The organism is Erythrobacter sp. WG (genome assembly GCF_026586795.1).
Classification (GTDB): Bacteria; Pseudomonadota; Alphaproteobacteria; order Sphingomonadales; family Sphingomonadaceae; genus Erythrobacter.
Map to the genome: position 1 here is coordinate 1 of NZ_JAPFGY010000003.1, position 109174 is coordinate 109174.

Genomic DNA, 109174 nt, shown 5'->3' on the forward strand with positions numbered 1-109174 from the left:
CCCGGCCGCAGGGCGGCCGGGCGCGCTTCAGCTTCGTGCCCCGGCGGCAGCCGCTTCGCAGGGGGGGCGGGTGCTTGCCGGTCAGCCGCCGCGCGCGCCCACCGCCGAATTGGCGGCCGAAAGCACCGCGCGCACGCTCGCCGTGGCGATGTCCTCGTCGATCCCGCAGCCCCAGACGGTGCGGCCATCGGACGCGCGGCATTCGAGATAGGCGGCCGCACGCGCATCGGTCCCGGCGCCCAGCGCGTGCTCAGTGTAGTCGATGACCTCAAGCTCCACCCCGAAGGCCTCTCGCAGCGTGCCCATCACCGAGGAAATGAGGCCGTTGCCCCGGCCCAAGACCGATTGCTCCGCACCCTCGACCGCGATGGTGCCCGCGAAGATGCGCGTGCCATCGGCGGCGCGGCTTTCCTCGTAGCGGACGAGCTGGAAGTGCTTGGGGTGGATCTTGACGTGATAGGCGCGGCGGAAGGCGTCCCAGATGTCGGCGGCATTGAGCTCGCGGCCCAGTTCGTCCGCCATCGTCTGCACGTGCCGCGAGAAATCGGCCTGCATCCGCTTGGGGAGCTTCAGGCCCTGGTCCTTCTCGAGCACCCAGGCAAAGCCCCCCTTGCCGGACTGCGAGTTGACGCGGATCACCGCCTCGTAGGAGCGCCCGAGATCGGCGGGGTCAACGGGGAGGTAGGGCACGCGCCAGACCGGATCGTTCTGCGTCTCGCGCGCCTCGAAGCCCTTCTTGATCGCGTCCTGGTGGCTGCCGGAAAAGGCGGTGTAGACCAGCTCCCCGCCATAGGGGTGGCGCTGGTGGACCGGGATGGCGTTGCAGTATTCCACGGTCTCGATCACCCGGTCGATGTCCGAGAAATCAAGGCCCGGATCGACTCCTTGCGTGTAGAGGTTCAGGGCCATCGTGACGAGGCAGCAATTGCCGGTGCGCTCGCCGTTCCCGAACAGGCAGCCCTCGACCCGGTCCGCGCCCGCCATCAGCCCCAGCTCTGCCGCCGCGACACCCGTGCCGCGGTCGTTGTGGGTGTGGAGCGAAATGACCGCCTTCTCGCGCCCCGGCAGGTGGCGGCAGAAATACTCGATCTGGTCGGCATAGACATTGGGCGTCGCCGCTTCGACCGTGGCGGGCAGGTTGAGGATGATCGGATGATCCGGCGTGGGCTGGAGCACCTCCATCACTGCCGCGCAGACCTCGATGGAGAAGTCCAGCTCGGCGGTGGAGAAGGTCTCCGGCGAATACTGGAAGTGCCACTCGGTGCCCGGATAGCGCGCCGCCTCGTCGCGCATCACCTTGGCCCCGGCGACGGCGATCGCCTTCACCTCCTCGCGGCTCATGCGGAACACGATGTCGCGCCACGCGGGAGAGACGGCGTTGTAGAGGTGGACGATCGCCGCCCGCGCGCCCTCGAGGCTGGCGAAGGACGTGCGGATCAGGTCCTCGCGGCTTTGGGTCAGCACCTGGACGATCACGTCCTCGGGGATCGCGTCCGATTTCACGAGGCCGGCGATGAAGTCGAACTCGGTCGCCCCGGCGCTGGGAAAGCCGATCTCGATTTCCTTGAGGCCGATCTCGACGAGGAGGTCGAAGAAGCGGCGCTTCTTCACCGCGTCCATCGGATCGATGATCGACTGGTTGCCGTCGCGCAGGTCGGTCGAAAGCCAGCGGGGGGCGCGCTCGATCAGCTTGGAAGGCCACTGGCGGTCGGGCAGGTCAATCCGGCCGAAGGGCCGGTACTTGGCGGAAGGCTCTTTGAGCATGGGCATGGAACAAGGCTCGCGCGGGAAGGATCGGGAAGCTGCGGCGGTTCACCCTTGGGAGCGGTGCCGCGCTGCCTGATGCGCGCGCCGACCTACGCCCAAGGGCGCATAAGTCGAAGCAGCAGCGCAAGTCCGTGTCCCGTCATGCCGGCTGTCATTGCCGATTCTTGCGTGGGGCGCAAGCCGGGAATGGCCCTGATTTCATCCGCAGCGCGCGTCGCGGATGATGTTCTGCGCATCGAGCATGATCGAGAGGCGCGGATTGGTCGGGTCGGGGTTGACGAAGCCGTCCCCGCCGAAGGCGACGAAGCGCAGGTTGTCGGTCCGGCCGAGCGTCTTCGCGATGGCCGCGCGCGTCGCCTGGTCGGCGGGCTTGCCGAGGAAGGGGCCCATCAGCGGTGCGCCACATTTCGCGGCGGCAGGATCGGTGAGGGTGCCGCGCGCGAAGGCGCCGGGCGCGGCGCCGGGCAGGGGCGCTGCCACCTTGGGAGCGACGGTCGCGGCGGCTGTCGGCGCGCCGACACCGGCAGAAGGCGTCGCCTCGCCGCCAGCGCCGATGCGCGCGGCGAAGCTTTCGGCATCATTGCCCGGCTGCGCGGGCTCGCTCCCGCAGGCGGCAAGGGCGACGGGGGCAAGGGCGAGGACGAGCGAGCGGCGGCTTGTGATCATGGTGACGGGTCCAATGAAGAAGATCGGCTCGTCCAAACGCGCCTTCTATTACCGGATCATGACAGCGGCCGGGGGCGCAGGCGGTCGGGTGTGAGTTGGTCAACCCGCGTCACCCCCATCAGCCGCATCCCGCGCTCGATCTCGTCCCTGAGGATGCCGAGCGCGCGCTCGACCCCATCCTGCCCCGCCGCCGCCAAGGCGTAGAGGTAGAGCCGCCCGCCCGAAGCGGCGCTCGCCCCGCTGCACAGGGCCTTCAACACGTGGGTGCCGCGCCGCACCCCGCCGTCGCAGATGATCTCTATCCGCCCGCCGACTGCATCGACGATCTCGGGGAGCTGGTCGAAGGGCGCGCGGGACCCGTCGAGCTGGCGTCCGCCGTGGTTCGATACCATGATGGCGTCCGCTCCGATCTCGACGGCCCGGCGCGCGTCCGCGGCGCTCATCACGCCCTTGAGGACGAAGGTGCCGCCCCAGTCCTGCCGGATGCGGGCGGCGGTGTCCCAGTCCATCGCGGTATCGAGCATGGTGTTGAAGTATTCGGCGATGCTCACCGCCTTGCCGGTTCCCTCGGCCACGTGAGTGTCGAGGTTGGGGAGGCGGAATTTCTCGCGCAGCACGTAGTCGAGCGTCCAGCGCGGCCGCGTCGCATAGCTCCACACGCTCGCGGGGGTGAAGCGCGGCGGAGTGGTGAAGCCCGAGCGCAGGCACCGCTCGCGCTTGCCCGACACGATGGTGTCGACCGTCAGCGCGAGGGCATCGAACCGCGCCGCCTGGCAGCGCTGGATCATGCTGGCGTTGAGCCCCTTGTCCTTGTGGACGTAGAGCTGGAACAGCTTGGGGCCTGTGGTGAGCGCGGCAATCTCCTCGATGCTGCGGGTCGCGAGGCTCGAGATGCCGAACCACAGGCCGAACTTTTCGGCGGCGCGGGCGACAGCGGTCTCGCCTTGCCAGTGGAAGGCGCGCTGGACGGCGGTGGGCGAGAGCATCAGCGGGAGGGCCGAAGGGCGGCCGAGGATCGTGCAGGACGTGTCGATCGTCTCGACCCCCGCGAGGACGTCGGGGACAAGATCGACGCCCGCGAAGGCGGCGGTGTTGCGCGCCTTGGTCAGCTCGTCGTCCGCCGCACCGTCGATGTAGTCGAACACCGGGAAGGGCAGCCGCGCCTTTGCGAGCCTGCGAAAATCATCGATGTTGTGGCAATCGGACAGGCCCATCACGGCGCGCAGTCTTGAAGCAGTCGCTTCGCCAAGTCGACGATTTTTGTGCGCGCCCTGTCACCTCCGCCCGCGGCAATGCGAAAGACAGGCGAGCGGGTGATGCACGATCATCCGCAGGCATCACGCAGTCAAGGATATCCCCGATGAAGCCCATCCGCCTGCTCGTGGCACTCGCTGCCATCGCCGCACCGCTCGCGCTCGCTGTTCCCGCAATGGCCGATGGCGGGATTTATGCCGCCAGCGCCAATGTCGCGGTCGGCGGCTACGACACGGTCAGCTATTTCCGCGGCAAGGGCACCCCGTTGAGGGGCAGCGCGGCGCACAAGGTGATGTGGAAGGGCGCCGAATGGCGCTTTGCCACCGCTCAGAACGCCGCCGCCTTCAAGGCCGACCCGGCCGCCTTCGCCCCGCAATATGGCGGCCACTGCGCCTGGGCGATTGCGCAGGGCTATCTCGCCCCGGGCGACCCGACGGCCTACGACATCGTCGGCGGCAAGCTTTACCTCAACTACGATCAGCCCATCCGCGCCAAGTGGCACAAGAATATTGCCGGCTTCATCGCCAAGGGTGGGCCGAATTGGGCCAGGATCCCGGCCGGCAAGACCTACAGCGGATCGTCCTTCTTCGGGTTCTGATCCGCTGCATGGCGGGCGACTGGCGGGCTTACCCCTTTGCGGCCCGTCAGTCGCCTTGCCCGCCTATTGCTTTTCAAAGGCGACCGAGATGTCGAGCTCGACCTCGTTGCTGACCAGCGGGATGCCGTAGTTCACGCCGAAGTCAGACCGCTTGATTTCGGTTTCCGCCTCGAAGCCGACGGTCTCCTTCTTGTTGAAGGGGTTGACGCCCGCGCCGGTGAATTCGGCCTCGAAGGTGATCGGCTTGGTCACGCCGTTGAGGGTGAGGTTGCCGGTGATGACCGCCTTGGCGGTATCCTTGGGATCGACCTTGACGGCGGTCGACACGAAGCGGGCCGGGGCAGGCGCGGGGCCGAAGAAGTCGGGCTTGCCGCCGTCCTTGCCCGCGCGCAGCAGATGCTCGGTCAGGCCCTTGCTCGCGGTGGTGACGCTTGCGACGGGGATCGTCACGTCCACCTTGGCCGCATTGGGGTTGGCCGGATCGAGCACCAAAGTGCCCGCGACATCGCCGAAGATGCCGTAATAGTCGTTGAAGCCGAAGTGGTTGACCTCGAAGGCGATCAGCGAATGCGCCGGATCGGCGGCATAGGTTCCGGCGGTCACGCGCGCAGGGTCGGCGGCGCCGGGAACCTGAGGTGCGCCTTGCGCGAACAGTGCCGGGGCGGCGGCAATCCCGCCGGTCACGAATGCGAGAGTTGCGGCCGCGGCGGCGGTAAAGGCGATGCGGTTCATCTTGGTTGATCCTCCTGATGTTCAGGCTTCAATCCCCGACGAACCGCACCGGTTCCACGCTTCGGCGCGTCAATTCTTCGCCTTGTCCACCAGCTTGTTCGCCGCGATCCACGGCATCATGGCCCTGAGCTTCTCGCCGGTCTGCTCGATCGGGTGGGCGGCGGCGCGCTTCCTCGCGGCCTTGAGTTCGGGCTGGCCGGCGCGGTTGTCGAGCACGAAGTTCTTCACGAAGCGGCCCGACTGGATGTCGTCGAGCACGCGCTTCATTTCGGCCTTGGTGTCGGCGGTGATGATCCGCGGGCCGGTGGTGATGTCGCCGTATTCGGCGGTGTTGCTGATCGAATAGCGCATATTGGCGATGCCGCCTTCGTAGAGCAGGTCGACGATCAGCTTGGTTTCGTGGAGGCATTCGAAATAGGCCATTTCGGGCGCGTAGCCTGCCTCGACCAGCGTCTCGAACCCGGCCTGGATCAGGTGGGTGATCCCGCCGCACAGCACCGCCTGCTCGCCGAACAGGTCGGTCTCGCACTCCTCGCGGAAGTTGGTCTCGATGATCCCCGAACGCCCGCCGCCGACGGCGGAGGCGTAGGCGAGGGCGACGTCGTGCGCGGAGCCGCTCGCGTCCTGGTGGACGGCGATGAGGCAGGGCACCCCGCCGCCCTTCACGTATTCCGAGCGGACGGTGTGGCCCGGGCCCTTGGGGGCAATCATGATGACATCGATGTCGGCAGGTGGCTCGATCAGGCCGAAGTGGATGTTGAGACCGTGCGCGAAGGCGAGGGCGCTGCCGGGCTTCATGTGGCCCTTGAGATCATTCTCCCAGATCGCGGCCTGGTGCTCGTCGGGCGCGAGGATCATGATGATGTCGGCCCACTGTGCTGCGGCGGTGTTCGAGAGCACCTTGAAGCCCGCGCCTTCCGCCTTCTTCGCGGTGGCCGATCCCTCGCGCAGCGCGATGGCGACTTCGGCGACGCCGCTGTCGCGCAGGTTCTGCGCATGGGCGTGGCCCTGCGATCCGTAGCCGACGATCGCGACCTTCTTGGGCTTGATGAGATCGAGATCGGCGTCGGCGTCGTAGTAAACCTTCATTGTCCGTCCTTGCTCTTGATGTGATCACCTCCCCGGCCTTGCGCCGGGGCCCCGCTGCCTTCCTGCATCGCCGAAGAAAGCGGGGTCCCGGGTCAAGCCCGGGAAGGCGGAGTGATGAAAAGTCTCAGGTCCCTTGCGCCCCGCGCATCATGCCGACCACGCCCGAGCGGCCGACCTCGACCAGCCCGAGATCGCGCATCAGGGCGATGAAGCTCTCGATCTTCTCCGGCGCGCCGGTCAGTTCGAAGACGAAGCTGGTGGTGGTGGTGTCGACCACGTGGGCGCGGAAGATCTCCGCCACCCGCAAGGCCTCGACCCGCTTGTCGCCCGTGCCGGTGACCTTGATCAGCGCGAGCTCGCGCTCGACATGCGGGCCGGCGGTGGTGAGGTCGGTGACCTTGTGCACCGGCACGAGCCGCTCCAGTTGCGCCTCGATCTGGTCGATCACCTGCGGCGGGCCGTTGGTGACGATGGTGATGCGGCTTACCGCGTGGTCCTCGGTGATGTCGGCCACGGTCAGGCTGTCGATGTTGTACCCGCGCGCGGTGAACAGGCCGGTGATCTTGGCGAGGATCCCGGGTTCGTTGTCGACCATGACAGCGAGCACGTGGCGTTCGGAGGCCGCTTCGGTGATCTTCATCCCTGCACACCCATCCCGTTCGCCTCGAGCGCAGTCGAGAGGCCAGTACACGGTGTCTCGACTTCGCTCGACACGAACGGATATTGAACAAGCTCCATCACACCAGCGCCTTGGCTTCGTCGTCCATCGTGCCGTCGACGTGATCGCCGTAGAGCAGCATATCGGTGTGCGCCGCCCCGCTCGGGATCATCGGCAGGCAATTGGCGTCCTGCGCGACGAGGCAATCGACGATCACCGGGCCGTTGTGGTCAAGCATCCGCATGATCCCGTCGTCGAGATCCTTTTCTTCGGTGATGCGGATGCCCTTCCAGCCATAAGCCTCGGCAAGCTTCACGAAATCGGGGAGGCTGTCCGAGTAGGAGTTCGAATAGCGGCTCTCATAGGTCAGTTCCTGCCACTGGCGGACCATGCCCATGTATTCGTTGTTGAGGATGAAGATCTTGACCGGCAGGCGATACTGGCTGGCGGTGCCGAGCTCCTGGATGTTCATCTGGATGCTCGCCTCCCCCGCGATGTCGATCACCAGCGCGTCCGGGTGCCCGAGCTGCGCGCCGATCGCCGCCGGGAGCCCGTAGCCCATCGTGCCGAGGCCGCCGCTGGTCAGCCACTTGTTGGGCGCCTCGAAGCCGAAATACTGCGCCGCCCACATCTGGTGCTGGCCGACCTCGGTGGTGATGATGGGCTCGCGCCCGCGGGTGAGGGCATGGAGACGCTCGACCGCCTTCTGCGGCATGATCATCCCTGGGTGCTTGGCCGAACGATCCGGATAGGCAAGGCATTCGCGCGCCCGCCAACCGGCGATCCGCGCCTTCCATTCGCCGAGGTTGCGCGCCTGCCGGCTGCCCCAGGCCTCGATCAGCTGGCCGAGCACCGTGGCGCAGTCCCCGACGATGCCGAGATCGACCGGGACGACCTTGTTGATCGAGGAGCGGTCGATGTCGATGTGGATCTTCTTCGATCCCGGCGAGAAGGCATCGAGGCGCCCCGTCACCCGGTCATCGAAGCGCGCGCCGATGCAGACCATCACGTCGCACTGGTTCATCGCCATGTTGGCTTCATAGGTGCCGTGCATCCCCAGCATCCCCAGCCAGTCGGGATGGGTCGAGGGGAAGGCGCCGAGGCCCATCAGGGTCGAGGTCACGGGGGCGCTGGTCAGGTCCTGGAACTGCCGCAGCAACCGGCTCGCCTCGGGCCCTGAATTGATGATCCCGCCGCCGGTGTAGAGGATCGGCGCGCGCGCGCCCGCGATCAGCTCCACCGCCTCGACGATCTGCTCGGCCGGGGCGACCGTCTGCGGCGCGTAGCGGTGCGCGCCGGTGCGGACATTGGCGCGGCGCTCGGAGGGGACGGCGATCTGCACGTTCTTGGGAATGTCGATCACCACCGGGCCGGGCCGGCCGGTGGTGGCGATCCTGAAGGCCTCCTTGATCGTCGCGGCGAGATCGGCCGGGTCCTTCACGAGATAATTGTGCTTGGTGCAGTGGCGGGTGATGCCGATCGTGTCGGCTTCCTGAAAGGCATCGGTGCCGATCAGGCTGGTGGGAACCTGACCGGTGATGACGACGAGCGGGATCGAATCCATCCACGCATCGGCAATGCCGGTGATGGCGTTGGTCGCTCCCGGGCCGGAGGTGACGAGCACGACGCCGGGCTTGCCGGTGGCGCGCGCATAGCCTTCCGCCGCATGGGCCGCGCCCGCTTCGTGGCGGACGAGGATGTGGCGGATGCGTTCATCGCCGAACAGCTCGTCATAGATGGGGAGGACCGCGCCGCCGGGATAGCCGAACACGAATTCCACGCCCTGTTCGATCAGGGCATTCACAAGGATCGCCGCCCCGCTCATCGCAGTGGCAGGATCGGGTGCGGAAGGCGCGGGGCTGGCCGGCTTGCCGGTCACGGGGCACTCCATCGACGGGTCGGGCCTTCATCGGCCCTGGTGGATAAACGACCGGCCCGATGCGCCGAGGCGACATCGGACCGTGACCGCGGCGCTAGATGTCATAATCTGACAAGTCAAGCGCTATTCGTGTAACAAAGATGCAAAATACGTATCGATCGCGACAGATTCCTGTTCCCACTTCGGATGGGCCCGCGGCCATTCCGGCGGAGGCTGGCGCCGGAACCAGGTGAACTGGCGCTTGGCATAGTTGCGGGTCGCCTGCTGCCCGGCCGCCAGCATCCGCTCGCCGTCGATCGCACCCGCCAGATAGGCGGCGATCTCGGGCACACCGATCGCGCGCATCACCGGCAGGTCGGGATCGAGCCCGCGCGCAAGCAGCGCCTCGACCTCGGCAATCGCCCCCGCGTCCAGCATCGCCGCGAAGCGTGCATCGCACCGCTCGTAGACCCAGGCGCGCTCGGGCTCGACGATCAGGGGGACGAGGTTGACCATGTCCGCAATCCCCCCCGCCTTGGCGCGCTGCCAGTCGGCCAGCGTCACCCCGGTCGAGCGCTTGACCTCGAGCGCGCGGGCAATCCGCTGGCGGTCGCCGGGGTCGAGCTGCATGGCGCGTTCGGGGTCCTCGATCGCGAGGAGCTTGTAGGCGTCGCCCTCGTCCATCGCTCGCACCGCCGCGCGCACCGCCGGGTCGATGGCCGGGATCGGGGCGATGCCCTCGAGCAGGACCTTGAGATAGAGCCCGGTGCCGCCGACCAGGATGGGCACCGCACCCGCCTCGTGGCAGGCCGCGATCTCGGCCCGCGCCCGTGCGGCCCAGGCGGCGGCCGAGCAGGCTTCCGCCCCGTCCCAGGCGCCGAACAGCCGGTGCTCGATGCCTGCCATCTCCTCCTCGGAAGGCCGCGCCGAAAGAATGGCGAGGTCGGCATAGACCTGCGCCGAATCCGCGTTGATCACCACGCCGCGCCGGCCTGCCGCGCCGAGCCGCTGCGCCAGCGCCACGGCAACCGCGCTCTTGCCGCTCGCGGTCGGCCCTGCAATGAGCGCCAGCGGCTCGGAAGGAGAAGTCGGTATGGTCATGGCGCGGCTGATAGCAGAGACCGGCACAAGTGAAACGCGTCTCGCGCGGATCGCCGAGCGGCTTGCGGGGGAGGGGGGCGAGCTGACCGCCTCGGCCCGCGACGGCGAGATGCTCGAGCTGCGCTGCGCGGGCACCACCGTCACCGCCCTGCTCGATGCGGTCGACGCCGTCTTCGCCCCCGCCGCCGTGCTCGCGAGCGAGACGGAGATCCGCGTGCCGGCCGTGTTCGTCTCCGACATGGATTCGACCATGATCGGGCAGGAATGCATCGACGAGCTTGCCGATTACGCCGGTCTCAAGCCGCAGATCGCCGCAATCACCGAGCGCGCGATGCAGGGCGAGCTCGATTTCGCGAGCGCGCTGCGTGAACGGGTGGGGCTGCTCGAGGGGCTCGACGAGCGCGCGATCGACGCCTGCCTTGCCGAGCGGGTGAGCGCCTCGCCCGGGGCGCGCACCCTTGTCGCGACGCTGGCGGCGCTCGGCACCCGCACCGTGCTGGTGACGGGCGGCTTCCACCACTTCGCCGATCCGGTGGGCGCAATGCTGGGTTTCCACCGCGTCGTGGGCAACCGGCTCGAGGTTGCGGACGGCCGCCTGACAGGCAGACTGGTCGGCGACATCGTCGACAGCGCGGTGAAGGCGGCGGTGCTCGCCGAGGAGGTCGCCGCGGCAGGCGAGGGCGCGCTCAGCCTCGCCACCGGGGACGGCGCCAACGACATTCCGATGATCGCGGCCGCGAGCTACGGCTTTGCCTTCAAGGCCAAGCCGCGCGCGCGGGCGGCCGCGAACGGGCGGGTGGACGATGCCGATCTCACCGCGGTTCTGACATTGCTGGGCATTCCGCGGTTGCAGTGGCGGGATTCGTGACCGACCGGGCTTTTGCGGAACGGGTTGCAACAGAGATACCGAATCGGCTATTAACATTCATGTAAGCAAGCATGGCGTAAGTGCAGGCCAACGCTCAGGAACCCCGACGATGACCCAGACCGCCCGCGACGACTACAGCCGGATATTCGCCTCCGACGGCACGGTGCTGCTGCATCCGGACCGCCCGGTTGCGCGCTACCGCCCGCTGCGCGCGGTGCGCAACTTCCAGAAGCTCATCAAGGACAAGGAAGACACGTCGCTGGTCTTCAAGATCTTCGAATCCCTGCCCTCGAAGGACTTCCTGCCGCGCGTCGAAGAACTGGCGCTGTCCGAGCGCGGCGCGGCGCTGCGGGCGAGCGAGCCCTATCTGCCCGAAATCCTCGACGATCACGAGGCGCTGCGCCGCACGCCCAGGGGATCGCTCGCGCACGCCTATTGCGATTTCATGGAGGCCGAGGGCCTTTCCGCCGCCGGGCTGGTCGCCGAATACGACCGGGTGGGGCGTCCCAGGTATCCCGACCTCGTCGAGTGGTTCATCAACCGCTCGCGCGACACGCACGACCTGTTCCACGTGCTCACCGGCTATGGCCGCGATGCGCTGGGCGAGCAGTGCGTGCTGCTGTTCACCCACGGCCAGGCGCCCAGCCATGGGCACCTGCTGATCGGCTATGCGGGCGCGGCGAACATCGCCAAGACCGTGCGCGGCAGCAAGGCGCCGGTGTTCGGCGCGGTCCGTCAGGCGCACCGCACCGGCAAGGGCGCGCCGTCGCTGATGGCGCAGCCGATCCGCGAACTGCTCGCCCGGCCGCTCGAGGAGGTGCGCCGCGACCTGCGCATCCCCGAACCGACGGTCTATCGCGAGTGCCATCGCATCTGGCGCCGCGAGGGGATCGACCCCTACGACCTCCTCTCCGGCAAGCCGGTCGAGCCGCAACTCCTCGCCGCCTGATCGCGCTACCGGCCGCCGAAGCGACCTGATGCGAGGGGACCAGCCGCTTGTGTCCAGTGCGGGTGTGTCGGAACGGTTCGAAGTGCCAGACCGCGCACGGATGGCGCCCTCATCGGCGGGCATGGACAGCAACTGACACCAATGTTAGTAAGGCTCCCGAAAGTGGCCCGCCCGCGAATCGCAAGAAGGATGTGACGGACATGACGTTGCTCGATCTCCCGCTGGTTGCGCCCGAGCGCCGGGTGTCGGGCTTCCGGCCGCTCAAGGTGCTCCGTCACTTCGGAAAGCTGGTCGAGGACAAGGAGGATACCGAACAGGTCTTCCACATCATCGAGGCGACCAAGGGGCGGCGCAGCCATGCCCAGGCGCACGACTTCATCGCCTCGCCCCAGGGCCAGCGCCTGCTGCGCCAGGGCGCCAGCATCCCCGCCATGCTCGACGATCACGCGCGCTGGGCCGATTGCGGTCCCGAAACGGTCGCGGCGCATTACATCGCCTTCATGAAGCGCGAGGGACTGTCGGCGGCAGGCTTGGTGGCGGAAAGCCACAAGTGGGCCCCGCCCGAAAGCCTGCCCAAGGATCAGACCCAGTGGTATTTCGATCGCCTGCGCGACACGCATGACCTGTTTCACGTGCTCACCGGCTATGGCCGCGACGCGCTGGGCGAGGTGAGCCTGCTGGCCTTCAGTTACGAGCAGAACCACAATCTCGGCATCCTGTTCATCGCCTATGCCGGCGCCCGCCAGATCAGGAAGGTGAGCGGCACCCGGGCGCCGATCTACGCCGCGATCAGCGAGGGCCGGCGGCTCGGCCGGGCGGCGGCCAAGATTGCGCACCAGGACATCGAGGCGCTGATGCGCGAGAATATCGCCGCGGCCCGCGCGCGGCTCGGGATCGGCAGGCCGGAGGTCTATCGCCAGTGCCTTGCGATCCTGCATTCGGAAGGCACCCTGAGCGAGAACATCTCCCTCAGCGGGGCGCAGGCGGCTTAGAGCGAAAATTCCTTCGCTCTAAGCCCGTCTTAGGGCCGCCTTCCCTTTGCACGCGCCATGAAAGTGAAGAAAGGGGCTGCGACAGGCTCGGCCCGGACGCAGGGTGCGCTCAGCCCTCCATCCACTCCTGGAAGAACCGCTGGTGCGCCGCGCGCAGCTCGCCGAGCGCCACGCCCAGCACCGTCTCGCCGCCGACCGTGCCGATCCGCTGGAAGCCGATCTGCGCGGTCTCGTCGTTTCTCGTCCCCTTCGCGAGCGCCGCGTTCAATGCCGCGACGTCGGGGACGGTGACCAGGTAGCGGCCCTGATCCTCGCCGAACCACCACTGGGCGGGGGTGTAGGCGGGATTGCCCGCTTCCACCTCGGCGCCGATGCCGCCGGCCAGCGCCATTTCCGCAAGCGCCACCGCGAGGCCGCCGTCGCTGAGGTCGTGAACCGCGTTGACCAGCCCATCGGCGATCAGTTCATGGATGATCGCGCCCGCGTTCTTTTCGACCGTGAGGTCGGTCGGCGGGGTGCGGCCGCCTTCGATGCCCTTGACCACGCGCAGCCACAGCGACTGGCCGAGGTGCGAGCGGGTGGGATCGGGCCGCGCCCAGAACTCTGGCCCGACGAGGTAGATCGCATCGCCCGCGTTCTTGAAGTGCATGGTCATCATCTTGGCGAGATCGGTGATGATGCCGACCCCGCCGATCGCGGGGGTGGGGAGGATCGCCGAGCCGCCGCCGGTCGCCTTCGATTCGTTGTAGAGGCTGACGTTGCCCGACACGATCGGGAAGTCGAGCGCGCGGCAGGCGTCGCCCATGCCGTCAAGGGCGTGGACGATCTGCGCCATGATCTCGGGGCGCTGGGGGTTGGCGAAGTTGAGGCAGTTGGTCACCGCCAGCGGCCGCGCGCCGACGGCGCACAGGTTGCGATAGGCCTCGGCGATCGCCTGCTTGCCGCCCTCGTAGGGGTCGGCGAAGACGTAGCGCGGGGTGCAGTCGGTGGTGATGGCGAGCGCCTTGCCTGTCCCGTGCACCCGCACCACGCCCGCATCGCCGCCGGTCTGGAGCGTGTCGGCACCGACCTGCGAATCGTATTGCTCGGCGATCCAGCGGCGCGAGGCGAGATCGGGGGAGGCCATCAGCTTGATGAGGTCACCTGCGACATCATCCGTGGCCGGGACTTCGCCCAGCGGCTTCACGCCCGCCCATGCAGCGTATTCCTCCTTGGAGAGGTAGGGCCGGTCATAGAGCGGCGCATCGTCGGCGAGCGGGGCAAGCGGGATGTCGCACACCACCTCGCCGTTGAATTCGAGCACCATGTGGCCGGTATCGGTGACTTCGCCGATCACCGCGAAATCGAGCTCCCACTTGCGGAAGATCGCCTCGGCCATCGCTTCCTTGCCGGGCTTCAGCACCATGAGCATCCGCTCCTGGCTTTCCGAGAGCATCATTTCGTAAGGCGTCATGCCCGTTTCGCGGCAGGGCACCTTGTTCATGTCGAGCCGGATGCCCGCGCCGCCCTTGGACGCCATTTCCACCGAGGAGGAGGTGAGGCCGGCCGCGCCCATATCCTGGATCGCGACGATGGCATCGGTCGCCATCAGCTCGAGACAGGCCTCGATCAGCAACTTCTCGGTAAAGGGGTCGCCGACCTGTACCGTGGGGCGCTTGGCCTCGGCGTCCTCGCCGAAATCGGCGCTCGCCATGGTCGCGCCGTGGATGCCGTCACGCCCGGTCTTGGAGCCGACATAGACGATCGGATTGCCGAGGCCGGTGGCAGCGGAATAGAAGATCTTGTCCTGATCGGCCACGCCCACGGTCATGGCGTTGACGAGGATGTTGCCGTCATAGGCGGGGTGGAAGTTCGTCTCGCCCGCCACCGTGGGCACGCCGACGCAGTTGCCATAACCGCCGATGCCCGCAACCACGCCCTGCACCAGATGCTTCATCTTGGGGTGCTCGGGCCGCCCAAAGCGCAGCGCGTTGGCATTGGCGATGGGCCGCGCGCCCATGGTGAAGACGTCGCGCAGGATGCCGCCGACCCCCGTCGCCGCCCCCTGGTAGGCCTCGATATAGGAGGGGTGGTTGTGGCTCTCCATCTTGAAGATTGCCGCCTGCCCGTCCCCGATATCGATCACGCCCGCGTTCTCGCCCGGGCCGCAGATGACCCAGGGCGCCTCGGTCGGCAGCTTCTTCAGGTGGATGCGCGAGGACTTGTAGCTGCAATGCTCCGACCACATCACCGAGAAGATGCCGAGCTCGACAAGGTTCGGCTCGCGGCCGAGCGCTGCAAGGACGCGCGCGTATTCTTCGGGGCTGAGGCCGTGGCTCTCGACGATCTCGGGGGTGATGGCGCTCATGCGGGTTCTCCTTGCCCAGCGCCCCTAGATCAGCGGGCGCGCGAGGCCAAGCCGCCGCGTTTCCTGAACCAGCGATTCTGCGCAACCCACCCGGCCAGCGCGGTGAGCACGCCGAAGGCGAAGAGCGCCTGAAGGTAGAGGAGCGGTCCCGCCGCTGCGGGTGCCGGGCCGAACCAGCTGATGGCCTGAAACAGCAGCATCGCTCCCGCCAGCCCCGCTGGCGGCCCGAGCGGCCCGCGGGTGCGCCGCATGAAGAAGGCGAAGGCCGTGCCGGTCAGCGCCAGTTCGAGCGGGATCGCGGCCCACGGCCAGTTCCACAGGCCGAGACCGAGCTTGGGCGGGGTGCCGTCCCAGGTGAGATCGGGGACGTGGACCAGCCAGTCGAGGAACCAGTGGGACAGCGCGACGAGCCCGGCCAGCACCCCCAGCCGCACATCGCGCCGCCACAGCGCCACGAGCGCGCAGAAGGTCGCGGCCCAGATCGCCGTGCCGAGAAGCGAGTGGGTGTAGGGCATATGGTAGAGGTCGAAGGGCACCATCACGCTCGCTGCGGGATCGACTCGCATCGCTTCGGCGCCCACCAGGGCAAGGCTGAAGAAGCCCCAGTCCGCCAGTTGCGCCGCGACGAACATGGTCGCGAGCCGCGGACGATCGGGCGTGACCGCGGCGGCCACGAAGGCCGGGGCGAAATGGCCGATGAACATGGTGCCTCCCCCCCGAGCCCCCGCTTCAGGCCGAGGCGGGTGCGAAGCGCAGCACACCCAGCGTCGCGATCGCGCTCGCCGCGCCGGTGACGAAGGCGCCCCACAGGATGTCGAGCACGCTGATATGCGTGGCCCACACCTTCATCACCGCCTGATTGGTGAGGTCGAAGGTCGCATAGCACAGGGCGCCGAGCAGGATCCCGTTAAGCAGCGCCGGCTGCACCGCGCCCGCTTCCAGGCCCGGCCGGATCGCGAACCAGGTGATCCCGGCGATGTAGATGAGGTAGAAGGCGACCGCCGCGCCGCCATTGAAGTTTTCGGCCATGATCTCGCCGATCACCGGCTTGTAGAGATTGACCGAGGCCCAGCGCAGCCACACCATGTCGAGCGCCAGGAAGGACACGGCGGCTATGCCGTAGGCGATGATCCACTTCAACATCGTAAGGCTATCCCTGTGTTCTGCGGCCCGGCGAACGCGGTCAGCCTTGACCGCGCCAGCGCGCCCCGTCAATGCTCGCGGCATGGACGAGGGCACCCCGGATATCACTGCCATGAGCTTCGAGCAGGCGCTCGGCCAGCTCGAGGCGATCGTGCAGCAATTGGAGCGCGGCGACGTGCCGCTCGACCAGTCGATCACGCTTTACGAACGCGGCGAGGCGCTGCGCGCGGCCTGCCAGCAGCGGCTCGATGCGGCGCAGGCGCGGATCGAGCGGATCGTGACGGCTGCCGACGGGCGCGCGACCGGCACGCGCCCGTTCGATGCGGAAGGTTGAGGGACGATGCTGATGGAAACGGGGGTTAGCGTGCTGAGCGAGGCATTGGGGCGCGTGCAATCGGAGATCGACTCCGTGTTCGACGCGCTGTTGCCGGTGCCGGACGACACCTCGGCGCGGCTCGTCGAGGCGATGCGCTATGCCGCAATCGGCGGCGGCAAGCGGGTGCGTCCCTTGCTGGTGTGCAGCACCGCGAGCCTGTTCGGCGTCGCCCGCGATGCGGCGCTGCGCGCGGGCGCGGCGATCGAGGCGATCCACGTCTATTCGCTGATCCACGACGACCTGCCCTGCATGGACAATGACGACCTGCGGCACGGCAAGCCGACCCTGCACAAGGCCTATGACGAGGCGACCGCGGTCCTCGCGGGCGATGCGCTCCACGCGCTCGCCTTCGAGATCCTCGCCGACGATGCGACGAGCGAGGATCCCTTCACGCGCAGCGAGCTGATCCTGACGCTCGGCCAGGCGTCGGGCATGAACGGGATGGCCGGCGGGCAGATGATGGATATGGTCGCCGACGAGGAGGGCGTGGTCTACGATCTCCACGCCGTCACCCGGCTCCAGCAGCTCAAGACCGGCGCGCTGCTCGCCGCCGCGGTCGAGATGGGGGCGATCCTCGGCAAGGTTCCTCCGCAGGGCCGCGCGCATCTCAGGGCCTATGCCCGCGACATCGGGCTCGCCTTCCAGATCGCCGATGACCTGCTCGACGTCGAGGGCGATATCGCAAAGGCTGGGAAGGCGCTGCGCAAGGACAGCGAACAGGGCAAGCAGACCTTCGTCACCCTGCTGGGTGTCGATCGCGCCCGCGAACAGGCCCGCGCGCTGGTCGATCAGGCGGTGCTGCGGCTTGCCTCCTACGGCGCGGAGGCCGACATCCTGCGCGCCCTGGCCCGTTACATCGTCGAGCGCGACCGCTGATCGCGGCGTCGGGGAGGACACACGCCATGACACGCCGCGTCGGGATCTATCCCGGGACCTTCGATCCCATCACCCTCGGCCATGCCGACATCATCCGCCGCGGCTCGCGCCTGGTCGATCACCTCATCATCGGCGTCACCACCAACATCGCCAAGAGCCCGATGTTCACCGACGCCGAGCGCATCGCGATGGTCGAACGCGAGGTGGCGAGCCTATCCCTCAGCAATGTCGAGGTGGTCGGCTTCAACGCGCTGCTCGTCGACTTTGCCGATGCGCAAGGCGCCTCGGTGGTGATCCGCGGCATCCGCGGCGTCACCGATTTCGAGTACGAATACCAGCTCACCGGCATGAACCGGCAATTGAACGATCATGTCGAGACGATCTTCCTGATGGCCGATGTCAGCCTTCAGCCGATCGCCAGCCGGCTCGTGAAGGAGATCGCGCTCTACGGCGGCGACATCCACAGGTTCGTCAGCCCTGCTGTTTGCGCGGATGTGGTCGCCCGCGTGCGCGAGCAGGGGCTGAAGGGCGGCGGCTGAGGCGGGGCCGCCCGCACCGCGTGCCGCCATCATTCATTGCAGTGTCAGCCGGGCGGGTCTAACAGGCCCTCCACCAATCCGGACGGAACCATGACCATACCCAAGTTCGCGACTGCCCTTGCCGCCCTGGCTCTCCTCTCCGCGCCGCACGCGGCCTTCGCGCAGAAGAAGGGCAACGAGCCGCCGCCCGAGGCCTTCGGGGAGAACGCGTCCAAGGAAAAGCAGAAGGAGATGGAGCGGCAGGCGCCTGCGCGCATTTATGCGCCCATCGAATATGATGCGTCCGTCGAGCCCGAGAACGTCTGGGTGCTCGACCTGTCGAACGGCCAGCGGGTCAAGATCCGTCTGATGCCCGACTGGGCGCCCGAGCACGTCAAGCGCGTCAAGGAACTGACCGAAGCGGGCTTCTACAACGGCGTCGTGTTCCACCGCGTGATCGACGGCTTCATGGCGCAGGGCGGCGATCCGACCGGCACCGGGCAGGGCGGCAGCGAGCTTCCCGACCTCAAAGCCGAATTCAACCCCATGCCCCACGTGCGCGGCAGCGTGTCGATGGCCCGCGCCGCCTCGGAAGACAGCGCCAACAGCCAGTTCTTCATCGTCTTCTATCCGCGCTTCAGCCTCGACAAGAAGTACACCAACTTCGGCCGGGTGATCGAGAACATGGAAGCGGTCGACGCCATCCAGCGCGGCGAGCCGCCGCAGCAGCCGACCTACATCCTCCAGGCCTCGCTCGGCAGCGACAACAAGCCGCAGGTAATGCCGGCGCCGGCGAAGGAAGCGCCGATCACCGCCGACGCCTTGAGCGCGCCGATCCCGCCGAGCAAGTAAGCCCCTTCCTTCAGGCGCGATGAACCGTTAGGGGCGCGCGCCATGAAGGTTGACCTGTTCGATTTCGCGCTGCCGCAAGAGCGTATCGCTCTGAGGCCCGTGCGCCCGCGCGATGCGGCGCGGATGCTGGTGGTGCGCGGGCAGGACGCGCCCTTCGAGGACCGCGGTGTGCGCGATCTACCGAGCCTGCTATCGCCCGGCGACGTGCTGGTCTTCAACGACACCCGCGTCATCCCCGCCCAGCTCGAAGGCCGCCGCGCCGACGGGGAAGCGAAGATCGGCGCGACGCTCCACAAGCGCATCGACCTCCGCCGTTGGCAGGCCTTCCTCAGGAACGCCAAGCGCGTGAAGGAGGGCGACCACCTGATCTTCGGCGGCGGCGTCACCGCAATCGCCGAGGCGCGCCACGCCGACGGCTCGCTGACCCTGTTCTTCGAGGGCGGCGAGCCGGTCGAGGTGCTGCTCGACCGCGCCGGGACCATGCCGCTGCCGCCCTATATCGCGTCGAAGCGCGGCGTGGATGCGCAGGATCTAGAGGACTATCAGACGATGTTCGCCCGCGAGGAAGGCGCGGTCGCCGCGCCGACCGCCTCGCTGCACTTCACCCAGCGGCTCGTCGATGCGATCGACGCCGCCGGGATCGGGCGGGCGATGCTGACGCTGCACGTGGGTGCGGGCACCTTCCTCCCGGTGAAGGCCGAGGACACCGACGACCACCAGATGCACGCCGAGTTCGGCCGGATCTCTGCCGAGACCGCCGATCAGCTCAACGCGGTGCGGGAAGCGGGCGGCCGCATCATCGCGGTCGGCACCACCTCGCTGCGCCTGCTCGAGAGCGCGGTGGACGAGAACGGCGTGATCCAGCCCTTCGCGGGCGACACCAGCATCTTCATCACCCCGGGCTACAGGTTGAAGGCGGTCGACGGCCTGATGACCAACTTCCACCTGCCCAAGTCGACGCTGATGATGCTGGTCAGCGCGCTGATGGGGCGCGAGCGGATGATGGCCGCCTATGCCCATGCCATCGACAGCGAATACCGCTTCTATTCCTATGGTGACTCCTCGCTGCTGCTCCCGTAGTCGGTAGCCATGAGCGAACCCATCCTGTCGATCCGCGGGCTGACCAAGACCTACAGGAACGGGCCGCGCGCGCTCGATTCGGTCGATCTCGACGTGCGCGCGGGCGAGATCTTCGCGCTGCTCGGGCCCAATGGGGCGGGCAAGACCACGCTGATCGGCGCGGTGTGCGGGCTGGTGCGGCCGACCGGCGGCACGATCACAGCCTTCGGGCAGGACCTGTCGCGCGACTGGCGCGCAGCGCGCGCGCGCATCGGGCTCGTGCCGCAGGAGCTCGCCACCGACATGTTCGAGACCGTGTGGCACGCGGTCGTCTATTCGCAGGGCCTGTTCGGCAAGCCTTCCGACCCGGCGCGGCTCGAGGAAATCCTGAAAAGCCTATCTCTGTGGGACAAGAAGGACGCCCAGATCCGCGCGCTCAGCGGCGGCATGAAGCGCCGCGTGCTGATCGCCAAGGCGCTCGCGCATGATCCCGAACTGCTGTTCCTCGACGAGCCCACCGCCGGGGTCGACGTCGAACTACGCAAGGGGATGTGGGAACAGATCGCGGCGCTGAAGCAGCGCGGCGTCACCATCATCCTCACCACCCACTACATCGAGGAAGCCGAGGAAATGGCCGACCGTGTCGGCATCATCCGCGGCGGGCGCATCCTGATGGTGGACGAAAAGCGCGCGATGATGGAGCGATTGGGCACCACCGAGGCGGTGATCGACCTCGCTGCGCCGCTGGCGCAGGTGCCGGAGGCGCTTGCCGCATTCCCGGTCGAACTGGCGGACGGCGGCACGCGCCTCGTCTATCGCGGGGGCAACGGGCAGGGCAGGGGCCGTGCCGAGGTCGCCGACCTCGCCCAGGCGCTGACCCGCACCGGGATCGGCTACACCAGCCTCGACATCCACGACAGCTCGCTCGAGGAGATCTTCGTCAGCCTGCTCGGCAAAGAGCAGGAGGCGGCATGATGCACTTCTCCGCGCGCAGCGCCTACGCCATCTACCGCCGCGAGATGGCCCGCGCCTTCCGCACCGCCTTCCAGTCGATCCTCTCGCCGGTGCTCACCACCTCGCTCTACTTCGTGGTGTTCGGATCGGTGATCGGCGCGCGCATGGAGCCGGTGGGCGGCGTGCCCTATGGCGCCTTCATCATCCCCGGCCTCCTGATGCTCACCCTGCTCGGCGAGACCACCAGCAACGCGAGCTTCGGCATCTATATGCCGCGCTTCACCGGCACGATCTACGAACTGCTTTCCGCCCCCGTCGGCGTCGCCGAGACGCTCACCGGCTTTGTCGGGGCGGCGGCAACAAAGGGCCTGATCCTCGCCGCGATCATCCTGACGACGGCGCGGTTCTTCGTCGATTACCAGATCGCCCACCCGCTGCTGGCGGCGGTCTACATCATGCTGGTCGCAGCGAGCTTCGCGCTGTTCGGCTTCATCCTCGGCATCTGGGCGGATTCGTTCGAGAAGCTCGGCATCATCCCGATGCTGATCCTCACTCCGCTGACCTTCCTTGGCGGCACCTTCTACGCGATCCGCGACCTGCCCGCGCCGTGGGACGCCATCGCACTCGCCAATCCCATCGCCTTCCTGGTGAGCGGGCTGCGCTACAGTTTTTACGGGGTCTCGGACGTGCCGATCGCGGTGTCGCTTGGCCTGACCCTTGGGTTCCTGGCGGTCTGCGTGATCATCATTGCGCTGATCTTCCGCACCGGATGGCGGCTGAGGGAGTGATCCAAACCGTCCGACACATGGCGTTCGTCGGACATGAATCACCCCCAATCGGACATGAACGACAAGCGATAGGTTCGTTCATTGCCGGGCAAAGCGGCCCTTCCTAGGTCCGATCCGTCGTCGCACCCCTAGCGACGGATCGAAAAGGACATGAAAAATGAAGAAGATCGTCTTCACCACGCTTGCGGTGGCCGCTGCCGCCGCCCTGCCTGCTGCTGCGCAGGCCCAGTCGACCACCCGCACCGCCGAACCCTATGTCGGCGCGACGATCGGTATCCACGATCTCGGTGTCGGCCTGCCCGATGACGACGGCGGCATCTACGGTGTCGTCGCCGGCGTCGACGTCCCGGTGGGCGAGCGGTTCTTCGTCGGCGCGGAAGGCAACTTCAACCTCGGCGACGGCGCGATCGACCAGGAATACGGCGTCGCGGCCCGCGCGGGCGTGCGCGTCGGCGAGCGTGGCAAGGTCTACGTCCGCGGCGGCTACCAGGAGGTCAAGTTCGACGTCCGCAACCTCATCGGCGTGAACCCGCCGGCGGGCTTCGACCGCACCGATGGTGACTACCTCGTCGGTGCCGGCGTCGAATTCGGCCTCGGGGATGCGCCGGTTCGCTTCCGTGCCGGCGTCGACACGATCGCCTTCGATTCGACCCGTGCCACCGTCGGCGTGCTGTTCGGCTTCTGAGCCGGCCGGCATTCCAACGGCATGATCGAGGCCGGAGCAGCCCCCCGCGCTGCTCCGGCCTTTCCTTTGCCGGGCGTGACATCGCCCGCGCGCGCCGCTAGCGGGCGAGGCGCCATGACCGCACCCCGTTTCCAGTTCACCCTCCACGCGACCGACGGCAAGGCCCGCACCGGCACCATCGCCATGCAGCGCGGGGACATCCGCACGCCCGCCTTCATGCCGGTCGGCACCGCCGCTACGGTCAAAGCGATGAAGCCCGAGGCCGTGCGCGCCACCGGCGCCGATATCATCCTCGGCAACACCTACCACCTGATGCTGCGCCCCGGCGCCGAGCGCGTCGCGCGCCTGGGCGGCCTGCATCGCTTCATGAACTGGCAGCGCCCGATCCTCACCGACAGCGGCGGCTATCAGGTGATGAGCCTGTCCGAGCTCCGGAAGCTGACCGAGCAGGGCGTCGAATTCCGAAGCCACCTCGACGGCTCGAAGCATATGCTCACGCCCGAGCGCAGCATGGAAATCCAGCGCCTGCTCGGCAGCGACATCGTCATGGCCTTCGACGAATGCCCCCGCGCCGACCGCCCGAGGGACGAGATCGCCGCCAGCATGGAACTCTCGATGCGCTGGGCGGCGAGGAGCCGCGCCGGGTTCGACAGCGGCGAGGAACACGCCGGCCGCGCCGCGCTGTTCGGCATCCAGCAGGGCGCGCTTCACGAGGACCTGAGGCAGATCAGCGCCGAGAAGCTCACCGCGATCGGCTTCGATGGCTATGCGGTCGGCGGCCTTGCCGTGGGCGAGGGACAGGAGGCGATGTTCGGGGTGCTCGACTATGCCCCCGCCATGCTCCCCGCCGACCGGCCCCGTTATCTGATGGGGGTCGGCAAGCCCGACGATCTTGTCGGTGCCGTGGAACGCGGCATCGATATGTTCGACTGCGTGCTGCCGACCCGCTCGGGCCGCAACGGGCAGGCGTTCACGTGGAACGGGCCGCTCAATCTCAGGAACGCGCGCCATGCCGAGGACACCGGGCCGCTCGATCCGCGTTGCCAGTGTCCGGTCTGCACCACCTATTCCCGCGCCTATATCCACCATCTCGTCAAGTCGGGCGAGATGCTCGGGGCGATGCTGGTGACCGAGCACAACCTCAGCTTCTATCAGGCCTTGATGGGCGGCATGCGCGATGCCATTGCGGGCGGGCGCTTTGCCGATTTTGCCGCCGCGTTCCGGCGCGATTACCTTGGAAGTTCCGCTTGATGCCCAAAGCCCCCGAAGACTGCGAGACCATGGTCGAGGTGCGCGCCGGCGTCGACGCGCTCGACCGCGAGCTGGTGGCGCTGCTGGCGAAGCGGTTCGGCTATATGCGCGCCGCCGCCCGCATCAAGCCCGCGCGCGATGCTGTGCGCGACGAGGCGCGCAAGGCCAGCGTGATCGCCGCCGCGGTCGCCGAGGCCGAGGCGCACGCGATCCCGGCGGACGTGATCGCCGACATCTGGGAGCGGCTCGTCGAAGGCTCGATCGCCTACGAATTCGGCGAGTGGGACCGGATCAGGGCGTAACCTCCTTGCGCAGGAAGGCGGCGAGGCGCGGCTGTTTCTTGTGCGGCACCTTCTGACGGACCGTCCGCGCGAGCCGCGCCACCCGCGCCTCCCATCTTGCGAGGTTGCGTGGCGGGGTCCTCTCGCCGACCGGGCCAAGCTTCAGCGTGCGCACGGGCGCGAAGCCGCAGAAGCCAAGCACTTGACCCTTCCAGCGCCGCAGCAAGGCGTTACCGTACCAGAGCCACAGGATGAAGGGCGGGGTGTCCATCGTCGCAATCAGGTCGGCCGAGCGGCCTTCCATCAGCCTGTCCCACCACGGATCGTCCTTGTGATAGGCGAAAGCGAAGCCGGGCAGGAACAGCCGATCGATCAACCCCTTCAGCGGCGCCGGTTCGGCTCCCCGCCACATCGGGAAGGCGACCGCGAGGTGATCGCAGGCGTCGAGCCTCTCGGCAAGGCGGTGGAGATCGGGCTCCCATTCGGTGCGCTGGCGATAGCCGTGCGCGAGCACGGGCGTGAAGGCGAGGTCGCGCACCGCAACCCGGGTGACCTCGGCGGAAGCGGGCAGGGCGGCGGCGTAGGTGTCGAGAAGGTGGGTGGTCAGGCGGCCAGCGTCCGGATGGCCATCGATCAGCAGCACCTTCATCCCTGCACCTCCTTGTCAGGCCGGGAGATTTGCAAACCGCCGCGCAAAAGAAAAGGGCGGCCCCAAAAGGCCGCCCTCTTGCTTCGCATATTGCCGGAAGGCCGGATCAGCGCGAGTAGAACTCGACCACCAGGTTCGGTTCCATCGTGACGGGGTAGGGCACCTCGTCGAGCTTCGGCACGCGGGTGAAGGTGATCTTGTCGTTGCCGTCGGGCTGGACGTAATCGGGAATGTCACGCTCGGCGAGGCTCTGCGCCTCGATCACCAGCGCCATTTCCTTGGCCTTGGCACCCAGGCTGACGACGTCGCCCACGTTCACGCGGCGCGAGGCGATGTTGCACTTCTGGCCGTTGACGTAGATGTGGCCGTGGCTGACGATCTGGCGCGCGGCGAAGATCGTCGGGGCGAACTTGGCGCGGTAGACCACCATGTCGAGACGCTGCTCGAGCAGGCCGATCAGGTTCTGGCTGGTGTCGCCCTTCATGCGCGAGGCTTCGAGGTAGCTGCGCTTGAACTGCTTTTCGGTGACGTCGCCGTAGTAGCCCTTGAGCTTCTGCTTGGCGCGCAGCTGCAGGCCATAGTCGCTCATCTTGCCCTTGCGGCGCTGGCCGTGCTGGCCGGGACCGTAGGAGCGCTTGTTCACCGGGGAATTCGGGCGGCCCCAGATGTTCTCGCCCATGCGGCGGTCAAGCTTGTGCTTGGCGCTCTTGCGCTTCGACATAAGTCGTTTCCTTCAAATTTGCTGGGCCGCCCACTGCGGGAGGCCTTGAACCCGGCACCGCACCATCCAGCGATTGCCGGATGCGGCCACTGCTTCACCGGGGTGCAGGGCCAATTGCGAAGGCGCGCGCATAGCAGGAACGCCGGTGAGGTCAAGCGTCAAGCCGCTTGCGGCAGGCTCAGTTGCGCGGATCGTCCCGGTCGCGTTCGAGATAGCTCAGAACCCCGCGCAGGGTGCGCACCTCGAGATGGTTCCAGCCCGGCTTGGTCAGCAGACCGCGCAGCGTGCGGCGGGTTGCTTCCGCACGCGTGGCGGGACGGAAATAGCCGCGCGGGGTCAGCAGTTTCTCGAAGTGCGCGATCATCGCCTCGAGCTCTTCCTGCGGGGCAGGGGGAAGGGTGTCCTCGAGCGTCGGCTGCACCAGCACCTCGCCCGCGTCGGCGATCTCGCGCCCGATTCGCGACCATTCATAGGCGACGAGGATCACCGCCTGCGCAAGGTTCAGCGAGCCGAATTCGGGGTTGATCGGGATTGTGAGGATATTGCGCGCGAGCGCCACGTCCTCGGTCTCCAGCCCCGAGCGCTCCGGCCCGAAGATGATCGCGTGGCGCCCGGCGAGGGTATGGACCTGCCGCCCCGCCTCGTCGGCGCCGATCACCGGCTTGGTGACGCCGCGCTTTCTCACCGTGGTGGCATGGACGTGCGCACAGTCGGCGACGGCTTCGGCGGTGGTAGCGTAAATCTTCGCCTGTTCGAGCACGATGTCCGCCCCCGCCGCCGCAGGCCCCGCCGAGGGATTGGGCCACCCGTCGCGGGGGGCGACGAGACGCATCTCGGTGAGCCCGAAGTTGAGCATCGCGCGCGCCGCCTTGCCGATGTTCTCGCCCAATTGCGGGCGCACGAGGACGATCACCGGCTTGTTGAGGTCGGCCATTATGTCCTCAATCCTTGGCGGCTTGCTGCACGGTGTGGGCAAATTCCTCGAAGTCGCGCGCCTCGGAAAAATCGCGGTACACGGATGCGAAGCGGATATAGGCGACCGAGTCGATCTGCCGCAGCCCCTCCATCACCAGCTCCCCGATTCTGGCGGAAGGGACCTCGGCCTCGCCCGAGGTTTCGACCTGGCGCTGGATACCGCTGATGAGCTGGTCCAGGCGCTCCTGATCGATCCCGCGCTTCCTCGAGGCGAGGGCGATCGACTGTTCGAGCTTGGCGCGCTCGAACGGCTCCCGGCGTTCACCGGATTTGACCACCACGACCTCGCGCAGCTGCACCCGCTCGAAGGTGGTGAAGCGCGCCCCGCAGGACGAGCACTGGCGACGCCGCCGGATCGAGGCATTGTCCTCGGTCGGGCGGCTGTCCTTTACCTGAGTATCGTCATGGGCGCAGAAGGGGCAGCGCATTCAGAAGCTTACTTCTTGATCCTCGTGTAGAGCATATAGCCCGCGCCCGCCAGCAGGCCGAGCGGCCACGAGACCACCGGGAGCACGGCCCCGGCCAGCGCGCCCACCGCGGCGCCGGTCAGCACCGGCTTGGTCGAGGGGTGGTTCATTCCCTCCTTCGCCATCCCGGAAACTTCGGCCTTCACATCTTCCACCCAGTCCTGGGTGCCGTTGGGTTCGTTCATGGCAGGGGTCCTCACATACCGGGGTAGACGGGGAAATCGGCGCACAGCGCACCGACCCGCTGGCGCACCGACTCCTCGATCTGCGCATCGCCCTCGGGTCCGTTCTTGGCAAGGCCTTCAACCACTTCGGCGATGAGCTTGCCGACGGTCCTGAACTCCTCGGGCCCGAAGCCGCGGGTGGTGCCGGCGGGCGTGCCCAAGCGGATGCCGCTGGTCACGAAGGGCGAGCGGGTGTCGTAGGGGATGCCGTTCTTGTTGCAGGTGAGGAAGGCGCGGTCGAGGCCCTTCTCCGCGTCCTTGCCGGTGACGTTCTTGGCCGTCAGGTCGACCAGCATCGAGTGATTGTCCGTGCCGCCCGAGACGATCCTCAGGCCGTTCTCCTCAAGGCTGGCGGCGAGCGCACGGGCATTTTCGACGATGCGGTGGGCATAGGTCTTGAATTCGGGCCGCAGCGCCTCGCGGAAGGCGACCGCCTTGGCCGCAACGATATGCATCAGCGGACCGCCCTGAAGGCCGGGGAAGACCGCCATGTTGAGGGGCTTGGTGAACTTGTCGTCGTTCCACAGGATGATGCCCGAGCGTGGCCCGCGCAGGCTCTTGTGGGTGGTCGAGGTGACGATGTCGCAATGCGGGAAGGGCGAGGGATGCGCTCCCCCTGCGACGAGGCCGGAGATGTGGCTCATGTCGCATAGCAGCACCGCGCCCACCTCGTCGGCGATCGCGCGGAAGGCCGGGAAGTCCCAGGTCCGCGAATAGGCGGTGCCGCCGCAGATGATGATCTTGGGCTTGTGCTCCCGGGCCTTGCTGGCGACCTCCTCCATGTCGATGGTCTCGGTCTCGCGGGTGACGCCGTAGGAGACGACGTTGAACCACTTGCCGCTCATGTTCACCGGCGAGCCGTGGGTGAGATGTCCGCCCGAATTGAGGTCGAGCCCCATGAAGGTGTCGCCCGGATTGAGCAGCGCGAGGAACACCGCCTGGTTCATCTGCGAGCCCGAGTTGGGCTGGACGTTGGCGAAATTGCAGCCGAACAGCTCCTTGGCGCGCTCGATCGCCAGCGTCTCGACCACGTCGGCATAGTCGCAGCCGCCGTAGTAGCGCTTGCCCGGATAGCCTTCGGCATACTTGTTGGTGAAGACGCTGCCCGCCGCCTCGAGCACCGCGCGCGAAGCGATGTTCTCGCTCGCGATCAGCTCGATCTTGTCGCGCTGCCGGGCGAGTTCCTTGCCGATGGCCGCCGCGATCTCGGGATCGGCAGCCGCAAGGTCGTCATGCCAGAACCGGTCGAGGGAATTGTCGGCACGGGCGGCGAAATCGAGGGGGGCTGTGCTCATTGATGGGTCTCGATGTGATCGGGAAGGAAGGGCGGCTTGCCAAGCTTGCCGACCCGGCGCTGGTGGCGCCCGGACGGATCGCCGGCATCGGCGAATTCTGTGTCGAGAAAGGTGGCAACGCAGGATTTCGCCATTTCGATCCCTACGAGACGCGCGCCCAATGCGATGCAATTGGCATCGTTGTGCTCGCGAGCGAGGGCGGCGGACAGCGGCTCGGAGACGAGCGCGCAGCGCACATCGGGATGGCGGTTGACGCTGATCGAAATGCCGATCCCCGATCCGCACAGGGCGATGCCGTATTCGGCCGTCCCTTCGGCGATGATCTCGGCGAGGCGGTAGCCGTAATCGGGGTAATCGACGCTCTGCCCCGGCTCGGGGCCGAGGTCGGCGACCTCGTGACCCTCCTCGATGAGCCACTCGGCAAGGTCCGCCTTGAGCTCCACGGCGGCATGGTCTGAGGCGATGGCGATGCGCATGGGGCTGCCATAGTCGCTGGCGGGAGAATTCTCCACCCCGCCCGCAGCCTTTTTTGGGCGAGGGGCTTAACCACTTCGGGACGGCGCGCGTGCTATGGCGGCGGCATGGATGCCCCTGCGCCCCGGATGAGCGCCGAGCGATGGCTCGCCCGCGTCTTCGCGGACGATCGCCCGCGCCATGTCGGCACGGGCTGGCTGAGCGGGGTGCTGGGGATCGCCCTCGCGCTGCTGGCGCTGATGGCGGTGTTGTGCCTGCATTTCCCGCAGTACCTCACCTTGCCCGAGCTGCGCGCGCGCTATCCGCTGGGTCTGGTGCGGCTTGCGATCGACCTCGCCCTGCTCGCGGCGATGGCGCTGGCAGGACTGTCGATGCTGCTGCGGCGCAGGAAGGCGCTCGGGCTTGCGGGCCTTGCGCTGGCGGGCGCGGCGCTGGCGCTCGGCGCGGGCGGGGTGGATATCCCGCGTGGGGAAGCGAGCACCATCTACCTCGGGCTCGACTGGTTCGTGCTCGGGACACTGACGACCGCGGCCGTGTTCGTGCCGCTCGAACGCGCCTTTGCGCAGCGCAAGGGGCAGGGCACGTTCCGCAGGGGCTGGCTGACCGACACGCAATATTTCTTCGCCAGCCACGCGCTGGCGCAGGTGATGAGCGTCGCGGTGCTCGCCCCGGCGGTGATGCTCGGCGAGGCGCTGGCGGTGCCCGCCTTGCAGGGCGCGGTGCAGAGCCTGCCTTGGCTCGTGCAGTTCGCCCTCGCGGTGCTGGTCGCGGACCTCGCGCAATACGGCGTCCACCGCGCCTTCCACCGCGTGCCAGTGCTGTGGCGCTTCCACAAGGTGCACCACTCGGTGGAAACGATGGACTGGATCGCGGGATCGCGCCTGCACCTTGTCGATGTGATCGTCACGCGCGGGCTGGTGCTGCTGGCGCTGCTGGTGGCGGGCTTCGAACAAAGCGCGGTCTACGCCTATCTCGCGCTCGTCAGCTTTCACGCCGTCTTCATCCACGCGAACTTCGCGCCGCGTGCGGCCTGGCCGGAGAGGTGGATCGCCATGCCCCGCTTCCACCACTGGCACCACGCCATCGAAGCCGAAGCGCGGGACGTCAACTTCGCCGTGCACCTGCCGATGATCGACCGCTGGTTCGGCACGCATCATATGCCGGAAAGCCGCTGGCCCGCCGGCTACGGCATCGCCGGCGAGCGCGCGCCCGAGGGCTGGGCGGCGCAGCTGGTGTGGCCTTTCAGGCGGCGCTGACCTGGTTTAGGGGCGGCCCGGCGGCGCGCGCCTAGAGTGGCGGCACCTTTCCAGCCCAAAGGAGAACCCGCCATGCCAGCCAAGTCGAAAGCCCAGCAGAAGGCCGCCGGAGCCGCTCTCTCCGCCAAGCGCGGCGAGACGCCGAAGAAGGACCTGAAAGGCGCCTCGAAGAGCATGGAGAAATCGATGAGCGAGGAGGAGCTGGAGGAGCTCGCCGCCACCAAGCGTGAGGGCCTTCCGGAGAAAAAGGACTGATCCGCCCAGAGCCTCGGTCGACGCCCAGCCCGGCATGGTTCGGACAGTCGGAAGCCGAGTTCATCAACGGGCAAGGCGACCATGATTGCAGGCATCAGCGGCAGCGGGCCGAATGTTCGCGCGGCAGTCGCCCACTGCGGGGCGATCAGGACCCGGACTTCTGCAATCGTTCGAGCACCTGCGGGTTGGCGATCAGGTAATCCTCGACCTGCTGGCGCAAACGGGCGCTCGCCGCCTGCTGGATCGGCGCCAGATCGGCAAACATCGCCTGATTTGCCGCCGCGACGACCGGGTCGCTCTGGAACTTCTGCAGGCTGATGAAGTAGCGCTGCCCGCTGGGCGTGCGTGCGAAGGCGCTGATATCACGCAGTTCCTCAAGCGTGAATTCGCGGGTGTAGGCAACCGCGGTTGCCTCGAAGATCCGGGGCATGTGCTTGGCGAACAGCGGCCGGAAGTTGGTCGGCAGGTCTGCCAAATAGGCGTCCACAATCGCCTTGATCCCGGGCTCCTCGAAGAGCTGGCCGGTCATCACGCCAGCGGCTGCCTGGCTTGCCACCGCGCCCGCAAGATCGAGAAGGATTTGCTCTCGCTTGTCGGGCGGGAACATCGCATCGATGATGATGCTGGCCTCGGCCAGTTCGTCGGCGGGCGGGACATAGGATTCAGCCCGCCCAAGCGCCGCCGCCGGCACAGCCGACAGGAGCGCCGCGGCAAAGGCGGTGGCGGCACGGGCGACGTTCGGCACGCCTGTCACTGATCGAGGAACGAGCGCATCTTGCGGCTGCGGCTCGGGTGCTTGAGCTTCCTGAGCGCCTTCGCTTCGATCTGCCGGATACGTTCGCGGGTCACCGAGAACTGCTGGCCGACTTCTTCGAGCGTGTGATCGGTGTTCATCCCGATGCCGAAGCGCATCCGCAGCACGCGCTCCTCGCGCGGGGTGAGCGACGCCAGCACGCGGGTGACGGTTTCCTTGAGGTTCGCCTGGATCGCGGCATCCACGGGGATGATCGCGTTCTTGTCCTCGATGAAATCGCCGAGGTGGCTGTCTTCCTCGTCCCCGATGGGGGTTTCGAGGGAGATCGGCTCCTTGGCGATCTTCATCACCTTGCGCACCTTCTCCAGGGGCATGGAGAGGCGGGCGGCCATTTCCTCAGGGGTCGGCTCGCGGCCTTCCTCGTGGAGGAACTGGCGGCTCGTGCGCACCAGCTTGTTGATCGTCTCGATCATGTGCACCGGAATGCGGATGGTGCGCGCCTGATCGGCAATGCTGCGGGTGATCGCCTGCCGGATCCACCACGTCGCGTAGGTGCTGAACTTGTAGCCGCGGCGGTATTCGAACTTATCGACCGCCTTCATCAACCCGATATTGCCTTCCTGAATAAGATCAAGGAATTGTAGGCCGCGGTTGGTGTATTTCTTGGCGATGCTGATGACCAGGCGCAGGTTCGCCTCGACCATCTCCTTCTTGGCGATGCGCGCCTCGCGCTCGCCCTTCTGGACCATGTTGACGATGCGCCGGAACTCGGCGAGGCTCATGCCGGTCTGCGCGGCGATGTCGGCGATTTCGCTGCGGATGCGCTCGATCGCGTCTTCCTCGCGCTCGAGGAAGGCGGCCCACTTCTTGTCCTTGGCCGCGCGCTCGCGAATCCAGGCATCGTCCATCTCGTTGCCCATGTAGGCATTGAGGAAGTCGACGCGCTTGACCTTGTGACGCTCGGCCAGACGCAGCATCTGCCCGCCCAGCGTGGTCAGCCGGCGGTTGAAGGCATAGAGGTTGTCGACTAGGAATTCGATCTTGGTTGCGTGGAACTGCACGCTTTCGACCTCGGCGGTGAGATCCTCGCGCAGCTGCTCGTACTTGGCTTCCTTGGCCGCCGGGAAGGCATTGCCCGCCGCGAGCGTGTCGACGCGCTCGGCCTGAAGCTTTTCAAAGGCGTTGAACAGCGTGGTGATGCGCGCGAAGCGTTCCAGCGCCTCGGGCTTCAGGGCGGCTTCCATCTGGGCGAGGGAGAGGGTGTTGTCTTCCTCCTCTTCCTCCTCGCGCTTGGGGCGGCCCTCGCCGTCCTCGTCCTCGTCGGCATCCGCCTCCGGCTCGTCCTCGACCTCGTCGTCCTCGCGGATCGTCGGGCCGGCGGTGGCTTCGGAGATCTCGTCGTCGTCGTCATCCTCGGCGCCCTCGGCCATCTTCTCGGCCGGCGGCTCCTTGGAGAGCATCGCGTCGAGATCGAGAATCTCGCGCAGCTGCATATCGCCGTTGTTGAGGGCTTCCGACCACTGGATGATCGCGTGGAAGGTGATCGGGCTTTCACAAAGCCCCATGATCATCATGTCGCGGCCCGCTTCAATGCGTTTGGCGATGGCGATCTCGCCCTCGCGGCTGAGGAGCTCGACCGCGCCCATCTCGCGCAGATACATCCGCACCGGATCGTCGGTGCGCTCGCCCGTGGCGAGCTTCTTGTTGGCGGCGCGGGCATCCTTGGGGGCCTTGCGGTCGCCATCGTCATCATCGTCGTCGTCATCGGCGACGACATCCTCGGTCTCGCCGTCCTCGCGATCCTCGGCTTCGGCCTCGGCGTCCTCGTCGGTCTCGACGATCTGCACGCCCATTTCGGAAAGCGCGGTCTGGATGTCCTCGATCTGGTCGGGGCTCATCTCGCCCGAGGGCAGCGCCTCGTTCAGCTCGTCATAGGTGACATAGCCGCGCTTCTTCGCCTTGCTGATCAGCTTCTTGATCGAAGCCTCGTTGAGATCGATCAGCGGGGCATCTTCTTTTTCGGCCATAAATGCGTTTCAATCCGTCGTCAGGGGTCGCCCGCCGCTTGCGCACTGCCCGCGGGTCACCCGTTAATCCCATGTCCGCCGCGTCAGGCGGTATCCTTCGTCCCGGCGACGGGTGCCGCCTTGCGGCGCCCGAAGGCCTTCAACCGTTCCTCGACTGCCATGAGCTGCGTGCGCAGGCGGGTCTGCTCGGCAAACGATCCTTCCGGATCGCTGTCGAAACGGGCGATCGTGGCCGCAAGCGCAGCCTCAAGCGCCGGCCTTTCGACCAGCAGCGACACAGCTTCGGCCAGCTCCTCGCACGCAGCGTCGGGATCGGTGCCTTCATCGAGAAAGGCGTAGCGGGTATCTGCCGACGGGACGGGTTGGCCTTGCGTGGCTGTGCATATGGCGGTTGCGTCGCGCGAATCAAGCGTTTCCGCAAGTTCGAAGAGGGATTCGATGAAGGGGGCGGCGCCGCGATCATGCCGGGCGAGGGCGGAGAGCGCCTCGGCATGGCGCGCGATCTGCCCCGGATAGCGTGCAAGCCCCCCCAGCACCGCCGCGAGCAGCCCCTGTCGCTGCGCCCCTGCCATGATCGCCGCAAGCCGCCCGCGCGCCTCGTCCGAGAGGCCGGGCGGGGGCATCGCGGCGCCCTTCCACGGCCCGCGCCGCGCGGGGGCGGACGGACGGGGCGGACGGGGCGGGTAGGCGAAGGCCGAGAAGCGGTCCGAAAGCTCGCGGCGGTAGAGGCTCTTCACTTCGGGATCGGCGATGGTCTCGACATGGGCCATGAGCCGCGCCTTCAGCCCGGCCTTGGCCTCGGGGGTGGCGAGCGGCTGCGCGTCGCGCTCGAACTCCCACAGCGCGTCGATGAGGCTGGCGGGCCGGGCGAGGAGGTCCTCCATCGCCCTGGCCCCTTGCGCCTTGACGAGGTCGTCGGGATCGAGCCCCGCCGGCAGCCGCACGATGGCGAGCGATCGCATCGGGCCAAGCAGCGGCAGGGCGCGGGTGATGGCCCGCATCGCCGCGCGCTGGCCCGCCGCATCGCCGTCGAAGCACAAGACCGGCACCTCGACCATGCGCCACAGCATCTCGAGCTGCATTTCGGTCAGCGCCGTCCCCAAGGGCGCGACCACGTCGGCGATCCCCGCGTTGGCGAGCGCGATCACGTCCATGTAGCCCTCGACCACCACCACCCGCCCCGACTGGCGCGCGGCGGGCGCGGCGCGGTGGAGATTGTAGAGGGTGCGCCCCTTGTCGAAGAGCTCGGTGTCGGGGGAGTTGAGGTATTTCGCCACCCCGTCGCGTTGCCCGAGGATCCGCCCCCCGAAGGCGATCACCCGCCCGCGCTGGTCCTGGATCGGGAGCATGACACGCCCCCGGAAGCGGTCGTAGCGCTCGCCAGCCTCGTTGCTCGCGCGCATCCCGGCGCCCTCGAGCATATCCTCGCCGAAAGCGGGCAGGGCGCGGGGGAGCGCCTGCCGGTCATCGGGCGCCCAGCCGAAGCCGAATTCGCGCATCACCTGCGGGGAAAACCCGCGCCGCTGGAGATAGTCCCGCGCCGCCGCGCCGGAAGGCCCGGCGAGGCTCTCGACGTAGAACTTCTGCGCCGCCTCGGTCACGTCGATCAGGCTGGCGCGGGCCTCGGCCTTCTTCGCCTGCACCGGATCGGGGGCGGGGACCTCCATCCCGGCGATGCCCGCCAGCTCCTTGATGGCGTCCATGAAGGCGAGGCCCTGGTTGTCGACCATCCAGCTGATCGCATCGCCATGCGCCCCGCAGCCGAAGCAGTGGTAGAACTGCTTGCTGTCGTTGACGTAGAAGCTCGGCGTCTTCTCGTCGTGGAACGGACAACACCCCTTCCACTCGCGCCCCGCCCGGGTGAGCTTGACCGACCGCTGGACAAGCGAGGACAACGTGATCCGCGCACGCAGCTCGTCCTTCCATTGCGGGGTGATGGCCATGGGGTCCTACTGCGCCCCATCCCCGTTCGTGTCGAGCGCAGTCGAGACACCTATCGGTGGAGTGCCTGTGGATCGTTCCGAAGGCGGCTTGGCGAAGTGCGAAAGCGCCTGCCAGTCGGACCGCGCGAGAGCCTCCTTCTTGGCGCGCGACCATTTCTTCACGCGCAGCTCCGCATCGAGAGCTTCGTATCGCGTCGGGAAATCTTCCGCCCACAGCAGCGTTACAGGACGGCGCTTCGACGTGAAATCGCAGTGACCATCGTGCTGATGTTCGGCAACCCGGCGATCGAGATCATCGGTATGCCCGGTGTAATATTTGCCGTCGGAACAGCGCAATATGTAGCACCAGAAGGCCATCCCTGCCTCATACCCGTTCGCCTCGAGCGAAGTCGAGAGGCCATCGCAACTGTGTCTCGACTACGCTCGACACGAACGGAGGTTTGATGAGATCCGTTCGCCTCGAGCGAAGTCGAGAGGCTGCCTCGCACAGGTGTCTCGACTTCGCTCGACACGACCGGAAGGGGTGGAACTACGAAAGCGCCGCCTTCACCAGCCCGCTCGCGAGCTTCCCGTCGATCACCGCGCCGTGCCGCGCTTTCAGCTCGGCCATGACGGTGCCCATGTCCTTCATGCTCGATGCACCCGTCTCCGCCTTGATAGCCTCGATCGCCGCGCGGGTGGCGGCCTCGTCCATCATCTGCGGCAGAAATTCCTCGATCACCGCGAGCTCCGCGCGCTCGACCGCCGCAAGCTCCGCGCGGCCGCCATTGTCGTACATCTCGATCGATTCGCGGCGCTGCTTGGCCATCTTCTGGAGCACGCTCACCACCAGCTCGTCGTCGGGCGTGGGCTTCGACGCGGTGCGCTCCTCGATGTCGCGGTCCTTGATCTTGGCGGCGATCTGGCGGAGCGCGGCGGTGCGGTCCTTTTCGCCTGCCTTCATCGCGGCGATGGTGGCGGCCTTGATGTCGTCACGGATCATTTCGATATTCCTGTGGATGGGGTTGCGGCCCGCGCCCCTAACGCAATTCAAGGCACACGCCTAGGTTGACGGCAGGGGGCGAGGGGCCTAGCGGGCAAAACTTAGCACCATCGCCGGTAACACCATCAACGGAGCGCCCCATGGCCGACCCCGCACCCTCTCGCGCGCAACCTTCAGGGGCGTTTAACAGTGGGCGCCCCTCGGGGGCGACGGGAGTCCTCGTCCTGGCTGATGGCACGGTGCTGTGGGGCAGGGGCTTCGGCCATGTCGGCGCGAGCGTGGGCGAGGTGTGCTTCAACACCGCGATGACCGGCTACCAGGAGATCATGACCGATCCCTCCTACGCAGCCCAGATCGTCACCTTCACCTTCCCGCATATCGGCAATGTCGGCGCCAATGGTGAAGACGTCGAGAGCAAGGTGGAGGGCGCGGTCGGCTGCGTGGTGCGCGAGGACGTGACCGAGCCCTCCAACTTCCGTTCGGCCGAGCGGTTCGTCGAGTGGATGGCGAGGAACGGCAAGATTGGGCTGGCGGGCATCGACACCCGCGCATTGACCCGCCGCATCCGCCATTCCGGCGCGCCCAATGCGGTGATCGCCCACGCGCCGGACGGCAAGTTCGACCTCGACGCCCTGCTGAAGCGCGCGCAGGAGTGGCCGGGGCTCGAGGGCATGGACCTCGCGATCCGCGTCACCCGCGACAAGCACGAGGGCTGGGAGGGCGGCTACTGGACCCTCGGCAAGGGCTACGGCCGCGCGCCCTGGTCGAAAAAACCCGCCCCGTCGGTGGCGGGCAAACAATCCCCGTTCGTGTCGAGCGACGTCGAGACACAAGGCGAAGGCCTCTCGACTGACGACAGAATGTCGGCAGTTCATCCTGAGCCTGCCGAAGGGCTCGAGGCGAACGGAGGCGGCGATTTGCCTCATGTCGTCGCGATCGACTACGGCTCCAAGGACAACATCTTCCGCAATCTGGTGAAAGCCGGGGCGCGGGTGACGGTGGTGCCCGCCAAGACCTCGTTCGACGAAGTGATGGCCTTGCAGCCCGACGGCGTGTTCCTCTCCAACGGCCCGGGCGATCCGGCGGCGACGGGCGAATATGCCGTGCCGGTGATCAGGGCGCTGCTCGATGCGGATGTGCCGCTGTTCGGCATCTGCCTCGGCCACCAGATGCTCGCGCTCGCCGCGGGGGCGAAGACGATCAAGATGCACCAGGGCCACCGCGGCGCGAACCACCCTGTCCAGCGCGTCGGCGAGGGCTGGGGGGAGACCACCGGCCTCGTCGAGATCACCTCGATGAACCACGGCTTCGCGGTGGACGCGGCGACCTTGCCCGAAGGTGTGGAGCAGACCCATGTTTCGCTGTTCGATGGGACGAATTGCGGGATCGCGATCAAGGGCAAGCGGGCGTTTGCGGTGCAGTATCACCCCGAGGCGAGCCCGGGGCCGCAGGACAGCTTCTATCTGTTCGAGAAGTTCGTGGGGGGGCTGTGATGGCTCAGCCAACATACTCCCTTCCCCTTGGGGAAGGGTTGGGGATGGGGGTTCGGCGGTGAGGGGGCAGGGCTACTCATCGGGTGTGGAGCACCCATCCCCAACCCCTTCCCTCAAGGGAAGGGGCCTAGCGATTTCGCGCTATGGCTATCTCTTGCGCAATTACCGTCAGAACGCCGTCCAAGTTCTCGAGAACCTCGTTGTTCCAGAAGCGGATCACGCGGTAACCGTGGGCCTCGATGATGCGCGTGCGGTTCGCGTCGGCGGCACTGCCGGAATGCTGCCCGCCGTCGAGTTCGATGGCGAGGCGCAGGCTCCGGCACGCGAAGTCGGCGATGAAGTTGCCGATGGGAAACTGCCGGGTGAACTTGGCGCCCTCGAAGCGGCTCGCGCGCAGGTGCAGCCACAGGCGCTGCTCCGCATCGGTCGCATTGTTGCGCAGGTTGCGCGCGAGGCCTGTCAGTTTCTTCTCCGCCATCGTGGCACACCCATCCCCAACCCCTTCCCTCGAGGGAAGGGGCTTTCAATAGCAAAGCTCACCTGATGCCCAAAAGAACCGACATTGCCTCGATCCTCGTCATTGGCGCTGGCCCGATCATCATCGGCCAGGCGTGCGAGTTCGATTACTCCGGCACGCAGGCGATCAAGGCGTTGAAGGAGGAGGGCTACCGGGTCATCCTCGTCAACTCCAACCCAGCGACGATCATGACCGATCCGGACTTTGCCGACGCGACCTATATCGAGCCGATCACGCCCGAGATCGTCGCCAAGATCATCGCCAAGGAGCGGCCCGATGCGCTGCTGCCGACGATGGGCGGGCAGACGGCATTGAACTGCGCGCTGAAGCTCGACGAAATGGGCGTTCTCAAGGAATACGGCGTCGAGATGATCGGCGCGAAGGCCGACGCCATCGACAAGGCCGAGAACCGCCAGCGCTTCCGCGAGGCGATGGATGCGATCGGGCTGGAATCGGCGCGCTCGGGGGTGGCCAATACGCTGGAACAGGCGCGCGCGGTGCTGGAGCGCACGGGGCTGCCCGCGATCATCCGCCCCAGCTTCACCCTCGGCGGCACCGGGGGCGGGATCGCCTATAACAAGACCGAGTTCGACCAGATCGTGCGCGAGGGCCTCGACGCCTCGCCCACCACCGAAGTCCTCATCGAGGAATCGCTCCTCGGATGGAAGGAGTTCGAGATGGAGGTTGTGCGCGACCGCAAGGACAACGCGATCATCATCTGCTCGATCGAGAACGTCGATCCGATGGGGGTCCACACCGGCGATTCGATCACGGTCGCCCCGGCGCTGACGCTGACCGACAAGGAATACCAGATCATGCGCTCGGCGAGCATCGCCGTGCTCAGGGAAATCGGCGTCGAAACAGGCGGTTCCAATGTCCAGTTCGCGGTCAATCCGAAGGACGGGCGGCTGATCGTCATCGAGATGAACCCGCGCGTATCGCGCTCCTCGGCGCTCGCCTCCAAGGCCACCGGCTTCCCCATCGCCCGCGTCGCCGCCAAGCTCGCCGTCGGGTACACCTTGGACGAGCTCACCAACGAGATCACCGGCGCGACGCCGGCCAGCTTCGAGCCGACCATCGACTACGTGGTGACGAAGATCCCGCGCTTCGCCTTCGAGAAGTTCAAGGGCGCGCAGCCGGACCTCTCGACCGCCATGAAGAGCGTCGGCGAAGTCATGGCAATCGGCCGCAATTTCCAGGAATCGGTGCAGAAGGCCCTGCGCGGGCTCGAGACCGGGCTCGACGGGTTCAACCGCGTGCTGGAACTGGAAGGCGCCGGGAAGGACGTCATCACCGCCTCGCTTTCCCGCCGCACCCCCGACAGGCTCCTGAAGGTCGGGCAGGCGTTCCGCGAGGGGCTGACGGTGGAGGAGATCGCCGCGGTCACCTTCTACGACCCGTGGTTCCTGCGCCAGATCGAGGGGATCATCGCCGCCGAGCGGCAGGTTCAGAAAGATGGCCTGCCGCGCGATGCCGCAGCGCTGCGCCGCCTCAAGGCGATGGGCTTCTCCGACCGGCGCCTCGCCACCCTCGCGGTGCGCTCGGTGGGGGTTGCGGGCGGGCTTGCCGAGACGCAGGCGAAGCGTTCGGGCCTGCTGCACGATGCCCTCCAAGCCATGGCGGGCGCGACCAGCGCCGCGGAAGTGCGCGCGCTGCGCCACAAGCTCGGCGTCACCCCGGTCTTCAAGCGCATCGACAGCTGCGCCGCCGAATTCGAGGCGATCACGCCCTACATGTATTCGACCTACGAGGCCCCCACCTTCGGCGCGCCCGAATGCGAAGCGGCCCCATCCGACAGGAAGAAGATCGTCATCCTCGGCGGCGGCCCCAACCGGATCGGGCAGGGCATCGAGTTCGACTATTGCTGCGTCCACGCCTGCTTTGCGCTTGCGGAGCAGGGCTTCGAGACGATCATGGTCAACTGCAATCCCGAGACCGTCTCGACCGACTACGACACCTCCGACCGCCTCTATTTCGAGCCGCTGACCGATGAGGACGTGCTGGAGATCCTGCGGGTCGAACAGTCGCAGGGTGAGCTCCTCGGCGTTATCGTGCAGTTCGGCGGGCAGACGCCATTGAAGCTCGCGCAGGCGCTGGAGGATTCGGGGATCCCCATCCTCGGCACCTCGCCCGACGCGATCGACCTCGCCGAAGATCGCGAGCGCTTCGCCAAGCTGGTCAGCAAGCTGAAACTGAAGCAGCCCGACAACGGCATCGCCCGCAGCCGTGACGAGGCCGCCGCGGTCGCCGCGCGGATCGGCTATCCCGTCCTGCTGCGCCCCTCCTACGTGCTCGGCGGCCGGGCGATGGAGATCGTCGACAGCGAAGCCCAGCTCGACAGCTACATCGCCACGGCCGTGAACGTCTCCGGCGACAGCCCGGTGCTGATCGACCAGTATCTGCGCGATGCCATCGAATGCGACGTCGATGCCCTGTGCGACGGCACGGAAGTCCGCATCGCGGGCGTGATGCAGCATATCGAGGAGGCGGGCGTCCACTCCGGCGATTCCGCCTGCACCCTGCCGCCCTACAGCCTGCCCGCGGATATCATCGCCGAGATGGAACGCCAGGCCGAGGCGCTGGCCTTCGCGCTGGGTGTGAAAGGCCTCATGAACATCCAGTTCGCGGTGAAGGACTCCACCGTTTACCTCATCGAGGTCAACCCGCGCGCCAGCCGCACCGTGCCCTTCGTCGCGAAGGCCATCGGCCAGCCGGTCGCGAAGATCGCCGCGAGGGTGATGGCGGGCGAACCGCTGGCGAACTTCCCCGCCTTCAAGCGCGACCTGCCCTACATGGCGGTCAAGGAAGCGGTCTTCCCCTTCGCCCGCTTCCCCGGTGCCGACCCGGTGCTGAGCCCGGAAATGAAATCGACCGGCGAGGTGATGGGGATCGACGCCACCTTCGAGGCCGCTTTCCTCAAGTCGCAACTCGGCGCGGGCTCGATGCTGCCGCAGGGGGGCACGGTGTTCGTCTCGGTCAAGAACACCGACAAGGCGGTCATCGTCGCAGGGGTCAGGCGCCTGATCGAACACGGCTTCCGCGTGATCGCCACCGGGGGTACGCAAGCCTACCTCGCCGAACAGGGGCTGGTGGTCGAACGGGTCAACAAGGTCGCCGAGGGTCAGCCGCACATCGTCGACAAGATCATCGACGGCGAGATCGCGCTGATCTTCAACACCACCGAAGGCTGGCAATCGCTGCTGGACTCAAAATCGATCCGCCAGGCGGCGCTGGCGGGGAAGGTGCCCTACTACACCACCGCCGCCGGCAGCGTGGCAGCCGCCGCGGCGATCACGGCGATCCGGCCTGACCAGCTTGAAGTCCGCTCCCTGCAGGACTATTATGGGGATTGATTGAAACTCCCCCCGACAGCGACAAGTGCCTGACGCCGTGCGGATCGGACGGCGGCAGGCCCTTTCTTCCCAGCGGCATCGGGCACAGAGAGAGAAAGACAAGGACATATGGCGACGATGGAAAAGGTCCCGATGCTGGCCGAGGGTTACGAGCGGCTGACCGCCGACCTCAAGGTCCTGCGCGAGGAACGCCCCAGGATCGTCGAGGCGATCGAGGAGGCCCGCGCTCACGGCGACCTGTCCGAAAACGCCGAATATCACGCCGCCAAGGAACGCCAGGGCCAGGTCGAGGCGCAGATCGCCGAGATCGAGGACAAGGTCAGCCGCGCGCAGATCATCGATCCGACCACGCTGTCGGGCGACAAGATCATCTTCGGCGCGACCGTGACCCTGCTCGACGAGAACGACAAGCCGGTGCGCTACCAGATCTGCGGCCAGACCGAGGCCGACGCCAATCGCGGCCGGATCAGCTACAACTCGCCGCTGGCGCGCGCGCTGATCGGCAAGCAGGTGGGTGACGAGATCGAGGTGACGGTGCCTGCGGGCGAGAAGTTCTACCTCGTCGACAAGATCGAGTTCATCTGACTCACCGGTAAGGGGGGCGCATCATGGCAGTGGTTCCGGTAAGGCCGATTGCCGAACGCAAGGTAGCTGCCCATTTCCTCGAGGCGGGCGCCGTGAGCATGGCGGACGCCATTCCCTTCACCTCTGCCCGGCCAAGCCGCCAGCGCGCCTTCGAGCGGCTGAAGGGCCTCGATATCGTCCGCACCGATGGCCAGGGCAAGTGGTGGCTCGACGAGCACCGCTGGGAAGACCGCCGTGCGGGCCGTCTCGCCCGCGCCGGCTTCGCGATGCTGGCGGTGGCCGTGGCAGCGGCGGTGGCGGCGCTGCGCTGATCCGAGCCGAGCGGTCTCGCCCGCAGACCCCTGAAAGCGGGCGCAAGGTCCCGCTCAGACGGGGCTCGGGCTGGCTTTGCCTGGGGTCAGACCCCCTCTAGCCCCCCTTCAGCCCCCCCTCCCGATGCGTGTTTCACGTGAAACAGTCAGCCGAGCCATTTTGCCATGGCATAATTGTGGATCGCCACTGCGCGGCCCTGATGACGAATGGCGAAATCGCGGCGATGGAGCCGTTCAAAGCCCGCCTTGGCAAACACCGGCCACGCCAATTCGCTCGCCTCGGTGGTGAGGCGGGGCACCCTTGTTGCCCGCGCCTGCGTCTCGAGCGCGGCGAGCAGGGCTCCGGCGAGGCCCTTACCGGTATGCGCGGGGTGGCAATAGAGCATCTCGACGATACCGCCCTCGGCCAGAACGGTGTAGGCGAGCGGGGCGTCGTTCGCGTCCACCGCGACGAGGATCGTGTCCCCCCGCGCGGCCCAGTCCAACACACGCTGCGGCGAAAAACGCGCCGCCCAGGCCGCGACCTGCTCGGGCGAATAGGCCTTCAGCGCCGTCGTGCGGATCGCCGCCAGCGTCAGGTCGGCGATCGCACCGGCATCCTGCGGAAGGTACGGGCGGATCACCGCCATCGCGCATTTAATCTTCCGGAGTCAGCAGCTTGTGGATGTGGACGACGACATATTTCATCTCCGCATCGTCCACCGTCCGCTGTGCCTGCGCGCGCCACGCATCGACCGCAGCGTCATAGGAGCTGAACACGCCGACCACGTGGATGCTCTCGGGATCCTGGAACTCGAGCCCGCGCGGGTCCTTGACGCGGCCGCCCATGACGAGGTGGAGCCGCTGGGTAGGGGTGGTTTCTGCCATCGATTGAAGCCCTTGGGGAGGAAGGTTGCGCGTTCCTCTAGCGCCTCGCGCGCCGAGGGCAAGCCTTCCCCGCTCGGGAGCGGATCAGACCTTGGTCTTGCGCCGGATATCGCGCACCACGCCCGCCGCCACATCGGCGGTCTTGCGCACGATGTCGCGGGTGCTGTCCGCGGCAGCCCCGGCGGCGCCCGACGCTTCGGCCGAGAGCTTGCGCGCCTGCGTGCCCGCAGCCTCGCCCAGATCAGCGGCGCGCTCCTGCCCCGTGCGGGCGGCCTCGAGCAGCTCGTCGATCGCGGCCATGACATAGCCCATAACCGCCTCGCCGATCCGTTCGCCAAGCGGCGATCCGCGGCGCCGGGTAACGCGCTTCACGCTGGAGGAAGCGGTTGATGCGGCATCGGAAATCGCATCGCTGGCGGAGTGATAAGCCTCGCTCGCGAAGCGCCGTCCGGGGCGGGTCAGCAGGCCGATGACAAGGCCGAGCGCGACGGCTCCGCCGATCACGGTGAGCGGGTGCGCGCGGGTGTAGTCGGCGGCCGTCTCGGCGGCTTCGCGGGCCTGATCGGCCAGCGTGCGCTCGGCATTGCGGCGCTCGGCGGCCTCGATCCGGGCACGCAGCGCATCGCGCTTGTCGATGGGGACTAGGTCGGTCATGCGGGGTCTCCTTGAGGAGGCGCCTCGGGGGCGGGCGCCTCGGGGTCTTGGCTTGCGTCGGCTTCATCGAAGCCTTCGCGAAGCTCTTCAATCCATTCGAAAATCGGGCCGCGCGCGAACCACAGGAGGAGCGCGCCGATGAGCACGGCGAGCACGCCCTTGCGGTCCCCCGCAGCGCCTTTCGCCTGATCGAGCACGTCGCGCGCGCCGGTGCGGATGCGGGTGGAGATCGATGAGGTCACGCCCGAAGACACGCGGCTCGCGATGCCCTGCTCGCCCAGATTGTCCCGCAGGCGCGCGATATCCTCGGCGAGCACGGCGCGCGCCTTGTCGCGAAGGACCCGGTCCTCGACGAAGCGGGCGGGAAGCTGCGTCATGCCTCGCCCCCCTCACCGAACATCGCCGAGAGCGTGCGCCCGTCGGCGAGCGCCTTCATCACCAGCACCGCCACGCCGATCAGCAACACGCCGACGACGATCCCGATCGCCCCCCAGATCGTCACCAGCGGCGCGAGCGCGATCACTGCGCCCACCGCCAGCGCGATCAGCGCGAGGTTGAGGAGCACCAGCGCGAGCACCAGCCAGACGACCGCGCGGGCGGCCGTCTTGCCGGCCAGCCCCGCGCGGGTCTTCTGGAAGGCGATCTCCGCCGCAGCGTAGGTGCGCGCGTCCTCGACCAGAGCGCTGAGGTCGTCCTTGAGCGCGCCGAGCCCGCTGCCCTCGCCGTCATCGTCGAGGGTCGCTTCGGGCTCGGGCGCGGTCAGGGGCGGGTCCTCGGACCGCAGCGTGCCGGGTTCGGTATCGAGCATCGTGTCAGGTGCCTCGCGCCCGATCAGCGCCGCCCGCCGCCGAACATCCGTGCAAGAAAGAAGCCGAACACCGCGGCGACGCCGACTGCGACGCCCGGGCTCTTGCGGACCAGCTCGCGGGCGTCCTCGCCGAGTTCCTCGACGCTCTTGGCATCGAGCTTGGCCGAGGTCTCCTGCAACGTGCGCGAGGCCTTGCGGGCGTAGTCGCCATAGGGCGCGCCGAGCTTCTCGTCGATCTGGGCGGCAGTGTCGCCGACCACCTTGCCGAGCGAGGCGATCGCGTCGCTGGTCACCTTCTTGCCCTCGACGGCGAGTTCGCCGGCGCGGCCAAGTGCCTGATCGCCATAGGACTTCGCTTCGGCAACGAGATCGTCGCCCTTGCCCTTGGCCTGGCCCCCGACCACGGTAAGGCGGTTCTCCGCCTCGGCGCGCAGCGCGGCGGCACCGGCCTTGGCTTCCTCGAGCGCGGCATTGAAGCGGCTCTTGGCTTCGACGACCTGCGGAGAGGCAGCAGTCGGCTCGGCCGCAGGGGCTGCGGCGACCGCAGCTGTCTTGCGCGAGGCGGCCTTGACCGGGCCCTCGGTCTTGTCGGCCGCGCCCTTGGTGGATTTGGCGGGGGTCTTCTTGGCGGTTTGCGGGGTGTCTGCCATTGCGATTCTCCTTGTCCTTCGGCGTTCTTCTGCGTCGTTCGGCCAGCCCGGCCCGGTTCCCGCGCCATCCGCTTGCACACGGCTGCTGCCGCGCATAGGGACGGGGCGCGTTCGGCCGGTGCTGGAATCGTCACGCCAGAATCATGCCGTTCCCAATACCATAGGCACGGAATGCGCCGACAACCTAAACCACTTTACAGCCGGAGCCAAACATGACCGCGATCATCGACATCCACGGCCGCGAGATCCTCGACAGCCGCGGCAACCCGACCGTCGAGGTCGACGTGCTGCTCGACGACGGCAGCTTCGGCCGCGCGGCTGTGCCCTCGGGCGCATCGACCGGGGCGCATGAGGCGGTGGAACTGCGTGATGGCGACGCAGGCCGTTATCTCGGCAAGGGGGTGCTGAAGGCCGTCGAGGCGGTCAACACCGAGATCCGGGAGCTGCTGGTCGAGAACTTCGATGCCGAGGACCAGCGCGACATCGACCTGTCGCTGATCGCCCTCGACGGCACGGCCAACAAGAGCCGCCTCGGCGCGAACGCAATCCTCGGCACTAGCCTCGCGGTCGCCAAGGCGGCGGCGAATGCGCGCGGGCTGCCGCTCTATTCCTATCTCGGCGGCGTCTCGGCGCATATGCTCCCGGTGCCGATGATGAACATCATCAACGGGGGCGAGCACGCCGACAACCCGATCGACATCCAGGAATTCATGATCATGCCGGTCGGCGCCGACAGCCTCGCCGAGGCGGTGCGCTGGGGGGCGGAGGTGTTCCACACCCTCAAGAAGGGCCTGCATCAGAAGGGCCTCGCGACCAGCGTCGGCGACGAAGGCGGCTTCGCGCCGGATCTCGCGAGCACGCGGGCGGCGCTCGATTTCATCATGGAATCGATCGCCAAGGCCGGATTCAAGCCGGGCGAGGACATCGTGCTCGCCTTGGACTGCGCGGCCACCGAGTTCTTCAAGGACAGCAAGTACGAGATCAGCGGCGAGGGTCTCAGCCTCGCGCCGGGCGAAATGGCTGACTACCTCGCCAAGCTCTGCGCCGAATACCCGATCCGTTCGATCGAGGACGGCATGAGCGAGGACGATTTCGAAGGCTGGGCGGCGCTCACCGCGCAGCTGGGCGACAAGGTGCAGCTGGTGGGCGATGACCTGTTCGTCACCAATCCCGCGCGCCTCAAGGACGGGATCGGCCGCGGGCTTGCCAATTCGCTGCTGGTGAAGGTCAACCAGATCGGCACGCTGACCGAAACGCTCGCGGCGGTCGATATGGCGCACCGCGCACGCTACACCTGCGTGATGAGCCACCGTTCGGGCGAGACCGAGGACGCGACCATCGCCGACCTCGCGGTGGCGACCAATTGCGGGCAGATCAAGACCGGCTCGCTTGCGCGGTCGGACCGGCTCGCCAAATACAACCAGCTGATCCGCATCGAGGAGGAGCTCGGCGATTCTGCGGTCTACGCCGGGCGCGACTGCTTTCGCGCGCGCGGCTGAGCGGGCGGGGCGGGGACCGGGACGTGAAGCCCGGTCTCGACAGCCTCGAAGAAGCGTTGCATCCCCTCCTTGCCCTTGCTGGTGAGGCGCACCAGCACGCGGCGGTGATCCTCGGGATCGGGTTCTCGCAGGATCAGGCCTTCGTCGGCAAGCACGCCGAGCCACCGCAGGCCCGTCGTCGCCGGGGCCGCCGAGCCGATGCAGGCGCTCGAGACCGAAACGCTCTTGCCTTCTCCGTCGGCGATGAACAGATCCAGAAGGATATCCCAGGCAGGCTCCCCGAAAAGATCGGCATTCCCGAAGATCGCCGCGCGCTTGCGGCGCAAGGCATAGGCCGTCCGGGCAAGAGCGAGCGTGCTGCGCGCCTGATGCGTCGGGGTCGAGGGAAGAGGGGCAGCCGAAGCGCCGACCGGTCCGTCCACGGTGCCGCGCAGACGGTGCGCAATCGCCATCAACTCGTCGGCGAGCGGGTCGAACAGACCCGCCGTTGCCGAGAGCTTGGCCCCTTGCGCAGATCCTCCGTTCAGCCTTGTCTGGTCACCCATCGCTCTGCCCCTCGGCAAAAGGCCGGCGCTACGCCTGTCCGTCCTGCCCTGGCCGCAAGAATAACCTTTCTGGCGCGCGGTGGCTTTAAGGGCTAATACGCAGGTCTCTCAAATCTCTTGAGAAATATTCATGGCTTGGCGCGCCGCATCGAGCTGAAGCTGCTGGATCGCCGCATCGCAATGGGCGGCGGCGATATGGGCGCCGATCCGGTCGAGGGCGGATAGCTGCTGCTTGAGTACGGCAAGAATGGCCTGCGCGCTCGCGGGTTGCGAGGCGTCCTTTTCGATTAATTGCAAAGTCGTGTCCCACTGAAGCTCGGTCTGCCGCCACCTTCCAGGAACGCCCTCGGGCAGCGGAAGCTGGGCGGATATCGCGTTAATCGCCTCGGTAAATCCACTCAGGAATTTCCCCTAGGAATGACAGCGCGTCGTGGCGGGACATTAACCCTCGCGGGCGTTACCGACCTGCGAAGCGGTCCTGCAAGGCGAGCAGCGCCAGCGCCGCCTTGGCCGCCTCTCCGCCCTTGTCCTTCTGCGCGGGGTCGGCGCGCACGAGCGCCTGGGCCTCGTTCTCGACCGTCAGGATGCCGTTGCCGATGGCGATCCCGTCCATCGTCAGCGCCATGATCGCGCGCGCGCTTTCGCCCGCGACGATCTCGAAGTGATAGGTCTCGCCGCGGATCACCACGCCGATCGCGACGAAGGCATCGTAGCGGTCGGCCTCCGCAGCGAGCGCGATGGCGCCGGGGATCTCGAGGGCGCCGGGGACGGTCAGCACCTCGACCTTGTGGCCCTGCGCCTCGAGCGCCGCACGCGCGCCGGCAATGAGCATATCGTTGAGGTGGGCGTAGAAGCGCGCTTCGACGATGAGGATGTCGGCCATGTGGGGTTACTCCGGAATGGGATGGAAGTCGGTGATGGTGAGGCCGTAGCCCTCGATTGCGATGAGGTCGGGACGGCTGTTCGAGAGCAGCACCATCTCGGAGACGCCGAGGTCGACGAGGATCTGCGAGCCGATGCCGATGCTGCGCAGCTCCTCGCCCGGTTGCCAGGCGCCAGTGCCGACGCGGCCGGTGAGGATCACGATTACCCCCGAGCCGTGCTCGCCCACCGCCTGCATCGCGCGCTGCAAGGTGCGCTTGCGCGGGCCGGGGGCGCCCAGGACGTCGTCGAAGACCGAGATCGGATGGACGCGGGCGAGGGTGGGCTCGCCGGGGATGACGTGGCCCTTCTGGAGCACGTAGGCCTCGCTGCCCGCCACCCGGTCGCGATAGGTGATCATCCGCCACTGGCCACCGTAGTCCGAGGTGAAGGCGCGCTCCGACAGGCGCTCTACGAGGTGGTCGTGGCGCATCCGGTAGGCGATGAGGTCGCGGATCGTTCCGATCTTCAGATCATGCTTGCGGGCGAATGTGATGAGGTCGTCGAGCCGGGCCATGGTCCCGTCTTCGTTCATGATCTCGCAGATCACGCCGCTGGGGTTGAGGCCGGCGAGGCGCGAGATGTCGACCGCCGCCTCGGTGTGCCCGGCGCGCACCAGCGTGCCGCCGTCGCGCGCCATCAGCGGGAAGACGTGCCCCGGCGTGACGAGGTCGTCCGCGCCCTTGGCGGCGTCGATCGCGACCGAGATGGTGCGTGCCCTGTCGGCGGCGGAGATGCCGGTGGTGACGCCTTCCCTCGCCTCGATCGAGATGGTGAAGGCGGTCTGCATCGATTCCTTGTTGTTGCGGCTCATCGGGGTGAGGCCGAGGTGGTCGACGCGGTCCTTGGTAAGCGCGAGGCAGATCAGGCCGCGGCCGTGCGTCGCCATGAAGTTGATCGCCTGCGGGGTCGCCATCTGCGCGGGAATGATGAGGTCGCCCTCGTTCTCGCGGTCCTCGTCGTCGACGAGGATGTACATGCGCCCGTTGCGCGCCTCGTCGATGATTTCCTCGATGGTGGCGAGAACGGGCCGGTCGCCATTGGCGTCGAGGAAGGCTTCGAGCTTGGCGAGGGTTTCGGCGGTCGGGTTCCAACCGGCCTCCGTGCAATCGCGCAGGGTGTTGGCATGAAGCCCCGCAGCGCGAGCGAGGCCCGCGCGGGTCATGGCCCCCGATGTGACGAGATCGCGGACGCGTGTGATGAGCGATGTGTTCATCGCGTCCATGTATCACACTTTAGTGTGAAGGCAAGTGGGAGCATGCTGTCCGGACTTGGTGCCTATGGCCTGCCGCGATACCTGAATTGGGCTTTGCAAATAGGCTTTGGCCTGTGCGATAGATGCCCCGTCAGGGCGCGCAATCGGCGGAACGGCAGGCCAGAAGAGAGCCGCCTTCCTGCCATGACAGGGGGTATTTGCATGAACGGGACCATCTCTCGTACGCTCGGATTGCTGGCAGGAGTCGCACTGGCGCTACCTGCACCGGCTGCCGCGCAGATCAAGGCCGGGCGCAAGGGAGGCATCGAGGCCACCCGCGCCAAGAAGACGGCAGAATTGCCGACTTGCAGCCAGCCCATCGGCACGCTGGCGCTGTCCGAACCGGACAACCGCTGGTGGATCGATCTTGATCTGGGCTCGCCGGAAGCCTTGCTGCGGGTCTATGCCCAGAAGTCGGGCTGCTTCAAGCTGGTGAACCGCTCGCAGCGCGGCATGGCGGCGATGCAGCAGGAACGCGCGCTGGCATCGGGCGGCGAATTGCGCGGCGGCGGGGCGGTCGGCAAGGGCCAGATGGTCGAGGCCGAATTCACCCTGATCCCCGACATCGTGACCGCCAACCGCAACCGCGGCGGCATGAGGATCGGCGGTCTGCTCGGGGCGGTCGTACCGGGGGTCGGCGGTGCCCTCCTCGGTGGGCTCGACGTGAAGAAGCGCTCGGCCAACGTCGTCCTTAACGTCGTCAACAACAAGTCTTCAGAAGAATTCGTGATGGAAGGTTCCGCCACCAAGACCGACGTCGGCTTCGGCGGCGGCGGCGGGATCTTCGCCGGCGGCTTCCTGGGGGCAGGCGGCGCGTCGGGCTATGCGGAAAGCGAGATCGGCCAGGTGGTCGCGCTCGCCTATCTCGACGCCTTCCGCAAGCTCGTGTCCGACCTCGGCGGCATGGAAGGCGCCATCGGCGGCCCCGCGCCGGAGAAGGCCGTGGTGATGAAGAACGCCGGCCGGATGTTCACCGGTCCCTCGGTGTCGAGTGTGCTCAAGCCGCTCGATGCCGGTGCCATGCTCTATCCCACCGGCAACAAGCAGAACGGCTTCTGGGAAGTCACCGACGAACTCGGCACCAAGGGCTGGGTGAGCGAGGTGGCGATCGGCGTCGCCAGGTAAGGATTGTCAGCCCTCCACCGAGCGGTCATCCGCCAAGCTGGCGGGTGGCCGCTCCGGCGCCCGGTCTGTGGACGGCGAAGAGGGTGGTGGACGCACTAGGGCTCGAACCTAGGACCCGCTGATTAAGAGTCAGCTGCTCTACCAACTGAGCTATGCGTCCATTCCGATCAGGTCGGAAAACCGCGATCCGAAGTGGCCGAGGGCCGTGTCCCGATTCGCGTGAGGCGCTGCATTTAGCGCGGCTGTGCGCGCTGGCAAGGGGCTAATCGCGACAAATCGTCAGCCGAACGACAATCCCCGGCGCGGCGCCACGCGGTTCCAGCGGTTGACCATCATCAACAGGCCGATGCAGATCATGTTGGTCATCATCGACGAGCCCCCGTGGCTCATCCACGGGAGCGGGATGCCCTTGGCCGGCGCCATGCCCATGACCATCAGCAGGTTAATGGCGATGTAGAAGAAGATCGTCGCCGTCGCGCCCGCGGCGAGCAGCGCGCAGAAGCGATCCTGGCTCTCGCTCGCCACCTTCCAGCCCCAGCGCAGGATCAGCGCATACATGGCGAGCACGAACAGCCCGCCCATCAGCCCCCATTCCTCGACCATCGAGGCGAAGACGAAGTCGGTGTGGGGTTCGGGCAGGTAGTTGAGGTGGCTCTGGGTGCCGTTGTTGAAGCCCTTGCCGAAGATCCCGCCGCTGCCGATCGCGATCTTGGACTGGGCGATGTGATAGCCCGCACCCAGCGGATCGCTTTCGGGGTCGAGGAAGGTCGTCACCCGGGCGCGCTGGTAATCGTGGAGGAGGAAGAAATAGACCAGCGGCATGGCCGCGACACCGGCGCCGAGCGCGGTCAGGAACCACCACAGGGGCAGCCCGGCAAGGAACATCACGACCACGCCCCCGAAGGCGATCGCGATCGAGGTGCCGAGATCCGGCTGCAGCAGCACGAGGCCGATCGGCAGGACGATCAGCAGGCCCGCCGGCAGGACCGAGCGCCACGAGCCGATCATCCCGGAGGGCAGCGTCTCATAGAACCGCGCCATGGCGAGGACCACCGCCGGCTTCATGATTTCCGAGGGCTGGATGCGGATCGGCCCGACCTCGAGCCAGCGCTGGCTTCCGCCGCCGACCTGGCCGACGATCTCGACCGCGAGCAGCATCAGCAGCACCAGAGTGTAGGCCGGATAGGTGACGATCCGCACCGCTTCGCGCGGCATGGAGGCGATCACCGCCGCCATCACCGAGAGGACCAGAAACCGGATCAGGTGCGGCAGCGCGAAGGGTTCCCAGGATCCGCCCCCGGCCGAATAGAGAACGAGCGCGCCGAAACCGGTGAGCAGCAGCAGCGGGATCAGCATTTCCCAAGGCAGGCGGGCGATGGGATCAGGAACGATGCCGCGGGCCGCAAGCGTGTTCATCTATTGACCTTCCGGAGTGGGGGAGGGGGCAGCGGGCGCCTCTGCGCCCGCGGGAGCGACGGGCTGCGGCGCCGGCGGCGGTGCGGCCGCCGAGGGGTTCGCCTCGGGGCGCGGCGCGATCACCTGTTCGGCGATGGCGTCGGTCTGGGTGGCGGCACGGCGCGCCTCGGCCTCGACCCGGTCGAAGATCTCCTCGTCGCGGCGCGGCGGGCGGCTGACGCTCGCCCCGCGCGCGGCGGCATAGGCGGCATAGCGGGCATCGAGCCGCTGCTGCGCGGTCCCGCCCCACTGCCTCTCGAGCGCTTCCAGCGCCGCCAGCCCCTTGGCCGGATCGAACAGGAAGGTCATCACATCGCGTGCGATCGGGTAGGCCGCGCCCGAGCCGCCGCCGTGCTCGATCACCACCGCGCCGGCATAGCGCGGGTTGTCGTAGGGCGCGAAGAAGATGAAGAGGCCGTGGTCGCGATACTTCCACGGGCCCGACTTGCCGTTCGAGATCGACAGCGAGACCACCTGCGCCGTGCCGGTCTTGCCCGCCATCAGCGTCCCATCGATCGGCAGGCGCGCGCGGCCTGCAGTGCCGGGGCCGTTGACGACGTCGCTCATCGCCTTCCTGACATATTCGACCTGATCGGGGGGAAAATCGATGTTCTCGAAACCCTGCGGCTTGGTGTCGAGCGTGAGGCGCGGCATGACATGGCGGCCCGTGGCGAGGCGCGAGGCCATCACCGCGAGCTGCAGCGGGCTCGAGAGCATGTAGCCCTGCCCGATGGTGGCGTTGACCGTGTCGAAGGCCTGCCACTCGCGGCCCCACTTCTTCATCTTCCACGCCGGATCGGGCACGGTGCCGAAAAACTGGCTGGTGACGGGCAGCGGGAATTCCTGCCCCATCCCGCAGCGCCGCGCCATCGCCGCGATCGGGTCTATCCCGGTGCGCTGGGCCATGGCGTAGAAATAGACATCGCAGCTCTGGTAAATGGCCTTGGCCATGTTGGTCGGGCCGTGGCCACGCCGGTTCCAGCAGCCGAACACGCGGTTGCCGACCCTGAGGCCGCCGCCGCAGTTCACTGTCTCGTCGGGGTCGATCCCCGCCTGCATCAGCGCCATCGACACCATCGGCTTGACGGTGGAGCCCGGCGGGTAGAGGCCTTTCAGTACCTTGTTGCGCAGCGGCACCCGTTCATCCTCGCGCAGCATCGCATATTCCACCCCGCCGATCCCGTCGGAGAAGGAATTGGGGTCGAAGCTCGGCATCGAGGCCATGCAGAGCAGGTCACCACTGCGGCAGTCCATGATGACGACCGAGCCGCTTTCGAGACCGATGCGGCGCGCGGCATAGTCCTGCAAGGGGCCGTCGATGGTGAGCTTGATCGGCGCGCCCTGCACGTCCTCGCGAGTCTCGAGATCGCGCACGATGCGGCCGCCCGCGGTCACCTCGACGCGGCGCGCGCCGGGGACCCCGCGCAACTCCTTTTCGAACTGTTTTTCAAGCCCGTCCTTGCCGATCTTGTAACCGGGTGTGATGAGCAGCGGGTTTGGGTCCTTCTCGTACTCCTCGGCCGAGGCGGGGCCGACATAGCCGATCAGGTGGCCGACGGTGCATCCGGTCGGATAGAAGCGCGAAAAGCCGCGCTGGGGAACCACGCCGGGGAACTCGGGGAGGCGCACCGAGAGCGCCGCGAACTGCTCGTAGCGCACGCTGCTCGCCACCTCGACAGGCTGGAAACCGCGCGCGGCCGAGACCTTGTCCTTGATGTCGGCGATGCGCGCAGGTTCGAGCGAGAGCAGCTCGCCGAGCCGATCGATGGTGCCTTCGGGATCCTGGAGCCGCTCCGGAATGAGATCGACGCGGAAATCGGCCCGGTTCGAGGCGAGCGGGGCACCGTTGCGGTCGAGGATCCAGCCACGACGGGGCGGGATCAGGGTGAGATTGACGCGGTTGCTCTCGGATTCGAGCCGATACTTCTCGTTCTCCGCCACCGACAGGTAGCCGAGGCGCAGCGCCAGCATCACGCCGATGGTGCCCTGGAAGGCGCCGATCAGCACCGATCTGCGCTCGAAGGTGCTGCGCAGGATCGAGGCGTTGACCATCTTCGTGTTGCGGAGGGGTCCGAAGCCGAGGAAGGGGATCTTCATCAGCTGATGACCCGCGCGCGGGAGAGCCGGAACCGGTCGAGGCTCGCGACAAGGCGCGCGACGATCGGGTAGAGCAGCACCGTCAGCACCCCCTGGGGCAGGGCCGCAAACAGCATTTCCGGCGTCAGCCTCGCGCCCGAAACGATGAGGGCGCAAAGCCAGTAGACGAGGCCGATCACCCCGGCGGTGAACCAGTCCTGCCAGAATCCGCGCCAGGGGAAGCGGGTCTCGATCAGCTCGATGGCGATCAGCGCCAGCGACCAGAGCAGGATGGCGCTGCCAAACGGCTGCCCGCTGACCAGATCGTCGAAGGCACCGAGCGGCGCCCCGGCCCACAGCGGCAGCAGGCCCGGGCGCACCATCCGCCACCCGAGCAGCAGCAGGAACCCGAACGGCGGGCTCAGCGGCATGAGGTCGGCGATCAGCAGCACCGGCAGGAGCGAACCCGCCATGATCGACAGGTAGGGCACGCTGCGCGCGCGCAGCGGCGAGGGCGCGCGATTGATGCGCCGCCCGTACATATCCGAGCGCGCGCGCGGATCCAGCCGCTCCATCAGTCGAGCGTCTCGAGCGCTTCGGGCGAGGGCGAAGCGGAAGGCGCCGGCTGCGGCCTCGGGGTGGCGGCGCTGCCCGACTCTCCGCGTTCCGGCGCTTCGAGCGCGGCAACGGCGGCGGCCTGCGCGATCGGCTCGATCGCGACATAATTGGTCGCACCCGGCTCCGCGACGAGCTGCCCGATGCCGCCATCGGGGGTGAGCTTGGCGATCACCGCGACCGCCACGCCGGGGCGGTAGTACCCGCCCGCGCCGCTGGTCACCATCACGTCGCCGACCTTGAGCGGATTGACCCCGAGGTTGACGAGCCGGATGCGCAGCAGGCCGTCACCGCGGCCTTCGGCGAAGGCGATGACGTTGTCGGCAGCGCGGCGCACCGGCAGCACGCTCTCGCTGTCCGTCAGCAGCAGCACGCGCGCGGAGGAACGCCCGGTCTCGAGCACCCGGCCGATCACCCCGCGCTCGGAAAGCACCGGCATTCCCGGCGCAACACCGTCACTGGCGCCAGCGTTGACATAGGCGTGGCGGCGCCCGCTGGTGGCGGTCGTGCCGACGAGGCGCGCCACCGCGATGGGTCGGGTGGTCCCCTCATTGAGGCCGAGCAGGCCCCTGAGGCGCGCGTTCTCGGCCTTGACCCCTTCGGCCTCGGCGAGGCGGATGCGGGCGATCTCGACTTCGCGGCGCAGTTCCGCGTTCTGGCGCCCCGCGTTGAAGTAGCCGGCGATTGCCTCGAAGACCCCTTGAGACCCTGCGCGCGCAGCCGCGGTCGCGCTGCCGACCGGCGCCACGGCATCGCTCGCCACGCCGCGCACGGGCGCGAAGGCGGCGGGCTGCCACAAGGACAGCGCCAGCAGTCCGAGGCCCAGCAGAGCACCCGCCCCGGCCAGGAGGTAGCCGGTGAACAGCGAGTACTGCGCCTTCTTCGAAAAGCCCGAGCGGCGCGAAGAGGGGGGCGCCATGGCTTTAGGGTCCCTTCTGACTTACATGAGCGCGGATCACGCGGTCATCAGCACGCCGCGATAGACCGGATCTTCCATCGCCCGGCCGGTGCCGATGGCGACGCAGGTCAGCGGATCCTCGGCGACCGAGACGGGAAGCCCCGTTTCCTCGCGCAGATGCTCATCCAAACGCCGGATCAGCGCGCCGCCACCGGTGAGCACTATGCCCTGGTCGACGATATCCGCGGCGAGTTCGGGCGCGGTGTTTTCCAGCGCAATGCGCACGCCCTCGACGATCGCGCCGATCGGCTCGGACAGGGCCTCGGCGACGTGCGCCTGGTTGATGGTGATTTCCTTGGGCACGCCGTTCACGAGGTCGCGGCCCTTCAGGGTGATGATCTCGCCAACGCCGTCTTCCGGGATCATGGCGATGCCGTAATCCTTCTTGATGCGCTCGGCCGTGGCGTCGCCGATCAGCAGGTTGTGGTGGCGGCGCACGTAGCTGACGATGGCCTCGTCCATCTTGTCGCCCCCGGTGCGCACTGAGGTGGTGTAGGCAAGGCCGCGCAAGCTGAGGACGGCGACTTCAGTGGTGCCGCCGCCGATGTCGACGACCATGCTGCCGACGGGCTCGGTCACCGGCATGTCGGCGCCGATCGCGGCCGCCATCGGCTCGAGGATCAGGTGGACGTCGCTGGCGCCCGCGTTCGAGGCCGCATCGCGGATCGCGCGGCGTTCGACCGAGGTGGAGCCCGACGGCACGCAGATCACGATTTCCGGGTAGCGGAACATCGACTTCTTGCCGTGCACCTTCTGGATAAAGTGCTTGATCATCTGCTCGGCCACCTCGATGTCGGCGATCACGCCGTCGCGCAGCGGGCGGATCGCCTCGATGCTGTCCGGGGTCTTGCCCATCATCATCTTCGCATCGTCGCCCACGGCCTTGACCCGGCGAATTCCGTTGATCGTCTCGATCGCCACCACCGAGGGCTCGTTGAGGACGATGCCCTGGTCCTGCACGTAGACGAGCGTGTTGGCGGTGCCGAGGTCGATCGCCATGTTCTGCGAGCCGAACTTGAAGAGATTGGACAGGAAGCTCATGTGTCGTGGTGTTCCAGTAATGCCGGACCGGGTCCGCGGGCCGCTGTCGGGGGGTGCGGCTGCGGTGGAAACAGGTCCGTTTATGACATGACTGCGCGCGCCTAGCGAATCCGCGCGCAAAAGGCCAAAATATTTGTCCACCTCCGAGACGAATTTCGCAAGGCTTCCTCTCGAAATCCGGTCCGCTCGTCGCTAGCGTTGCGGGCCCATGCCGCAAATCCGCCGCCTCCCCTCGACACTGGTCGACCGCATCGCCGCCGGCGAGGTCGTGGAACGGCCGGCGGCGGCGCTGAAGGAGCTTGTCGAGAACGCGATCGACGGCGGCGCGCGGCGAATCGGTGTGGTGCTGGGCGAGGGGGGCCTTGCGCGCATCGAAGTGATGGACGACGGCTGCGGGATGGACCCGCAGAGCATGGCGCTCGCGCTCGAACGCCATGCGACATCGAAGCTGCCCGAGGCATTGATCGGCGCGGACGGCGCGATCGAGCTGGTCACCACCCTCGGCTTTCGCGGCGAGGCGCTGCCGTCGATCTCCAGCGTCGCGCGGCTCACCATCGAGAGCCGCGAGGCCGGCGCCGCAGAAGGCTGGCGGCGGGTGGTCGACCACGGCGCGCTCATTGCCGACGAGCCCGCCGCGCTCCCGCCGGGCACCCGGGTGCGGGTCGAGGAGCTGTTCGCCAAGGTGCCTGCGCGCCGCAAATTCCTGCGCTCGGCACGCAGCGAGTATGCTGCCTGCCTCGACGTGGTCCGCCGCCTCGCCATGGCGCGGCCCGATATCGGCTTCACGCTCGAGACGCTGGGGGAGGGGGCCAAGCGCACAGTTCTCTCGCTGCAATCGGGCGAGGAGCTGGCGACGCGGGTGGCGCGGATCATCGCGCTCGATCTCAAGCACAACTCGGTTCCCATCGCGCTGGAACGCGACACGCCGCACGGCACGATGCGGCTCACCGGGGTGGCGGGGCTGCCCACCTGGAACCGCGGGGTGGCCGATCACCAGTATCTGTTTGTCAATGGCCGCCCGGTGAAGGACCGCCTGCTGGTCGGCGCGGTGCGCGGGGCCTATGCCGATATGCTGGCGCGCGATCGCCATGCGGTGCTCGCGCTGTTCCTCGAACTGCCGCCGCAGGACGTCGATGTAAACGTCCACCCGGCCAAGACCGAGGTGCGCTTCCGCGACAGCGCCGGGGTGCGCGGGTTCATCGTCTCCGGGCTCAGACAGGCGCTGGCGACGGGCGACCGTCGGAGCGCGCAGGGGCCGGACCGGGCGGCGATGGCGCGCTGGGTCAGCGAGCCGGTTGCGCCTCGGGGCGCGCCTATGGCGCCGCTGCTCGAAAGCGTATTCAATGGGCGGGACTGGTCTGCCCCACAACCGCACGTCGGCGAGGCAAGGCCCGCATGGTCGGCGCCCCTGGCACAGCCTCAGGGCCGCGCCGAGGAAGCCGCGCCGATCCCGGAACAAGCGCATTCCTTCCCCCTCGGCATCGCGCGGGGGCAGGTCGCCAACACCTACATCGTCGCTGAGGCCGCCGACGGGCTCGTCCTGGTCGATCAGCACGCCGCGCACGAACGCCTCGTCCTCGAACGCCTGCGCGCCGCCGGGGCGGAGGAGGGCGTGCGCCGTTCGCAGGCGTTGCTGGTGCCCGACGTGGTCGAGATGGACGAGGTCGAGTGCGACCGGCTCGAGGAGGCCGCCGAGGGCCTCGCCCGCTATGGGCTCGTGATCGAACGCTTCGGTCCCGCTGCCCTGCTGGTCCGCGCCGTCCCCGCCGCCATCGCGCAGGCCGATACGGGCAAGCTGCTGCGCGACCTTGCCGATGACATCGCCAAGCATGGCAAGCAGGAAGACAGCGGCGCGCTGCTGCTCGCCGAACGGCTCGAACTGGTACTGGCGACGATGGCCTGCCACGGCTCGGTGAGGGCGGGGCGCACCCTCAGCGTCGCAGAGATGAACGCACTCCTGCGCGAGATGGAAGCAACGCCGCGCTCGGGCCAGTGCAACCACGGGCGGCCGACCTGGGTGAAGCTCAGCATGGAGGACGTCGAGAAACTGTTCGGGCGGCACTAGCCATCGCGCGTCACCCCGGTGAAATTTCGGGCGGCGAAGGACGGGGTTACTTCAGCGCCGCCCGCACATCCGCCAGCTTCCCGTCTGCATCCGCATCCTGCGGCAGGCCGAGCACGGCGCGCAGCAGCGCTGCCACCGCGACGTTGTCGAACACCGGAAGCTCGACGCGGCGTGCGAAGGCCGGGCCGCGGGCGATGAAGATCGCGAGCATCTCGGGATCGGCATTGTCGTAGCCGTGCGCGCCGCCCTTCACCGGATAGGCAGGCGGCCCGGAAAGGATCGTCCAGCCCGCCTCGGCAATGCAGATGATCGCCGCGACCCGCGGGTTCTTGCCCCAGTGGAGGCGCTCGGGCAGGTCCTCCTTGCGGGTGCAGGTCATGTGTTCGTGGGGCACCAGCAGCGCCTCAGCCACCCGGTCGTCGGTGCCGGCGGCGGGCTCGATCGCGGCATAGGGTCCGGTCTCGACCGCGATGTAGCTGGCCTTGTCGATCAGGTCGGTGAGCTGGATGACGCGGCTCTCGTCGGTCGCGCGCATCCCGTGGTCGGCGACCACCACCAGGTTCAGCCTGACGCCGAGCTTGGCGGCGCCATCGACGATGTCGCCGATGCGCGCATCGACCTCGGCGAGCGCGGCATTCAGCTCGGCGCTGTCGGGTCCGAACTCGTGGCCGACGGTGTCGACCGTGTCGAAATAGATGGTGGCGAAGGCCGGACGGATCGCCGCCGGACGCCGCAGCCAGTCGAGGAGGGTGTTCACGCGCTGAACGTTGGTGACGTTCTGGTCGAAGCGCATCCAGTCGCTGGGCCGCGTGCCGCCGAAGGCGACCTCGCTGCCGGGCCAGAACATCGTCGCGGTGCGCAGCCCTGCGCGCTCCGCGGTGATCCAGATCGGCTCGGCCTCGCTCCACCAGAAGGGGTCGAGCGCTTGGCTCGCATTGCCGAGGCTGAACATCACCCCGGGCCGGCGCGGGTCGATCATCGAATTGCCGACGATGCCGTTGCGGTCCGGCCGCTTGCCCGTGACGAGCGCGTAGTGGTTGGGGAAGGTCTTGGTGGGAAAGCTCGGGCGCATCGGGCCGGTCGCACCTTCCTTGGCCAAGGCTGCAAGGCGGGGGGTGAAGCCGCGCGCAAGATAGTCGGCCCGGAACCCGTCGATCCCCACCAGCACAGTGACCGTGCGGGCGGGCTCCTTGGCGGCAAGGCCAGCGGGAAGGAACAGGGCGGCGAGCAGAAGGATCAGACGCATGGCCTGATCGCCTAGCGGCTCTCCATGACAAATGCGAGAGGGGCGAGGGTGGCGCCTTACCGAGGCGAAGGCACCGGCACCGTGCCGCGCGCCGACAGCTCGGGAATGATCCGCCAGCGGGCGAGAACGGCGCTGAACAGGCCGAACAGCAGCAGGCCTGTCGCCGTGAGGGTGAACAGCGTCCCGGTGCTCGCCAAGGAGGCGACCGCTTCGCCAAGGGTCATGACGTTCTGCGCATCCCGGGCGAGAAAGCCGACCTCCACCAACGACCACCCAATCACCGCGAACACCACGGCGCGGGCGAGATAGCCGAGACCGCCGATCAGCCGGGTGGCCTTGGGGGCCTGCGGAGCGATGCGCTTCATGAACTCCCCCGACAGGCCCTTCAGCACCTGCGCGGCGGCGGCGGCGAAGAAGGCGATGCCGAGCAGGCCGATGGCGACGTTCCCGAATTCGATCGAGAGCACCCCGGCAGTCGCCTGCGGGGTTCCCTCACCGCTGTCGCTGCCGGTGCCGTCGATGAACCTGTAGGCCGTCCAGGCGAGCAGGAAATGGCCGACCGCGCTCGCGCCGTGGCCCGCGCGCTTGGCCCAGCCCTTGCCGTCCGAACCGTTGTTCTCGATATCGAAGACAAGGCTTGCGAGCCGGAACAGGCCATAGGCGGCAAGGCCAACCGCGAGCACCCCGAGCGCCACCTTTCCGAGCGGCGCGTTGCCGATGGTCTGGAAGATCCCGTCGGTGCCGCTGGCGACGCTCTGCGCGCCGGTCAGCGCGATGAAACCGAGCAGCACATAGAGCACCGCGCGGGCAAGAAAGCCGATCCGGACCAGTGGCGTGAGATTGGCAGATATGTCGGCCATGCGCGGGCGCTCCCCCTCTTGCGTGTGGCAGGGGATACCCGTGCACGCCCGGCGCTGTTCCGTAAGGAGGAGGCGAACCGCCGCTTCTCGGCCACGCTCCATGGAACGTGGAGCCTAAGCCTCAGACGTTGAACTTGAACAGCAGCACATCGCCGTCCTGCACGACGTATTCCTTGCCTTCCTGCCTGAGCTTGCCCGCTTCCTTCGCACCCGCCTCGCCGCCGAGGGTGACGTAATCCTCGTAGGCGATGGTCTCGGCGCGGATGAAGCCGCGTTCGAAATCCGAGTGGATTTCGCCCGCGGCTTGCGGCGCCTTGGCCCCCGCCGGGAAGGTCCAAGCGCGCGCTTCTTTGGGGCCGGCGGTGAAGAAGGTCTTGAGGCCCAGCAGCTTGTACCCGGCGCGGATCACCCGGGCGAGGCCGCTTTCGGTGAGGCCGAGCGCTTCGAGGAACTCGCCCCGGTCCTCTTCCGGCATGGCGACGAGCTCGGCCTCGATGGCAGCCGAGACGACAACTGCCTCAGCACCTTCAGCGGCGGCTTTCGCAAAAACCTTCTCGGAGAGCGCATTGCCGGTCGCGGCGTCCTCTTCCGCGACGTTGCAGACATAGAGCACTGGCTTGGCCGTCAGCAGCTGCGCCTGACGGAACAGGCGCGCTTCCTCCTCGTCCTTCGGCTCGGTGAGACGGGCGGGCTTGCCTTCGCGCAGCAGCCCCAACGCCTGGCCGAGCACGCTCGCCATCGCCTTGGCCTCCTTGTCGCCCGCCGCCCCGCGCTTGGCGGCGGCGGGAACGCGCTTTTCGAGGCTTTCGAGGTCGGCAAGCATCAGCTCGGTCTCGACCACTTCGGCGTCGGCGATGGGATCGACCTTGTTGGCGACGTGCTGGATGTCGTCATCCTCGAAGCAGCGCAACACGTGGACGATCGCGTCGACCTCGCGGATGTTGCCGAGGAACTGGTTGCCGAGGCCTTCGCCCTTGCTCGCGCCCTTCACGAGGCCCGCGATGTCGACGAAGCCCAATTGCGTCTCGATCACCTTGGCGCTCTTGGCGATGGCGGCGATCTTCTGGAGCCGCTCGTCGGGCACGGCGACCTGACCGACATTGGGCTCGATGGTGCAGAAGGGATAGTTCGCCGCCTGCGCGGCCTGCGTCTCGGTGAGCGCATTGAACAGCGTGGACTTGCCGACATTCGGAAGGCCTACGATCCCGCAACGGAAACCCATGATCTGTCTTTCTCTAAACCGTTCGCCCTGAGCTTGCCTGGGGGCCGCACTTCTTGGGAGGCGCGCGCTCTATAGAGAAAAGCGATCCTTCGACAAGCTCAGGATGAACGGCAGCAAGGGAGGTCAGCGCTGGTTCACCGCCTTGACCAGCGGACCCATCACCGGCGAGGGGCCGAGCCACTCGGTCTGGACGCGGGCGGTCACCTCGTTGATCGGCACCTGCGGCTTGTTGCCCGGCGAGACGGGCAGACGCAGCGGGCGGGTGCCGGGGGGCAGGGCGATGAGGCTGCTGATCGCCTTTGCCACGTCCGCGGGATCGTTGGCGCGGCCAGAGCCGTCCTCAGTGCCCATCGCCGCCACCTGCCGGGGGTAGCCGTCCGTGTGGACCGCCTCGGCCCGCGCCTTCAGTGCCTGCGAATAGGTGTTGCGATTGACCCAGACCCTAGTGGGATAGCCGCCCGGCTCGATGATCGAGACGTCGATATTGTGCGGCACCAGCTCGTAGGCGAGCTGCTCGCTCATCGCCTCGAGGGCGAACTTCGTCGCCGAGTAATGCCCAGACCAGGGGGTGATCACGCGCCCGAGCTGGCTCGAGATCTGGATGATTTGCCCTGCGCCCTTCCTGCGCATCCCCGGCAGCACCGCGCGCGCCATGCGGTGGGGGCCGAAGACGTTGGTCTCGAACATCAGGCGGGTGGCCGCCATGTCCTGCACCTCGATCGGCGAGGTGATGCCGATCCCTGCATTGTTGACGAGCACGTCGAGAGGGCCGCCGTTGATCCGTTCGGCCTCGGCAACGGCAGCGGCGACTTGGTCGTCCAGCGTCACGTCGAGCGCGATCACATGGATGTCGAGTTTTTCCTTGCGGGCAAGGGCGGCCAGCTCTGCGCCTTCCGGGCGGGGCAGGCCGCGCATCGTGGCGAAGACCCGCGCGCCCTGACGCGCCAGCAGCTCGGCCGTCAGCCGCCCGAAGCCCGAGGAGCAGCCGGTGATGAGCACGCTGCGGCCCTTCAGGCTCACGTCGGGGCGATAGACCGGCTCGGCACCTGACGCGCGGGCGGTGGCGGCCAGCGCGCCCGTGGCGGCGGCTCCGGCGAGAAGCGTGCGGCGGTCGAGGCTCATGGGGCAATCCTTGGCTGACAGGTGTCAGGCAAGGTTATTGGCTTTGCGCCATTCTGCAAGCGCGCGGGGACTGGCGAGCCGGACGATGCGTCCGGTGTAGCCTTTCAGCTTGGCCTCCGTGCGCACGCGCGGGCCGCTGTTCCAGTTCAGCACGTACCAGAAGAACGCGGCATCGAAGCATTCGGGGCAGCCATCGGGCATATCGGGCCGGGAGCGGCCGCGGTGCGTGACGATGCGCCTCACCAGGCGCCACAGGCACAGAGAGATCGGGAAATCGAGGTAGATCACCGTGTCCGCCCGGGCGAGCCGGGGGGCGAGGGTGCTGCCGTAGTTGCCCTCGATCAGCCATTCATCCTGCGCCACCGCCTCGGCAAGCCGGGCGCCGAGTTCGGCCTTTGGCGTCTCGACCCAGCCCGCCCGCCAGCCCAGCTGGTCCATGTGGACGAGCGGCAGGCCCATCCGCGGGGCGAGCTCGCGTGCCAGCGTGCTCTTGCCCGATCCGCAGGGGCCGATCACGAGGACTCGGCGCATGTCATGCCTCAGCCCTGCATCCTCAGCGCGACGTCGTTCATGAAGCGCACGTCCTCGCCCTTGGCGAGCCAGTCGGCCTCCGCGCCGATCGCGCCGAGCATTGCGGCCAGATCGTCCTGCTCGTCCTTGGCGAAATTGCCGAGGACGTGGCCGGTCACCCGGTCCTTGTGCCCCGGGTGGCCGATCCCGAGCCGGATGCGGCGGAAATCGGGGCCGAGGTGCTGGTTGATCGAGCGCAGCCCGTTATGCCCCGCGTGCCCGCCGCCCTGCTTCACCTTGACCTTGAAAGGGGCAAGATCGAGCTCGTCGTGGAACACCGTGAGCGCGTCGGTGCCGAGCTTGTAGAAGCGCAGGCACTCGCCGATGCTGCGGCCGCTCTCGTTCATGAAGGTCGCGGGTTTCAGCAGCAGCACCTTCTGCGTGCCGATCCGTCCCTCCTGCAGCCACCCGGAGAACTTGGTCTGGACCGGGCCGAAGGAATGCATATCGGCGATCACATCGACGGCCATGAAGCCGACATTGTGCCGGTGGAGCGCGTAGCGCGGTCCGGGATTTCCGAGGCCGACCCAGATCTGCATGACACGTCCCCTAGCTGCCTCCCGCACAAAACGAAACGCCGGACCCCTTGCGAGGCCCGGCGTTCGAAAATCCGCCAGAGCGAGCCGAGGGTTACTCGGCTTCGGTCGTGGTGTCGCCTTCGCTGCTCTTGAGCGCCGAGGGGGCGACGAGCGTGGCGATGGTGAAATCGCGGTCGGTGATGACGCTGGTGACGCCCTTGGGCAGGGTCACGTCGCTGATGTGGATCGAATCGCCCACGTCCTTGCCGGTCACGTCGATCTCGATCTGCTCGGGGATGTCGGCGTTCGGGCAGAGCAGTTCGAGCTCGTGGCGCACGATGTTGAGCACGCCGCCCTTCTTGAGGCCGGGCGAGCCTTCCTCGTTCACGAACACCACCGGCACCTGCACCGCGACCTTGCTGTCGCCGGTCATGCGCAGGAAATCGACGTGGGTCGGACGGTCGGTCACCGGGTGAAAGGCGACGTCCTTGGGAAGGGTGCGGACGGTCTGCCCACCGATCTCGATGTTGACGATCGAGTTCATGAAGTGACCGGTCATCAGCTGACGGACCAGTTCCTTCTGCTCGACATGGATCATGATGGGTTCTTCCTTGCCGCCATAGATGACGGCAGGGGTCCGACCTTCGCGGCGAAGTGCTCGGGAGGCTCCCTTGCCAGCCCGTTCGCGCGCTTCGGCCGGCAGCGTCAGAGTCTCGCTCATCGTCGTGCCTTTCGAATGCGTGTTTATAAAGGTATCCTCGGCACACCGCCTCCAGGGATGACCGGAGCGCCGAAGCGCGGGTCCTTAGAGGGCAAAGCCGCGATTGGCAACCTGTTTGGGACGCACCGTCACTGCGCGGGAAGGCGGCGCACCCGGTAGCCCTTGGCGGCGAGAAGCGCGGCAAGCCCCTCCGGCCCCACAAGATGCGCGGCGCCTACGGCGATCAGCGGACGGGCCTCGCCTGCCAGAACGGGCCCAAGCGCCTCGGCCCAGCGGCGGTTGCGCGCGGCAAGCAGCGCCTCGTGCAATGCGGGTTCGGCAAGGATGCCCTCGCGGGTCGAGGCCTCGATCGTCGCCGCGTCACCGGCAAGGAAGGCGCGCTGGAGGCGCTCGGGATCGCGGCCCGGCGCGGCGCTTTCACGCACCACCGCCGCAAGCATCGCGCGTTGCTGCGCCTCGGGCAGGCGGTCGAAGATCGCGAGCTGGGCGGCGGCGCCCTCGAGCTCGCGGACCGGGCGGCCGGCGAAGGCGGCGATCAGCGCGCGGTCGACCCCGCCTTCGGGATCGCCCACCGCGTCGACCCGCGCAAGGGTAAGGGCGGCAGCCCAGGTCTCGGTCGCGGCAAAGCGATCCGCGGCACCCCCCCCGCGCCGCATCAGCGCGGCGAGCGGTGCGGCAAGATCAGGAGGCAGGCGGTCGGCGAGTGGGGGAAGCCCGGGTGTGCTGGAGAGCGAGGCGAAGGTCCGCGACAGGCCCGCATCGTCGGTGAGCGCGGCGACCTCCACAACAAGACCATCGGCCTCGTCGATGACGCGGCCGATGGCGGGGGTCTGCCAAGCGGCATCCGGGGGGAGGGCGTGGATGGTGCCGAGCATCCAACCCTCAACCTGACCGTCTGCCGAAGCAAGTTCGTAGAGCAGGGGGTTGGGCGGGGGGCGCCCGGTGCCCTTGCCGGGCGCTTCGCTGCATCCGGCAAGGGCGAGGAGGAAGAGCGGGGCGAGCAGCGCGGCGCAAAGCCGCTGCGCTGCCGCCCGCGCCCCGGGGCGGGGGGTCATCAGCGGACCCGGCTAACCTTGATGCCCTTCTGCGCCAGAACGTCCTGCACGCTCTTGGGACCGGCAAGGTGGCCTGCGCCGACCGCGATGAACACGGTGCCGGGCTGGTCGAGGCGGGTCTTGATCCAGTCGGCCCAATTGGCGTTGCGGTTGTAGAGCAGCGCCTCGGCGACCTTGGGATCGTCCATGCCCTCGTTCATCACCGCCGCGAGCGCATCGGCATCACCCTTGACCCACTCGGCGACCATGCGGTCGAGCATGGGCTTGGCCTTCTCCATGTTGTTCGCCGCCTCCATCATGAAGGAGACCTGCGCGTCCTGCGGCATCCCGTCGAAGATCCCGAGCTGGAACTCCGCCGTCTCCAGCGCGCCCTTGGGCTTGGCGGGCACCTTGGCGAGCAGCACCTTCTCGACCCCGCTGTTGGGATCGTAGCCGGCCTGCATGATCGGCGCGAGCGAGAAGGTCAGGCCGGCGAGCCACGGCTTCAGCGGATCGAAGGCTTCCGGCGGCGCGCCGAGCTTGGCGAGCGCGGCGGTGTACTGGGGGGTCTGCTCGGCGTTCAGCAGCGAGCGCAGCGTGGTGCCGGCGGGCAGCATCCCCTTCTTGCCGACGAGACCCTGCATCGCCGCCTCGCTTTCCGGGTCCATCGGGATCTCGGTGACCACGATGTCCGAACCCTCGAGCGCGGTGGAGATGGTCGCGTCGTACCACTCGATGCCCTTGGGCAGCACGTGGACCGTGCCGAACAGGTAGATGGTGGTATCGGCATCGGCGACCTTCCACAGCGCCGGGCCCTTGGCGGCAGGCGCGGCGGCCTCGGCGGCGGGCTTGGTCGCGGGCTTGGCGATGGCCGGGGCCCCGGCGAACAGGGCGAAGGGGGCAGCGGCGAGCAACAGGAAAGAGGCAGGTTTCATGGGATCGGTCCTTTCATGAGGTTGGTTTGGAGGCAGTCGGTAGGTCAGGCAAGGGTGCTGGCACGCGACGCGGATCGTCACAGCCGCCAGCGGGCATAGAGGAAGGAGACGGTCATCGAGACGTAGGCGATGGCGAACACCCCGAAGGCGTGCGGCTTGGGAACGAAACCCCCGGCATGGAGCACGGCCCAGACCGGATAGCCGGCGATCACCGCCAGGCACCCGCCGGTGAAGGCGACGAGGTTGCGCTCTCGCTTGTAGTCGTCGATCAGGCGGAACCCATAGAGCGGCAGCGCGAGAAAGGCGGCCAGCAGCCCGGCGGCGATCGCCAGCGCGAGCAGCGGCGGGAGGGTCATTGCCTCCGCTCCGCCCGTAAAGAGGTTGCCCTCTCCCTCGTCGTAGAAGCCGGTTATCCCGCCGATCACCCCGCCCATGCACCCTGCGATGGCGAGGTACATCCACTGCCGGCGGCGGCGCTGGCGGCTGCGTTCCTCACCCGGACCGAGCGGGGCCGCAGCCTTTGTCTTGGGGCTCATGCGTGGTCTCCGTCGTCGAAAATCTCCTCGATCCGCATCTCGAACAGCCGGGCAATGCGAAAGGCGAGGGGGAGGGAGGGGTCGTGCTTGCCGGTCTCGATGGCGTTGACCGCCTGGCGCGAGACATCGAGCCGCCCGGCGAGCTCCGCCTGGCTCCAGTCCCGCTCGGCGCGCAGCACCTTGAGGCGGTTCTTCATGGCGCTCACCTGTCCTTCAGCCGCTGCAACGTCAGGGCGAGGTGAAAGACCACCGCAATCCCGGCCAGAACCAGCGCCGGGTCCAGCGGGTAATCGCGCAGAAATGGGAAGGTGGCCGCAATCAGCCCGAGCCCGGCCGCCGAGGCAGCCCAGCGCGCGGCGACCGAGACATGCTTCCCGGTGAACTCGTCAGGCGCGGTGAATGCGACCAGCATCGTTCCGGCGGCGAAACCCGCAGTCACGGTGGCAAGCAGGTCCAGCCCGAGAATGACGGCGGCAAGCAGAACGAGCGAGTCAGGCAGGCCGAGCCACAGCAGACTGTAAGCCCGGGTGCGGTCGCTTTCGTCCAGGGTTCCGGGCGTGTAGGGCATGGCTCAAAACCCCGACGCATTGGCCAGCTTGGCGACAATTGTGCCGGTCGCATAGCCGCTCATCAGGACCATCACGAGAAACAGCCACTGCTTCACGCGGACGCTGTGGTTGAGGAAATCCATGATGTATCTCCGTCAGGGAAACCCGACTTGGTGTCAGGTAATGATGACTATATGTCGCGATTCGCTGACCATGTCAAGATAACCTGACTTTGTGTCGTATCTTCATGACTACCATGACTTGCAGGAAGCGTTTCTGCCGAGGGAAATCGCGCAAGGCCGGGGGCTTTCGCGCGCCCATGCCGCGCTGCCACATTGACGCCCCCAAGGCGTTCGGCCATGGCGAGCCGCCATGAGTGCCCAGCCTCTTTTCACCCCCGCTCCGCGCGAACCCGCGCGCTCGTTTCAGGACATGATCCTGACGCTCCACGACTTCTGGAGTGCCGAGGCGGGCTGCGTGATCCTTCAGCCCTACGACATGCGGATGGGGGCAGGCACCTTCCACACCGCGACGACCTTGCGCGCATTGGGCCCCGCGCCGTGGAACGCCGCCTTCGTCCAACCCTGCCGCCGCCCGACCGACGGGCGCTATGGCGAGAACCCCAACCGGCTCCAGCATTACTACCAGTATCAGGTGATCCTGAAGCCCTCGCCGGCGGAAATCCAGGAGCTCTACCTCAAGAGCCTTGCCGCGATCGGCATCGACCCGCTGGCGCACGATATCCGCTTCGTGGAAGACGACTGGGAATCGCCCACGCTGGGCGCTTGGGGCCTCGGATGGGAAGTGTGGTGCGACGGGATGGAAGTCACCCAGTTCACCTATTTCCAGCAGATGGGCGGCTTCGACTGCAAGCCGGTCGCGGGCGAGCTGACCTACGGGCTCGAACGCCTCGCCATGTACATCCAGGGCGTCGACAATGTGTATGACCTCGCCTTCAATTCGGCGGGCGTGACTTACGGCGAGGTGTTCCTCGAGAACGAACGCCAGATGTCCAAGTGGAATTTTGAAGTCGCCAACACCGACGCCCTGTTCGACCTCTTCGCCAAGGCCGAGGCGGAGTGCCGCAATGCGCTGTCCGCAGGCGTCCCCATCGCCGCTTACGAACAGGCGGTGGAAGCGAGCCATGTGTTCAACCTGCTGCAGGCCCGCGGCGTGATTTCTGTACAGGAACGCGCCAGCTACATGGGCCGCGTGCGCGATCTCGCGCGCTCCAGTTGCGAGGCCTATGCCGAGAAGATGACGCCCGAGTGGCAGGCGAAGTACCCCGGGTGGAGTCTCGTCTGATGGCCGACTTCCTGCTCGAACTGCGCTGCGAGGAAATCCCCGCCCGGATGCAGGCGGGCGCGCGCGCCGAACTCGAAAAGCTGTTCCGCCGCGAGCTGGAAGCCGCCGGGGTCAAGCACGACAACCTGCGCATCTGGTCGACCCCGCGCCGCTTGGCGCTGATCGCCTACGACCTGCCCGACGCCACCGAGGCGGTGAGCGAGGAAGCCAAGGGCCCGCCCGAAGGCGCGCCGGACGCTGCCATCGACGGGTTCTGCAAGAAAGCGGGCGTTACGCGTGACCAGCTCGAGCTGCGCGACGTCAAGGGCCGCATGACCTATTTCGCGGTGGTGAACATCCCCGGCCGCCCGATGGCCGAGGTGCTTAAAGAGGTTATCTTCGCCATTGTGCTCAACTTCTCGTGGCCGAAGTCGATGCGTTGGGGTGAGGCTTCGAGGCAAACGACAAGTTTGCGGTGGGTCAGGCCACTTTCTGGCATTGTGGCTTTGTTCGATGGCGAAATTGTCGGACAGGGATTGTCGGCCAATCTGGACGGAATTGAGCCGGGCCGCACCACCTACGGCCACCGCTTCCACGCCTCCGGCCCGATCATCATCGACAGCGCGGACGATTACGCGGCCAAGCTGCGCGCGGCGCACGTAATTGTCGACCACGAGGAGCGCCAGAACATCATCCGCGAGTGCGCCGCGAAGGTCGCCGCCGAGGCGGGGCTCACGCTGGTCGAGGACGAGGGCCTGGTCATCGAGAACGCGGGCCTCACCGAATGGCCCGTGCCGCTGCTCGGCCGCTTCGACGAGACCTTCCTCGACGTGCCGCCCGAGGTAATCCAGCTCACCGCGCGGGTGAACCAGAAGTATTTCGTGTGCGAGGGGGAGGGCGGCAAGCTCGCCAACGCCTTCGTCTGCACCGCGAATATCGCTCCGCTCGACCCCGCCGTGGTAGTCGACGGCAACCGCAAGGTCCTTGCCGCGCGCCTGTCCGATGCGCGCTTCTTCTGGGAGCAGGACCAGAAGACCCCGCTTGCGGTGCACGCCGAGAAGCTCGCGCGCATCACCTTCCACGAGAAACTCGGGACGGTGGCCGACAAGGTCGAGCGCGTGGCAAAGCTCGCGCGCTGGCTGTGCGAGGAGGGGATCATCCTCCCCGGAACGGGCAGGGGGACCAGCGAAGCTGGTGGAGGGGCGAGCGGCGCTGCTCCGACAGACAAGCTATCGGATCGCGGTGGCTCGCCCCTCCACCATCCTGCGGATGGTCCCCCTCCCCTTGCAGGGGAGGATCGTGCGCGCCTCGCCGACCTGGCGGAAGCAGCCGCGCGGTTGTGCAAGGCCGATCTCGTTACCGAGATGGTCGGCGAGTTCCCCGAATTGCAGGGCCTGATGGGCGGCTACTACGCCGCGAAGGAAGGCCTGCCGCAGGAGGTCGCCGAGGCGATCCGCGATCACTACAAGCCGGTCGGGCAGGGGGACGACGTGCCCACCGCGCCGGTAACGGTGGCGGTGTCGCTGGCGGACAAGCTGGAGACTATCGTTGCCTTCTTCGCCATTGACGAAAAGCCCACCGGATCGAAAGATCCCTTCGCGCTCCGACGCGCTGCTATCGGCGTGTTGTCCATTCTTGGCTCGAGCGGCATTCGCATCAAATTGCAGAAATTTATCGAGAGGGTCGCGACGTTTGCCGCCGAACAAGTCCGCGAGAAGTTTGACGCTGCGCTCGAACGGGCGGACGTGTTCGTCGACCTTGAAGAGTGCTGCCCTGATCCTTTCACCTACCGACTCAATTTGATCGATGGGGAATGGGACACGCGTCCACGCGATTACGCTCAAGGTGCGTTAGATGCTGTAAAGGCATCAAATTTGAATTTCGACAACTTAGCTCATGCTAGCCACGTTGGCCGTGCAGTCGCAGACTTCTTCGCCGACCGCCTTAAAGTCCAGCAACGCGAGGCCGGTGTCCGCCACGACCTGATCGACGCGGTCTTCGCGCTCGGTGGGGAGGACGATCTCGTCCGCCTGCTCGCCCGCGTCCACGCGCTGCAAGCCTTTGTCACCACCGAGGACGGCACCAACCTCCTCGCGGGCTACAAGCGCGCGGCGAATATCCTCAAGAAGGAAGGCTACGCAGAAAGTTCCGATCGTCTCGAGCGTAGTCGAGAGACACTGGACGGGGGCCTCTCGACTTCGCTCGACGCGAACGGGAATCAGGGGATACCCGAAACCGGCGAGGAGGACCCGCTGGCGCTGATCGACGATCCGGATGTGGGCGACATCGTTGCCGAAGGCGCGGTCACCGGCTCCGCGCTCTCCTACAACCCCGAACCCGCCGAACAGGCGCTGATCGACGCGCTCGACGCCGCCGCCCCGCGCGCCGCCGCCGCAGTGGCGGGCGAAAAGTTCGCCGATGCCATGGCGGCGCTCGCCACCCTGCGTGCGCCCATCGACCGGTTCTTCGATGAGGTGACCGTCAACGATCCGCAAGCCGACAAGCGCGCCGCGCGCCTTGCCCTGCTTGCGCGGTTCCGCGATGCGGTCCACCGCGTCGCCGATTTCAGCCGGATCGAGGGATAGGTGAAGCAGCGGCGCTCCTGAGACGCAATAGCACATCCAAGTCATTGAATTTAAAATAACTTGATTTCCCGATTACATCTGCACCGCATGAACTACGTCAACTAGCGAGGAACCGGCATGACACTCCAGACGGTCTATGTTTTCGGAGGCTCCGCCGACCACTCCGATCCGCGCCAGAAGGACAAGACCGTGGCGGGCGGGAAGGGCGCGAACCTCGCCGAGATGGCCTCGATCGGCCTGCCGGTTCCCCCGGGCTTCACCATCACCACCGAGGAATGCGTGGCCTATCTGCGCGATGGCGCGGGCTTTTCGGAAGGGCTGAAGGCGGCGGTCTCCGATGCGCTCGCCCATGTCGAGGCGAGCGTGGGCAAGCGTTTCGGCGACCCTGCCGATCCGCTGCTGGTCTCGGTCCGCTCGGGCGCGCGGGTGTCGATGCCGGGGATGATGGATACGGTGCTCAACCTCGGCCTCAACGATGCGACCGTGGAGGGCCTCGCCGCCTCGAGCGGCGATCCGCGCTTCGCCTGGGACTCCTATCGCCGGTTCATCCAGATGTATTCCGACGTGGTGCTCGGAATCGATCACGGGCTGTTCGAGGAGGCGCTCGAGATCGCCAAGGAAGACAAGGGTTTTTATAACGACACCGAGATGGCGGCCGAGGACTGGCAGGCGCTGGTGGGCGAGTACAAGGGGATCGTCGAAGAGGAGCTCGGTCGGCCCTTTCCGCAGGACGTGACCGAGCAGCTGTGGGGCGCGATCCGCGCCGTCTTCGACAGCTGGGATTCCGACCGTGCCAAGGTCTACCGCCGCCTCAACGACATCCCGGGCGACTGGGGCACTGCGGTCAACGTGCAGGCGATGGTGTTCGGCAACATGGGTGAGACGAGCGCGACCGGTGTCGCCTTCACCCGCGATCCGGCGACCGGCGAGCGCGCCTATTACGGCGAATACCTGATCAACGCGCAGGGCGAGGATGTGGTGGCGGGCATCCGCACGCCGCAATATCTCACCCGCGCGGCGCGCGAGGCGGCGGGGGCCAAGCCCCTCTCGATGGAGGAGGCGCTCCCGGAGGCCTATGCCGAACTCGCCCGCGTCTTCGACCTGCTCGAACGGCACTACCGCGATATGCAAGACATCGAGTTCACCGTCGAGCGCGGCAAGCTGTGGATGCTCCAGACCCGCTCGGGCAAGCGCACCGCCAAGGCCGCGCTGAAGATGGCGGTCGAGATGGTCGCGGAAGGGTTGATCGACGAGCGCGAGGCGGTGCGCAGGGTCGACCCGATGGCGCTGGATCAGCTGCTCCACCCGACCCTCGATCCCGAGGCCGAGCGTCATGTGCTGACCACGGGCCTGCCCGCCTCGCCGGGCGCGGCAGCGGGAAAGATCGTGCTCGACGCGGATACCGCCGAGCAATGGGCGGGCCGCGGCGAGAAGGTGATCCTGGTACGGGTCGAGACCAGCCCCGAGGACATCCACGGGATGCACGCTGCGCAGGGCATCCTGACCGCGCGGGGCGGGATGACGAGCCATGCGGCGGTGGTCGCGCGCGGAATGGGCCGGCCGTGCGTCTCGGGCGCCGGGGCGGTGTCGATCGATCGGACCTCGCGCTCGCTGCGGATCGGCCAGACGGAACTGAAGGAGGGAGATGCGATCACCCTCGACGGGGCGACCGGACAGGTCATGCTTGGCATCGTGCCCACGGTCGAGCCCGAGCTCGCGGGCGACTTCGGCACGCTGATGGTCTGGGCCGACAAGCTGCGCCGGATGAAGGTGCGGACCAATGCCGAGACCCCCGAGGACTGCCGCATGGCGCGCCAGTTCGGCGCCGAAGGCATCGGGCTGTGCCGCACAGAGCACATGTTCTTCGAAGCCTCGCGGATCAGCGCGGTGCGCCAGATGATTCTCGCCGAGGACGAGGCGGGTCGCAGGCGGGCGCTCGACAAGCTGCTCCCGGAGCAGCGCGCCGACTTCACGGCGATTTTCGAGGTGATGGCGGGGCTCCCTTGCACGATCCGCCTGCTCGATCCGCCGCTTCACGAGTTCCTGCCGCACGCCGATGCGGAATTCGCCGAGCTGGCCGATGCGACCGGGTTGGGGGTTGATCACCTCAAGCGCCGGGCAGCCGAGCTCCACGAGTTCAACCCGATGCTCGGCCACCGCGGCTGCCGCCTCGGGATCACCTTCCCCGATATCTACGCCATGCAGGCGCGCGCGATCTTCGAGGCGGCCTGCGCGGTGAAGCGGGAATCCGGCGAAGCTCCGCTGCCGGAGATCATGATCCCGCTGGTGGCGACAAGGCGCGAGCTCGCGATCCTGAGGGCGCTGGTCGACAAGGAAGCCGAGGCGGTGTTCGCCGAGACGGGCACGCGGGTCGACTACCTCGTCGGCACGATGATCGAGCTGCCGCGCGCCGCGCTGATGGCGGGCGAGATTGCCGAAGAGGGCGCGTTCTTCAGCTTCGGCACCAACGACCTCACCCAGACCACGCTGGGCGTCAGCCGCGATGATGCGGCGCGGTTCCTGTCGGTCTATGTCGAGAAGGGCATCTTCCCGCGCGACCCCTTCGTCAGCCTCGATATCGATGGCGTCGGTCAGCTGGTGGAATTGGCGGCGGAGCGGGGAAGGGCGACGCGGCCCGACATCAAGCTCGGCATCTGCGGCGAACATGGCGGCGACCCGGCGAGTATTGCCTTTTGCGAAAGCGTGGGTCTCGATTACGTCAGCGCCTCGCCTTATCGCGTGCCGATCGCGCGCCTTGCGGCGGCGCAGGCTGCGCTGAAGAAGGCCTAGGTCCCCGCGAGCGAGCGGCGCCCGGTCAGGGTGACGATCTCGAAGGTTTCGGGGGTCTTGCCATCGCTCGCGGCGCGGGCGGCAAACGCGGTCCGCGCGCGCGCGAGTGCCGCCTTGCCGAACGGGGCCGCTGGCCGGGCGAAGGCGTTGCCGAGCGCCTGATCGCGAAGGTCCGCCACAAGCCGATCGAGCGAGGCATAGCGCACCGTCAGCGCATGGGTATCGACCACCGGATCCTTCCAGCCCGCGCGCTGGAGCAGTGATGGCGCGGCACGCGGGTCCACCAGCGGGTGAATGCGGGCGGCCGGACGCTCGGGCTCGGCAGCGAGCATCGCGGCGCGAAGGGCGGGGAGGCTCTGTCCGCCGATGAAATGCGCCATCACCAGGCCGCCCGGAGCAAGCGCGGCGCGCAGGTGGATCAGCGCGCCGGGCAGGTCGTTGACGGCATCGAGCAGGCCCAGCACCGCGATGAGGTCGAAGTCGCCGACAGGGTAGGGCCTTTCGAGATCGATTTCGGGTTCCTCCTCCACCTCGCAGCCCTGCGCGCGCAACGACGCCGTGAGCGCGCCCGACCAGTCGCCGAGTACCAGCGCGCGCCTGGCCGTGTGGCGTAGAAAGGCGAGCCGCTCGAGCGTATCCTCGGTCATATCCTGCGCAAGGAAATGCGCTGCGCCGGGCAAACCCGTCCTGGACTTGGCCCGGGCAAGGCGCATGGTCCGGCGATGCGGGCTGAAGATGGTGGGGATCGGAGCATCGATCATCGCCGGACCCTGCCGCGCTTGCCAGCCTGCTGCAAGCTGTGAGACACTCGCGCCATGGCCCACATCGGCGAAATCACCCGCGAATTCGTGCGCTCCATGCAGCCGCTGGTCGACTTCGTCTACCCGCCGCGCTGTGCCGCCTGCGGAGCGGCGATCGCGGCGCAGGCCGGGCTTTGCAGCGAATGCTGGGGCACGCTCGAGGTGCCGCCGCTTGGAGAGGCCATCGAGGGCGGGGTGCCGGTCTATTCGGCCACCTATTACAATGACACCTCGCGGCGGCTGGTGCTTGCCTACAAGCACGGCGGCCGCATCGCGATGTCGCGGTTGCTCGCGCGGCTGCTGGCGGCGCGGATGCCGGATCCGGAGCCGGGCAAGGCGCTGCCCGTGCTGGTGCCTGTGCCGCTCCACCGCTGGCGCCTGTGGAGCCGCGGCTTCAACCAGGCGGCGATGCTGGCGCGGGAGCTTGAACGGATGGGTAAAGGCCGGGCCCACGTTGCGGCGCTGGTGCGGCACAAGCGTACCCCACATCTGGGCGGTCTTGGCCGGGCGCAGCGCGATCAGGTGCTGCGCGATGCGATCCGGCTTGCCTCTCCGCAAATCGATGCCCTGCAAGGACGCGATGTGATGCTGATCGACGACGTGCTCACCAGCGGCGCCACGAGCCGCGCCTGCATCGCGGCCATCGCCGCAGCCCGGCCAGCGAGCATCGCGCTCGCCTGTTTCGCGATGGTCGATGCCGACCACCGCTTCGCACATCCATGAGCCAGGAAACATAACGCCCGGGACCTTGCGATCCCGGGCGCCACGTGACGAAACGGTGTGGACCCGCCCTCTCGGGCCTGGGCAGCCACCCCCTAGATTGGCTGCCGGGATCCTGTCCCTATCGTTCAACCAGCCGCGCTGGCACCCCGCTGCCAGCCTGCGGACCGGTCACCCCCTGAACCCGGCGCCGGGGGGCGCCGCATGTTCGGTGGAGAACCCCTTGCGAGGGCTCCTGAGGGTCTTGTTCCACCGAGTTGCAGCAGACGAAAGGACTAAGCCCGGACCAGCGCAGTTTTTGCAGGTTGCTGTTGTCACATTGCAACATTCTTTGCATGAGCCGCCGCACCGGCGCTTGGGCGCCTTCCGGAGACCGCACTGTGAGCTTGACTGCCATGACGAATGAGGAACGCGAATTCGGCAGCATCTTTGCACCGAAGTACGATTCGGCAGGCCTGCTGACCGCAGTGGTTGTTGATGACGCGAGCGGCGATGTCCTGGTGGTCGCGCACATGAATGCCGAAGCACTCGACGCCACGCTTGCTACCGGCAAGGTGCACTTCTGGTCACGCTCGCGTGGACGGCTGTGGATGAAGGGAGAGAGCTCGGGCAATGTCCTCGCCGTGACCAAGTTGCTGGTCGATTGCGATCAGGACGCGCTTGTGATTCGTGCCAGCCCGGCCGGGCCCACTTGCCACACCGGCGCACGGTCCTGCTTCTATCGCGAGCTTGACCGTCAGACGGGCGCACTAAAGATGCTCGGAACTTGACGCTCACGTAAACGTAAGGTAGAGGGCGGGCATGGCTACCGCTCCTCTGACACCTGACGCCGCCGCCGAACCGCGTCGAAATGGCGCCCACCTCGATCGGCCCGACGTTCACGAACGCGAACAATTCACCATTTCCGACCTCACATCGGAATTCGGCTGCACCGCCCGCGCGCTCAGGTTCTACGAGGACGAGGGGCTCATCAGCCCCGCCCGGGTCGGTCTTACCCGCGTCTATTCCAAGCGCGACCGCGCGCGGCTTGCCTGGATCATGCGCGCCAAGAATGTCGGCTTCTCGCTCACCGAGATTCGCGAGATGATCGACCTCTACGATCTCGATGACGGCCGGGTCGAACAGCGCCGCGTCACCATCGCCAAATGCCGCGCGCACATCGCCAAGCTCAAGGCGCAGCGCGACGACATCGATTCGGCCATTCACGAACTCACCGACTTTGTCGCCGAAATCGAAAAGCTCGATCTCGGCTGAATCGGTATAGCCGGTTCAACCCCGCTCCAAACCCTCGCAACCCAGGGATCAACCATGCCGACCTACACCGCGCCCACCCGCGATACGCGCTTCATCGTCAACGAAGTGCTCGATCTTGCCAGCTACGGGAACCTCCCCGGCTTCGAGAACGCCACGCCCGACATGATCGACACCGTGATCAACGAGGCCGGCAAGTTCTGCGCTGAGGTGCTCGCCCCCGTCAATCAGGCCGGCGACGAGCACGGCTGCACCCGCCACGAGGACGGCAGCGTCACTACCCCGCCGGGCTTCAAGGAAGCCTATCAGGCCTATGTGGAGAGCGGTTGGGGCACGCTCGCCCAGCCCGAGGAATTCGGCGGGCAGGGCTTGCCGCACGTGCTCGGCTTCGTGCTCGAGGAATATGCCGGCACCGCCAACCAGGCCTTCGCCATGTACCCCGGCCTCACCAACGGCGCGATCTCGGCGATCCTTGCCAAGGGCTCGGACGAGCAGAAGGCGATGTATGTGCCCAAGATGATCTCGGGCGAGTGGTCGGGCACGATGAACCTCACCGAGCCGCATTGCGGCACCGATCTGGGCATGATCCGCACCAAGGCCGTGCCCAATGGCGATGGCACCTATGCGATCACCGGTACCAAGATCTTCATCTCGGCCGGCGAGCATGACCTCACCAGCAACATCATCCACCTCGTGCTCGCCAAGACCCCGGGCGCCCCGGACTCGACCAAGGGCATCTCGCTGTTCATCGTGCCCAAGTTCATCCTCGACGCCGATGGCAACCCGGGCGAGCGCAACGGCGTCACCTGCGGTTCCATCGAGAAGAAGATGGGCATCCACGGCAACGCCACCTGCCTGCTCAACTATGACGGCGCGACCGGCTACCTCGTGGGCGAGGAGAACAAGGGGCTCGCCGCCATGTTCATCATGATGAACGCCGCGCGCCTCGGCGTCGGGATTCAGGGCTATGCCCAGGCCGAAGTCGCCTATCAGAACGCGGTCAACTACGCGCTCGACCGGCGTCAGGGCCGTGCGCTCACCGGTCCGGCCGATCCCGAAGCCAAGGCCGATCCGATCTTCGTCCACCCCGACGTGCGCCGGATGCTGATGGACGCCAAGGTCTTCACCGAAGCCATGCGGGCGCTGTGCCTGTGGGGCGCTCTCCAGGTCGATCTCACCCACAAGGCGCAGACACCCGAGGAGCGCGAGCTCGCCGACATGCTTATCGGCCTGATGACCCCGGTCATCAAGGGTTACGGCACCGACAAGGGCTACGACATCGCCACCAACATGCAGCAGGTCTACGGCGGCCACGGCTACGTCCGCGAATGGGGCATGGAGCAGTTCGTGCGCGATAGCCGCATCGCGATGATCTACGAAGGCGCCAACGGCGTGCAGGCGATGGACCTGTGCGGGCGCAAGCTCGCCATGAACGGCGGCAAGGCGATCCAGGCCTTCTTCGCGATGATCGACGAGGAAATCGCCGCCGCCAAGCAGGTGCCGGAGCTCGCTTCGGTCGCCGAGCGGCTCGAAAAGGCGCTGGGCGAGCAGAAGGCTGCGACCCAGTGGTTCATGATGAACGCGTTCACCAACCCCAACCACCTCGGCGCGGGCGCGCATCACTACATGCACATCATGGGCATCGTGACGCTCGGCTACTTCTGGCTGAAGATGGGCAAGGTCGCCGCGGCAAAGCTCGCGGGTGAAGTCGACGACCGCGCCTTCTACGAGGCCAAGCTGGTCTCGGCGAACTACTATGCCGAACGCTTCCTCCCCGACGCGGGCGCGCTGCGCCGCAAGCTCGAGGCGGGCAGCGAATACATGATGAAGCTCCCGGCCGAGGCTTTCGCGACCGCGGCCTGACGCTTCCGACCCGACCCCGGCGAAGGGCCATCCTGCACCGGCAGGGTGGCCCTTTGTTTCACGTGAAACATCGCCGCAGAGCGGTGCTGGATTGGGGCAAGTGGGGTCTGGAGAGGGGCTAAGGCGGGGCTAAAGGGGGTCAAGGCCTGGTCTGGCGGGGGCCAGGGCGCGGCTACTCGAGCATCCCCATCATCCGCTGCGAGCCGGCCTTGATCTTGAGCCCCTTGGCGACGGGAGTTCCGACCGGGCGCTCCCACAGGCTCGCGGAACCGCTGGCGGGGCGCGGGCGCGGCGCAGCGGCGCCGATCTTGGCCGGCAATCGCACCGGCTCGGGCGCGGGAGCGGGCTCCAGTTCGGGTTCGGGAGCGAGCGCGGCGGGTTCAGGCTCGGGTTGGGGTTCGGTTTCCGGCGCGACCGCGTTCGGCGCAGGGGCGGGTTCCGGCTCGGGCCCCGGCGCCGGAGCGGGCGGAGGGGGTGCGGGGGCTGCAACCTGCTGCGGCGCCGCGGCGGGCGCCGCTGGCGGCTGAACGGGCGCGGCAGGCGCAGCGGGGGCGGCCTCGTCCACGCCGTTCACTCCCGCGAGAATCTTCGCCGCCACTTCCTCGACCGAGCCGACCACCAGCAGCGGCTGACCGCCGATGATCCCGACATTGGTCTGCCCGTTCTCCGCGGTGCGCAGCCACGCGACGTTATCGGCCACCACGAGATAGTTGCCGCCGCGCGATTCGAGCTTGATGAACTTCATGTTGGCACTGTTCCCGGGGACCTGCCCATCTCCATCGATGATGGGGCCAAAAGGATAACGCCTCGAGGGTTAAGGAATCGGTCAACGCCGCACCTAAGCGGAGCGGGGCGCGACCTCGTCGATCAGTCCCATAAGCGCTGCCCACGACTGGCGGTCGGCAACCGGGTGATAGGCTGGATTGGGCTCGCCCGCCGGGGTGAAGGGATTGGCGAAGCTGTGTTCGGTCCGTGCGAAGGACATGAAATGCCAGTCCGCCCCGACCCGGTCGAGCTCCTCCCACAGGGCGATGACATCGCAGCGCGGGACGAGCGAATCCGCATCGCCGTGGCACACCAGCAGGCGCGGCTTGATGGGCGCAGTGGCGGGAAGAGGCGTGGCGAGCAGACCGTGGAAGCTTGTCCCCAATACGAGGTCAGCGCCATCGCGCGCCAGCTCCAACACCGCCATTCCGCCAAGGCAGAAGCCGATCGCCATCTGCGGCAGGCCCGGCGCGGCGGCAGCGAGCGCCGCCAACGTGGCCCGCAGCCGCGCCCGCATCGCAGGTGGATCAGCCCGGAGGCGCTCCATCGCCACCAATGCGCCTTGCAGGTCGTGCGGGGCATCGGGGCCGTAGAAATCCGCGACAAGGGCGAGGCATCCCGCCTCGGCCAGCGCGCGGGCCTTGGCTTCGATCCCGGGCGTCATGTTCATGACAGTCGGGAACACCGCCACCGCCGCCCGCGCTTTGCCTGAAGGGCGCGCCAGCCATCCGGTCAGCGCGGTTGCCCCGTCGGCATAGTCGATCCGCTCGAGCGGGTTCATTCGACCGGGAGGAATTCCGGCACCGAGAGATAGCGCTCACCCGTGTCGTAGTTGAAGCCGAGCACCCGCGCGCCCGCCGGCAGTTCGGGCAGCTTGCTGGCGATCGCCGCCAAGGTCGCGCCCGAGGAAATGCCGACCAGCATCCCTTCCTCGCGCGCGGCGCGGCGGGCCATTTCCTTGGCCTCCTCGGCATCGACCGCGATGGCGCCGTCGATGGCGTTGGTGTGGAGGTTGCCCGGGATGAACCCGGCGCCGATCCCCTGGATCGGGTGCGGGCCAGGCTGGCCGCCGTTGATGACGGGCGAGAGCGCGGGTTCCACGCCATAGGCCTTGAGGCCGCTCCAGTGCCGCTTCAGCTCCTCGGCGCAGCCGGTGAGGTGCCCGCCGGTGCCCACGCCCGTGATCAGCACGTCGATGGGCGTGTCGGCGAAGTCGGCGAGGATTTCCTGCGCGGTGGTGCGCACATGGACATCGACGTTGGCGGGGTTGTCGAACTGGCTCGCCATCCATGCGCCCGGCGTGCTCGCGACGAGCTCCATCGCCCGCTCGATCGCGCCCTTCATACCCTTCTCGCGCGGGGTGAGGTCGAAGCTCGCGCCATAGGCGAGCATCAGGCGGCGCCGCTCGATCGACATGGATTCGGGCATCACCAGCACCAGCTTGTAGCCCTTGACCGCAGCGACCATGGCAAGGCCGATCCCGGTGTTGCCCGAAGTTGGCTCGACGATCGTGCCACCGGGCTTCAGCGCGCCGCGGGCCTCGGCATCCTCGACCATGGCGAGCGCGATCCGGTCCTTGATCGAGCCCCCGGGGTTGGCGCGTTCCGACTTCACCCACACCTCGTGGTCCGGGAACAGCCGCGACAGGCGGATATGCGGCGTGCCGCCAATCGTGGCGAGGATGTTGTCGGCCTTCATGATGATACCTCTCGTTTCAATTCCTGCGGCTCGAAGCTGCGGGCCCGGCGCAATTCGGGGAAATACCACGCCCAGACCAGTGTCACGAATATCGCACCCGCGCCGCCGAATACAACCGCGCCCACCGCGCCCAGCAACGCCGCGGCGAGCCCCGACTGCATCTCGCCGAGTTCGTTCGATGCGGAGATCGCAAGACCCGAGATCGAGGACACCCGCCCGCGCTTGTCGTCGGGCGTGAAGAGCTGGACCAGCGAGCTTCTGATGAACACCGAGATCATGTCGACCGCGCCCATCATCGCGAGGATCGCCAGCGAAAGCGTGAAGCTGCGGGACAGGGCGAAGGCGATCGTCAGCGCGCCGAAGGCGGCGACCGAGATCAGCATCTTGGTGCCGACCTCGCGCTCCAGCGGACGGAACGACAGCCACAGCGCGACGCCGGCCGCGCCGAGGGCGGGGGCGGCGCGCATCAATCCCAGGCCTTCCGGGCCGACGAACAGGATGTCACGCGCGAAGACCGGCAGCAATGCGGTCGCCCCGGCCAGCAACACGGCAAACAGGTCGAGCGTGATCGACCCCAGCAGGAACCGCTCGCGCCAGACATAGGTAAGCCCCTCGATGATCTGCCTGACCGGCTTGAGGGGCGGCCCCTCATGCTTGGCGCGGATCGGGCGGACCGTGAGGATCAGCAGCATCGAGGACAGCAGCAGTCCTGCCGAAAGCGCGTGGGGGAGCCACTCGGCGCGGCCGAAGATCAGCCCGCCGACCGCCGGGCCGGCGACGCTCGCGGTCTGCCAGGCGATCGAGGACAGCGCGATGGCGCGCGGCAGCAGGGCGGGACCGACGATGTTGGGGGCGATCGCGCTCATCGAGGGGCCGAGGAACACGCGCGCCGCACCGTGCGCTGCGGCAAGGGTGAAAAGGACGGGCAGGCTCAGCCCGTCGGCCCAGGTCAGCAGCGCCAGCACGATCGCCACGCAGGCATCGATCCCGTTGGCGAAGGCGGCCACGTGGCGCCGATCGAAGCGGTCGGCGGCGAGCCCCGCCACCGGCGTCAGCAGGAACAGGGGGATGAACTGCGCGAGACCCAGCAGGCCGAGCTGGAACGAGGCCTCGGCAACGCTCATCCCGTAATCGTCGCGCGCCACCGCGTAGAGCTGATAGCCGAGCAGGACCACCATCGAGATCGTGGCGAAGACGCCCATGAACCGGGCCAGCCAGTAGCGGCGGTAATCGGGGATCTGAAGCGGGCTGGTAGGTTCCATGACGCCCGCGCCATGGCAGGCGATCGGCCCGCTGCCAAGCAGGCGAAACTCGTCGGGGGGTCAGCCCGACTTGGGCAGGCGCCGCCGCTCAGCGCGTTCGGCGCAGCCGCGGATTGGGCTGGAGCTCGTCGATGATCGCGACGAAATCGTCGAGCCTGACGATCCGCTCGAACTGGAAGCCGGCTCGGCTGTCGCGGGTCCAGATCACGTAGGCCTCAATCCGGCCGACCACCGGCAGGCGGATGATGATGCGGTCACCCCGTGCGAGCCGCTCGCCATTGTCGACCATAAAGCCGTGGGCGGACAGGTTGCAGACGTGAAGGTGCAGATCGCCATGAACGAAGTGCTCGACGATCGCGGGAAAATCGACCGGATGGCGCGCGGCGCGGCGCAGGTCGGTAACGCTGAGATTGGCTCCGCTCGGCACGTGTCGCGATCCTTCCCTCCGTCTGCGTCGCAGGAATGGGAAATGCCCGAGAAAGGCTGACAATTGGTAAAAGCTCGGGGGTCCCCCTAACGGCGGACGAGCGCGTGCTTCTTCTTGCCGAGGCTGATGCGCAGGGTTTCGCCCTCCTGCGGCAGCACGAGGTGCGCCGGGTCGTTGATGGTCTTGCCCTCGAGCTTCACGGCATTCTCGGCAAGCTTGCGTTTGGCTTCGCCGTTGGAGGCGGTGAGGCCCACCTCGGTCAGCAGCGCTGCGATGCGTATGCCATCGGGGCCGGTTGCAATAGTGGGGAGATCCTCGCCTGCGCCGGCACCGGCGAAGGTCTCGCGTGCCGTCGCCTCGGCGCGGACGGCGGCATCCGCACCGCGCACCAGCTTGGTGACCTCGTTGGCGAGAACCACCTTGGCGGCATTTATCTCAGCGCCTTCAAGCGCTTCGAGCCGGCTTATCTCATCGAGCGGCAAGTCGGTGAAGAGCCGCAGGAAGCGGCCGACATCGGCGTCGTCGACATTGCGCCAGTATTGCCAGAAGTCGTAGGCAGGCAGCTGGTCCTCGTTGAGCCACACGGCGCCGGCAGCGGTCTTGCCCATCTTGGCGCCGCTCGCGGTGGTCAGCAGCGGCGTGGTGAGGCCGAACAGCTCGGCCCCGTCCATGCGCCGTCCGAGCTCGACGCCGTTGACGATATTGCCCCACTGGTCCGATCCGCCCATTTGCAGGCGCACGCCAAGTTCACGGCTCAAATGCCTGAAATCGTAGCCTTGGAGGATCATGTAGTTGAATTCGAGAAAGGTCATCGGCTGCTCTCGCTCGAGCCGCAGGCGGACCGAATCGAAGGTCAGCATTCGGTTGACGGTGAAATGGGTGCCGACCTCCTGGAGGAGCTGGATGTAGCCGAGCTTCCCCAGCCAGTCGTGGTTGTTGACCATGACCGCATCGGTCGGCCCGTCCCCGAAGGTCAGCAGCTTGTCGAACACTGTCATGATCGAGGCGATGTTGGCCTCGATCGTCTCGTCGGTGAGCATCTTGCGGCTCTCGTCCCGCCCCGTCGGGTCGCCGATGCGGGTCGTGCCCCCGCCCATCAGCACGATCGGCTTGTGCCCGGCCTGCTGCAAGCGCCGGAGCATCATGATCTGCACGAGGCTGCCGATGTGGAGCGAGGGCGCGGTTGCGTCGAACCCGATATAGCCCGGCACGACCTGCTTGGCGGCGATGGCGTCGAGGCCCGCCGCATCGGTCTGCTGGTGGATGTAGCCGCGCTCGTCGAGGAGGCGCAGAAGATCGGATTCGTAGGTGCTCATGGCGCGCGGCCCTATCAGCGCGCGGGCGCGGCGGGAAGTGGCTTGCCGGGAGCACGGGGAGACGGCACACAGCGCCCATGCACCCGCTGATGCTCCACGTCGCCTGCGATCTCGGCCCGGTCCGCGCGGTCACGGCCGCGGTCACCGCGACGCCTTATGGCTGTGCGGCCGAATTCCGGATCGACGGGCACCTCGAGTGGATCGTGATCCCCGAAGCCGCAGAGCCACGGCGACAGGACAACCTGTGGCAGACCACCTGCTTCGAGATCTTCTGGCAGCCGCTCGGGGGGACGGGCTATCGCGAGTTCAACCTCTCGCCGTCGGGCGCATGGGCCGCCTATGACTTCGACGCCTTCCGCACCGGGATGCGCGATGCCCCGGTCGCGGAGGTGCGGATCGCGACCCTGCGGGACGAAGCGGGCCTCGTCCTTACCGCCACGATCGCCGCAGAGCTTGCCGATCCGGCACAGGTGGCATTGAACGCCGTCGTCGAGCAGGCCGATGGCGCCAAGCAATACTGGGCGCTCGCCTTTCCGCCCGGCAAGCCCGAATTCCATTCGGAAGCCAACCGCGCATTGATCGTCGAGCGCTAAGCCGCCGCACTCGCACCGAAGGGGCGGTTCAGGCGCACGATCTTGGCATTGAGGATGAAGGCGAAACTCACCCAGACGAAATAGGGCACGTTGAGCCACCCGGCGAGGCTGTTGCCGGCGAGGCGGGGCAGCACCACCATCAGCGCCGTGACCGACAGCCACAGCAGCACGTTCTCCGCCAGCGCCCAATCGGGACGGCGCAGCTTGAAGAACAGCGGGGACCACAGGAAGTGCAGCACGAAGTTGACCGCGAAAAGTCCCCACACTGCGAGGAGCGCTTGCGGCCTCGCCGCTTCGGTCAGGCCGATGTAGAAGCTCCAGCCTGCAAGCCCGAGGATCACCGTCCACGCCGGGCCGAACAGCCAATCGGGCGGCTGCCACGACGGCTTCTTCAGGTTGCGATACCATGGTCCGATCTCGGTCAGCGCGCCGCCCGCGCCGCCAAGCAGGATCGCCCATCCGGCGGCAACGATGATCGGGATCCAGCTGCTGTCCACGACCACTAACCCGGGCGGGCGCTGCAATGTTCCCGGGTTGTGCACGTGGCAGCCATTGCCTTTGGCCGCGCGCTGATCCAACCCATGGCGCCATGAAGAACGGCATCGACCGGCTGCTCGCCGACCCCGAACTCCTCCGCCAACTGAAGGGCCGCCGCGTCGCGCTGGTCGCCCATCCGGCGAGCGTCACCGCAAACCTCACCCACAGTCTCGACGCGCTGATCGCCGCCGGCGTGCAGGTCAACAGCGCTTTCGGTCCGCAGCACGGCCTCAAGGGCGACAAGCAGGACAACATGGTCGAGACCGCGGACGAGATGGATCCGCGCTACGGCATCCCGATCTTCTCGCTCTACGGCGAGGTGCGCCGCCCCACGGGGCAGATGATGTCGAGCGCGGACGTGTTCCTGTTCGATCTCCAGGACCTGGGCTGCCGCATCTACACCTTCGTCACCACGCTGCTCTACCTGCTGGAGGAGGCGGCCAAGGCCGGCAAGGAGGTGTGGGTGCTCGACCGGCCCAATCCCGCCGGGCGCCCGGTCGAGGGCACGCTGCTGGTGCCGGGGCAGGAGAGCTTCGTCGGCGCCGCCCCGATGCCGATGCGCCACGGCCTCACCATGGGGGAGATGGGCCACTGGTTCATCGCGCATTTCGGCCTCGACGTCGTCTACAAGGTGGTGGCGATGGAGGGCTGGCGTCCCGATGCGGATGACGGCTTCGGCTGGCCGACGTCACGGCTGTGGATCAACCCTTCGCCCAATGCCGCCAACGTGAACATGGCGCGCTGCTATGCTGGGACCGTGATGCTCGAGGGCACGACCCTGTCCGAAGGGCGGGGCACCACGCGTCCGCTCGAGGTGCTTTTCGGCGCACCGGATATCGACGGGGGCGGCGTCCTCAAGGTCATGCGCAAGCTCGCGCCGGAGTGGCTGGTGGGCGCCGCGCTGCGGGAATGCTGGTTCGAGCCGACCTTCCACAAGCACGCAGGAAAGCTCTGCAACGCCCTGATGATCCACGCGGAAGGTGGGTTCTACGACCATCACGCCTTCCGCCCCTGGCGCTTGCAGGCGCTGGCCTTCAAGGCGATCCGGAGGCTTTATCCCGATTACCCGCTGTGGCGTGATTTCCCTTACGAGTACGAACTCACCCGCCTCGCGATCGACGTCATCAACGGCGGCCCGGGCTTGCGCGAATGGGTCGACGATCCGGCAGCGACGCCGGACGATCTCGACGCCATGACGTCACATGACGAGGCGGCATGGGTTGCCGAGGTACGCGAACACCTGCTTTACTGACCTGACGTCATGACGCCGCAAGGCGCGCGCAAGGCAAGGATGGCGGAATAACCGTCACCATTGGGAGAGAGAACGAATGGCAACCGCGGCAGCGAGCGGCACGGGCGCGCAATCGGTGAGGGTCACCTTGTGGATCCTGCTGACGGTCTACGTCTTCAATTTCATCGACCGGCAGATCGTCAACATCCTCGCCGAACCGATCGCCCGCGATCTCGAACTGTCGGACACCCAGATCGGGCTGATGACCGGGCTCGCCTTTGCGCTCTTCTACACCGTGCTCGGCATTCCCATCGCACGGATCGCGGACCGGCCTGCGACAAGCCGGCCCAAGCTTATCGCGGTCTCTCTCGCGCTGTGGTCGGGCATGACCGCGATCTGCGGCCTGGCGCAGAATTTCTGGCAGTTGCTGCTCGCCCGGATCGGCGTCGGCGTCGGCGAGGCGGGGTGCACGCCGCCTGCGCATTCGCTGATCAGCGACATGGTCCCGCCCGAAAAGCGCGCCTCGGCGCTCGCCTTCTATTCGCTCGGCATCCCCGTCGGGACGCTGCTCGGCATGATCATCGGCGGGACGCTGGCCGATTGGGTTGGGTGGCGCGAGGCCTTCGTGGTGGTCGGGCTGCCCGGCGTCGGGCTGGCGCTGCTCGTCTGGTTCGTCCTCAGGGACCCGCGCCGGATTGACGCCGCGGCGGTATTGCGCGCGCAGGCTCCGGCGCAGGCGCTTCCGCTGGGCCAAGCGGTGCGGGAGGTGATGCAATCGCGAGCTTTCGTGCTGCTGCTGCTCGCGGGCTCCTCGGCAGCGTTCCTGTCCTACGGAAAGACGACCTGGACGACGATCTTCTTCCAGCGCACCCATGATCTCACCCCGGGGCAGGTGGGGCTGTGGTTCGGCCTGCTGGGAGGCGTGGCGGGGATGATCGGCACCTGGGCGGGAGGCTATCTCGCTGATCGCTTCGGCGCGACCCGACGCCGCCATGTGCTGAGCGCGCCGGCGATCGGGATGGCGCTGGCAGCGCCGCTGGCAATCGCCGCCTACCAGGCGCCGAGCTGGCCGCTGGCGCTGGCGTTGCTGTTCGTGCCGACGGTGTGCAATGCCCTCTATTACGGCCCGACCTATTCGGCAGCGCAGGGCCTTGTGCCGCTCAAGGCGCGAGCCATCGCGGCGGCCATGCTGCTGTTCTTCCAGAATCTCATTGGCCTGGGGCTGGGTCCGCTGTTTTTCGGGATGCTGTCGGATTGGCTGCAACCCGCGTATGGCGCGGACAGCGTGCGCTACGTGCTCTACGGCGCGGCGGTGCTGGGGCTGGTGCCGGCGTTCTTCTTCTGGCGGTGCAGCCTGCACCTCGATGCGGAGCTCGACCGGAAGGGGGCCTAATCCGCCTCCCGCACGGGCTGCACCAGCGTCACCAGCACGAAGCTGATGAGCATCAGCAGATACCAGCTGCCGTATTTGGCGAGGCTGACCATGCGCCACTCCTTCTCCTGCCCCGGATAGTTCCAGGCATTGGCGAAGGTCGCGATGTTCTCCGCGAACCAGATGAACAGCGCGACGAGGCCGAAACCGACCAGCACCGGCATCCAGCGATGCACGCGCCAGTTGCGGAAATGGACACGGGTCCGCGCGAAGATCAGCGCCGTGGCGGCAAACAGTCCCCAGCGGATGTCGATGGTGAAGTGGTGCGCGAAAAAGTTGACGTAGATCGCCGCCGCCAAGGCCCATGTCACCCACGCCGGCGGGTAGTGGGTGAAGCGGAAGTCGAAGATCCGCCACACCCGCGCGATGTAGCTGCCGACGGCGGCATACATGAATCCCGAAAACAGCGGCACCGCACCGATGTGGAGCACGCTCGCCTCGGGATAGGTCCATGAGCCGGCCTCAGTCTTGAACAGCTCCATCACCGTGCCGACGATGTGGAAGATCAGGATGACGCGCGCTTCTCGCCATGTCTCCAGACGGAAGGCGAGCATGCCGGCCTGAATGGCAATGGCGGCTAGCGTCAGAAAGTCATAGCGGTGCAGCGGCGCGCTGTCGGGGTAGAAAAGGTGAGTCCCGAGCAGCAGCGCGAGCAGCAGGCCCCCGAACAGGCAGGCCCAGCCCTGCTTGAAGCCGAACAGCAGGAATTCGTAGAGGGCGAGCCGCCAGCCCGTGCCGGGGTCGAACGCTTCGAGACGGAGGCGGATCGCCTCGAAGCGGGTGTGGCGACGCTCAGGCGCTGACAATCAAGCCCCGTGCTTCCGCGAGAGCTCCCGCATCGCGTCGTCCAGCCCTTCGAGCGTCAGCGGATACATCCGGTCGCCCATCAGCTGCTTGATCATCTTGGTCGACTGCGAATAGCCCCACTGCTTCTCGGGCACGGGGTTGAGCCACACGGTCGCGGGGTAGGTGTTCGTGACGCGCTGGAGCCACACCGCACCCGCCTCCTCGTTCATGTGCTCGACCGAGCCGCCCGGATGGGTGATCTCGTAGGGGCTCATCGCCGCATCGCCGACGAAGACTATCTTGTAGTCGTGGCCATATTTGTGGAGCACGTCCCAGGTCTTGGTGCGTTCCTGCCAGCGGCGCTTGTTGTCCTTCCACACCCCTTCGTAGAGGCAGTTGTGGAAGTAGAAGAATTCGAGGTTCTTGAACTCCGCCGTGGCGGCGCTGAACAGCTCCTCGACCAGCTTGATGAAGGGGTCCATCGAGCCGCCGACGTCGAGGAACAGCAGCAGCTTGACGGCATTGCGCCGCTCGGGCCGCATCCGGATGTCGAGCCAGCCCTGCTTGGCGGTGCCTTCGATGGTGCCGGGAATGTCGAGCTCGTCCGCCGCGCCCTCGCGGGCGAAACGGCGCAGGCGGCGCAGCGCCATCTTGATGTTGCGGGTGCCGAGCTCCTTGGTGTTGTCGAGGTTCTTGAACTCGCGCTTTTCCCAGACCTTGATCGCGCGGCCGTGCTTGGCTTCCCCGCCGATGCGCACGCCTTCGGGGTTGTAGCCGGAGTTGCCGAAGGGCGAGGTGCCCCCCGTGCCGATCCACTTGTTTCCGCCCTGGTGGCGCTTTTCCTGCTCCTCGAGCCGCTTCTTGAGCGTCTCCATGATCTCGTCCCAGTCTCCGAGGGACTTGATCGCCTCCATCTCCTCGGGAGTGAGGAACTTCTCGGCAACGGCCTTCAGCCAGTCTTCGGGGATGTCGACCGGGTTCTGGCCGTAGTCGGTCATGATCCCCTTGAAGACCTTCTGGAACACCTGGTCGAACCGGTCCAGCAGCCCCTCGTCCTTCACGAAGGTCGCGCGGGAGAGGTAGTAGAAAGCTTCCGGAGTCTGCTCGATCACGTCCTTGTCGAGCGCCTCCAAGAGGGTGAGGTGCTCCTTGAAGGAGGCGCCGATCCCGGCGGCGCGAAGCTCGTCGACGAAGTTGAAGAACATGGGCGCCTGATTAACCCGCGCCGCGCGGCGTGACCAGCCCTCTTTCCGGGTCGGCAGGGGCAACCCTTAACCCTTCGCTTACCATCCCGGTTCTAGGCAGGGCCGTACCGAAGGAAGGGCCGCCTTACCCCATGCACCAGATCGCGATCGACACCGCCAATGCTCACGCGCTCGGGATGATCCCGGAGAGCTGCGGCGCGGTGACGGTGGGCTGCACCGATGTCGCGGGTGTTGTGGAGGCCGTGATCCAGTCCTCCAAGACCCTGCGCTCCGAACACGAGGCACTGGCCGAAACCGTGCGCGCGCTGGAGGCCGACCAGACCAAGGTCGCCGAGGCGAGCGACGAGGCGCGGCTGCTGTCGGAGCGCGCGATCGAGCGCCTGTCGGAAGGCACGGCGCTGATCCAGTCGTCGCTGGGCCAGATCGCCTCGCTGATCGAGCTGGTCGACACCTTGGGCCAGCACGTCACGAGCTTCTCCGCCGCGATGGAACAGGTCCGCCGCAGCGCGCAAGACATTGGCGAGATTGCCGAAACCACTAACATTCTCGCCCTGAACGCGACCATCGAGGCGATGCGCGCAGGGGACGCCGGCCGCACCTTCGCGGTCGTCGCGAGCGAGGTGAAAAGCCTCGCCAGCGACACCCGCAAAGCGACCGAGGAGATCGCTGCCACCATCGACGCGCTGGGCGGCGAGGCGGCCGAGGTGATCGGCCGGATCGAGGCGGGCTCGCGGGCGAGCGGGGAGGCGCGGGCCTCTGTCGCGCGGATCGAGAGCACCATCACGAATGTCGGCGCGCTGGTCGAGGAGGTCGACAAGCAGAACGACGTCATCGCCCGCTCGACCGGCACGATCTCGGGCCATGTCGACCGGGTCCAACGCGTGCTCACCAGTTTCGATGCCGCCTCGCGGCGCAACGAGGATCGCCTGCACGGCGCCCATCGCAAGATGGAGGAGCTCGAGATCACCGCCTCCGAGATGTTCGATCGCATTGTTCATGCAGGACTTTCTCCGGACGACAGCGCCATGGTCGCGCAGGCGCAGGCGATCTGTGGGGAGCTCGTCGCCCACACCGAGGCGGCGCTCGCGAAGGGTGCGATCACCACCGCGGCGCTGTTCGATACCGACTACCAGAGCGTCCCCGGCACCAACCCGCCGCTGTTCCGCACCCGCCTTACCGACTGGGCCCATGCCGAATGGCGGCCTTTCCTCGACCGGGCAAAATCAAGCGATTCTCGTGTTTTGGCCGCCGCATGCACCGACATGAACGGGTTCCTGCCCACCCACCTCACCGAGCGTAGCCGCACGCCCACGGGCGATCTCACCCACGACACCCAGTTCTGCCGCAACGGGCGCATCATGCTCGAGGCGATCGACCGCAAGGCCAAACTGTCGGGCGCGCCCTACATGATGGCGGTCTATCGCCAGGAGGGCGACGGGGCGTCCTACGTCGTGGTCCGCAACGTCTATGTCCCGCTGGTCATCGGCGGGCGACGGTGGGGCGATTTCGAGCTCGCCTACAGTTTCGGCTGAGACCCTCCGGCGGCGCGATGTTTCACGTGAAACAGCACAATGCATCGTAGCTGAGGCGAGCTGGCAGGGGTCTAACCCGGGTCTAACCGGGGTCTGGCGGGGGTCTGGACCCGGCCGAGGCCGCACTATCCCGGCGCAGCGATACACTTGCCCGCATTTGCGCTGGATCGTGGTGGATCACCGGATAGGCGGCAGCTGAGGCGCCGCGCCGGACCCCGTCGCCCCTTGCGCAGTCTGCCCCGGCACATTACGCGTTAACCCTTAAGGCTAACGCGGGAGTGCGCGGGTGGCGCTTTCACGGATCAGGGACATCGTGCTGCTGGCGGCCGGGCTGCTGCTGTCGGCCTGCATCCCCGAAGTCCGCGGCGAGAACGCCTTGCCCATCGAGAGCGCGGCGCAGGCCGAGACGCTGCCGCCGGTCGTCGCGGCCGAGCTGCCCCCGCCGCCGACACCGCCGCTGCCGGACCCGCCGCCGCCGCCGCCCAAGCTGGTCGGCGAGGTGCTGGACAGCGGCACCGTCATCACCATCAGCCTCGCCTCGCAGCGCATGGACGTGTTCCGGGACGGCGCGCTGTGGCGCTCCAGCCCGGTGTCGACCGGGCGACGCGGCAAGCGCACCCCGGCGGGCGTCTTCGCGATCCTCCAGAAGAAGACCTTCCACCGCTCCAACCTCTACAGCAACGCGCCGATGCCCTTCATGCAGCGCCTGACGTGGAGCGGGATCGCGATCCATGCCGGGCACCTGCCCGGCTACCCGGCCTCGCACGGCTGCATCCGGGTGCCGAGCGCCTTTGCCCGCGAATTGTTCAGGGTCACCAACCCGGCCTCGACCGCAGTGATCATCGTCGATGCGCCGCTCCCGAGCCACAAGGAAGCGCTGGCGCTGGCAAGGGCGAGCGAGGCCACGGTGCCGATCGACCCCGTGCTGCTGCGCCGCTCGCGCGAGGCGCTTGCACGCAAGGCGGACGAGACCGGCGAGGCGGGCAGCAGGCCCGCTGCGGCAAGGATGATCCCCGCACCCGAGGGTGTCGCTGCCGGCGGAGCGCAGACCGCCGCCGCAACCACCCCCGCGCCCGACGCGCAGGGCAAGGGCCAGACGATCCAGCTCGCCGCGACGCTTTCTCCGGCGCTCGCGCAGGCGCATTGGGAAGCGGTCGCGGTCCGCAAGCCCGAACTCAAGGCCATGCAGATGGCGATCATCCCCGCCGTGGTGAACGGCACCCAGTATTACCGCCTGCGCGCCTCGGCCCCCGGTGCCCACGCCACCTGCGCCGCGCTGAAGCGCGCCGGGATCGCCTGCTTCCCGGTCAGCTGACCTAGCCCGGCCAGCTTAACTGGGGTTGCGCCGGGCCATGAAGGCGAGCCGTTCGAAGAGCATGATGTCCTGCTCGTTCTTGAGCAGCGCACCGTGCAGCGGCGGGATCGCGCTTGCGGGGTTCTTGTCCTGCAAGACCTCGAGCGGCATATCCTCGTTGAGCAGCAGCTTGAGCCAGTCGAGCAGCTCGCTGGTCGAGGGCTTCTTCTTGAGGCCCGGCACGTCGCGCAGGTCGTAGAAGATATCCATCGCCTTCTTCACCAGCACCTTCTGGATGCCGGGGAAGTGGACATCGATGATGTCCTGCATCGTCTCTCGGTCGGGGAACTTGATGTAGTGGAAGAAGCAGCGGCGCAGGAAGGCGTCGGGCAGCTCCTTTTCGTTGTTCGAGGTGATGACGACGATCGGGCGTTCCTTCGCCTCGATGCGCTCCTGCGTCTCGTAGACGTCGAAGCTCATCCGATCGAGTTCCTGCAGCAGGTCGTTCGGGAACTCGATATCTGCCTTGTCGATCTCGTCGATCAGCAGCACGGGGAGCTTCTCGGAGGTGAAGGCCTCCCACAGCTTGCCCTTCTTGATGTAGTTGCGGATGTCGTGGACGCGCTCTTCGCCCAGCTGGCCGTCACGCAGGCGGGCCACGGCGTCATACTCGTAGAGGCCCTGCTGCGCCTTGGTGGTAGACTTGATGTTCCACTCGATCAGCGGCGCGCCCAGCGCCTTGGAAATCTCATGCGCCAGCACGGTCTTGCCGGTGCCGGGCTCGCCCTTCACGAGCAGCGGGCGGCGCAGGGTGACGGCAGCGTTGACCGCAACCTTCAAATCCTCGGTCGCGATGTAGGACTTGGTGCCTTCAAAACGCTGCTGCTGGCCGGAGGTCTGATCGGTCATGGGTTTTCCTGTGAGACTGAATTTCGGACGCCAGCGATAAGGGCGCGAGGGGCGCGGCGCAAGGGGGCGGGGCCTCTCGGTTTAGCGAGGCAGGACGAGAATGCGCCGGGCGAGCGCGAGGAGCTTGCCCTCGTCCACCACCGCTGCCGCGTTGTTCCAACCGAGCGTCAGCACCCAGTCGCGCCCGGCCTGATCGGTGGCGATCCAGGTGAGATTCATCACGCCCGGCTCGCTCCCGCCCTTGAAGCCGACATAGCGCCACGTCTCCTTCATGGCGGCGGACGCCTGCGAGTTGATGGCGAGAATCTCGAAGGCGCGCGGGTCGGCGGTGCGGCGCATATGGGCGAACAGCTTGGCGATGTCGGCGGGCGAGGCGAACCATTCGATGTCGATCGCCCGCGGACCATTGGCGAAGGCGCCATTGATCTTGTCGAGCGGGGCGGTGGTCCGCGCGATCATCGCCGCGGTCGCGGTGCGTGTGACCGTGCCGCCCTTGCGCCAGATATCGATCAGCGCATCGGGGCTGGCCTTGAGCAGGAACAGCTCGCGCGTGGTCAGGAACGGATCGTTCGCGCCGGGCTTGCTGTGCCCGCTGTCCCGCATCGCTTGGAGAATGCGCTCCTTGCCGAGCGTGGCGATCAGCTGATCGGTCGCGGTGTTGTCGCTGATCGAGATCATCAGGCTGGCGAGGGTGTGGAGCGTCACCGGCGCGCCTTCGGGCCAGTCCTGCAACTGGCCGCTGGGGTAGCTTTTCTCGGACAGCGGGACGACGTCGGTCCACTTGCGTCGGCCCGCCTTCACGTCCTCGGCCAGCGCGGCGAGCACGTAGAGCTTGAACGCCGAACCCAGCGCCAGGGGCTTGTCGGCGTTGATGGCAATGAGCGGCGCGCCGCCGTTCAGCGGGGCGAACCACGCGTTGACGGTGCCGGGCAGGGCGGCCAGTTCCGCGGCGATCGCCTGCGGGGTGTCGCCAGCCACGGCGAGCGGCTCGGCCGAGGTGATGACGAGTTCGCCGACGCGGTTGTCCTCGTCAGGCTGGATGCCGATCACGCCTTTTGCGAGCCCGCGCTCGAAACGGATCTCGATCTTCGCCCGAGTGCCCTCGGGCGGGTCGAGCGTGGCCGATACGGCGGCGCCGAACTGCGCGGTGAGATTGGTGTTGAGCGACTTCAGCTGGGCATCGGAGACGGCCGCACGGAAGCGGGCGGTGAAGATGTCGGCAGGTTCGACCTTGCCGTTGATGAGGGCGATGACCTGCTCGGCGCGGGTTTGCAGCGCGGTCCGGGCGGGCGCAGAGGTCGGCGGGGGCGCCTGAGTCTGCGCCGAAGCGCCCACGGGCAGGGCGGCGAGCGCCAAGGTGAGCGCGGCAAACGTCGATGTCATCGGCAATCCTCCCCGGCCCGCCACCTCGCGGCGACCCGGCGAACCGATGCCACGGAACGCCTGCGCGTGCCACCATTCTGCGGCGAAAAGCGCGAGCGAAATCAGGCGTCGATCAGGTCCCGGTCGATCTCGCCCGCGCGGTTCTGGATGAAGTTGAAGCGGTGTTCCGGGTTGCGGCCCATCAGCTCGTCAACGAGCCGGGCGACGCTGGCGCGCTGCTCGTATTCCTGCGGCAGGGTGATGCGGATGAGGCTGCGCGTCTCGGGCGCCATCGTCGTCTCGCGCAATTGCTGCGGGTTCATCTCGCCGAGGCCCTTGAAGCGGGCGACCTCGACCTTCCTGCCCTTGAACACCGTGGCCTCCAGCTCCGCCCGGTGCGCGTCGTCGCGGGCGTAGCGGCTCTCCTTGCCGGCGGTGAGGCGATAGAGCGGGGGCTGGGCGAGGAACAGGTGTCCGGCGCGCACGATTTCGGGCATTTCCTGGAAGAAGAAGGTCATCAACAGCGTCGCGATATGCGCGCCGTCGACGTCGGCGTCGGTCATGATGATGATGCGATCGTAGCGCAGCGCGGTCGGATCGCAGTCCTTGCGGGTGCCGCAGCCCATCGCGAGGATCAGGTCGGCAATTTCGCTGTTCGCCCGGATCTTGTCGGCGGTGGCGCTAGCGACATTCAGGATCTTGCCCCGGATGGGGAGGATCGCCTGCGACTTGCGATCACGCGCCTGCTTGGCGCTGCCGCCCGCGCTGTCGCCCTCGACGATGAACAGCTCGGTCTCGCGCCCGCCTTCGCCGCTGCAGTCGGTGAGCTTGCCCGGCAGGCGCAGCTTTTTGGCATTGGTGGCAGTCTTGCGCTTGATTTCCCGCTCGGCCTTGCGCTTCAGGCGCTCGTCCATGCGCTCCATCACGTCGCCGAGCAGCGCCTTGCCGCGCTCCATGTTGTCGGTGAGGAAGTGGTCGAAATGGTCGCGCACCGCGTTTTCGACCAGCCTTGCCGCCTCGGGCGAGGTCAGGCGGTCCTTGGTCTGGGACTGGAACTGGGGATCGCGGATGAAGACGGAGAGCATCACCTCGGCGCCGGTCATCACGTCGTCGGCGGTGATGTCCTTGGCCTTCTTCTGGCCGACCAGTTCGCCGAAGGCGCGAAGCGCGCGGGTGAGGGCGGTGCGCAACCCCTGCTCGTGCGTGCCGCCATCGGGGGTGGGCACGGTGTTGCAATACCAGCTCGTCGCCCCATCGGAATAGAGCGGCCAGGCGATCGCCCATTCGACGCGGCCCTGCTGGACGCCGTCGATGGCAGGGAAGTCCTGCGATCCGGCGAAGGGCTGGGCGGTCACGCATTCGCGGCCGCCGATCTGCTCGGCGAGGTGATCGGCAAGCCCGCCGGGGAACTTGAACACCGCCTCGGCAGGCACGTCCTCCGAGGCGAGCGAGGGGGCGCACTTCCAGCGGATTTCGACGCCCGCGAAAAGGTAGGCCTTGGAGCGCGCCAGCTTGAACAACCGCTTGGGGTTGAAGCTGCGCTCGCCGAAGATCTCGGTGTCGGGGACGAAGGTGACGGTGGTGCCGCGGCGGTTGGGCGTGGCCCCCAAGTTCTGGATCGGCCCCTGCGTTGTCCCGCGCGAAAACTCCTGCGCGTAGAGCTGCTTGTCGCGCGCCACCTCGACACGGGTGAAGGAGGACAGCGCGTTGACGACACTCACCCCCACGCCGTGCAGACCGCCGCTGGTCGCATAGGCCTTGCCGGAAAACTTGCCGCCCGAATGCAGCGTCGAGAGGATCACCTCCAGCGTCGACTTGCCCGGGAACTTGGGATGCTCGTCGACCGGAATGCCGCGCCCGTTGTCGGCGATAGAGAGACGGTTGCCTTCATCGAGGCGCATCTCGATGCGGGTCGCATGGCCCGCGACCGCCTCGTCCATCGCGTTGTCGAGCACTTCGGCGGCGAGGTGGTGGAAGGCGCGATCATCCGTGCCGCCGATATACATCCCCGGCCGCCGCCGCACCGGCTCCAGCCCCTCGAGCACCTCGATGGCGCTGGCGTTGTAGTCGCCGCTCGAGGTCGGGGTGTTGGCGAAGAGGTCGTCGGGAGAGGTGTCGGCCATGCGCGCGCTATACAGGCGCGCGCGGCCCCCTCACAAGCCACCCCCCGGCATTATACTCACTTGCCGAAGCCGGCCGGGGCCGGATCGACCGCACTGACCTCGCCGCCCTTCACCTCGCGCACCTCGAGCGCGCGCTCGACCACGCCATTGCGCCCAAAGCGGAAGGCGCCGTCGACGCCGAGGAAGCCGCCGCGATCGTAGAGCGCGTTCCTGGGGAAGGGCGTGCCCACCTTCCAGTCGCGCGCCACCCGCAAGGTCAGCAGCACCGCGTCATAGCCCAGGGTCGCCACCCTATAGGGCTGGCCCCCGAAGCGCGCGGCGTAGCTTTCGGCGAAGCGGCCGAAGCGCTGGTCGGAAACCGCCGCGAACAGCGCCCCTTCGAGCGCCGGGGTGCGGGTCAGCGCCGCCTCGCCGCTCCACAGCTCGGTGCCGATGATGCGGGTGCGGGTGCGGCCTGTTCGGTTGAGCTCGCCCGCCGCGTCCACGCCCAATCGCACGCTGTCGGCGATCAGCACGGTGTCGTAGCCGCCCGCTGCCCGCAGCCGTCCGGCGGCGCTGACGATCGAGGTATTGCCGCGCGCATAGCTCTGCCGCGCGGACAGTGCGCCGCCGAAGTCGCGCAGCGCGTTCTCCAGTGCCGAGACCGCGCGCGTGCCGTAGTCGCCCTCGGGCGCGAGCACCGCAAAGCGCACGGCACCCTTGGAGCGGGCATATTGCACGGTGCGGCGGATCGACTGTTCGGGCATATGCCCGATCACGAAGACATCGGGACTGGCAATGGCGGGATCGTTGGCGAAGGCGATCACCGGCACGCCCGCCGGGCGCGCGGCGGCCTGCACGGTCGGCACGGCATCGGCGTTGAGCGGTCCCAAGATCAGGCGGTTGCCATCTACAATCGCCTGCCGCGCGGCGCCGGCAACGCCGCCAGCGGTATCGTAGGTGGTGATGCGCAAGGCATCCGACTTGGTATCGAGCAGCGCCATGGTGGTCGCGTTGGCGATCGCCTGGCCGACCGCTGCGGCATCGCCCGACAGCGGGACCAAGAGCGCGATGCGGTGGCGGCCGGTGTCGGTGGGGAGCGCGGTGGCGGAAGGCTCGGGAGCAGGGGGCGGGGCGGTGGTTACGGGGCCCTGCGCCTTGGGGATCACCTGACACCCGGCCGCGAGCAGCGCCGCACCGCCCAGCGCGAGGTTGCGCGCGGTCAGCGCCTGCTTGGCCTCGCCGAGCCACCGGGCCAGAAGGCCCCCGTTCCAAAGCTTCATTCTTGCCGACCCCTCTGTCGTGCGCCATGACCCGCGTCATGGCGCTTCCGTCCCTTCCCGCAGGAACCCTTGATCCGGGAATCTATATCGTCGCGACGCCGATTGGCAACTTGGGCGATATCACGCTGCGCGCCATCGCGGTGCTCGCCGGCGCCGGGCTGATCGCCTGCGAGGATACGCGGGTGACGGGCAAGCTCCTGAAACACTTGGGGATCAGGGCGCGGCTCCAGCGGCTCGACGACCACGCCTCGCCCGAGACCCGTGCCCGGATCATCGACGAGGCGAGGCATACGGCGGTCGCATTGGTGTCGGATGCAGGCACGCCGCTGATCTCCGACCCCGGCTACCGTCTGGTGCGCGAGGCCCGTGCGGCGGGCGTGACGGTGACGAGCATCCCCGGGCCCTGCGCGGCAGTTGCGGCGCTGGCGATGGCGGGGCTGCCTTCCGATCGCTTCCTCTTCGCCGGATTCCTGCCGGTCAAGGACAAGGCCAGGCGCGAAACGCTCGAGGGCCTGGCGGACATGGCAGCGACCCTGGTGTTCTACGAGACTGCGCCGCGGCTCGAACGCTCGCTGCTCGCCATCGCCGAGCTGTGGCCGCAGCGCGAGGTCGCCGTCGCGCGCGAGCTCACGAAGCTGCACGAGGAATGCCGCACCGGCACCGCCGCCGCGCTGGCGGCGCATTACGCTACGCATCCTCCCAAGGGCGAGATCGTCCTGCTGGTCGGCCCGCCGGGCGAGGACGAGGTCCCGGCGCCCGACACCGACGCGCTGCTGCGCGCGGCGCTCGCAGCGGCGGGGCCGGGCAAGGCGGCGGGCGTTGTGGCGAAGCAGACCGGCATCGACCGCGCGGCGCTCTATGCCCGCGCGCTGGAACTGAAGGACGAATGAGCGCGCGCACGCCTGAAGATCGCCACGAGGCCGACGCCCGCGGGCGCGAGGGTGAGGCGGAGGCGGCGATGTTCCTCGCGCAGGCCGGGTGGCGGATCGTGGCGGAGCGGGTCAAAACAAAGGCGGGCGAGATCGACCTCATTGCGAAGAAGACCGGCCTCGTCGCGTTCGTCGAGGTCAAGTGGCGCGCGCGGGCCGCGGACCTTGGCGATGCTATCGACGAACGCCGCCTGGCCCGCGTCGCGGCGGCGGTGGAAGTGGTGTGGCAGGAGTATGCGAGCGAGGGCGAGGACATTCGCATCGACGTCATCCTGCTTTCGCCGGGACGCAGGCCCGTGCATATCGAGAATGCCTGGTTGCCGTTCGGATGAACGGTGTCTCGACTTCGCTCGACACGAACGGCTAAGGAGGCGCCTCATTCCCGTTCGTATCGAGCGGAGCCGAGATACGCGAGCACGAGGCCCAGATGTCCCTCAGAATTGCCGTCCAGATGGACCCCATCGACCGGATCAACATCGCCGGGGACAGTTCCTTCGCGCTGATGCTCGCGGCCCAGCAGCGCGGCTACAGCCTCTATGAATACCACGTCGAGAGCCTGACGCTCGACGAGCACGATCGCCTCTTCGCCCACGCCTTCCCGGTCACCGTGCAGCGCGTCGAGGGCAATCACTTCACCCGCGGCGATGAGGTCCGGCTCGACCTCGGCAAGGATGTCGATGTCGTCCTCATGCGGCAGGACCCGCCCTTCCACATGGGCTACATCACCGCCACGCACCTGCTCGAGCGGATCGGGGCGGAGACACTGGTGGTCAACGATCCGGCGAACGTGCGCAACAGCCCCGAAAAGGTGATGGTGCTCAACTACCGCCGCTTCATGCCGCCCACGCTGGTCACGCGCAGCGTCGAGGAAGTCCGCCGGTTCATGGCGAAGCACGGCGCGGTGGTGGTCAAGCCCATCCACGGCAACGGCGGCAAGGCGATCTTCCGCATCGGCGAATCCGGCGAAAACCTCACCGCCCTGTTCGAGGTCTTCAACCAGACCTGGCCCGAGCCGCACATGGTCCAGCCCTTCCTCCCCGAGGTGCGAGAAGGCGACAAGCGGATCGTGCTGGTCGATGGCGAGGTGGCCGGCGCGATCAACCGCATTCCGGGCGAGGGCGAGTTCCGATCGAACCTCGCGATGGGCGGCTCCGCGCAGCCCACGCAGCTCACAGAGCGCGAGGCGGAGATCTGCGCCGCGCTCGGCCCGGACCTGAGGCGCCTCGGCCTCACCTTCGTCGGCATCGACGTGATCGGCGGCCGTTGGCTGACCGAGATCAACGTCACCTCTCCCACCGGCATCGTCGCGATCGACCGTTTCAACGGCACCGACACCGCTGGGATGATCTGGGACGCGATCGCGCGGCGGGTTGCGACGATGGCGGGGCGATGATACCTATGTAGCGTCCGCTACAAGGAGTTGCCACCCATGTCCGACCTGCTCGCCATCGTCACCGCCGTCATCGACGCCGTCGCCGCCAAGGATTACGAGACCGCGCTCGCGCATTTCACCGAGGATTGCGAATACACCAACCTGCCGATGGGCAGCGTCACCGGCCCTGCCGCCGTGCGCGCGGTGCTCGAGCCGTTCTTCGCGCCCACCATCGAGAACAGGCTCGAGGTGCTGCGCACCGCCACCCAGGGCGACACCGTCTTCACCGAGCGGCTCGACAGGCATCGCATCGCTTCGGGCTGGGTGGAGCTTCCGGTCACCGGGGTTTTCGTGTTTCGCGGGGAACAAATCGCCGTCTGGCGCGAATACTTCGATCTCGGCACCTTGCTGCGCCAATGGCCCGAGCTGGCGGCCAGCCTGACCTGAGGGCTCCCCGGGTCAGGGTCGGGGTGGCCGGAATGCCCAACCATTGAAAGTTCGCAAGCGACCCCATGACCGCCTTCTTCCTCCAGCTGCTCGACCGGGGGGGCTATGTCGGCATCTTCCTGCTGATGATGGCCGAGAATGTCTTTCCGCCGATCCCTTCCGAAGTGATCATGGGCGGGGCGGGCGTGCTGGTCGCGCGCGGGCAGATGACCTTCCTCACCGTGTGGCTGGTCGCCACTGCGGGCACACTCGCGGGCAACCTTTTCTGGTACTGGGTTGGCGTGCGCTGGAGCGAGGAGCAACTGAAGCGCGTCATCGACCGCTGGGGCCGGTGGCTGACCTTCGAGTGGGACGAGTTCACCCGGGCGCGCAATTTCTTCCGCAAGTACGGCGACGGGATCGTCTTCGCGATGCGCTTCTCGCCCTTGCTGCGCACCATCGTCTCGCTGCCGGCCGGCCTCGCGCACATGAAGCTGTGGCGCTTCTGCCTGTTCACCTCCCTGGGCTCGGCGATCTGGAACGGCATCCTGCTGTTCGGCGGCCGCGCGCTCGCGCCGCTCGTCGAGCGCTTCGAGGCGGTCGCGGGCTGGGCGGTGATCGCGATGGTGGCGGCGGGGGTGGTGTTCTACGTCTACCGCGTCGCGACGTGGAAGCCGGTGAAGCACCACGAGGCGGGGGAGTAGGCCGTCACCCTCTCGGATGGGCCTTGCGGTAGTTGTCGAGCAGGGCGGCGGCATCGACCCGGGTGTAGATCTGGGTCGAACCCAGCGAAGCATGGCCGAGCAGCTCCTGCAAGCTGCGCAGATCCGCGCCCGCGCTCAAGAGGTGCGTGGCGAAGGAATGCCGCAGCGCGTGCGGCGTCGCCGTCTCGGGGAGCCCCAGCGCGCGGCGCGCGTTCGCCATCGCGCGCTGCACCATGCCCGGCGACAGCGGCCCGCCCTTGGCGCCGACGAACAGCGGCCCCGCTGCCGGCAAGGGCCAGGGGCAGAGCCGGACATATTCGGCGATCGCCTCGCGCACGAGCGGCAGCACCGGCACCACCCGCTGCTTGCCGCCCTTGCCGGTCACGCGCAGCACCTCGCCCGGGGCCGCATCGCGTGCCGTGAGCGCAAGCGCCTCGGCGATCCGCAGCCCCGCGCCGTAGAGCAGCAGCAGCACCGCCCGGTCGCGCGCGCCGATCCAGTCCGCGCCGGCAATCCCTTCGACCAGCTCCGCGATGTTCACCGCCTCGTCGGGGGTGACGGGGCGGGGCAGGCCCTTCTTGATCCGGGGTCCGCGCAGGCGCGGGGCGCGCGGGTCCGGGTCGCCCGCCTGCGCGCGCGCGAACGCGATGAAGGCCTTGAGCGCCGATAGCTCGCGCGCGGTGCTGGCATGGCCGAGCCCCTCGGCCCGGCGTGCGGCGAGATGGGCGCGCAGGTCGTGGACCTCGGTGCCGGCAACCGCCGCCCAGTCCGCGCAGCCCCGCGCCGTCACGAGCCTCTGCGCCGCCGCGACATAAGCGCGCACGGTGTGCGGCGAGCGGCGACGGCTCTCGGCCAGATGCGCGCGCCACGCCGCGACGAGATCGGGCGCGCTCATGCCGCGACCAGCGTGTCGGCGACCATTTCGGCAAGCAGCGCGTCGAGCACGCCGCGCCCCGGCGGCGCGACGCCGATCCGCGCCCCTTGCGTCCACATCAACCCGAGACCGCGCAAGCGGGCGAGGGCCCCCTCGTCCACCAACCCTTCGCGCGGCAGGCCGAAGCGCGCGGAGAGCGCGGCAAGGTCCACCCCCTCGGACAGGCGCAGGCCCATCAGCAGGGCCTCGGCGGCCTGATCCGCCACCGCGAGCGGGCGCGCCTCGGCGATCCCGTCGCCCTGCCGTGCCACGGCGGCGAGGAAGTTCTCGGGCTTCTTGTGCCGGACCGTGGCGACGCCCCCGCGCCGCCCGTGCGCGCCCGGACCGATCCCCGCGTAGTCGCGGTAGCGCCAATAGGCGAGGTTGTGGCGGCTTTCCTCGCCGGCGCGCGCATGGTTGCTGGTCTCGTAGGCCGGCAGCCCCGCAGCCGCGGTCAGCGCCTGTGTGATGTCGAACAGCTCGGCCGCCGCGTCGTCGCCCAGCGGCACGAGCCGCCCCCGCCGCACATCGCTGGCGAACCGCGTGCCGGGCTCGATGGTGAGCTGGTAGAGCGAGAGGTGCCCCGTCCCGAAGCCCAGCGCGCGGGTCAGGCGCTCCTCCCACACAGCGGGCGTGTGGCCGGGCAGGGCATAGATCATGTCGAAGCTGACCCGCGCGAAATGCGCCTGCGCCGTCCCGAGCGCAGCGAGGGCCTCCTCGGCCCCGTGCAGCCGCCCGAGGAATGCGAGCTCCGCATCGTCCAACGACTGCACGCCCAGGGACACGCGGTTGACGCCCGCCGCCGCCAGCCCGGCAAACTTCGCCGCCTCGACCGAGGAGGGGTTGGCCTCGAGCGTGATCTCGATATCCCGATCGAACCCCCACAGCCGCTCCGCCTCGGCAAGCAGCGCCGCTACCAGCGCGGGCGGCATCAGCGAAGGCGTGCCGCCGCCGAAGAAGATCGAGGTGAGCGCCTCGCCGCCGGCAACCTCGGCCTCGGCGCGCAGGTCGGCGATCAGCGCGCGCTCCCAAGCGGCGACATCGACGCCCTCGCGCACGTGCGAGTTGAAGTCGCAATAGGGGCACTTCTTGGCACAGAAGGGCCAGTGGATGTAGAGCGCGCGCGCCACGGGGCTGCTGTTTCAGCCTCGCTTAACCGGCGGCGGATAGTTCATCGTCATGTTCCGTGTCCGTCCCGTGACCCTGCTGGCGTGTCTTGGTGGCCTCGGCCTCTCTATGGCAGCGGCGCCCGCGCTGCCGCAAGCCTCGCGCGTCGCCTTGCCGGTGGAGCGAGAGGCGCTGGCCGCGCACAACATGGCCCGCGTCGAGGCGGGCGCGGTGCCGCTGATATGGAGCGAAAGGCTCGCCCGCGACGCGCAAGGTTGGGCCGACGGCCTCGCCGCGCAAGGCCGCTTCGACCACGCCCCGCCCGGACAGCGCCGCGGGCAGGGCGAGAACCTGTGGCGCGGCACGCGCGGGCGGTGGTCGGTAGAGGCGATGATCGGCTTCTTCCTCGACGAGCGGCGCTTCTTCCGCGCGGGCACCTTCCCCGATATCTCCGCGACCGGGCGCTGGAGCGATGTGGGGCACTATTCGCAGATCATCTGGCCCGATACCCGCGAGGTCGGCTGCGCGCTCGCCCGCACCCCTTCGGACGAGGTGCTGGTGTGCCGCTACTGGCCTGCCGGCAACGTCTGGGGCCAGCGCATCGAAGCCCGCCCGCGGCTGTCCCGGCGCTGAGGCTCAGGCGCCGAACTGCTCCGCGACCAGCTTGGCAAAGGCGTCGGCGCGGTGGCTGATGGCGTGCTTTTCCTCCGGCGCGATCTCGGCGAAGGTCTCGCTGCGCCCATTGGGGATGAACACCGGATCGTAGCCGAAGCCCAATGTTCCGCGCGGCGGCCAGGTCAGCGAGCCATCGCAACGCCCCTCGTAGATCGCGTATTCGCCATCCGGCCAGGCAATGGCGAGGACGCAGTGGAAGGCGGCGGTGCGGTCAACCTCGGGGCCCTTCTCGGCAAGCAGCCCCTCGACCTTGCCCATCGCCATGTACCAGTCGCGCCCCGGTGCGCCCTCGAACCACTGCCGCTCGGCCCAGTCGGCGGTGTAGACGCCGGGGCGGCCGTCGAGCGCGGCGACGCTGAGGCCGCTGTCGTCGGCGAGCGCCGCCAGCCCCGACGCCTCCGCCGCCGCGCGCGCCTTGAGGAGCGCGTTCTGCGTGAAGGTGGTGCCGGTCTCGGCCGGCTCTGGCAGGCCCAGCGATCCTGCCGATAGGCACTTGACGCCATAGGGCTCGAACAGCGCCGAGATTTCCTTCAGCTTGCCCGCATTGTGCGTGGCGATCACCAGCGAGCCGGAGCCGAGCTTGCGGGTCATTTCACCGCGTCCGCTTGCGCGGCGAAGATGCGGTCGCAGCCGATCCGGGCAAGGCGCAGGAGGCGCAGCAGGCCCTCCTCGTCATAGGTCGCGCCTTCCGCGGTCGCCTGCACCTCGGCAATCTTGCCGCCCGACAGGAGCACGAAATTGCCGTCGGCCTCGGCGTTCGAATCCTCGTCGTAGTCAAGGTCGAGCACCGGCGTGCCCTTGTAGATGCCGCAGGAGATGCCTGCGACCTGTGCGGTGATCGGGTCGTGCTTGATGTCGCCCGAGGCCATCAGGCCGTTGACCGCAAGCCGCAGTGCGATCCACGCGCCCGAGATCGCCGCGGTCCGCGTGCCGCCGTCGGCCTGGATGACGTCGCAATCGAGGGTGATCTGCCGCTCGCCGAGCTTCTGCAAGTCTACGACGGCGCGCAAGCTCCGCCCGATCAGCCGCTGGATTTCCTGCGTGCGGCCCGACTGCTTGCCCTTGGCCGCCTCGCGTGCCCCGCGGGTGTGGGTGGCGCGCGGGAGCATCGAATATTCGCCCGTCACCCAGCCTTCGCCCTTGCCCCGCAGCCACGGCGGCACGCCCTTCTCGACGCTCGCGGTGCACAGCACCTTGGTATCGCCGAAGCCGATCAGCACCGAGCCTTCCGCGTGGCGGGTAAAGCCGGTCTCAATCGTGATGGCGCGCATCTCGTCGGGCGCGCGTCCGGATGGGCGCATGGGTCTGTTCCTTTGATCCGATCGCCCTGAGCTTGTCGAAGGGCTGCTTTTCTCTTGGCAAGCCGCGCTAGAAGAAAGTGCAGGCCTCGGGCAAGCTCAGGCCGAACGGAAATTGAGGGTGGCGCGAAAATTCTCTAGCCTGTCGCCATGACCTCGCTCCCCGTCACCGAACTCACGAGCCGCGCGCGCGACATCTTCCAGCGCGTGGTCGAGGAATATATCGCCAGCGGGCAACCGGTCGGCTCCAAGACGCTGGCGGCGGACGGGACGCTCAACTTGTCGCCCGCCTCGATCCGTAGCGTCCTGGCGGACCTCGAGATGCTCGGCCTGCTCGCCGCGCCGCACACCAGCGCGGGGCGGATGCCGACCGATGCGGGGCTGCGCATTTTCGTCGACGGGATGATGCGCGTCGCCGAGCCCACGCGCGAGGAGCAGGCCGCAATCGAGGCGCGCCTCGCCGAGGCCGGGCCCGTCGAGGCGGCGCTGAAGCAGGCTTCGGCGATCCTCTCCGACCTCTCGGGCGCGGCGGGCATGGTGCTGGTCGCCCCGCGCGAGCAGCGCCTTGCGCAGTTCTCCCTCGTCGACCTCGGGCAGGGCCGCGCGCTCGCGGTGCTGGTGGGGGAGGACGGCGCGGTCGAGAACCGGGTGCTGACGATCGGCGGCGCGCTCAGCCACGCGGCGCTCGAAGCGGCGTCCAACTACATCACCGCGCGCCTCGCCGGGCGCACCCTTGCCGAGGCGGCGCAGGCGATGCGGGCGGAAATCGCCGCCGGCCGCTCGCAGCTCGACGATGCCTCGCGCGATCTCGTCGAGCGCGGCCTTGCGGTGTGGAGCGAGGATGCCGCCGCGCGCCCCGTGCTGATCGTGCGCGGCGCGGCGAACCTCCTCGACGAGGCGGCCTTGGGCGATATCGAGCGGGTGCGGATGCTGCTCGAAGACCTCGAGAACAAGCAGTCGGTCGCCGAACTCCTCGATTCGGCGCGCGAAGCGGACGCGACGCGCATCTTCATCGGCTCCGAGAACCGCCTGTTTGCCCTCAGCGGCTCCAGCGTCATCGCCTCGCCCTATCGCGACCGCGAGGGGCGGGTGGTCGGCGTGCTGGGCGTGATCGGGCCGACGAGGTTGAATTACGCCCGTGTTGTCCCCATGGTGGACCTCACCGCCCGATCGCTGGGCAAGCTTATCGCTTGAATGGAAAGCCACACGACATGACCGAGAACGACAAGCCGCTGGATCAGGCGGTGGAAGACGAATTGAAGGGCGTGCCCGAGCATCTGCGCGAAGGCGCCGATGACAGCACGGGCGAGGCCTTCGGCGAGGCGCTCGCCGGGCTGAAGCGCGATCTGGAGGCCGCGCGGCAGGAGGTGCTTTACGCCCAGGCCGAGACGCAGAACGTGCGCCGCCGGCTCGAGCGCGAGAAGGACGAGGCGCGCGCCTATGCCGCGACCGGTTTTGCCCGCGACATCCTCTCGGTCGCCGACAACCTGTCGCGTGCGATCGAGGCGATTCCGGAAAGCCTGCGCGCCGATGACAGCATGAAGGGCCTCGTCACCGGGCTCGAGGCGACCCAGCGCGAGATCGAGAAGGTTTTCGCCGGCCACGGCATCACCCGCATCGCGGCGGTCGGCCTGCCGCTCGATCCCAACCAGCACCAGGCGATGATCGAGGTGCCCTCGGCCGATCACGAACCGGGCACGGTGGTCTCGGAGATGCAATCGGGCTGGATGATCAAGGACCGCCTGCTGCGCGCCGCGATGGTGGCGGTGGCGAGAAAGCCCGACTGACGGTCGCGTTCGCGCCGAGCGCCACCTGAGGCGGGGCGAGCCGCGGAACATCGCGGGGTTGCCTGCGGTTGATCCAGCACATGATCAACCCAAGGAGATTCCTCATGACGAACCGCTTCATGGCCGCCGCCGTCGGCCTGACCGCATCGCTATCGCTCGGCGCCTGCGCGTCCAACTACGCCGGTGAAGGCGCGCTTGCCGGTGCGGCTGCCGGCGCGGCGGTCGGCGCGGTCACCGGCGGCGACATCGGCACCGGCGCCGCGATCGGCGCTGCAGCGGGTGCGGCCGGCGGCACGCTCATCCGCAAGAATGACGGGCGCTGCTACCGTGTCGACAACCGCGGGCGCGAGCGCCGCGTGAGCTGCCGCTGACGGGAGCGGACAGGGCGGGGTGGTGCAAGCCGTCCCGCTATCCTTGCAGCGATGACGGGCAGGTGGCGATCGGCCGCCTGCCCGTCATTGCACATAGACCGCCAGATAGCGTCCGATGAGCAGCACCAGAACGACCAGGCTCGCACGCCGCCCGCGAACCGCTGCCCCCGCCAGCATCAACGCCGCCAACACCCCGGTCAGCACCAGATTTGTCGGTGTGATCAGGCGCGAAAGTTCCGGGACCGAGAGCAGGAACGCCCACTGCACCGCCACCATCACCAGCAGCATCATGAACACCACCCGCCGCACCCGGAAGAAATGCGTGTCGAGTTCGGTGAAGGTCTCCGGGTCGCTGGGAAACACGAGACGGCTTGCGAGGAAATAGGCGCTCGAGAAGACCACGACGCCGAGCACCGTCGTGCGGTTGGCCGCGACGTGATCCTGCACCGACCACGCGAACAGCCAGAAGGACAGAAGGTCGAGGATCACGAACAGCGCGAGCAGCGGGGTCAGCCACCCGACCGAGAAAGCCCGGTCGTCGCCGCTGCGCGACAGCTTGAATTCGAGCGTTCGCCCGAGCCCGGTGAGCAGTTCGACCAGCGACAGGCCGAGCACCAGGCTGTAGAGGACGAAGACGAACTCGAACTCGCTCATGCGGCGACGGCTCCGGGGAAGGCGACGAGGCCTTCGTAGGCGCCCGGATCGGCGATCCCGGCCAGCTTCGCCCCGTTCCGCAACAGGAAGGCATGGCGCACGATCTCGGCCTGCTGTTCGAG

115 protein-coding genes and 1 tRNA gene (1 of these 116 cut by a window edge) are annotated in these 109174 nt (G+C 67.7%); 44 read left to right on the forward strand and 72 right to left on the reverse strand.

Going from position 1 to position 109174, the window contains the following annotated elements; all coding sequences use genetic code 11:
• Positions 1 to 81: 81 nt before the first annotated feature.
• From leuA to OPU67_RS02065, 3 genes are all read right to left on the reverse strand, one after another.
• A complete protein-coding gene (gene leuA / locus OPU67_RS02055; RefSeq protein ID WP_267617174.1) occupies positions 82 to 1770 on the reverse strand; it encodes a 2-isopropylmalate synthase in 1689 nt (562 codons plus the stop codon).
• Between the two features lie 195 nt (positions 1771 to 1965).
• The gene (locus OPU67_RS02060; protein ID WP_267617175.1) at positions 1966 to 2433 is read right to left on the reverse strand and encodes a hypothetical protein; all 468 of its coding nucleotides are present in this window, start codon (positions 2431 to 2433) and stop codon (positions 1966 to 1968) included.
• A 56-nt stretch (positions 2434 to 2489) separates the two neighbouring features.
• A complete protein-coding gene (locus OPU67_RS02065) occupies positions 2490 to 3647 on the reverse strand; it encodes an alpha-hydroxy acid oxidase (protein ID WP_267617177.1) in 1158 nt (385 codons plus the stop codon).
• Between the two features lie 146 nt (positions 3648 to 3793).
• Here OPU67_RS02065 and OPU67_RS02070 point away from each other — a divergent pair, with 146 nt between their 5' ends.
• Positions 3794 to 4285, forward strand: a complete 492-nt coding sequence (locus OPU67_RS02070) for a YHS domain-containing (seleno)protein (protein ID WP_267617178.1) — start codon at positions 3794 to 3796, stop codon at positions 4283 to 4285.
• 63 nt (positions 4286 to 4348) lie between these two features.
• On the opposite strand, the gene OPU67_RS02075 is transcribed toward OPU67_RS02070, so the two are convergent.
• The 5 genes from OPU67_RS02075 to miaA form a co-directional block, all read right to left on the reverse strand.
• Complete coding sequence (locus tag OPU67_RS02075; RefSeq protein WP_267617180.1) at positions 4349 to 5017, reverse strand: YceI family protein; 669 nt, start codon at positions 5015 to 5017, stop codon at positions 4349 to 4351.
• Positions 5018 to 5086: 69 nt separating this feature from the next.
• A complete protein-coding gene (ilvC, locus tag OPU67_RS02080; protein ID WP_267617182.1) occupies positions 5087 to 6106 on the reverse strand; it encodes a ketol-acid reductoisomerase in 1020 nt (339 codons plus the stop codon).
• 124 nt (positions 6107 to 6230) lie between these two features.
• Positions 6231 to 6746 (reverse strand): acetolactate synthase small subunit, encoded by a 516-nt coding sequence (gene ilvN, locus OPU67_RS02085; RefSeq protein WP_267617183.1) that lies wholly within the window; start codon positions 6744 to 6746, stop codon positions 6231 to 6233.
• Positions 6747 to 6843: 97 nt separating this feature from the next.
• The gene (gene ilvB / locus OPU67_RS02090) at positions 6844 to 8589 is read right to left on the reverse strand and encodes a biosynthetic-type acetolactate synthase large subunit (RefSeq protein WP_267617432.1); all 1746 of its coding nucleotides are present in this window, start codon (positions 8587 to 8589) and stop codon (positions 6844 to 6846) included.
• A 177-nt stretch (positions 8590 to 8766) separates the two neighbouring features.
• Positions 8767 to 9723, reverse strand: a complete 957-nt coding sequence (gene miaA, locus OPU67_RS02095) for a tRNA (adenosine(37)-N6)-dimethylallyltransferase MiaA (protein WP_267617185.1) — start codon at positions 9721 to 9723, stop codon at positions 8767 to 8769.
• On the opposite strand from miaA, the gene serB reads away from it, so the two are divergent.
• The 3 genes from serB to OPU67_RS02110 all read left to right on the forward strand — a co-directional run bounded on the left by serB (position 9716) and on the right by OPU67_RS02110 (position 12532).
• The gene (gene serB, locus OPU67_RS02100; RefSeq protein ID WP_267617186.1) at positions 9716 to 10591 is read left to right on the forward strand and encodes a phosphoserine phosphatase SerB; all 876 of its coding nucleotides are present in this window, start codon (positions 9716 to 9718) and stop codon (positions 10589 to 10591) included. The genes miaA and serB overlap by 8 nt on opposite strands.
• Before the next feature lie 109 nt (positions 10592 to 10700).
• Positions 10701 to 11540, forward strand: coding sequence for a Coq4 family protein (locus OPU67_RS02105; RefSeq protein ID WP_267617188.1), 840 nt, complete (start codon positions 10701 to 10703; stop codon positions 11538 to 11540).
• 200 nt (positions 11541 to 11740) lie between these two features.
• A complete protein-coding gene (locus tag OPU67_RS02110) occupies positions 11741 to 12532 on the forward strand; it encodes a Coq4 family protein (RefSeq protein WP_267617189.1) in 792 nt (263 codons plus the stop codon).
• Positions 12533 to 12641: 109 nt separating this feature from the next.
• Here OPU67_RS02110 and purL read toward each other — a convergent pair whose 3' ends face one another.
• The 3 genes from purL to OPU67_RS02125 are packed head-to-tail and all read right to left on the reverse strand — an operon-like array spanning position 12642 to position 16022.
• On the reverse strand, positions 12642 to 14879 hold the full coding sequence (gene purL / locus OPU67_RS02115) for a phosphoribosylformylglycinamidine synthase subunit PurL (RefSeq protein ID WP_267617191.1): 2238 nt from the start codon (positions 14877 to 14879) through the stop codon (positions 12642 to 12644).
• Positions 14880 to 14908: 29 nt separating this feature from the next.
• Positions 14909 to 15583: a hypothetical protein gene (locus OPU67_RS02120; RefSeq protein WP_267617192.1), complete on the reverse strand. Its 675-nt coding sequence runs from the start codon at positions 15581 to 15583 to the stop codon at positions 14909 to 14911.
• 25 nt (positions 15584 to 15608) lie between these two features.
• Complete coding sequence (locus OPU67_RS02125; protein WP_267617194.1) at positions 15609 to 16022, reverse strand: DUF2177 family protein; 414 nt, start codon at positions 16020 to 16022, stop codon at positions 15609 to 15611.
• Between the two features lie 82 nt (positions 16023 to 16104).
• Here OPU67_RS02125 and OPU67_RS02130 point away from each other — a divergent pair, with 82 nt between their 5' ends.
• The 10 genes from OPU67_RS02130 to OPU67_RS02175 all read left to right on the forward strand — a co-directional run bounded on the left by OPU67_RS02130 (position 16105) and on the right by OPU67_RS02175 (position 23683).
• Positions 16105 to 16356 (forward strand): exodeoxyribonuclease VII small subunit, encoded by a 252-nt coding sequence (locus OPU67_RS02130; protein ID WP_267617195.1) that lies wholly within the window; start codon positions 16105 to 16107, stop codon positions 16354 to 16356.
• A gap of 12 nt (positions 16357 to 16368) precedes the next feature.
• Positions 16369 to 17274: a polyprenyl synthetase family protein gene (locus OPU67_RS02135; protein WP_420708939.1), complete on the forward strand. Its 906-nt coding sequence runs from the start codon at positions 16369 to 16371 to the stop codon at positions 17272 to 17274.
• A gap of 26 nt (positions 17275 to 17300) precedes the next feature.
• Positions 17301 to 17813 (forward strand): pantetheine-phosphate adenylyltransferase, encoded by a 513-nt coding sequence (coaD, locus tag OPU67_RS02140; protein ID WP_267617197.1) that lies wholly within the window; start codon positions 17301 to 17303, stop codon positions 17811 to 17813.
• A 90-nt stretch (positions 17814 to 17903) separates the two neighbouring features.
• Positions 17904 to 18644, forward strand: coding sequence for a peptidylprolyl isomerase (locus OPU67_RS02145; RefSeq protein ID WP_267617198.1), 741 nt, complete (start codon positions 17904 to 17906; stop codon positions 18642 to 18644).
• Between the two features lie 42 nt (positions 18645 to 18686).
• Positions 18687 to 19724, forward strand: a complete 1038-nt coding sequence (gene queA, locus OPU67_RS02150) for a tRNA preQ1(34) S-adenosylmethionine ribosyltransferase-isomerase QueA (RefSeq protein WP_267617199.1) — start codon at positions 18687 to 18689, stop codon at positions 19722 to 19724.
• A gap of 9 nt (positions 19725 to 19733) precedes the next feature.
• Positions 19734 to 20678 carry an ABC transporter ATP-binding protein gene (locus OPU67_RS02155; RefSeq protein ID WP_267617200.1) on the forward strand — a complete coding sequence of 315 codons (945 nt, stop codon included), beginning with the start codon at positions 19734 to 19736 and terminating at the stop codon, positions 20676 to 20678.
• On the forward strand, positions 20675 to 21445 hold the full coding sequence (locus OPU67_RS02160; protein WP_267617201.1) for an ABC transporter permease: 771 nt from the start codon (positions 20675 to 20677) through the stop codon (positions 21443 to 21445). Before OPU67_RS02155 ends, OPU67_RS02160 begins: the two co-directional genes overlap by 4 nt.
• 157 nt (positions 21446 to 21602) lie before the next feature.
• Positions 21603 to 22130 (forward strand): outer membrane protein, encoded by a 528-nt coding sequence (locus tag OPU67_RS02165; protein WP_267617202.1) that lies wholly within the window; start codon positions 21603 to 21605, stop codon positions 22128 to 22130.
• A gap of 114 nt (positions 22131 to 22244) precedes the next feature.
• Positions 22245 to 23381 (forward strand): tRNA guanosine(34) transglycosylase Tgt, encoded by a 1137-nt coding sequence (gene tgt, locus OPU67_RS02170; protein WP_267617204.1) that lies wholly within the window; start codon positions 22245 to 22247, stop codon positions 23379 to 23381.
• Entirely contained in the window at positions 23381 to 23683 is a 303-nt protein-coding gene (locus OPU67_RS02175; RefSeq protein ID WP_267617205.1) for a chorismate mutase, read from the forward strand. The genes tgt and OPU67_RS02175 overlap by 1 nt, the downstream gene beginning before the upstream one ends.
• Here OPU67_RS02175 and OPU67_RS02180 read toward each other — a convergent pair.
• The 7 genes from OPU67_RS02180 to rpiB all read right to left on the reverse strand — a co-directional run bounded on the left by OPU67_RS02180 (position 23673) and on the right by rpiB (position 28469).
• Positions 23673 to 24311: an NAD(P)H-dependent oxidoreductase gene (locus tag OPU67_RS02180; RefSeq protein ID WP_267617206.1), complete on the reverse strand. Its 639-nt coding sequence runs from the start codon at positions 24309 to 24311 to the stop codon at positions 23673 to 23675. The two genes, OPU67_RS02175 and OPU67_RS02180, sit on opposite strands and share 11 nt — an antisense overlap.
• A gap of 106 nt (positions 24312 to 24417) precedes the next feature.
• Positions 24418 to 25032, reverse strand: coding sequence for a 30S ribosomal protein S4 (rpsD, locus tag OPU67_RS02185; protein WP_267617208.1), 615 nt, complete (start codon positions 25030 to 25032; stop codon positions 24418 to 24420).
• A gap of 178 nt (positions 25033 to 25210) precedes the next feature.
• Positions 25211 to 25966, reverse strand: a complete 756-nt coding sequence (locus OPU67_RS02190) for an RNA methyltransferase (RefSeq protein ID WP_267617210.1) — start codon at positions 25964 to 25966, stop codon at positions 25211 to 25213.
• A gap of 7 nt (positions 25967 to 25973) precedes the next feature.
• The gene (gene nrdR / locus OPU67_RS02195; protein WP_267617211.1) at positions 25974 to 26435 is read right to left on the reverse strand and encodes a transcriptional regulator NrdR; all 462 of its coding nucleotides are present in this window, start codon (positions 26433 to 26435) and stop codon (positions 25974 to 25976) included.
• 8 nt (positions 26436 to 26443) lie between these two features.
• On the reverse strand, positions 26444 to 26659 hold the full coding sequence (locus tag OPU67_RS02200; RefSeq protein WP_267617213.1) for a hypothetical protein: 216 nt from the start codon (positions 26657 to 26659) through the stop codon (positions 26444 to 26446).
• An 11-nt stretch (positions 26660 to 26670) separates the two neighbouring features.
• Positions 26671 to 27993, reverse strand: coding sequence for a serine hydroxymethyltransferase (gene glyA, locus OPU67_RS02205; RefSeq protein WP_267617214.1), 1323 nt, complete (start codon positions 27991 to 27993; stop codon positions 26671 to 26673).
• Positions 27990 to 28469 (reverse strand): ribose 5-phosphate isomerase B, encoded by a 480-nt coding sequence (gene rpiB, locus OPU67_RS02210; protein WP_267617434.1) that lies wholly within the window; start codon positions 28467 to 28469, stop codon positions 27990 to 27992. Before rpiB ends, glyA begins: the two co-directional genes overlap by 4 nt.
• A 126-nt stretch (positions 28470 to 28595) precedes the next feature.
• Between rpiB and OPU67_RS02215 the strand changes: the two genes are divergently transcribed.
• A complete protein-coding gene (locus OPU67_RS02215) occupies positions 28596 to 29723 on the forward strand; it encodes a sterol desaturase family protein (protein ID WP_267617215.1) in 1128 nt (375 codons plus the stop codon).
• 72 nt (positions 29724 to 29795) lie between these two features.
• Positions 29796 to 29978: a DUF3008 family protein gene (locus OPU67_RS02220; RefSeq protein WP_267617216.1), complete on the forward strand. Its 183-nt coding sequence runs from the start codon at positions 29796 to 29798 to the stop codon at positions 29976 to 29978.
• Positions 29979 to 30123: 145 nt separating this feature from the next.
• Here the strand turns inward: OPU67_RS02220 and OPU67_RS02225 are convergent, their stop codons facing one another.
• The 5 genes from OPU67_RS02225 to OPU67_RS02245 all read right to left on the reverse strand — a co-directional run bounded on the left by OPU67_RS02225 (position 30124) and on the right by OPU67_RS02245 (position 35684).
• Entirely contained in the window at positions 30124 to 30723 is a 600-nt protein-coding gene (locus OPU67_RS02225; RefSeq protein WP_267617217.1) for a hypothetical protein, read from the reverse strand.
• A 5-nt stretch (positions 30724 to 30728) separates the two neighbouring features.
• Positions 30729 to 32759 carry an RNA polymerase sigma factor RpoD gene (gene rpoD / locus OPU67_RS02230; protein WP_267617219.1) on the reverse strand — a complete coding sequence of 677 codons (2031 nt, stop codon included), beginning with the start codon at positions 32757 to 32759 and terminating at the stop codon, positions 30729 to 30731.
• A gap of 83 nt (positions 32760 to 32842) precedes the next feature.
• Entirely contained in the window at positions 32843 to 34702 is a 1860-nt protein-coding gene (dnaG, locus tag OPU67_RS02235) for a DNA primase (protein WP_267617222.1), read from the reverse strand.
• Between the two features lie 6 nt (positions 34703 to 34708).
• Entirely contained in the window at positions 34709 to 35059 is a 351-nt protein-coding gene (locus OPU67_RS02240) for a GIY-YIG nuclease family protein (RefSeq protein WP_267617223.1), read from the reverse strand.
• 172 nt (positions 35060 to 35231) lie between these two features.
• Positions 35232 to 35684, reverse strand: coding sequence for a GatB/YqeY domain-containing protein (locus tag OPU67_RS02245; RefSeq protein ID WP_267617225.1), 453 nt, complete (start codon positions 35682 to 35684; stop codon positions 35232 to 35234).
• 140 nt (positions 35685 to 35824) lie between these two features.
• On the opposite strand from OPU67_RS02245, the gene carA reads away from it, so the two are divergent.
• On the forward strand, positions 35825 to 37177 hold the full coding sequence (gene carA, locus OPU67_RS02250) for a glutamine-hydrolyzing carbamoyl-phosphate synthase small subunit (protein WP_267617226.1): 1353 nt from the start codon (positions 35825 to 35827) through the stop codon (positions 37175 to 37177).
• Between the two features lie 127 nt (positions 37178 to 37304).
• Here the strand turns inward: carA and OPU67_RS02255 are convergent, their stop codons facing one another.
• On the reverse strand, positions 37305 to 37655 hold the full coding sequence (locus tag OPU67_RS02255; RefSeq protein ID WP_267617228.1) for an endonuclease domain-containing protein: 351 nt from the start codon (positions 37653 to 37655) through the stop codon (positions 37305 to 37307).
• A gap of 65 nt (positions 37656 to 37720) precedes the next feature.
• On the opposite strand from OPU67_RS02255, the gene carB reads away from it, so the two are divergent.
• The 3 genes from carB (at position 37721) to OPU67_RS02270 (ending at position 41943) form a co-directional block, all read left to right on the forward strand.
• Positions 37721 to 41047 (forward strand): carbamoyl-phosphate synthase large subunit, encoded by a 3327-nt coding sequence (gene carB / locus OPU67_RS02260; RefSeq protein WP_267617230.1) that lies wholly within the window; start codon positions 37721 to 37723, stop codon positions 41045 to 41047.
• Positions 41048 to 41155: 108 nt separating this feature from the next.
• Positions 41156 to 41632: a transcription elongation factor GreA gene (gene greA, locus OPU67_RS02265; protein WP_267617232.1), complete on the forward strand. Its 477-nt coding sequence runs from the start codon at positions 41156 to 41158 to the stop codon at positions 41630 to 41632.
• A 23-nt stretch (positions 41633 to 41655) separates the two neighbouring features.
• On the forward strand, positions 41656 to 41943 hold the full coding sequence (locus OPU67_RS02270) for a hypothetical protein (protein WP_267617234.1): 288 nt from the start codon (positions 41656 to 41658) through the stop codon (positions 41941 to 41943).
• A 146-nt stretch (positions 41944 to 42089) separates the two neighbouring features.
• Here the strand turns inward: OPU67_RS02270 and OPU67_RS02275 are convergent, their stop codons facing one another.
• The 6 genes from OPU67_RS02275 to OPU67_RS02300 form a co-directional block, all read right to left on the reverse strand.
• Positions 42090 to 42566: a GNAT family N-acetyltransferase gene (locus OPU67_RS02275; RefSeq protein WP_420708940.1), complete on the reverse strand. Its 477-nt coding sequence runs from the start codon at positions 42564 to 42566 to the stop codon at positions 42090 to 42092.
• Between the two features lie 13 nt (positions 42567 to 42579).
• Positions 42580 to 42810, reverse strand: a complete 231-nt coding sequence (locus OPU67_RS02280; RefSeq protein WP_267617237.1) for a DUF4170 domain-containing protein — start codon at positions 42808 to 42810, stop codon at positions 42580 to 42582.
• A gap of 84 nt (positions 42811 to 42894) precedes the next feature.
• Positions 42895 to 43464, reverse strand: a complete 570-nt coding sequence (locus OPU67_RS02285) for a hypothetical protein (RefSeq protein ID WP_267617239.1) — start codon at positions 43462 to 43464, stop codon at positions 42895 to 42897.
• A complete protein-coding gene (locus tag OPU67_RS02290; protein ID WP_267617241.1) occupies positions 43461 to 43841 on the reverse strand; it encodes a hypothetical protein in 381 nt (126 codons plus the stop codon). The genes OPU67_RS02285 and OPU67_RS02290 overlap by 4 nt, the downstream gene beginning before the upstream one ends.
• Positions 43838 to 44272, reverse strand: a complete 435-nt coding sequence (locus OPU67_RS02295) for a phage holin family protein (RefSeq protein WP_267617242.1) — start codon at positions 44270 to 44272, stop codon at positions 43838 to 43840. Before OPU67_RS02295 ends, OPU67_RS02290 begins: the two co-directional genes overlap by 4 nt.
• A gap of 23 nt (positions 44273 to 44295) precedes the next feature.
• Entirely contained in the window at positions 44296 to 44922 is a 627-nt protein-coding gene (locus tag OPU67_RS02300) for a hypothetical protein (protein ID WP_267617244.1), read from the reverse strand.
• 212 nt (positions 44923 to 45134) lie between these two features.
• Between OPU67_RS02300 and eno the strand changes: the two genes are divergently transcribed.
• The gene (gene eno / locus OPU67_RS02305) at positions 45135 to 46421 is read left to right on the forward strand and encodes a phosphopyruvate hydratase (protein WP_267617245.1); all 1287 of its coding nucleotides are present in this window, start codon (positions 45135 to 45137) and stop codon (positions 46419 to 46421) included.
• Here the strand turns inward: eno and OPU67_RS02310 are convergent.
• From OPU67_RS02310 to ribB, 4 genes are all read right to left on the reverse strand, one after another.
• Positions 46385 to 46966 (reverse strand): MarR family winged helix-turn-helix transcriptional regulator, encoded by a 582-nt coding sequence (locus OPU67_RS02310; RefSeq protein ID WP_267617247.1) that lies wholly within the window; start codon positions 46964 to 46966, stop codon positions 46385 to 46387. The two genes, eno and OPU67_RS02310, sit on opposite strands and share 37 nt — an antisense overlap.
• 108 nt (positions 46967 to 47074) lie before the next feature.
• Entirely contained in the window at positions 47075 to 47263 is a 189-nt protein-coding gene (locus OPU67_RS02315; protein WP_267617248.1) for a hypothetical protein, read from the reverse strand.
• A gap of 160 nt (positions 47264 to 47423) precedes the next feature.
• Positions 47424 to 47849, reverse strand: coding sequence for a 6,7-dimethyl-8-ribityllumazine synthase (ribH, locus tag OPU67_RS02320; RefSeq protein ID WP_267617250.1), 426 nt, complete (start codon positions 47847 to 47849; stop codon positions 47424 to 47426).
• Between the two features lie 6 nt (positions 47850 to 47855).
• Positions 47856 to 49103 carry a 3,4-dihydroxy-2-butanone-4-phosphate synthase gene (gene ribB, locus OPU67_RS02325; RefSeq protein WP_267617252.1) on the reverse strand — a complete coding sequence of 416 codons (1248 nt, stop codon included), beginning with the start codon at positions 49101 to 49103 and terminating at the stop codon, positions 47856 to 47858.
• Positions 49104 to 49304: 201 nt separating this feature from the next.
• On the opposite strand from ribB, the gene OPU67_RS02330 reads away from it, so the two are divergent.
• Positions 49305 to 50267, forward strand: a complete 963-nt coding sequence (locus tag OPU67_RS02330) for a penicillin-binding protein activator LpoB (RefSeq protein WP_267617254.1) — start codon at positions 49305 to 49307, stop codon at positions 50265 to 50267.
• Positions 50268 to 50351: 84 nt separating this feature from the next.
• On the opposite strand, the gene OPU67_RS02335 is transcribed toward OPU67_RS02330, so the two are convergent.
• The 6 genes from OPU67_RS02335 to OPU67_RS02360 all read right to left on the reverse strand — a co-directional run bounded on the left by OPU67_RS02335 (position 50352) and on the right by OPU67_RS02360 (position 56412).
• A tRNA-Lys gene (locus tag OPU67_RS02335) sits at positions 50352 to 50427 on the reverse strand.
• Positions 50428 to 50546: 119 nt separating this feature from the next.
• Positions 50547 to 51683, reverse strand: a complete 1137-nt coding sequence (gene rodA, locus OPU67_RS02340) for a rod shape-determining protein RodA (protein ID WP_267617255.1) — start codon at positions 51681 to 51683, stop codon at positions 50547 to 50549.
• Entirely contained in the window at positions 51684 to 53819 is a 2136-nt protein-coding gene (gene mrdA, locus OPU67_RS02345; protein WP_267617257.1) for a penicillin-binding protein 2, read from the reverse strand. It abuts the gene before it with no gap.
• Positions 53819 to 54373: a rod shape-determining protein MreD gene (locus tag OPU67_RS02350; RefSeq protein ID WP_267617259.1), complete on the reverse strand. Its 555-nt coding sequence runs from the start codon at positions 54371 to 54373 to the stop codon at positions 53819 to 53821. The genes mrdA and OPU67_RS02350 overlap by 1 nt, the downstream gene beginning before the upstream one ends.
• A complete protein-coding gene (mreC, locus tag OPU67_RS02355) occupies positions 54373 to 55332 on the reverse strand; it encodes a rod shape-determining protein MreC (RefSeq protein ID WP_267617260.1) in 960 nt (319 codons plus the stop codon). The genes OPU67_RS02350 and mreC overlap by 1 nt, the downstream gene beginning before the upstream one ends.
• Positions 55333 to 55368: 36 nt before the next feature.
• Positions 55369 to 56412, reverse strand: coding sequence for a rod shape-determining protein (locus OPU67_RS02360; RefSeq protein WP_088914277.1), 1044 nt, complete (start codon positions 56410 to 56412; stop codon positions 55369 to 55371).
• 208 nt (positions 56413 to 56620) lie between these two features.
• On the opposite strand from OPU67_RS02360, the gene mutL reads away from it, so the two are divergent.
• The gene (gene mutL, locus OPU67_RS02365) at positions 56621 to 58477 is read left to right on the forward strand and encodes a DNA mismatch repair endonuclease MutL (protein WP_267617262.1); all 1857 of its coding nucleotides are present in this window, start codon (positions 56621 to 56623) and stop codon (positions 58475 to 58477) included.
• Positions 58478 to 58523: 46 nt separating this feature from the next.
• Here mutL and OPU67_RS02370 read toward each other — a convergent pair whose 3' ends face one another.
• The 12 genes from OPU67_RS02370 to OPU67_RS02425 form a co-directional block, all read right to left on the reverse strand.
• Positions 58524 to 59723, reverse strand: coding sequence for an ectonucleotide pyrophosphatase/phosphodiesterase (locus OPU67_RS02370; protein WP_267617263.1), 1200 nt, complete (start codon positions 59721 to 59723; stop codon positions 58524 to 58526).
• A 56-nt stretch (positions 59724 to 59779) separates the two neighbouring features.
• On the reverse strand, positions 59780 to 60583 hold the full coding sequence (locus OPU67_RS02375; RefSeq protein ID WP_267617265.1) for a DUF1206 domain-containing protein: 804 nt from the start codon (positions 60581 to 60583) through the stop codon (positions 59780 to 59782).
• Between the two features lie 121 nt (positions 60584 to 60704).
• Complete coding sequence (gene ychF, locus OPU67_RS02380) at positions 60705 to 61805, reverse strand: redox-regulated ATPase YchF (protein WP_267617266.1); 1101 nt, start codon at positions 61803 to 61805, stop codon at positions 60705 to 60707.
• Between the two features lie 123 nt (positions 61806 to 61928).
• A complete protein-coding gene (locus OPU67_RS02385; RefSeq protein ID WP_267617268.1) occupies positions 61929 to 62927 on the reverse strand; it encodes an SDR family oxidoreductase in 999 nt (332 codons plus the stop codon).
• Between the two features lie 24 nt (positions 62928 to 62951).
• Positions 62952 to 63458: an AAA family ATPase gene (locus OPU67_RS02390; RefSeq protein WP_267617269.1), complete on the reverse strand. Its 507-nt coding sequence runs from the start codon at positions 63456 to 63458 to the stop codon at positions 62952 to 62954.
• An 8-nt stretch (positions 63459 to 63466) separates the two neighbouring features.
• Positions 63467 to 64036 carry an aminoacyl-tRNA hydrolase gene (gene pth, locus OPU67_RS02395; protein WP_267617271.1) on the reverse strand — a complete coding sequence of 190 codons (570 nt, stop codon included), beginning with the start codon at positions 64034 to 64036 and terminating at the stop codon, positions 63467 to 63469.
• A 91-nt stretch (positions 64037 to 64127) separates the two neighbouring features.
• Positions 64128 to 64736 (reverse strand): 50S ribosomal protein L25/general stress protein Ctc, encoded by a 609-nt coding sequence (locus OPU67_RS02400; RefSeq protein ID WP_267617273.1) that lies wholly within the window; start codon positions 64734 to 64736, stop codon positions 64128 to 64130.
• Positions 64737 to 64864: 128 nt separating this feature from the next.
• Positions 64865 to 65791 carry a TraB/GumN family protein gene (locus OPU67_RS02405; protein ID WP_267617275.1) on the reverse strand — a complete coding sequence of 309 codons (927 nt, stop codon included), beginning with the start codon at positions 65789 to 65791 and terminating at the stop codon, positions 64865 to 64867.
• Positions 65791 to 66705 (reverse strand): TraB/GumN family protein, encoded by a 915-nt coding sequence (locus OPU67_RS02410; RefSeq protein ID WP_267617276.1) that lies wholly within the window; start codon positions 66703 to 66705, stop codon positions 65791 to 65793. Before OPU67_RS02410 ends, OPU67_RS02405 begins: the two co-directional genes overlap by 1 nt.
• A gap of 77 nt (positions 66706 to 66782) precedes the next feature.
• Positions 66783 to 67241 (reverse strand): hypothetical protein, encoded by a 459-nt coding sequence (locus OPU67_RS02415; RefSeq protein WP_267617277.1) that lies wholly within the window; start codon positions 67239 to 67241, stop codon positions 66783 to 66785.
• Complete coding sequence (locus OPU67_RS02420; protein ID WP_267617278.1) at positions 67238 to 67438, reverse strand: helix-turn-helix transcriptional regulator; 201 nt, start codon at positions 67436 to 67438, stop codon at positions 67238 to 67240. Before OPU67_RS02420 ends, OPU67_RS02415 begins: the two co-directional genes overlap by 4 nt.
• 5 nt (positions 67439 to 67443) lie before the next feature.
• Positions 67444 to 67809 (reverse strand): hypothetical protein, encoded by a 366-nt coding sequence (locus OPU67_RS02425; protein WP_267617279.1) that lies wholly within the window; start codon positions 67807 to 67809, stop codon positions 67444 to 67446.
• Positions 67810 to 68161: 352 nt separating this feature from the next.
• Here OPU67_RS02425 and OPU67_RS02430 point away from each other — a divergent pair, with 352 nt between their 5' ends.
• From OPU67_RS02430 to ppdK, 3 genes are all read left to right on the forward strand, one after another.
• The gene (locus tag OPU67_RS02430) at positions 68162 to 69094 is read left to right on the forward strand and encodes a glycine--tRNA ligase subunit alpha (protein ID WP_267617281.1); all 933 of its coding nucleotides are present in this window, start codon (positions 68162 to 68164) and stop codon (positions 69092 to 69094) included.
• A complete protein-coding gene (gene glyS / locus OPU67_RS02435; protein ID WP_267617283.1) occupies positions 69094 to 71658 on the forward strand; it encodes a glycine--tRNA ligase subunit beta in 2565 nt (854 codons plus the stop codon). The genes OPU67_RS02430 and glyS overlap by 1 nt, the downstream gene beginning before the upstream one ends.
• 117 nt (positions 71659 to 71775) lie before the next feature.
• The gene (gene ppdK, locus OPU67_RS02440) at positions 71776 to 74448 is read left to right on the forward strand and encodes a pyruvate, phosphate dikinase (RefSeq protein ID WP_267617285.1); all 2673 of its coding nucleotides are present in this window, start codon (positions 71776 to 71778) and stop codon (positions 74446 to 74448) included.
• Here the strand turns inward: ppdK and OPU67_RS02445 are convergent.
• Positions 74445 to 75209, reverse strand: a complete 765-nt coding sequence (locus OPU67_RS02445) for a methyltransferase domain-containing protein (protein WP_267617287.1) — start codon at positions 75207 to 75209, stop codon at positions 74445 to 74447. The two genes, ppdK and OPU67_RS02445, sit on opposite strands and share 4 nt — an antisense overlap.
• A 54-nt stretch (positions 75210 to 75263) precedes the next feature.
• On the opposite strand from OPU67_RS02445, the gene OPU67_RS02450 reads away from it, so the two are divergent.
• The 4 genes from OPU67_RS02450 to OPU67_RS02465 all read left to right on the forward strand — a co-directional run bounded on the left by OPU67_RS02450 (position 75264) and on the right by OPU67_RS02465 (position 79082).
• Positions 75264 to 75971 (forward strand): ComF family protein, encoded by a 708-nt coding sequence (locus tag OPU67_RS02450; RefSeq protein WP_267617289.1) that lies wholly within the window; start codon positions 75264 to 75266, stop codon positions 75969 to 75971.
• Positions 75972 to 76363: 392 nt separating this feature from the next.
• Positions 76364 to 76738, forward strand: coding sequence for a phosphoribosyl-AMP cyclohydrolase (hisI, locus tag OPU67_RS02455; RefSeq protein ID WP_267617436.1), 375 nt, complete (start codon positions 76364 to 76366; stop codon positions 76736 to 76738).
• A 31-nt stretch (positions 76739 to 76769) separates the two neighbouring features.
• Positions 76770 to 77222 carry a MerR family transcriptional regulator gene (locus OPU67_RS02460; RefSeq protein WP_267617291.1) on the forward strand — a complete coding sequence of 151 codons (453 nt, stop codon included), beginning with the start codon at positions 76770 to 76772 and terminating at the stop codon, positions 77220 to 77222.
• Positions 77223 to 77276: 54 nt separating this feature from the next.
• Positions 77277 to 79082 (forward strand): acyl-CoA dehydrogenase C-terminal domain-containing protein, encoded by a 1806-nt coding sequence (locus OPU67_RS02465; RefSeq protein ID WP_267617293.1) that lies wholly within the window; start codon positions 77277 to 77279, stop codon positions 79080 to 79082.
• Between the two features lie 172 nt (positions 79083 to 79254).
• On the opposite strand, the gene OPU67_RS02470 is transcribed toward OPU67_RS02465, so the two are convergent.
• The 6 genes from OPU67_RS02470 to tyrS form a co-directional block, all read right to left on the reverse strand.
• Positions 79255 to 79827 carry a hypothetical protein gene (locus OPU67_RS02470; protein WP_267617295.1) on the reverse strand — a complete coding sequence of 191 codons (573 nt, stop codon included), beginning with the start codon at positions 79825 to 79827 and terminating at the stop codon, positions 79255 to 79257.
• Positions 79828 to 79920: 93 nt separating this feature from the next.
• The gene (locus tag OPU67_RS02475; protein WP_267617297.1) at positions 79921 to 80628 is read right to left on the reverse strand and encodes a dienelactone hydrolase family protein; all 708 of its coding nucleotides are present in this window, start codon (positions 80626 to 80628) and stop codon (positions 79921 to 79923) included.
• On the reverse strand, positions 80625 to 81545 hold the full coding sequence (cysK, locus tag OPU67_RS02480) for a cysteine synthase A (protein WP_267617299.1): 921 nt from the start codon (positions 81543 to 81545) through the stop codon (positions 80625 to 80627). Before cysK ends, OPU67_RS02475 begins: the two co-directional genes overlap by 4 nt.
• Positions 81542 to 82807, reverse strand: coding sequence for an MFS transporter (locus tag OPU67_RS02485; RefSeq protein WP_267617301.1), 1266 nt, complete (start codon positions 82805 to 82807; stop codon positions 81542 to 81544). The genes cysK and OPU67_RS02485 overlap by 4 nt, the downstream gene beginning before the upstream one ends.
• A gap of 88 nt (positions 82808 to 82895) precedes the next feature.
• Positions 82896 to 83234, reverse strand: a complete 339-nt coding sequence (locus tag OPU67_RS02490) for a PilZ domain-containing protein (RefSeq protein WP_267617303.1) — start codon at positions 83232 to 83234, stop codon at positions 82896 to 82898.
• 86 nt (positions 83235 to 83320) lie between these two features.
• Positions 83321 to 84550, reverse strand: a complete 1230-nt coding sequence (tyrS, locus tag OPU67_RS02495; RefSeq protein ID WP_267617305.1) for a tyrosine--tRNA ligase — start codon at positions 84548 to 84550, stop codon at positions 83321 to 83323.
• A 77-nt stretch (positions 84551 to 84627) separates the two neighbouring features.
• Here tyrS and OPU67_RS02500 point away from each other — a divergent pair, with 77 nt between their 5' ends.
• A complete protein-coding gene (locus OPU67_RS02500; RefSeq protein ID WP_267617307.1) occupies positions 84628 to 85143 on the forward strand; it encodes a DOMON-like domain-containing protein in 516 nt (171 codons plus the stop codon).
• Here OPU67_RS02500 and OPU67_RS02505 read toward each other — a convergent pair.
• Positions 85140 to 85640, reverse strand: a complete 501-nt coding sequence (locus OPU67_RS02505) for a TspO/MBR family protein (protein WP_267617309.1) — start codon at positions 85638 to 85640, stop codon at positions 85140 to 85142. The two genes, OPU67_RS02500 and OPU67_RS02505, sit on opposite strands and share 4 nt — an antisense overlap.
• A 92-nt stretch (positions 85641 to 85732) precedes the next feature.
• Between OPU67_RS02505 and OPU67_RS02510 the strand changes: the two genes are divergently transcribed.
• Positions 85733 to 86932 carry a DUF1343 domain-containing protein gene (locus OPU67_RS02510; protein ID WP_267617310.1) on the forward strand — a complete coding sequence of 400 codons (1200 nt, stop codon included), beginning with the start codon at positions 85733 to 85735 and terminating at the stop codon, positions 86930 to 86932.
• Between the two features lie 76 nt (positions 86933 to 87008).
• Positions 87009 to 88304 (forward strand): spinster family MFS transporter, encoded by a 1296-nt coding sequence (locus OPU67_RS02515; RefSeq protein ID WP_267617312.1) that lies wholly within the window; start codon positions 87009 to 87011, stop codon positions 88302 to 88304.
• Here the strand turns inward: OPU67_RS02515 and OPU67_RS02520 are convergent.
• Together OPU67_RS02520 and OPU67_RS02525 are read right to left on the reverse strand one after the other, a co-directional pair.
• Positions 88301 to 89149 (reverse strand): DUF817 domain-containing protein, encoded by an 849-nt coding sequence (locus OPU67_RS02520; protein ID WP_267617314.1) that lies wholly within the window; start codon positions 89147 to 89149, stop codon positions 88301 to 88303. The two genes, OPU67_RS02515 and OPU67_RS02520, sit on opposite strands and share 4 nt — an antisense overlap.
• Entirely contained in the window at positions 89150 to 90334 is a 1185-nt protein-coding gene (locus tag OPU67_RS02525; RefSeq protein ID WP_267617316.1) for a vWA domain-containing protein, read from the reverse strand.
• A 131-nt stretch (positions 90335 to 90465) separates the two neighbouring features.
• On the opposite strand from OPU67_RS02525, the gene OPU67_RS02530 reads away from it, so the two are divergent.
• Both OPU67_RS02530 and OPU67_RS02535 read left to right on the forward strand, forming a co-directional pair.
• The gene (locus OPU67_RS02530; protein WP_267617318.1) at positions 90466 to 91866 is read left to right on the forward strand and encodes a methyl-accepting chemotaxis protein; all 1401 of its coding nucleotides are present in this window, start codon (positions 90466 to 90468) and stop codon (positions 91864 to 91866) included.
• A 286-nt stretch (positions 91867 to 92152) separates the two neighbouring features.
• On the forward strand, positions 92153 to 93181 hold the full coding sequence (locus tag OPU67_RS02535; RefSeq protein WP_267617320.1) for a L,D-transpeptidase family protein: 1029 nt from the start codon (positions 92153 to 92155) through the stop codon (positions 93179 to 93181).
• Between the two features lie 15 nt (positions 93182 to 93196).
• Here the strand turns inward: OPU67_RS02535 and OPU67_RS02540 are convergent, their stop codons facing one another.
• The 4 genes from OPU67_RS02540 to OPU67_RS02555 all read right to left on the reverse strand — a co-directional run bounded on the left by OPU67_RS02540 (position 93197) and on the right by OPU67_RS02555 (position 98816).
• Positions 93197 to 94069, reverse strand: a complete 873-nt coding sequence (locus tag OPU67_RS02540) for an AAA family ATPase (protein WP_267617323.1) — start codon at positions 94067 to 94069, stop codon at positions 93197 to 93199.
• Between the two features lie 81 nt (positions 94070 to 94150).
• Positions 94151 to 95452, reverse strand: a complete 1302-nt coding sequence (locus OPU67_RS02545; protein ID WP_267617324.1) for a serine hydrolase — start codon at positions 95450 to 95452, stop codon at positions 94151 to 94153.
• Positions 95453 to 95553: 101 nt separating this feature from the next.
• Entirely contained in the window at positions 95554 to 97554 is a 2001-nt protein-coding gene (gene parE, locus OPU67_RS02550; protein WP_267617325.1) for a DNA topoisomerase IV subunit B, read from the reverse strand.
• Positions 97555 to 97610: 56 nt separating this feature from the next.
• Positions 97611 to 98816 (reverse strand): penicillin-binding protein activator, encoded by a 1206-nt coding sequence (locus OPU67_RS02555; protein WP_267617327.1) that lies wholly within the window; start codon positions 98814 to 98816, stop codon positions 97611 to 97613.
• 38 nt (positions 98817 to 98854) lie between these two features.
• Here OPU67_RS02555 and rsmI point away from each other — a divergent pair, with 38 nt between their 5' ends.
• The 5 genes from rsmI (at position 98855) to OPU67_RS02580 (ending at position 102247) form a co-directional block, all read left to right on the forward strand.
• A complete protein-coding gene (gene rsmI / locus OPU67_RS02560) occupies positions 98855 to 99706 on the forward strand; it encodes a 16S rRNA (cytidine(1402)-2'-O)-methyltransferase (protein ID WP_267617329.1) in 852 nt (283 codons plus the stop codon).
• Positions 99703 to 100077, forward strand: a complete 375-nt coding sequence (locus OPU67_RS02565; protein ID WP_267617331.1) for a YraN family protein — start codon at positions 99703 to 99705, stop codon at positions 100075 to 100077. Before rsmI ends, OPU67_RS02565 begins: the two co-directional genes overlap by 4 nt.
• A 95-nt stretch (positions 100078 to 100172) precedes the next feature.
• A complete protein-coding gene (gshB, locus tag OPU67_RS02570) occupies positions 100173 to 101138 on the forward strand; it encodes a glutathione synthase (protein ID WP_267617333.1) in 966 nt (321 codons plus the stop codon).
• A 36-nt stretch (positions 101139 to 101174) separates the two neighbouring features.
• The gene (locus OPU67_RS02575; RefSeq protein ID WP_267617335.1) at positions 101175 to 101564 is read left to right on the forward strand and encodes a limonene-1,2-epoxide hydrolase family protein; all 390 of its coding nucleotides are present in this window, start codon (positions 101175 to 101177) and stop codon (positions 101562 to 101564) included.
• Between the two features lie 65 nt (positions 101565 to 101629).
• Positions 101630 to 102247 (forward strand): DedA family protein, encoded by a 618-nt coding sequence (locus tag OPU67_RS02580; protein ID WP_267617337.1) that lies wholly within the window; start codon positions 101630 to 101632, stop codon positions 102245 to 102247.
• A 4-nt stretch (positions 102248 to 102251) separates the two neighbouring features.
• Here the strand turns inward: OPU67_RS02580 and OPU67_RS02585 are convergent, their stop codons facing one another.
• Both OPU67_RS02585 and hemW read right to left on the reverse strand, forming a co-directional pair.
• Positions 102252 to 103142 carry a tyrosine recombinase XerC gene (locus tag OPU67_RS02585; RefSeq protein ID WP_267617339.1) on the reverse strand — a complete coding sequence of 297 codons (891 nt, stop codon included), beginning with the start codon at positions 103140 to 103142 and terminating at the stop codon, positions 102252 to 102254.
• On the reverse strand, positions 103139 to 104290 hold the full coding sequence (gene hemW, locus OPU67_RS02590) for a radical SAM family heme chaperone HemW (RefSeq protein ID WP_267617340.1): 1152 nt from the start codon (positions 104288 to 104290) through the stop codon (positions 103139 to 103141). Before hemW ends, OPU67_RS02585 begins: the two co-directional genes overlap by 4 nt.
• 49 nt (positions 104291 to 104339) lie before the next feature.
• On the opposite strand from hemW, the gene OPU67_RS02595 reads away from it, so the two are divergent.
• A complete protein-coding gene (locus OPU67_RS02595; protein WP_267617343.1) occupies positions 104340 to 104900 on the forward strand; it encodes a CAP domain-containing protein in 561 nt (186 codons plus the stop codon).
• Positions 104901 to 104903: 3 nt separating this feature from the next.
• On the opposite strand, the gene rdgB is transcribed toward OPU67_RS02595, so the two are convergent.
• Both rdgB and rph read right to left on the reverse strand, forming a co-directional pair.
• Positions 104904 to 105533, reverse strand: coding sequence for an RdgB/HAM1 family non-canonical purine NTP pyrophosphatase (rdgB, locus tag OPU67_RS02600; protein WP_267617346.1), 630 nt, complete (start codon positions 105531 to 105533; stop codon positions 104904 to 104906).
• A complete protein-coding gene (gene rph, locus OPU67_RS02605) occupies positions 105530 to 106243 on the reverse strand; it encodes a ribonuclease PH (protein WP_267617348.1) in 714 nt (237 codons plus the stop codon). The genes rdgB and rph overlap by 4 nt, the downstream gene beginning before the upstream one ends.
• A 147-nt stretch (positions 106244 to 106390) precedes the next feature.
• Between rph and hrcA the strand changes: the two genes are divergently transcribed.
• The 3 genes from hrcA to OPU67_RS02620 all read left to right on the forward strand — a co-directional run bounded on the left by hrcA (position 106391) and on the right by OPU67_RS02620 (position 108398).
• Positions 106391 to 107434, forward strand: a complete 1044-nt coding sequence (gene hrcA / locus OPU67_RS02610) for a heat-inducible transcriptional repressor HrcA (protein ID WP_267617350.1) — start codon at positions 106391 to 106393, stop codon at positions 107432 to 107434.
• 17 nt (positions 107435 to 107451) lie between these two features.
• Complete coding sequence (locus OPU67_RS02615; RefSeq protein ID WP_267617352.1) at positions 107452 to 108027, forward strand: nucleotide exchange factor GrpE; 576 nt, start codon at positions 107452 to 107454, stop codon at positions 108025 to 108027.
• A 104-nt stretch (positions 108028 to 108131) separates the two neighbouring features.
• On the forward strand, positions 108132 to 108398 hold the full coding sequence (locus OPU67_RS02620) for a YMGG-like glycine zipper-containing protein (RefSeq protein WP_267617354.1): 267 nt from the start codon (positions 108132 to 108134) through the stop codon (positions 108396 to 108398).
• 84 nt (positions 108399 to 108482) lie between these two features.
• On the opposite strand, the gene OPU67_RS02625 is transcribed toward OPU67_RS02620, so the two are convergent.
• Together OPU67_RS02625 and OPU67_RS02630 are read right to left on the reverse strand one after the other, a co-directional pair.
• Positions 108483 to 109052: a hypothetical protein gene (locus OPU67_RS02625; RefSeq protein ID WP_267617355.1), complete on the reverse strand. Its 570-nt coding sequence runs from the start codon at positions 109050 to 109052 to the stop codon at positions 108483 to 108485.
• On the reverse strand, positions 109049 to 109174 hold the 3' portion of the coding sequence (locus OPU67_RS02630; RefSeq protein ID WP_267617357.1) for a vgr related protein. 300 nt of this gene lie beyond the right edge of the window; 126 of the gene's 426 nt are visible here — the last part of the coding sequence; its start codon lies beyond the right edge, outside the window; its stop codon occupies positions 109049 to 109051. Before OPU67_RS02630 ends, OPU67_RS02625 begins: the two co-directional genes overlap by 4 nt.

Bases quoted from the DNA above. Each gene is read 5' to 3' on its own strand.
- leuA (WP_267617174.1), bottom strand. From the start codon at position 1,770: ATGCCCATGCTCAAAGAGCCTTCCGCCAAGTACCGGCCCTTCGGCCGG.
- OPU67_RS02060 (WP_267617175.1), bottom strand. From the start codon at position 2,433: ATGATCACAAGCCGCCGCTCGCTCGTCCTCGCCCTTGCCCCCGTCGCC.
- OPU67_RS02065 (WP_267617177.1), bottom strand. From the start codon at position 3,647: ATGGGCCTGTCCGATTGCCACAACATCGATGATTTTCGCAGGCTCGCA.
- OPU67_RS02070 (WP_267617178.1), top strand. From the start codon at position 3,794: ATGAAGCCCATCCGCCTGCTCGTGGCACTCGCTGCCATCGCCGCACCG.
- OPU67_RS02075 (WP_267617180.1), bottom strand. From the start codon at position 5,017: ATGAACCGCATCGCCTTTACCGCCGCCGCGGCCGCAACTCTCGCATTC.
- ilvC (WP_267617182.1), bottom strand. From the start codon at position 6,106: ATGAAGGTTTACTACGACGCCGACGCCGATCTCGATCTCATCAAGCCC.
- ilvN (WP_267617183.1), bottom strand. From the start codon at position 6,746: ATGAAGATCACCGAAGCGGCCTCCGAACGCCACGTGCTCGCTGTCATG.
- ilvB (WP_267617432.1), bottom strand. From the start codon at position 8,589: ATGAGCGGGGCGGCGATCCTTGTGAATGCCCTGATCGAACAGGGCGTG.
- serB (WP_267617186.1), top strand. From the start codon at position 9,716: ATGGTCATGGCGCGGCTGATAGCAGAGACCGGCACAAGTGAAACGCGT.
- miaA (WP_267617185.1), bottom strand. From the start codon at position 9,723: ATGACCATACCGACTTCTCCTTCCGAGCCGCTGGCGCTCATTGCAGGG.
- OPU67_RS02105 (WP_267617188.1), top strand. From the start codon at position 10,701: ATGACCCAGACCGCCCGCGACGACTACAGCCGGATATTCGCCTCCGAC.
- OPU67_RS02110 (WP_267617189.1), top strand. From the start codon at position 11,741: ATGACGTTGCTCGATCTCCCGCTGGTTGCGCCCGAGCGCCGGGTGTCG.
- purL (WP_267617191.1), bottom strand. From the start codon at position 14,879: ATGAGCGCCATCACCCCCGAGATCGTCGAGAGCCACGGCCTCAGCCCC.
- OPU67_RS02120 (WP_267617192.1), bottom strand. From the start codon at position 15,583: ATGTTCATCGGCCATTTCGCCCCGGCCTTCGTGGCCGCCGCGGTCACG.
- OPU67_RS02125 (WP_267617194.1), bottom strand. From the start codon at position 16,022: ATGTTGAAGTGGATCATCGCCTACGGCATAGCCGCCGTGTCCTTCCTG.
- OPU67_RS02130 (WP_267617195.1), top strand. From the start codon at position 16,105: ATGGACGAGGGCACCCCGGATATCACTGCCATGAGCTTCGAGCAGGCG.
- OPU67_RS02135 (WP_420708939.1), top strand. From the start codon at position 16,369: ATGGAAACGGGGGTTAGCGTGCTGAGCGAGGCATTGGGGCGCGTGCAA.
- coaD (WP_267617197.1), top strand. From the start codon at position 17,301: ATGACACGCCGCGTCGGGATCTATCCCGGGACCTTCGATCCCATCACC.
- OPU67_RS02145 (WP_267617198.1), top strand. From the start codon at position 17,904: ATGACCATACCCAAGTTCGCGACTGCCCTTGCCGCCCTGGCTCTCCTC.
- queA (WP_267617199.1), top strand. From the start codon at position 18,687: ATGAAGGTTGACCTGTTCGATTTCGCGCTGCCGCAAGAGCGTATCGCT.
- OPU67_RS02155 (WP_267617200.1), top strand. From the start codon at position 19,734: ATGAGCGAACCCATCCTGTCGATCCGCGGGCTGACCAAGACCTACAGG.
- OPU67_RS02160 (WP_267617201.1), top strand. From the start codon at position 20,675: ATGATGCACTTCTCCGCGCGCAGCGCCTACGCCATCTACCGCCGCGAG.
- OPU67_RS02165 (WP_267617202.1), top strand. From the start codon at position 21,603: ATGAAGAAGATCGTCTTCACCACGCTTGCGGTGGCCGCTGCCGCCGCC.
- tgt (WP_267617204.1), top strand. From the start codon at position 22,245: ATGACCGCACCCCGTTTCCAGTTCACCCTCCACGCGACCGACGGCAAG.
- OPU67_RS02175 (WP_267617205.1), top strand. From the start codon at position 23,381: ATGCCCAAAGCCCCCGAAGACTGCGAGACCATGGTCGAGGTGCGCGCC.
- OPU67_RS02180 (WP_267617206.1), bottom strand. From the start codon at position 24,311: ATGAAGGTGCTGCTGATCGATGGCCATCCGGACGCTGGCCGCCTGACC.
- rpsD (WP_267617208.1), bottom strand. From the start codon at position 25,032: ATGTCGAAGCGCAAGAGCGCCAAGCACAAGCTTGACCGCCGCATGGGC.
- OPU67_RS02190 (WP_267617210.1), bottom strand. From the start codon at position 25,966: ATGGCCGACCTCAACAAGCCGGTGATCGTCCTCGTGCGCCCGCAATTG.
- nrdR (WP_267617211.1), bottom strand. From the start codon at position 26,435: ATGCGCTGCCCCTTCTGCGCCCATGACGATACTCAGGTAAAGGACAGC.
- OPU67_RS02200 (WP_267617213.1), bottom strand. From the start codon at position 26,659: ATGAACGAACCCAACGGCACCCAGGACTGGGTGGAAGATGTGAAGGCC.
- glyA (WP_267617214.1), bottom strand. From the start codon at position 27,993: ATGAGCACAGCCCCCCTCGATTTCGCCGCCCGTGCCGACAATTCCCTC.
- rpiB (WP_267617434.1), bottom strand. From the start codon at position 28,469: ATGCGCATCGCCATCGCCTCAGACCATGCCGCCGTGGAGCTCAAGGCG.
- OPU67_RS02215 (WP_267617215.1), top strand. From the start codon at position 28,596: ATGAGCGCCGAGCGATGGCTCGCCCGCGTCTTCGCGGACGATCGCCCG.
- OPU67_RS02220 (WP_267617216.1), top strand. From the start codon at position 29,796: ATGCCAGCCAAGTCGAAAGCCCAGCAGAAGGCCGCCGGAGCCGCTCTC.
- rpoD (WP_267617219.1), bottom strand. From the start codon at position 32,759: ATGGCCGAAAAAGAAGATGCCCCGCTGATCGATCTCAACGAGGCTTCG.
- dnaG (WP_267617222.1), bottom strand. From the start codon at position 34,702: ATGGCCATCACCCCGCAATGGAAGGACGAGCTGCGTGCGCGGATCACG.
- OPU67_RS02240 (WP_267617223.1), bottom strand. From the start codon at position 35,059: ATGGCCTTCTGGTGCTACATATTGCGCTGTTCCGACGGCAAATATTAC.
- OPU67_RS02245 (WP_267617225.1), bottom strand. From the start codon at position 35,684: ATGATCCGTGACGACATCAAGGCCGCCACCATCGCCGCGATGAAGGCA.
- carA (WP_267617226.1), top strand. From the start codon at position 35,825: ATGGCCGACCCCGCACCCTCTCGCGCGCAACCTTCAGGGGCGTTTAAC.
- OPU67_RS02255 (WP_267617228.1), bottom strand. From the start codon at position 37,655: ATGGCGGAGAAGAAACTGACAGGCCTCGCGCGCAACCTGCGCAACAAT.
- carB (WP_267617230.1), top strand. From the start codon at position 37,721: ATGCCCAAAAGAACCGACATTGCCTCGATCCTCGTCATTGGCGCTGGC.
- greA (WP_267617232.1), top strand. From the start codon at position 41,156: ATGGCGACGATGGAAAAGGTCCCGATGCTGGCCGAGGGTTACGAGCGG.
- OPU67_RS02270 (WP_267617234.1), top strand. From the start codon at position 41,656: ATGGCAGTGGTTCCGGTAAGGCCGATTGCCGAACGCAAGGTAGCTGCC.
- OPU67_RS02280 (WP_267617237.1), bottom strand. From the start codon at position 42,810: ATGGCAGAAACCACCCCTACCCAGCGGCTCCACCTCGTCATGGGCGGC.
- OPU67_RS02285 (WP_267617239.1), bottom strand. From the start codon at position 43,464: ATGACCGACCTAGTCCCCATCGACAAGCGCGATGCGCTGCGTGCCCGG.
- OPU67_RS02290 (WP_267617241.1), bottom strand. From the start codon at position 43,841: ATGACGCAGCTTCCCGCCCGCTTCGTCGAGGACCGGGTCCTTCGCGAC.
- OPU67_RS02295 (WP_267617242.1), bottom strand. From the start codon at position 44,272: ATGCTCGATACCGAACCCGGCACGCTGCGGTCCGAGGACCCGCCCCTG.
- OPU67_RS02300 (WP_267617244.1), bottom strand. From the start codon at position 44,922: ATGGCAGACACCCCGCAAACCGCCAAGAAGACCCCCGCCAAATCCACC.
- eno (WP_267617245.1), top strand. From the start codon at position 45,135: ATGACCGCGATCATCGACATCCACGGCCGCGAGATCCTCGACAGCCGC.
- OPU67_RS02310 (WP_267617247.1), bottom strand. From the start codon at position 46,966: ATGGGTGACCAGACAAGGCTGAACGGAGGATCTGCGCAAGGGGCCAAG.
- ribH (WP_267617250.1), bottom strand. From the start codon at position 47,849: ATGGCCGACATCCTCATCGTCGAAGCGCGCTTCTACGCCCACCTCAAC.
- ribB (WP_267617252.1), bottom strand. From the start codon at position 49,103: ATGAACACATCGCTCATCACACGCGTCCGCGATCTCGTCACATCGGGG.
- OPU67_RS02330 (WP_267617254.1), top strand. From the start codon at position 49,305: ATGAACGGGACCATCTCTCGTACGCTCGGATTGCTGGCAGGAGTCGCA.
- rodA (WP_267617255.1), bottom strand. From the start codon at position 51,683: ATGAACACGCTTGCGGCCCGCGGCATCGTTCCTGATCCCATCGCCCGC.
- mrdA (WP_267617257.1), bottom strand. From the start codon at position 53,819: ATGAAGATCCCCTTCCTCGGCTTCGGACCCCTCCGCAACACGAAGATG.
- OPU67_RS02350 (WP_267617259.1), bottom strand. From the start codon at position 54,373: ATGGAGCGGCTGGATCCGCGCGCGCGCTCGGATATGTACGGGCGGCGC.
- mreC (WP_267617260.1), bottom strand. From the start codon at position 55,332: ATGGCGCCCCCCTCTTCGCGCCGCTCGGGCTTTTCGAAGAAGGCGCAG.
- OPU67_RS02360 (WP_088914277.1), bottom strand. From the start codon at position 56,412: ATGAGCTTCCTGTCCAATCTCTTCAAGTTCGGCTCGCAGAACATGGCG.
- mutL (WP_267617262.1), top strand. From the start codon at position 56,621: ATGCCGCAAATCCGCCGCCTCCCCTCGACACTGGTCGACCGCATCGCC.
- OPU67_RS02370 (WP_267617263.1), bottom strand. From the start codon at position 59,723: ATGCGTCTGATCCTTCTGCTCGCCGCCCTGTTCCTTCCCGCTGGCCTT.
- OPU67_RS02375 (WP_267617265.1), bottom strand. From the start codon at position 60,583: ATGGCCGACATATCTGCCAATCTCACGCCACTGGTCCGGATCGGCTTT.
- ychF (WP_267617266.1), bottom strand. From the start codon at position 61,805: ATGGGTTTCCGTTGCGGGATCGTAGGCCTTCCGAATGTCGGCAAGTCC.
- OPU67_RS02385 (WP_267617268.1), bottom strand. From the start codon at position 62,927: ATGAGCCTCGACCGCCGCACGCTTCTCGCCGGAGCCGCCGCCACGGGC.
- OPU67_RS02390 (WP_267617269.1), bottom strand. From the start codon at position 63,458: ATGCGCCGAGTCCTCGTGATCGGCCCCTGCGGATCGGGCAAGAGCACG.
- pth (WP_267617271.1), bottom strand. From the start codon at position 64,036: ATGCAGATCTGGGTCGGCCTCGGAAATCCCGGACCGCGCTACGCGCTC.
- OPU67_RS02400 (WP_267617273.1), bottom strand. From the start codon at position 64,736: ATGAGCGAGACTCTGACGCTGCCGGCCGAAGCGCGCGAACGGGCTGGC.
- OPU67_RS02405 (WP_267617275.1), bottom strand. From the start codon at position 65,791: ATGACCCCCCGCCCCGGGGCGCGGGCGGCAGCGCAGCGGCTTTGCGCC.
- OPU67_RS02410 (WP_267617276.1), bottom strand. From the start codon at position 66,705: ATGAAACCTGCCTCTTTCCTGTTGCTCGCCGCTGCCCCCTTCGCCCTG.
- OPU67_RS02415 (WP_267617277.1), bottom strand. From the start codon at position 67,241: ATGAGCCCCAAGACAAAGGCTGCGGCCCCGCTCGGTCCGGGTGAGGAA.
- OPU67_RS02420 (WP_267617278.1), bottom strand. From the start codon at position 67,438: ATGAAGAACCGCCTCAAGGTGCTGCGCGCCGAGCGGGACTGGAGCCAG.
- OPU67_RS02425 (WP_267617279.1), bottom strand. From the start codon at position 67,809: ATGCCCTACACGCCCGGAACCCTGGACGAAAGCGACCGCACCCGGGCT.
- OPU67_RS02430 (WP_267617281.1), top strand. From the start codon at position 68,162: ATGAGTGCCCAGCCTCTTTTCACCCCCGCTCCGCGCGAACCCGCGCGC.
- glyS (WP_267617283.1), top strand. From the start codon at position 69,094: ATGGCCGACTTCCTGCTCGAACTGCGCTGCGAGGAAATCCCCGCCCGG.
- ppdK (WP_267617285.1), top strand. From the start codon at position 71,776: ATGACACTCCAGACGGTCTATGTTTTCGGAGGCTCCGCCGACCACTCC.
- OPU67_RS02445 (WP_267617287.1), bottom strand. From the start codon at position 75,209: ATGATCGATGCTCCGATCCCCACCATCTTCAGCCCGCATCGCCGGACC.
- OPU67_RS02450 (WP_267617289.1), top strand. From the start codon at position 75,264: ATGGCCCACATCGGCGAAATCACCCGCGAATTCGTGCGCTCCATGCAG.
- hisI (WP_267617436.1), top strand. From the start codon at position 76,364: ATGACGAATGAGGAACGCGAATTCGGCAGCATCTTTGCACCGAAGTAC.
- OPU67_RS02460 (WP_267617291.1), top strand. From the start codon at position 76,770: ATGGCTACCGCTCCTCTGACACCTGACGCCGCCGCCGAACCGCGTCGA.
- OPU67_RS02465 (WP_267617293.1), top strand. From the start codon at position 77,277: ATGCCGACCTACACCGCGCCCACCCGCGATACGCGCTTCATCGTCAAC.
- OPU67_RS02470 (WP_267617295.1), bottom strand. From the start codon at position 79,827: ATGAAGTTCATCAAGCTCGAATCGCGCGGCGGCAACTATCTCGTGGTG.
- OPU67_RS02475 (WP_267617297.1), bottom strand. From the start codon at position 80,628: ATGAACCCGCTCGAGCGGATCGACTATGCCGACGGGGCAACCGCGCTG.
- cysK (WP_267617299.1), bottom strand. From the start codon at position 81,545: ATGAAGGCCGACAACATCCTCGCCACGATTGGCGGCACGCCGCATATC.
- OPU67_RS02485 (WP_267617301.1), bottom strand. From the start codon at position 82,807: ATGGAACCTACCAGCCCGCTTCAGATCCCCGATTACCGCCGCTACTGG.
- tyrS (WP_267617305.1), bottom strand. From the start codon at position 84,550: ATGAGCACCTACGAATCCGATCTTCTGCGCCTCCTCGACGAGCGCGGC.
- OPU67_RS02500 (WP_267617307.1), top strand. From the start codon at position 84,628: ATGCACCCGCTGATGCTCCACGTCGCCTGCGATCTCGGCCCGGTCCGC.
- OPU67_RS02510 (WP_267617310.1), top strand. From the start codon at position 85,733: ATGAAGAACGGCATCGACCGGCTGCTCGCCGACCCCGAACTCCTCCGC.
- OPU67_RS02515 (WP_267617312.1), top strand. From the start codon at position 87,009: ATGGCAACCGCGGCAGCGAGCGGCACGGGCGCGCAATCGGTGAGGGTC.
- OPU67_RS02525 (WP_267617316.1), bottom strand. From the start codon at position 90,334: ATGTTCTTCAACTTCGTCGACGAGCTTCGCGCCGCCGGGATCGGCGCC.
- OPU67_RS02530 (WP_267617318.1), top strand. From the start codon at position 90,466: ATGCACCAGATCGCGATCGACACCGCCAATGCTCACGCGCTCGGGATG.
- OPU67_RS02540 (WP_267617323.1), bottom strand. From the start codon at position 94,069: ATGACCGATCAGACCTCCGGCCAGCAGCAGCGTTTTGAAGGCACCAAG.
- OPU67_RS02545 (WP_267617324.1), bottom strand. From the start codon at position 95,452: ATGACATCGACGTTTGCCGCGCTCACCTTGGCGCTCGCCGCCCTGCCC.
- parE (WP_267617325.1), bottom strand. From the start codon at position 97,554: ATGGCCGACACCTCTCCCGACGACCTCTTCGCCAACACCCCGACCTCG.
- OPU67_RS02555 (WP_267617327.1), bottom strand. From the start codon at position 98,816: ATGAAGCTTTGGAACGGGGGCCTTCTGGCCCGGTGGCTCGGCGAGGCC.
- rsmI (WP_267617329.1), top strand. From the start codon at position 98,855: ATGGCGCTTCCGTCCCTTCCCGCAGGAACCCTTGATCCGGGAATCTAT.
- OPU67_RS02565 (WP_267617331.1), top strand. From the start codon at position 99,703: ATGAGCGCGCGCACGCCTGAAGATCGCCACGAGGCCGACGCCCGCGGG.
- gshB (WP_267617333.1), top strand. From the start codon at position 100,173: ATGTCCCTCAGAATTGCCGTCCAGATGGACCCCATCGACCGGATCAAC.
- OPU67_RS02575 (WP_267617335.1), top strand. From the start codon at position 101,175: ATGTCCGACCTGCTCGCCATCGTCACCGCCGTCATCGACGCCGTCGCC.
- OPU67_RS02580 (WP_267617337.1), top strand. From the start codon at position 101,630: ATGACCGCCTTCTTCCTCCAGCTGCTCGACCGGGGGGGCTATGTCGGC.
- OPU67_RS02585 (WP_267617339.1), bottom strand. From the start codon at position 103,142: ATGAGCGCGCCCGATCTCGTCGCGGCGTGGCGCGCGCATCTGGCCGAG.
- OPU67_RS02595 (WP_267617343.1), top strand. From the start codon at position 104,340: ATGTTCCGTGTCCGTCCCGTGACCCTGCTGGCGTGTCTTGGTGGCCTC.
- rdgB (WP_267617346.1), bottom strand. From the start codon at position 105,533: ATGACCCGCAAGCTCGGCTCCGGCTCGCTGGTGATCGCCACGCACAAT.
- rph (WP_267617348.1), bottom strand. From the start codon at position 106,243: ATGCGCCCATCCGGACGCGCGCCCGACGAGATGCGCGCCATCACGATT.
- hrcA (WP_267617350.1), top strand. From the start codon at position 106,391: ATGACCTCGCTCCCCGTCACCGAACTCACGAGCCGCGCGCGCGACATC.
- OPU67_RS02615 (WP_267617352.1), top strand. From the start codon at position 107,452: ATGACCGAGAACGACAAGCCGCTGGATCAGGCGGTGGAAGACGAATTG.
- OPU67_RS02620 (WP_267617354.1), top strand. From the start codon at position 108,132: ATGACGAACCGCTTCATGGCCGCCGCCGTCGGCCTGACCGCATCGCTA.
- OPU67_RS02625 (WP_267617355.1), bottom strand. From the start codon at position 109,052: ATGAGCGAGTTCGAGTTCGTCTTCGTCCTCTACAGCCTGGTGCTCGGC.